This is a genomic window from Micrococcus sp. 63XJN7_6_ISO-PGPR-S23-444 (assembly GCF_058072765.1).
In genome coordinates this window covers 507,817-619,149 of sequence record NZ_CM176516.1, presented here as the reverse complement: position 1 = coordinate 619,149, position 111,333 = coordinate 507,817, and the positions used below count along the sequence as shown (strand labels likewise).

General features: G+C 73.0%; 100 protein-coding genes, 1 tRNA gene and 1 riboswitch (2 of these 102 cut by a window edge). Of the genes, 36 read left to right on the top strand and 65 right to left on the bottom strand.

Going from position 1 to position 111,333, the window contains the following annotated elements:
• On the top strand, positions 1–138 hold the final stretch of the coding sequence (locus tag AC3RJ9_RS02835) for a PepSY domain-containing protein (RefSeq protein ID WP_060974139.1). Its footprint begins 528 nt before the window's first position; only the last 138 of its 666 coding nucleotides appear in the window; its start codon lies off the left edge, out of view; the stop codon is at positions 136–138.
• Between the two features lie 81 nt (positions 139–219).
• Here AC3RJ9_RS02835 and dnaG read toward each other — a convergent pair whose 3' ends face one another.
• The 3 genes from dnaG to AC3RJ9_RS02820 all read right to left on the bottom strand — a co-directional run bounded on the left by dnaG (position 220) and on the right by AC3RJ9_RS02820 (position 3,335).
• Positions 220–2,130: a DNA primase gene (gene dnaG / locus AC3RJ9_RS02830; protein WP_060974138.1), complete on the bottom strand. Its 1,911-nt coding sequence runs from the start codon at positions 2,128–2,130 to the stop codon at positions 220–222.
• Between the two features lie 30 nt (positions 2,131–2,160).
• Complete coding sequence (locus AC3RJ9_RS02825; RefSeq protein ID WP_060974141.1) at positions 2,161–2,406, bottom strand: hypothetical protein; 246 nt, start codon at positions 2,404–2,406, stop codon at positions 2,161–2,163.
• 62 nt (positions 2,407–2,468) lie between these two features.
• Positions 2,469–3,335, bottom strand: coding sequence for an arsenic resistance protein (locus AC3RJ9_RS02820; RefSeq protein WP_060974137.1), 867 nt, complete (start codon positions 3,333–3,335; stop codon positions 2,469–2,471).
• Positions 3,336–3,367: 32 nt separating this feature from the next.
• Between AC3RJ9_RS02820 and AC3RJ9_RS02815 the strand changes: the two genes are divergently transcribed.
• The gene (locus tag AC3RJ9_RS02815; RefSeq protein ID WP_123244410.1) at positions 3,368–4,951 is read left to right on the top strand and encodes an anthranilate synthase component I family protein; all 1,584 of its coding nucleotides are present in this window, start codon (positions 3,368–3,370) and stop codon (positions 4,949–4,951) included.
• A 112-nt stretch (positions 4,952–5,063) separates the two neighbouring features.
• Entirely contained in the window at positions 5,064–5,966 is a 903-nt protein-coding gene (locus tag AC3RJ9_RS02810) for an NAD-dependent deacylase (protein ID WP_060973407.1), read from the top strand.
• Here the strand turns inward: AC3RJ9_RS02810 and AC3RJ9_RS02805 are convergent.
• The 3 genes from AC3RJ9_RS02805 to AC3RJ9_RS02795 form a co-directional block, all read right to left on the bottom strand.
• Positions 5,893–7,299: a deoxyguanosinetriphosphate triphosphohydrolase gene (locus tag AC3RJ9_RS02805; protein WP_081097679.1), complete on the bottom strand. Its 1,407-nt coding sequence runs from the start codon at positions 7,297–7,299 to the stop codon at positions 5,893–5,895. The genes AC3RJ9_RS02810 and AC3RJ9_RS02805 overlap by 74 nt on opposite strands.
• Positions 7,292–8,587 (bottom strand): tRNA dihydrouridine synthase DusB, encoded by a 1,296-nt coding sequence (gene dusB, locus AC3RJ9_RS02800; protein WP_230956166.1) that lies wholly within the window; start codon positions 8,585–8,587, stop codon positions 7,292–7,294. The genes AC3RJ9_RS02805 and dusB overlap by 8 nt, the downstream gene beginning before the upstream one ends.
• Before the next feature lie 119 nt (positions 8,588–8,706).
• Positions 8,707–9,123, bottom strand: coding sequence for an ankyrin repeat domain-containing protein (locus tag AC3RJ9_RS02795; protein WP_095353462.1), 417 nt, complete (start codon positions 9,121–9,123; stop codon positions 8,707–8,709).
• A 139-nt stretch (positions 9,124–9,262) separates the two neighbouring features.
• Between AC3RJ9_RS02795 and AC3RJ9_RS02790 the strand changes: the two genes are divergently transcribed.
• Positions 9,263–10,285, top strand: a complete 1,023-nt coding sequence (locus AC3RJ9_RS02790) for an LLM class flavin-dependent oxidoreductase (protein WP_020628395.1) — start codon at positions 9,263–9,265, stop codon at positions 10,283–10,285.
• Positions 10,282–11,595: an MFS transporter gene (locus AC3RJ9_RS02785; protein ID WP_095353461.1), complete on the top strand. Its 1,314-nt coding sequence runs from the start codon at positions 10,282–10,284 to the stop codon at positions 11,593–11,595. Before AC3RJ9_RS02790 ends, AC3RJ9_RS02785 begins: the two co-directional genes overlap by 4 nt.
• A gap of 7 nt (positions 11,596–11,602) precedes the next feature.
• Here the strand turns inward: AC3RJ9_RS02785 and AC3RJ9_RS02780 are convergent, their stop codons facing one another.
• The 3 genes from AC3RJ9_RS02780 to AC3RJ9_RS02770 are packed head-to-tail and all read right to left on the bottom strand — an operon-like array spanning position 11,603 to position 14,750.
• Positions 11,603–12,238: a cation efflux transmembrane domain-containing protein gene (locus tag AC3RJ9_RS02780; protein WP_041103529.1), complete on the bottom strand. Its 636-nt coding sequence runs from the start codon at positions 12,236–12,238 to the stop codon at positions 11,603–11,605.
• Entirely contained in the window at positions 12,235–13,371 is a 1,137-nt protein-coding gene (locus AC3RJ9_RS02775) for a GNAT family N-acetyltransferase (protein WP_369022721.1), read from the bottom strand. Before AC3RJ9_RS02775 ends, AC3RJ9_RS02780 begins: the two co-directional genes overlap by 4 nt.
• Positions 13,368–14,750 carry a glycine--tRNA ligase gene (locus tag AC3RJ9_RS02770; RefSeq protein WP_044659691.1) on the bottom strand — a complete coding sequence of 461 codons (1,383 nt, stop codon included), beginning with the start codon at positions 14,748–14,750 and terminating at the stop codon, positions 13,368–13,370. The genes AC3RJ9_RS02775 and AC3RJ9_RS02770 overlap by 4 nt, the downstream gene beginning before the upstream one ends.
• A gap of 141 nt (positions 14,751–14,891) precedes the next feature.
• Here AC3RJ9_RS02770 and AC3RJ9_RS02765 point away from each other — a divergent pair, with 141 nt between their 5' ends.
• Entirely contained in the window at positions 14,892–15,134 is a 243-nt protein-coding gene (locus AC3RJ9_RS02765; protein ID WP_036317588.1) for an RNA-binding S4 domain-containing protein, read from the top strand.
• A gap of 52 nt (positions 15,135–15,186) precedes the next feature.
• Here AC3RJ9_RS02765 and AC3RJ9_RS02760 read toward each other — a convergent pair whose 3' ends face one another.
• Complete coding sequence (locus AC3RJ9_RS02760) at positions 15,187–15,879, bottom strand: alpha/beta hydrolase (RefSeq protein ID WP_134377310.1); 693 nt, start codon at positions 15,877–15,879, stop codon at positions 15,187–15,189.
• Between the two features lie 80 nt (positions 15,880–15,959).
• On the opposite strand from AC3RJ9_RS02760, the gene AC3RJ9_RS02755 reads away from it, so the two are divergent.
• Positions 15,960–16,853 (top strand): SGNH/GDSL hydrolase family protein, encoded by an 894-nt coding sequence (locus AC3RJ9_RS02755; protein ID WP_036317586.1) that lies wholly within the window; start codon positions 15,960–15,962, stop codon positions 16,851–16,853.
• A gap of 75 nt (positions 16,854–16,928) precedes the next feature.
• On the opposite strand, the gene metX is transcribed toward AC3RJ9_RS02755, so the two are convergent.
• Both metX and AC3RJ9_RS02745 read right to left on the bottom strand, forming a co-directional pair.
• Positions 16,929–18,059 carry a homoserine O-acetyltransferase MetX gene (gene metX, locus AC3RJ9_RS02750; RefSeq protein ID WP_010079225.1) on the bottom strand — a complete coding sequence of 377 codons (1,131 nt, stop codon included), beginning with the start codon at positions 18,057–18,059 and terminating at the stop codon, positions 16,929–16,931.
• Positions 18,056–19,423 (bottom strand): bifunctional o-acetylhomoserine/o-acetylserine sulfhydrylase, encoded by a 1,368-nt coding sequence (locus tag AC3RJ9_RS02745; RefSeq protein WP_095353460.1) that lies wholly within the window; start codon positions 19,421–19,423, stop codon positions 18,056–18,058. Before AC3RJ9_RS02745 ends, metX begins: the two co-directional genes overlap by 4 nt.
• Positions 19,424–19,553: 130 nt before the next feature.
• Positions 19,554–19,669, bottom strand: a riboswitch (SAM riboswitch).
• 177 nt (positions 19,670–19,846) lie between these two features.
• On the opposite strand from AC3RJ9_RS02745, the gene AC3RJ9_RS02740 reads away from it, so the two are divergent.
• Complete coding sequence (locus AC3RJ9_RS02740) at positions 19,847–20,482, top strand: VOC family protein (protein ID WP_078025700.1); 636 nt, start codon at positions 19,847–19,849, stop codon at positions 20,480–20,482.
• Positions 20,483–20,500: 18 nt separating this feature from the next.
• Here the strand turns inward: AC3RJ9_RS02740 and AC3RJ9_RS02735 are convergent, their stop codons facing one another.
• The gene (locus tag AC3RJ9_RS02735) at positions 20,501–21,388 is read right to left on the bottom strand and encodes a CPBP family intramembrane glutamic endopeptidase (protein WP_095353459.1); all 888 of its coding nucleotides are present in this window, start codon (positions 21,386–21,388) and stop codon (positions 20,501–20,503) included.
• 140 nt (positions 21,389–21,528) lie between these two features.
• Here AC3RJ9_RS02735 and AC3RJ9_RS02730 point away from each other — a divergent pair, with 140 nt between their 5' ends.
• The gene (locus AC3RJ9_RS02730; RefSeq protein WP_123243877.1) at positions 21,529–22,605 is read left to right on the top strand and encodes a phosphotransferase; all 1,077 of its coding nucleotides are present in this window, start codon (positions 21,529–21,531) and stop codon (positions 22,603–22,605) included.
• A gap of 15 nt (positions 22,606–22,620) precedes the next feature.
• On the opposite strand, the gene gatB is transcribed toward AC3RJ9_RS02730, so the two are convergent.
• The 11 genes from gatB to AC3RJ9_RS02675 all read right to left on the bottom strand — a co-directional run bounded on the left by gatB (position 22,621) and on the right by AC3RJ9_RS02675 (position 33,887).
• Complete coding sequence (gatB, locus tag AC3RJ9_RS02725) at positions 22,621–24,126, bottom strand: Asp-tRNA(Asn)/Glu-tRNA(Gln) amidotransferase subunit GatB (RefSeq protein WP_123243878.1); 1,506 nt, start codon at positions 24,124–24,126, stop codon at positions 22,621–22,623.
• On the bottom strand, positions 24,123–25,739 hold the full coding sequence (gene gatA / locus AC3RJ9_RS02720) for an Asp-tRNA(Asn)/Glu-tRNA(Gln) amidotransferase subunit GatA (RefSeq protein WP_123243879.1): 1,617 nt from the start codon (positions 25,737–25,739) through the stop codon (positions 24,123–24,125). The genes gatB and gatA overlap by 4 nt, the downstream gene beginning before the upstream one ends.
• Before the next feature lie 7 nt (positions 25,740–25,746).
• Positions 25,747–26,043: an Asp-tRNA(Asn)/Glu-tRNA(Gln) amidotransferase subunit GatC gene (gatC, locus tag AC3RJ9_RS02715; protein WP_123243880.1), complete on the bottom strand. Its 297-nt coding sequence runs from the start codon at positions 26,041–26,043 to the stop codon at positions 25,747–25,749.
• Positions 26,044–26,247: 204 nt separating this feature from the next.
• Positions 26,248–26,772 (bottom strand): GNAT family N-acetyltransferase, encoded by a 525-nt coding sequence (locus tag AC3RJ9_RS02710; RefSeq protein ID WP_095347191.1) that lies wholly within the window; start codon positions 26,770–26,772, stop codon positions 26,248–26,250.
• Positions 26,769–27,251 (bottom strand): hypothetical protein, encoded by a 483-nt coding sequence (locus tag AC3RJ9_RS02705; protein WP_101967299.1) that lies wholly within the window; start codon positions 27,249–27,251, stop codon positions 26,769–26,771. Before AC3RJ9_RS02705 ends, AC3RJ9_RS02710 begins: the two co-directional genes overlap by 4 nt.
• A complete protein-coding gene (locus tag AC3RJ9_RS02700; protein ID WP_020625516.1) occupies positions 27,248–28,165 on the bottom strand; it encodes an inositol monophosphatase family protein in 918 nt (305 codons plus the stop codon). Before AC3RJ9_RS02700 ends, AC3RJ9_RS02705 begins: the two co-directional genes overlap by 4 nt.
• Positions 28,162–30,555: an NAD-dependent DNA ligase LigA gene (gene ligA / locus AC3RJ9_RS02695; RefSeq protein ID WP_123243881.1), complete on the bottom strand. Its 2,394-nt coding sequence runs from the start codon at positions 30,553–30,555 to the stop codon at positions 28,162–28,164. Before ligA ends, AC3RJ9_RS02700 begins: the two co-directional genes overlap by 4 nt.
• A gap of 40 nt (positions 30,556–30,595) precedes the next feature.
• Positions 30,596–31,354 carry a PP2C family protein-serine/threonine phosphatase gene (locus tag AC3RJ9_RS02690; protein WP_020625514.1) on the bottom strand — a complete coding sequence of 253 codons (759 nt, stop codon included), beginning with the start codon at positions 31,352–31,354 and terminating at the stop codon, positions 30,596–30,598.
• Positions 31,355–31,365: 11 nt separating this feature from the next.
• On the bottom strand, positions 31,366–32,496 hold the full coding sequence (locus AC3RJ9_RS02685; RefSeq protein WP_123243882.1) for an adenylate/guanylate cyclase domain-containing protein: 1,131 nt from the start codon (positions 32,494–32,496) through the stop codon (positions 31,366–31,368).
• On the bottom strand, positions 32,493–33,020 hold the full coding sequence (locus tag AC3RJ9_RS02680) for a PH domain-containing protein (RefSeq protein WP_123243904.1): 528 nt from the start codon (positions 33,018–33,020) through the stop codon (positions 32,493–32,495). The genes AC3RJ9_RS02685 and AC3RJ9_RS02680 overlap by 4 nt, the downstream gene beginning before the upstream one ends.
• Positions 33,021–33,050: 30 nt before the next feature.
• A complete protein-coding gene (locus AC3RJ9_RS02675) occupies positions 33,051–33,887 on the bottom strand; it encodes a biotin--[acetyl-CoA-carboxylase] ligase (RefSeq protein WP_123243883.1) in 837 nt (278 codons plus the stop codon).
• A gap of 189 nt (positions 33,888–34,076) precedes the next feature.
• Between AC3RJ9_RS02675 and AC3RJ9_RS02670 the strand changes: the two genes are divergently transcribed.
• The 6 genes from AC3RJ9_RS02670 (at position 34,077) to AC3RJ9_RS02645 (ending at position 42,004) form a co-directional block, all read left to right on the top strand.
• Positions 34,077–35,660 (top strand): acyl-CoA carboxylase subunit beta, encoded by a 1,584-nt coding sequence (locus AC3RJ9_RS02670; RefSeq protein ID WP_041103546.1) that lies wholly within the window; start codon positions 34,077–34,079, stop codon positions 35,658–35,660.
• The gene (locus AC3RJ9_RS02665) at positions 35,657–35,950 is read left to right on the top strand and encodes a hypothetical protein (RefSeq protein ID WP_233569900.1); all 294 of its coding nucleotides are present in this window, start codon (positions 35,657–35,659) and stop codon (positions 35,948–35,950) included. Before AC3RJ9_RS02670 ends, AC3RJ9_RS02665 begins: the two co-directional genes overlap by 4 nt.
• Before the next feature lie 35 nt (positions 35,951–35,985).
• The gene (locus tag AC3RJ9_RS02660) at positions 35,986–37,674 is read left to right on the top strand and encodes a DUF885 domain-containing protein (protein WP_123243884.1); all 1,689 of its coding nucleotides are present in this window, start codon (positions 35,986–35,988) and stop codon (positions 37,672–37,674) included.
• Entirely contained in the window at positions 37,671–38,366 is a 696-nt protein-coding gene (locus tag AC3RJ9_RS02655; protein ID WP_123243885.1) for a Maf family protein, read from the top strand. Before AC3RJ9_RS02660 ends, AC3RJ9_RS02655 begins: the two co-directional genes overlap by 4 nt.
• A gap of 164 nt (positions 38,367–38,530) precedes the next feature.
• Positions 38,531–40,387: an acetyl/propionyl/methylcrotonyl-CoA carboxylase subunit alpha gene (locus tag AC3RJ9_RS02650; protein WP_123243886.1), complete on the top strand. Its 1,857-nt coding sequence runs from the start codon at positions 38,531–38,533 to the stop codon at positions 40,385–40,387.
• A gap of 171 nt (positions 40,388–40,558) precedes the next feature.
• Positions 40,559–42,004 (top strand): MFS transporter, encoded by a 1,446-nt coding sequence (locus AC3RJ9_RS02645; RefSeq protein ID WP_123243887.1) that lies wholly within the window; start codon positions 40,559–40,561, stop codon positions 42,002–42,004.
• A 116-nt stretch (positions 42,005–42,120) separates the two neighbouring features.
• Here AC3RJ9_RS02645 and AC3RJ9_RS02640 read toward each other — a convergent pair whose 3' ends face one another.
• Complete coding sequence (locus tag AC3RJ9_RS02640; RefSeq protein WP_052520048.1) at positions 42,121–43,560, bottom strand: NAD(P)H-quinone dehydrogenase; 1,440 nt, start codon at positions 43,558–43,560, stop codon at positions 42,121–42,123.
• A 64-nt stretch (positions 43,561–43,624) separates the two neighbouring features.
• Here AC3RJ9_RS02640 and AC3RJ9_RS02635 point away from each other — a divergent pair, with 64 nt between their 5' ends.
• The 8 genes from AC3RJ9_RS02635 (at position 43,625) to AC3RJ9_RS02600 (ending at position 50,868) form a co-directional block, all read left to right on the top strand.
• Positions 43,625–44,470: a purine-nucleoside phosphorylase gene (locus AC3RJ9_RS02635; protein ID WP_123243888.1), complete on the top strand. Its 846-nt coding sequence runs from the start codon at positions 43,625–43,627 to the stop codon at positions 44,468–44,470.
• A complete protein-coding gene (locus AC3RJ9_RS02630) occupies positions 44,470–46,200 on the top strand; it encodes a phospho-sugar mutase (RefSeq protein ID WP_206495922.1) in 1,731 nt (576 codons plus the stop codon). Before AC3RJ9_RS02635 ends, AC3RJ9_RS02630 begins: the two co-directional genes overlap by 1 nt.
• Positions 46,201–46,220: 20 nt before the next feature.
• Entirely contained in the window at positions 46,221–46,910 is a 690-nt protein-coding gene (deoC, locus tag AC3RJ9_RS02625) for a deoxyribose-phosphate aldolase (RefSeq protein WP_036340586.1), read from the top strand.
• Positions 46,911–46,968: 58 nt separating this feature from the next.
• Positions 46,969–47,274, top strand: a complete 306-nt coding sequence (locus tag AC3RJ9_RS02620; protein ID WP_044659717.1) for a hypothetical protein — start codon at positions 46,969–46,971, stop codon at positions 47,272–47,274.
• A gap of 78 nt (positions 47,275–47,352) precedes the next feature.
• Complete coding sequence (locus tag AC3RJ9_RS02615) at positions 47,353–48,420, top strand: acyltransferase family protein (protein WP_044659718.1); 1,068 nt, start codon at positions 47,353–47,355, stop codon at positions 48,418–48,420.
• Positions 48,417–49,355 carry an arsenate-mycothiol transferase ArsC gene (locus AC3RJ9_RS02610; RefSeq protein ID WP_489727701.1) on the top strand — a complete coding sequence of 313 codons (939 nt, stop codon included), beginning with the start codon at positions 48,417–48,419 and terminating at the stop codon, positions 49,353–49,355. Before AC3RJ9_RS02615 ends, AC3RJ9_RS02610 begins: the two co-directional genes overlap by 4 nt.
• 303 nt (positions 49,356–49,658) lie before the next feature.
• Positions 49,659–50,546, top strand: a complete 888-nt coding sequence (locus AC3RJ9_RS02605) for a nucleotidyltransferase family protein (protein ID WP_489727700.1) — start codon at positions 49,659–49,661, stop codon at positions 50,544–50,546.
• A complete protein-coding gene (locus AC3RJ9_RS02600; RefSeq protein ID WP_134416394.1) occupies positions 50,536–50,868 on the top strand; it encodes a PqqD family protein in 333 nt (110 codons plus the stop codon). The genes AC3RJ9_RS02605 and AC3RJ9_RS02600 overlap by 11 nt, the downstream gene beginning before the upstream one ends.
• A gap of 6 nt (positions 50,869–50,874) precedes the next feature.
• On the opposite strand, the gene mfd is transcribed toward AC3RJ9_RS02600, so the two are convergent.
• Positions 50,875–54,531, bottom strand: a complete 3,657-nt coding sequence (mfd, locus tag AC3RJ9_RS02595; RefSeq protein WP_489727699.1) for a transcription-repair coupling factor — start codon at positions 54,529–54,531, stop codon at positions 50,875–50,877.
• Complete coding sequence (locus AC3RJ9_RS02590; protein WP_489727698.1) at positions 54,528–55,586, bottom strand: MauE/DoxX family redox-associated membrane protein; 1,059 nt, start codon at positions 55,584–55,586, stop codon at positions 54,528–54,530. Before AC3RJ9_RS02590 ends, mfd begins: the two co-directional genes overlap by 4 nt.
• Positions 55,587–55,770: 184 nt before the next feature.
• On the opposite strand from AC3RJ9_RS02590, the gene AC3RJ9_RS02585 reads away from it, so the two are divergent.
• Positions 55,771–56,298: a DUF2505 domain-containing protein gene (locus AC3RJ9_RS02585; RefSeq protein ID WP_078025720.1), complete on the top strand. Its 528-nt coding sequence runs from the start codon at positions 55,771–55,773 to the stop codon at positions 56,296–56,298.
• A gap of 83 nt (positions 56,299–56,381) precedes the next feature.
• Positions 56,382–56,957 carry an arsenate-mycothiol transferase ArsC gene (locus AC3RJ9_RS02580; RefSeq protein WP_489727697.1) on the top strand — a complete coding sequence of 192 codons (576 nt, stop codon included), beginning with the start codon at positions 56,382–56,384 and terminating at the stop codon, positions 56,955–56,957.
• Positions 56,958–57,004: 47 nt separating this feature from the next.
• Here AC3RJ9_RS02580 and pth read toward each other — a convergent pair whose 3' ends face one another.
• From pth to AC3RJ9_RS02565, 3 genes are all read right to left on the bottom strand, one after another.
• Entirely contained in the window at positions 57,005–57,580 is a 576-nt protein-coding gene (pth, locus tag AC3RJ9_RS02575) for an aminoacyl-tRNA hydrolase (RefSeq protein ID WP_036340560.1), read from the bottom strand.
• A 7-nt stretch (positions 57,581–57,587) separates the two neighbouring features.
• The gene (locus tag AC3RJ9_RS02570) at positions 57,588–58,211 is read right to left on the bottom strand and encodes a 50S ribosomal protein L25/general stress protein Ctc (RefSeq protein ID WP_270618011.1); all 624 of its coding nucleotides are present in this window, start codon (positions 58,209–58,211) and stop codon (positions 57,588–57,590) included.
• Between the two features lie 185 nt (positions 58,212–58,396).
• Positions 58,397–59,707 (bottom strand): O-antigen ligase family protein, encoded by a 1,311-nt coding sequence (locus tag AC3RJ9_RS02565; protein WP_230277898.1) that lies wholly within the window; start codon positions 59,705–59,707, stop codon positions 58,397–58,399.
• A gap of 168 nt (positions 59,708–59,875) precedes the next feature.
• Here AC3RJ9_RS02565 and AC3RJ9_RS02560 point away from each other — a divergent pair, with 168 nt between their 5' ends.
• Positions 59,876–61,267, top strand: coding sequence for a tyrosine-protein kinase domain-containing protein (locus AC3RJ9_RS02560; protein WP_489727696.1), 1,392 nt, complete (start codon positions 59,876–59,878; stop codon positions 61,265–61,267).
• A 175-nt stretch (positions 61,268–61,442) separates the two neighbouring features.
• On the opposite strand, the gene AC3RJ9_RS02555 is transcribed toward AC3RJ9_RS02560, so the two are convergent.
• The 3 genes from AC3RJ9_RS02555 to rfbB all read right to left on the bottom strand — a co-directional run bounded on the left by AC3RJ9_RS02555 (position 61,443) and on the right by rfbB (position 64,736).
• Positions 61,443–62,198, bottom strand: coding sequence for a hypothetical protein (locus tag AC3RJ9_RS02555; RefSeq protein WP_442927441.1), 756 nt, complete (start codon positions 62,196–62,198; stop codon positions 61,443–61,445).
• Between the two features lie 95 nt (positions 62,199–62,293).
• Positions 62,294–63,727 carry a sugar nucleotide-binding protein gene (locus AC3RJ9_RS02550; protein ID WP_489727695.1) on the bottom strand — a complete coding sequence of 478 codons (1,434 nt, stop codon included), beginning with the start codon at positions 63,725–63,727 and terminating at the stop codon, positions 62,294–62,296.
• Between the two features lie 13 nt (positions 63,728–63,740).
• On the bottom strand, positions 63,741–64,736 hold the full coding sequence (gene rfbB / locus AC3RJ9_RS02545) for a dTDP-glucose 4,6-dehydratase (RefSeq protein WP_489727694.1): 996 nt from the start codon (positions 64,734–64,736) through the stop codon (positions 63,741–63,743).
• 648 nt (positions 64,737–65,384) lie between these two features.
• On the opposite strand from rfbB, the gene AC3RJ9_RS02540 reads away from it, so the two are divergent.
• Genes AC3RJ9_RS02540 through rfbA form a run of 3 tightly spaced genes read left to right on the top strand, consistent with a single transcriptional unit; the run spans position 65,385 to position 67,902 of the window.
• Entirely contained in the window at positions 65,385–66,059 is a 675-nt protein-coding gene (locus AC3RJ9_RS02540) for a glycosyltransferase family 4 protein (RefSeq protein ID WP_489727693.1), read from the top strand.
• 42 nt (positions 66,060–66,101) lie between these two features.
• Complete coding sequence (locus AC3RJ9_RS02535) at positions 66,102–67,010, top strand: glycosyltransferase family 2 protein (protein ID WP_489727692.1); 909 nt, start codon at positions 66,102–66,104, stop codon at positions 67,008–67,010.
• A gap of 19 nt (positions 67,011–67,029) precedes the next feature.
• Complete coding sequence (gene rfbA / locus AC3RJ9_RS02530) at positions 67,030–67,902, top strand: glucose-1-phosphate thymidylyltransferase RfbA (protein WP_489727691.1); 873 nt, start codon at positions 67,030–67,032, stop codon at positions 67,900–67,902.
• 26 nt (positions 67,903–67,928) lie between these two features.
• Here rfbA and AC3RJ9_RS02525 read toward each other — a convergent pair whose 3' ends face one another.
• From AC3RJ9_RS02525 to AC3RJ9_RS02515, 3 genes are all read right to left on the bottom strand, one after another.
• Positions 67,929–68,573: a glycosyltransferase family 32 protein gene (locus AC3RJ9_RS02525; protein ID WP_489727690.1), complete on the bottom strand. Its 645-nt coding sequence runs from the start codon at positions 68,571–68,573 to the stop codon at positions 67,929–67,931.
• Positions 68,574–68,827: 254 nt separating this feature from the next.
• Positions 68,828–69,586 carry a glycosyltransferase family 2 protein gene (locus tag AC3RJ9_RS02520; protein ID WP_489727689.1) on the bottom strand — a complete coding sequence of 253 codons (759 nt, stop codon included), beginning with the start codon at positions 69,584–69,586 and terminating at the stop codon, positions 68,828–68,830.
• Entirely contained in the window at positions 69,583–70,467 is an 885-nt protein-coding gene (locus AC3RJ9_RS02515; protein WP_489727688.1) for a glycosyltransferase family 2 protein, read from the bottom strand. Before AC3RJ9_RS02515 ends, AC3RJ9_RS02520 begins: the two co-directional genes overlap by 4 nt.
• A 196-nt stretch (positions 70,468–70,663) precedes the next feature.
• Between AC3RJ9_RS02515 and AC3RJ9_RS02510 the strand changes: the two genes are divergently transcribed.
• Entirely contained in the window at positions 70,664–71,509 is an 846-nt protein-coding gene (locus tag AC3RJ9_RS02510) for a glycosyltransferase family 2 protein (RefSeq protein WP_489727687.1), read from the top strand.
• A 36-nt stretch (positions 71,510–71,545) separates the two neighbouring features.
• On the opposite strand, the gene AC3RJ9_RS02505 is transcribed toward AC3RJ9_RS02510, so the two are convergent.
• The 10 genes from AC3RJ9_RS02505 to AC3RJ9_RS02460 are packed head-to-tail and all read right to left on the bottom strand — an operon-like array spanning position 71,546 to position 83,081.
• A complete protein-coding gene (locus AC3RJ9_RS02505; RefSeq protein WP_489727686.1) occupies positions 71,546–72,658 on the bottom strand; it encodes a glycosyltransferase in 1,113 nt (370 codons plus the stop codon).
• A gap of 10 nt (positions 72,659–72,668) precedes the next feature.
• Entirely contained in the window at positions 72,669–73,631 is a 963-nt protein-coding gene (locus AC3RJ9_RS02500) for a glycosyltransferase family 2 protein (RefSeq protein ID WP_217565219.1), read from the bottom strand.
• A gap of 16 nt (positions 73,632–73,647) precedes the next feature.
• Complete coding sequence (locus AC3RJ9_RS02495) at positions 73,648–74,685, bottom strand: glycosyltransferase family 4 protein (RefSeq protein ID WP_217565218.1); 1,038 nt, start codon at positions 74,683–74,685, stop codon at positions 73,648–73,650.
• The gene (locus tag AC3RJ9_RS02490; protein ID WP_217565217.1) at positions 74,682–75,827 is read right to left on the bottom strand and encodes an acyltransferase family protein; all 1,146 of its coding nucleotides are present in this window, start codon (positions 75,825–75,827) and stop codon (positions 74,682–74,684) included. Before AC3RJ9_RS02490 ends, AC3RJ9_RS02495 begins: the two co-directional genes overlap by 4 nt.
• A complete protein-coding gene (locus AC3RJ9_RS02485; RefSeq protein WP_489727685.1) occupies positions 75,824–76,963 on the bottom strand; it encodes a glycosyltransferase in 1,140 nt (379 codons plus the stop codon). Before AC3RJ9_RS02485 ends, AC3RJ9_RS02490 begins: the two co-directional genes overlap by 4 nt.
• Complete coding sequence (locus AC3RJ9_RS02480) at positions 76,954–79,197, bottom strand: N-acetylneuraminate synthase family protein (RefSeq protein ID WP_489727684.1); 2,244 nt, start codon at positions 79,195–79,197, stop codon at positions 76,954–76,956. Before AC3RJ9_RS02480 ends, AC3RJ9_RS02485 begins: the two co-directional genes overlap by 10 nt.
• A complete protein-coding gene (locus tag AC3RJ9_RS02475) occupies positions 79,194–79,985 on the bottom strand; it encodes an acylneuraminate cytidylyltransferase family protein (RefSeq protein WP_203552654.1) in 792 nt (263 codons plus the stop codon). The genes AC3RJ9_RS02480 and AC3RJ9_RS02475 overlap by 4 nt, the downstream gene beginning before the upstream one ends.
• Positions 79,982–81,103, bottom strand: coding sequence for an RNA-binding protein (locus tag AC3RJ9_RS02470; protein ID WP_203552655.1), 1,122 nt, complete (start codon positions 81,101–81,103; stop codon positions 79,982–79,984). Before AC3RJ9_RS02470 ends, AC3RJ9_RS02475 begins: the two co-directional genes overlap by 4 nt.
• Positions 81,100–82,161 (bottom strand): CgeB family protein, encoded by a 1,062-nt coding sequence (locus AC3RJ9_RS02465; protein WP_203552656.1) that lies wholly within the window; start codon positions 82,159–82,161, stop codon positions 81,100–81,102. The genes AC3RJ9_RS02470 and AC3RJ9_RS02465 overlap by 4 nt, the downstream gene beginning before the upstream one ends.
• Positions 82,158–83,081, bottom strand: coding sequence for a glycosyltransferase family 2 protein (locus AC3RJ9_RS02460; protein ID WP_203552657.1), 924 nt, complete (start codon positions 83,079–83,081; stop codon positions 82,158–82,160). Before AC3RJ9_RS02460 ends, AC3RJ9_RS02465 begins: the two co-directional genes overlap by 4 nt.
• A 200-nt stretch (positions 83,082–83,281) precedes the next feature.
• Here AC3RJ9_RS02460 and AC3RJ9_RS02455 point away from each other — a divergent pair, with 200 nt between their 5' ends.
• Positions 83,282–84,376: a PqqD family peptide modification chaperone gene (locus tag AC3RJ9_RS02455; protein ID WP_489727683.1), complete on the top strand. Its 1,095-nt coding sequence runs from the start codon at positions 83,282–83,284 to the stop codon at positions 84,374–84,376.
• A gap of 54 nt (positions 84,377–84,430) precedes the next feature.
• Here AC3RJ9_RS02455 and lepB read toward each other — a convergent pair whose 3' ends face one another.
• The 14 genes from lepB to rsmI all read right to left on the bottom strand — a co-directional run bounded on the left by lepB (position 84,431) and on the right by rsmI (position 100,557).
• The gene (gene lepB / locus AC3RJ9_RS02450) at positions 84,431–85,180 is read right to left on the bottom strand and encodes a signal peptidase I (RefSeq protein WP_489727682.1); all 750 of its coding nucleotides are present in this window, start codon (positions 85,178–85,180) and stop codon (positions 84,431–84,433) included.
• A gap of 2 nt (positions 85,181–85,182) precedes the next feature.
• Entirely contained in the window at positions 85,183–86,163 is a 981-nt protein-coding gene (locus AC3RJ9_RS02445) for a ribose-phosphate diphosphokinase (RefSeq protein WP_036340441.1), read from the bottom strand.
• A gap of 116 nt (positions 86,164–86,279) precedes the next feature.
• Positions 86,280–87,308 carry a nucleotidyl transferase AbiEii/AbiGii toxin family protein gene (locus AC3RJ9_RS02440; RefSeq protein WP_248195118.1) on the bottom strand — a complete coding sequence of 343 codons (1,029 nt, stop codon included), beginning with the start codon at positions 87,306–87,308 and terminating at the stop codon, positions 86,280–86,282.
• Positions 87,295–87,864, bottom strand: a complete 570-nt coding sequence (locus AC3RJ9_RS02435; protein WP_070709107.1) for a type IV toxin-antitoxin system AbiEi family antitoxin domain-containing protein — start codon at positions 87,862–87,864, stop codon at positions 87,295–87,297. The genes AC3RJ9_RS02440 and AC3RJ9_RS02435 overlap by 14 nt, the downstream gene beginning before the upstream one ends.
• A gap of 85 nt (positions 87,865–87,949) precedes the next feature.
• Positions 87,950–89,443: a bifunctional UDP-N-acetylglucosamine diphosphorylase/glucosamine-1-phosphate N-acetyltransferase GlmU gene (glmU, locus tag AC3RJ9_RS02430; RefSeq protein WP_489727681.1), complete on the bottom strand. Its 1,494-nt coding sequence runs from the start codon at positions 89,441–89,443 to the stop codon at positions 87,950–87,952.
• A gap of 37 nt (positions 89,444–89,480) precedes the next feature.
• Positions 89,481–89,552 (bottom strand) — tRNA-Gln (locus AC3RJ9_RS02425).
• 64 nt (positions 89,553–89,616) lie between these two features.
• On the bottom strand, positions 89,617–91,110 hold the full coding sequence (locus AC3RJ9_RS02420) for a sugar transferase (protein ID WP_489727680.1): 1,494 nt from the start codon (positions 91,108–91,110) through the stop codon (positions 89,617–89,619).
• Between the two features lie 142 nt (positions 91,111–91,252).
• Positions 91,253–93,094 (bottom strand): ABC-F family ATP-binding cassette domain-containing protein, encoded by a 1,842-nt coding sequence (locus tag AC3RJ9_RS02415; protein WP_158184664.1) that lies wholly within the window; start codon positions 93,092–93,094, stop codon positions 91,253–91,255.
• Positions 93,095–93,159: 65 nt separating this feature from the next.
• The gene (locus tag AC3RJ9_RS02410) at positions 93,160–94,128 is read right to left on the bottom strand and encodes a 4-(cytidine 5'-diphospho)-2-C-methyl-D-erythritol kinase (RefSeq protein ID WP_440314820.1); all 969 of its coding nucleotides are present in this window, start codon (positions 94,126–94,128) and stop codon (positions 93,160–93,162) included.
• Positions 94,125–95,048 carry a 16S rRNA (adenine(1518)-N(6)/adenine(1519)-N(6))-dimethyltransferase RsmA gene (gene rsmA / locus AC3RJ9_RS02405; RefSeq protein WP_225348326.1) on the bottom strand — a complete coding sequence of 308 codons (924 nt, stop codon included), beginning with the start codon at positions 95,046–95,048 and terminating at the stop codon, positions 94,125–94,127. The genes AC3RJ9_RS02410 and rsmA overlap by 4 nt, the downstream gene beginning before the upstream one ends.
• Before the next feature lie 60 nt (positions 95,049–95,108).
• Complete coding sequence (locus AC3RJ9_RS02400) at positions 95,109–96,929, bottom strand: ABC transporter ATP-binding protein (protein ID WP_371506595.1); 1,821 nt, start codon at positions 96,927–96,929, stop codon at positions 95,109–95,111.
• Between the two features lie 24 nt (positions 96,930–96,953).
• Positions 96,954–97,907 carry a TatD family hydrolase gene (locus AC3RJ9_RS02395; RefSeq protein WP_225348324.1) on the bottom strand — a complete coding sequence of 318 codons (954 nt, stop codon included), beginning with the start codon at positions 97,905–97,907 and terminating at the stop codon, positions 96,954–96,956.
• A 121-nt stretch (positions 97,908–98,028) separates the two neighbouring features.
• A complete protein-coding gene (locus tag AC3RJ9_RS02390; RefSeq protein WP_036316357.1) occupies positions 98,029–99,516 on the bottom strand; it encodes an NAD-dependent succinate-semialdehyde dehydrogenase in 1,488 nt (495 codons plus the stop codon).
• Between the two features lie 183 nt (positions 99,517–99,699).
• Positions 99,700–100,557 (bottom strand): 16S rRNA (cytidine(1402)-2'-O)-methyltransferase, encoded by an 858-nt coding sequence (gene rsmI, locus AC3RJ9_RS02385; RefSeq protein ID WP_489727679.1) that lies wholly within the window; start codon positions 100,555–100,557, stop codon positions 99,700–99,702.
• Between the two features lie 96 nt (positions 100,558–100,653).
• Between rsmI and AC3RJ9_RS02380 the strand changes: the two genes are divergently transcribed.
• Together AC3RJ9_RS02380 and AC3RJ9_RS02375 are read left to right on the top strand one after the other, a co-directional pair.
• Positions 100,654–102,267 carry a dolichyl-phosphate-mannose--protein mannosyltransferase gene (locus tag AC3RJ9_RS02380; protein WP_371506594.1) on the top strand — a complete coding sequence of 538 codons (1,614 nt, stop codon included), beginning with the start codon at positions 100,654–100,656 and terminating at the stop codon, positions 102,265–102,267.
• A 68-nt stretch (positions 102,268–102,335) separates the two neighbouring features.
• Positions 102,336–104,174: an AMP-dependent synthetase/ligase gene (locus tag AC3RJ9_RS02375; protein ID WP_371506593.1), complete on the top strand. Its 1,839-nt coding sequence runs from the start codon at positions 102,336–102,338 to the stop codon at positions 104,172–104,174.
• 71 nt (positions 104,175–104,245) lie between these two features.
• Here AC3RJ9_RS02375 and AC3RJ9_RS02370 read toward each other — a convergent pair whose 3' ends face one another.
• Genes AC3RJ9_RS02370 through AC3RJ9_RS02360 form a run of 3 tightly spaced genes read right to left on the bottom strand, consistent with a single transcriptional unit; the run spans position 104,246 to position 107,421 of the window.
• A complete protein-coding gene (locus AC3RJ9_RS02370; RefSeq protein ID WP_371506592.1) occupies positions 104,246–105,466 on the bottom strand; it encodes a TIGR01906 family membrane protein in 1,221 nt (406 codons plus the stop codon).
• 47 nt (positions 105,467–105,513) lie between these two features.
• Entirely contained in the window at positions 105,514–107,073 is a 1,560-nt protein-coding gene (gene ahcY / locus AC3RJ9_RS02365; protein WP_371506591.1) for an adenosylhomocysteinase, read from the bottom strand.
• Positions 107,074–107,118: 45 nt separating this feature from the next.
• Complete coding sequence (locus tag AC3RJ9_RS02360) at positions 107,119–107,421, bottom strand: DUF3499 family protein (protein ID WP_020628239.1); 303 nt, start codon at positions 107,419–107,421, stop codon at positions 107,119–107,121.
• 62 nt (positions 107,422–107,483) lie between these two features.
• Here AC3RJ9_RS02360 and AC3RJ9_RS02355 point away from each other — a divergent pair, with 62 nt between their 5' ends.
• Entirely contained in the window at positions 107,484–108,029 is a 546-nt protein-coding gene (locus AC3RJ9_RS02355) for a hypothetical protein (protein ID WP_225348318.1), read from the top strand.
• Positions 108,030–108,084: 55 nt separating this feature from the next.
• Here the strand turns inward: AC3RJ9_RS02355 and AC3RJ9_RS02350 are convergent, their stop codons facing one another.
• A complete protein-coding gene (locus tag AC3RJ9_RS02350; RefSeq protein WP_115165317.1) occupies positions 108,085–108,606 on the bottom strand; it encodes a WhiB family transcriptional regulator in 522 nt (173 codons plus the stop codon).
• A gap of 171 nt (positions 108,607–108,777) precedes the next feature.
• On the opposite strand from AC3RJ9_RS02350, the gene AC3RJ9_RS02345 reads away from it, so the two are divergent.
• Positions 108,778–109,401: a hypothetical protein gene (locus AC3RJ9_RS02345; RefSeq protein WP_123244309.1), complete on the top strand. Its 624-nt coding sequence runs from the start codon at positions 108,778–108,780 to the stop codon at positions 109,399–109,401.
• Between the two features lie 27 nt (positions 109,402–109,428).
• On the opposite strand, the gene AC3RJ9_RS02340 is transcribed toward AC3RJ9_RS02345, so the two are convergent.
• Complete coding sequence (locus tag AC3RJ9_RS02340) at positions 109,429–109,989, bottom strand: GtrA family protein (protein WP_041104993.1); 561 nt, start codon at positions 109,987–109,989, stop codon at positions 109,429–109,431.
• A 162-nt stretch (positions 109,990–110,151) separates the two neighbouring features.
• Here AC3RJ9_RS02340 and AC3RJ9_RS02335 point away from each other — a divergent pair, with 162 nt between their 5' ends.
• Positions 110,152–111,333 carry the 5' portion of a 5-(carboxyamino)imidazole ribonucleotide synthase gene (locus tag AC3RJ9_RS02335; protein WP_123244308.1) on the top strand. The gene runs 24 nt beyond the window's last position, so 1,182 of the gene's 1,206 nt are visible here — the first part of the coding sequence; it begins with the start codon at positions 110,152–110,154; its stop codon lies beyond the right edge, outside the window.

Here is a 111,333-nt window from a genome sequence, read left to right as displayed (position 1 = left end):
CTGGACGAGATGGACCTGGAGGACGACAACGGCACCCTCCAGTGGGAGGTCCGGTTCGATCGCGAGGACGGCTCCGACGGCCCCGAGGTCGAGATCGACGCCACGTCCGGCGAGGTGCTCACGGTCGACGAGCGCTGACGCCGCGCGGCCGACGGGCCGCCGTTTCCCGAACGAAAACGCGCCTGGAGCCGCCGTTTCCCGAACGAAAACGGGTGGGGGTCAGTCGTCGGCTCGGAGGGCCCGGCGGCGCGCCTCCAGTTCCATGAGCTCGCTGTTGAGGCGGGTGAACTCGGCGGGGTCGCCCTCGGGGCCGAGCCGCTGCAGGCGCCCGAGCAGCTCCTCCTTGCGGTGCACGATCTGCAGGGCGAACAGGCGGTTCATGATGTCCCGGCAGTACCGGTCCACATCCTCGGGAGTGCGGGCGGGCAGGTCGCGGACGGCCAGCTCGGAGACGACGCCGGCCACCTCCTGGGGCACGGCGTCCCGCACGGCGTCCACCCAGCGCTGCGGTGTCGCCCCCGCCGACCCGGCCACCTTCACGCCCTGGTGGACGGCGGCGTACTGCGGGACCGTGAAGCGGGCGGCGTACAGCGCGGTCCACTGCTCCGCGGAGAGCAGGGTGGGGTGCTGCAGCACCACCTCGAGGGACTCCCGCTCCCGGCGGGCGACGGGGTCACGCGGGTCCACCGGCACCACGATCCGCGGCGCCGGGGCGGCAGCCTCCCCGTGGCGGCCCGTGGGCCCGACCGCCTGCCCGTCGCTCGCCGGGGTCGGCCGTGCCTCGGGCTCGGGCCCCCGCCGCGGTGCGCGCCCGGCCGCGGCCACGGCCCGGTGCACGGCGTTCGGGCCCAGGCCGAGCCAGCCGGCCAACTCCCGCTCGTAGCCCGGGCGCAGGACGGCGTCCTTGATCCCCGCCACGATCGGCGCCGCGTGGCGCAGGGCGCCGGCGCGGCCCTCCACGGTGTTCAGGTCGTAGTCCTTCAGCCCCGCCCGGATCGCGAATTCGAAGAGCGGCCGCCGCGAGGCGATGAGCGCGCGCACGGCCTCGTCGCCCTTCTGCATGCGCAGGTCGCACGGGTCCATGCCGCTGGGCTCCACGGCCACGAACGTCTTGGCGAGGAACCGGTGGTCCTCGTCGAACGCCTTGAGGGCGGCCTTCTGCCCGGCCTCGTCGCCGTCGAAGGTGAAGATCACCTCGCCGCCCGTGCCGTCGTCGGAGATCAGGCGGCGGGCCACCTTGATGTGGTCCGCGCCGAACGCGGTGCCGCACGTGGCCACGGCCGTGCCGACGCCGGCCAGGTGGGCCGCCATCACGTCCGTGTAGCCCTCGACGAGCACCAGCTGGCGTTCCTTGGCGATCGTGCGCTTGGCCAGGTCGATGCCGTAGAGCACCTGGGACTTCTTGTAGAGCGGCGTCTCGGGGGTGTTCAGGTACTTGGGGCCGGGATCGTCGTCGTAGAGCTTGCGGGCGCCGAAGCCGATGGTCGCGCCGGTCATGTCCCGGATGGGCCAGAGCAGGCGGCCGCGGAACCGGTCGTACAGGCCGCGCTGTCCCTCGGACACCAGCCCGGAGGCGCGCAGCTCCTCGTCCCGGAAGCCGCGCTGCCGGAGGTGGTCCAGCAGATGCGACCACCCCTGCGGGGCGTACCCGAGGCCGAACTGCACCGCGTGCTCCTGCGTGAACCCGCGCTGGGTGAGGAAGTCGCGGGCGGCCTGGGCCTCGGGCGAGCCGAGGGCCCGACGGAAGAACTCGTCCGCCACCTTGTTCGCCTCGAACAGGCGACGACGGCGCCCCGTCTCCGCCTTGTCCGGGCCGGTGCCGCCGTCCTCGTAGTGCAGCTCCACCCCCACCCGGGACGCCAGTCGCTCCACGGTCTCCATGAACGTGGTGTGTTCAAGTTCCATGAGGAAGCTGATGACGTCCCCGTGCGCGCCGCATCCGAAGCAGTGATAGGTGCCCACGCCGGGGCGCACGTGGAACGACGGCGTCCGCTCGTCGTGGAACGGGCACAGCCCCTTGAACGAGCCCACGCCCGCCGAGCGCAGGGTGACGAACTCCTCCACCACGGCCTTCAGGTCCGTGCGCTCGCGGACGAGGTCGATGTCCTTGCGCACGATCAGTCCAGCCATGCGGACCATTCTAGGGACGGGGCGGGGCGGTCAGCCCCGAGCGGAACCGCCCTGCGTGGATGGCTCGGTCTCCGCTGCGGCCTGTGCAGGACCGGTCCCTGCCGCGCGGGACGCTTCGGTCCGCGCCGCGTCCACTCCCTCGGACGCGGGGCGCCCGGTGGCGGGGTCGATGACGGGCAGTGCGCCGGTGGCCGCCTCGACCAGCGGATGGAACAGCGCGGCCGACGCCAGGCCGCCGTGACGGCGGCGCGCCGAGGACACGAACGAGAGGCTCATGTCGCCCACCATAGCCACCCGGGACCGTGATTCCGGTCACGGTAAGGCAACATTCTGGGCGGTCAGGTCACGGTTCGACCCGCGCCCGCCCCCGCGGACTGCCCGTGCAGCGGCAGCAGCCGGGGCACCAGGCGGACGAGGCTCACCATCGCCCCGAGCTCCACGAGCGTCTGCGTCACCACCACGAGCGGGGCCGGGTCCAGGCTCGCCGGCAGGGCCAACGCCAGCGGCAGCACGACCAGGGAGTTCCGCGTCGCGCCCGAGGACACGAGCGCTCGTCCTGCGGGCACATCGAGGCGCGCCCACCGCGCAGCCACCACACCGAGGGCCACCATCACGACGGCGAACGCCACGAACAGGGGCACGACGGCGGCCAGCGCGGGCAGCCGTTCCCCCACCCCGCGGATCTGCGAGGCGACCACCGTGAACAGCGTGACGACCATGAGCGGGACCATCGCCACCGTGAACCCGCGCACCACCCCGGCCGCCGTGTCCCGCACCCCACCGCGGCCGCGCACCGCACCCCACTGGAGCAGCGCCGCGAGCGCGAGCGGCACCAGAATCAGCATGACCAGAGCACGGACGAAGGGCCCGACGTCGACCGCGGCCACCGCCGCCCCGCCCGCGAGTGCGGTGAACGCGATGACGTAGTCCACGCACGGGGCCAGCAGCACGAGGAGCACGCCCACGAGCAGCGCGTCGTCGTGGGCCACGAACCGGCTCAGCCCGAACACCACCGCCGGCACCACCACGAAGTTCAGGACCAGCAGTGCCCCGAGGAACCTGCCGTCCCGCAGCCCCGCGCCCAGCGCGGCGAACGGCACCGCCAGGAACGTCGCCAGCAGGAGCAGCGCGAGGACCGGCTCGACGAGCACCGCCCACGCGTCGGCCCCGGGCACGGCCCACCCGACGACGGCGCCCGCGGCGATCCCGGCGGGGGCTGACCCCTACGCTGGGGGCCATGCCCACCGCCCCCGCACCGTCCGAGGCCGCTGCCACCCCGTTGCACGTGGCCGTGCGCACGCTCGACGCCGCGGCGCTCGCGGCGGCCGGGCACACGGCGGCGACCGCCGTGGCCGCGGTCTATGCGCACGCCGTCGTGCGCGGGGCCGCGTCGTTCTGGCTGGACTCCGCTCTGCCGGACCCGGCCGAGGCGCGCTGGTCCGTGGCGGGCGACGGGCTGGACGTGCTCGGCGAGGAGCAGGGTCGCGTGCCCTCCCCTGGCCCGCGGCTGGTCCGGCACGACGACCCCGCCGATCCGGACCGCGCGTGGGCGGACCTCGGGGCCGCGGCCGCGCCCCGGTCGGTGGTCGGCGGCGAGGGCCTGCCCCTGCGCGGCGGCCTGGTCGGCTGGCTCGGCTACGAACTTGGCATGGCGGATTTGGGGGTGTCCCCGCCCTCACGCCGACCCGAGGACCCCGCGCCCCTGCCCGCGCAGTTCTGGGTGCGCCCGTCCCGCTACGTCGTGGCCGACCACGCGGCCGGGGTGCTGCACTGCTGCGTCGTCTCCCTCGATCCGACCACCGCGGAGGCCGGGGCCGACCGCTGGGCGGCGGACGTGCGCCGCGCCCTCGCCGCGGCCCGCCGCGCTCTCGAGACGGCGGCGGGCGACGTCGTCGTGCCCCCGCCGCGGGACGCCGGCCCGGGGCCGCGGGCCGATGAGGAGGCGCCGGGCACGTGGCGCGAGGACCGGGCGGCGTACGCCGAGCAGATCGCCCGTTGCCGCGCCGCGCTGCATGCCGGCGACTCCTACGAGCTGTGCCTGACCACCCGCTTCGACGCCGATCCCGGGCTGCGCGTGAACCCGCTGGTCCTGTTCCACGAGCTCGCCGCGCACCAGCCGGCCCCGTACGCGGCGCTGCTGGAGCACGGCACGGGCGCCCGCCGGTGGGCCGTGGTCTCTGCCTCACCGGAGCGGTTCCTCGCCGGGCGCGAGGGCCGGTACAGCACCAAGCCGATCAAGGGCACGGCCGCCCGCCTGCCGGACCCGGCCGGGGACGCCGAGGCCGCCCGCGCGCTCGCCGCCGACCCCAAGACGCGCGCCGAGAACCTCATGATCGTGGACCTGCTGCGCAACGACCTCTCCCGGGTGTGCGAGCCCGGCTCCGTGCAGGTGCCCTCCCTCATGGCGGTGGAGAGCTACGCGAGCGTCCACCAGCTCGTCTCCACGGTCACGGGCACGGCACGGGCCGGCGTCGAGCCCGTGGACGTGGTGCGGTCGCTGTTCCCCGGCGGCTCGATGACGGGCGCGCCGAAGCGACGCAGCGTCGAGCTGCTGGCCGCGTGGGAGGCCTCCCCGCGCGGGGTCTACTCCGGGGCGCTGGGGATGCTGAGCGCGGACGGGACGACGTCGTTGTCCGTCGTGATCCGCACGGCCGTGCTCGCCGGGGGCCGCTGGTCCGTGGGGGCCGGCGGGGCGATCGTCGCGGACTCGGACCCGGCCGCCGAGCACGACGAGGTCCTCCTCAAGGCCCGCGGCCTGCGCCGGGCCCTCGCCCGCGCCGCCGGCACGGGTCTGCCGACGACGGCGCCCGACGTCGCCTGACCCCACCCTGTGGTTCGGGGGCGATATTCGGCGGTATTCCGACGGAATAACGCCGCAAACCGCCCCCGAACGAGGGGGGCGCCCACCCGTGCCGCCTGCCTAGGCTGGGGACATGGCCGATCCGCACCCCGTCCTCGCCGCCTCCGCCCCCGACCTCGACCCTGACGCGCTGGACGCCGTCCGCGCGCTCGTGGCCGCCGCCGAGCGACCCGTGGTGCTCTCCGGGGCGGGGATGAGCGCCGAGTCCGGCATCCCCACGTTCCGCGACGCCCGGACCGGCCTGTGGGAGCGATTCTCCGCGGAGGAGCTCGCCACAGAGGAGGCGTTCCTCGCCGATCCCGCGCTTGTGTGGTCCTGGTACCGGTGGCGTGCCCGGATGGTGCGAGCCCGCCGACCCAACCCGGGGCACGACGCCGTCGCCGCCTGGCAGCGCCGCACACCCGGTCTGGAGGTGGTCACCCAGAACGTGGACGACCTGCACGAGCGCGCCGGCGCCCGGGTCCTCGCACACCTGCACGGCTCCCTGTTCGAGCACCGCTGCGCCGAATGCTGGGCCCCCGCCGACGTCGACCCGGGCGCGCCCGCGGACGAGGCGACGGCCGGCTCCGAGGCCGACCTCGAGGCGATGCTCCGCGAGGCACCGCCGGCCTGCACCGTGTGCGGGGACGGGCTGATCCGCCCGGGGATCGTGTGGTTCGGGGAGATGCTGCCGGCCGAGCCCTGGGACCGGGCGTTCGCCGCGCTCGAGGACTGCGACCTGTGCGTCGTCGTCGGCACCTCGGGCATCGTCCAGCCGGCGGCGTCCCTGCCGTTCGTGGCGCTGGGGGCCGGGGCCGCCGTCGTCGAGGTGAATCCGGTGGAGACCGAGCTGAGCGGCGCGGTCACGCACGTCCTGCGGGGTCCCGCCGGCGCGGTGCTTCCCGCGCTGCTGGACCCGCCGGTCAGAGCCAGACGCGCCGGAACTCCGCGCCCTGCACCAGGGTGTGATGCCACTCGACGGCGGTCGAATCGGTGAGCGAGGCGATCTGGTCGATCACCACGCGCCGCCGGGCTGCGTCGTCGGGGGCCTGCGCCCAGTCGAACGCGAACATCGGCTCGAGGTACCGGTCCCCCGTCGCGTCGAGCAGCGTCACGAGCTCCGCGAGCACCTCGCGCTGCCGCGCGTAGAGCGGCTGGCGCTGCTCGGCGGTCATCACGTAGGCCGCCGCGATGCCCTTCATCACGGCGATCTCGGTCTCCGTCTCCTCGGGCACCACGACGTCGGCGCCGTGGCGGGTGAGCGGCTCGTTGCCGAACACCTGACGCGTGGCGTCGAAGGCGGCGCTGCAGAACCGGCCGATCAGCTGGCTCGTCATGTCCTTCATCGCCGCCAGCGCCCGCCGGGAGCCGTCCATCTCGGAGACCCACACGTCGGTGGCCTCGAGGCGGGCCAGGGCCGCGTCGACCTCGGCCGGGTCCGTGTGCGGCAGGTACCACTGGCGGGTGGTCTCCACGACGCGCTCCCGGTGCTCCGGGATGGCCAGCCACTTGAGCTGGAACACGGCGTTGACCACGCCGTCCTCGACGTCGTGCACGGAGTAGGAGATGTCGTCCGCGAGGTCCATGACCTGGGCCTCCATGGACGTGCGCGTGCCGGGCACCCCGGCGCGGAACCAGCGGAACACGGGCAGGTCGTCCTCGTAGACGCCGAACTTGCGCGAGCGCGTGCCGTCGGGGCGCAGCGGGGCGTCCTCACGGGTCCACGGGTACTTGCATGCGGCGTCGAGGGCGGCGCGCGTGAGGTTCAGGCCCGCGGAGGAGCCGTCCGCGAAGAGCTTCTTCTGCTCGAGGCGGGCCAGCAGGCGCAGGGTCTGGGCGTTGCCCTCGAAGCCGCCGACGTCCTCGCTGAGCGCGTCGAGCGCCTTCTCCCCGTTGTGCCCGAAGGGCGGGTGGCCGAGGTCGTGGGACAGGCAGGCGGTGTCCACGAGGTCGGGGTCGCAGCCCAGCGACCGGCCGAGCTCACGCCCCACCTGCGCCACCTCGAGCGAGTGCGTCAGGCGGGTGCGGGCGAAGTCGTCCGCGTCCGGGGCGACCACCTGGGTCTTGGCCCCCAGCCGGCGCAGGCCCGCGGAGTGCAGCACGCGGGCACGATCCCGCTCGAAGTCCGAGCGGTACGAGGACTTGGGCGGCTCGGGCAGCCACCGCTCCCGGTCCCACGGCGTGTAGCCGGGGGTCTGCACGGCGCGGCCGGCATACGGGGGCCGGCCTTCCGGGCCGAACAGCACCGGCTGGTGGGCGGCGCCGGTCCAGGGCGACGACGGCGCGGCGGGCGTTCCGGCGGCGGGCTCCGGCGTCGTGGGCTCAGCCACCGGAGACGTCCAGCTCGGCGGCCTGGATCATGGCCTGCTGCTCGGCATTGAGCTCGCGGGAGTCGAGCCAGCCGTCCGGCAGGTGCGGGCGCTTGGGGGCGCCGGCCCGGCCGCGCGGGCCCTCGGCGGCCTCGCCCGGGTAGGGCTGGCCCCGGTCCACGCGGGCGAGGATCTCGCCCAGCGTGGCCAGGTCCGGGACGGTGGACAGCGCGGTGCGGATCTCCGAGCCCACGGGGTAGCCCTTGAAGTACCAGGCCACGTGCTTGCGGATGTCCCGCAGCGCCTTCGTCTCGTCGCCGCCGAAGGTGTCCACGAGCAGCTCGGCGTGGCGGTACAGCGTGTCCGCGACCATGCCCAGGGTCGGCTGGAACCGGTCCTGGCGGCCCTCGAACGCGGCCTGCAGGTCCCCGAACAGCCAGGGCCTTCCCTGGCAGCCGCGGCCGATCACGACGCCGTCCACGCCGGTCTGCTCGACCATCGCGATGGCGTCCTCCGCGGACCAGATGTCGCCGTTGCCGAGCACGGGGATGTCCGGCAGGGCCTCGCGCAGCCGGGCGATGTCGTCCCACACGGCGGTGCCCGAGTAGAACTGGCGGGTGGTGCGGCCGTGGAGGGCGACGGCGGCGACGCCGAGGTCGCGGGCCGTGCGGCCGGCGTCGAGGAAGGTCAGGTGGTCCTCGTCGATGCCGCGGCGCATCTTCACGGTCACCGGGATGTCCTTCTTGGCCGCCTCGGTCACGGCCGCCTTGACGATGGAGGCGAACAGCTCCGCCTTCCACGGCAGGGCGGAGCCGCCGCCGCGCCGGGTCACCTTGGGCACGGGGCAGCCGAAGTTCATGTCGATGTGGTCGCAGCGGTCCTCCTCGACCAGCATGCGCACGGCGGCACCCGTGGTGACCGGGTCCACGGAGTAGAGCTGCACGGAGCGGGGCACCTCGTCCGGGTCGTGCTGGATGATCCGCATCGACTCGGGCTTCCGCTCGACCAGCGCGCGGGCCGTGACCATCTCGTTGACGTAGAGGCCGCCACCGTACTCGCGGCACAGGCGGCGGAACGCCGTGTTGGTGATGCCGGCCATCGGGGCGAGCACCACGGGGACGTCGATGGTCAGCGGCCCCAGCCGCAGCGGGGGCAGGGCCAGGCGGTCCGTCGTCGGGGCGGGGTGGCGGGCCTCGTGGAGCTGATCGTCGTCGGCGATGCGCCGACCCGCGCCGGCGGACTTGGCGTAGTGCGCGACGTCGTCGGCGTCGGTCACCGCCGCGGCGGGGAGGGTGTGGGAAGAAGTCATGTCGGACCCCATTCTTCCATTCCGCCCGGCACCCGCGTCACCGTGCCCCACGACGAGGCCCGCTGGGAGGCGATCACCGAGGCACCCCGCCGGGACGGGCAGACCATCCTCCCGGCGGGTCAGGCCTCCGACGCCGGCGCCGCGTCCTCGCCGTCGAGCACCGCCAGCAGGTCCGCACCGGCGAACATCTGAGCGGTCTGGCGCGCCGAGGGGGTGCCCGCGTCCGGGTCCGCCCCGGCAGCCAGCAGATGCCGCATCGAGGCGACATCCCGCTTGAACGTGGCGCAGGTCAGGGCGCGCTGGCCGCGATCGTTGGCGTGCTCGATCTCGGCGCCGGCCTCGATCAGCATCGCCACCGTGTCCGGGTGCTGGTGATAGGCGGCGAGCGTGAGGAAGGAGTCGCCCGCGTGGTTGCGCAGGCGCGTGCTCACCCCGGCGTCCAGGTATGCCTTCAGCTGGGCCGTGTCCCCGTCCCGCGCCATGTCGAAGAGCCGGTTCGCCAGCTCGATGTCCTTCTCGCTCCACTGCTCACTCATGCCCGCCAGTATGGCGGACGCCGCGACGATCGACCGCTCCGCAGCGACATCTCCGCGGGTCTGCCCGCAGGTGATGTCGCCGGCCGGCGGTCAGACGAGCACCGGGAACAGCCCCGCCCGCCCCGCGGTTGCACCCGGCATGACCCGCAAGCACCTCGGCTTCCTCAACTTCGGCCACTGGATCCACCGTCCCGGCGCCGAACCGGACGCGCGGCAGGCCCTCGACGACGTCGTCGCCATGGCCGTGGCCGCCGAGGACGCCGGACTCGACGGCGCCTGGCTCCGCGTCCACCACTTCCAGCGGATGTTCTCCTCGCCGTTCCCGATCCTCGCCGCGATGGCCGCCCGCACCGAGCGGATCAGCCTCGGCACCGGCGTGATCGACCTGCGGTATGAGAACCCCCTGTACATGGCCGAGGCCGCGGCCACCACGGACCTCATCTCCGGCGGCCGGCTCGAGCTCGGCGTCTCCCGCGGCTCACCCGAGGCCGCCCTCGACGGCCAGGCGCAGTTCGGCTACGCCCTCGACGAGGGGCAGACCTGGGCCGACGTGACCCGAGAGCGCGGACGCCGGTTCCTCTCGGCCGTGCGCGGCGAGGGCATCGCAACGCCGGACCTCACCTCCGGCTGGGCGCACAGCTCGCAGCCGCTGCGGATCGAGCCGCACTCCCCCGGGCTCGCGGACCGCATCTGGTGGGGGTCCGGCTCCGTGGGCTCGGTGGCCGGCGCCGCCACGGACGGCTACAACATGCTCTCCTCCACCCTGCTCCTGCAGGACGACGGCCGCCCCTTCCACGTCCAGCAGGCCGACCAGATCGCGCGCTACCGGGAGGCCTTCGCCGCGGCCGGCCACGCCGGTCCGGGCCGCACGGCGGTCACGCGCTCCGCGTTCGTCATCCAGGACCGGGAGGACGAGCTGTACTTCGGCCGGGAGCGGGCCTCGCGCGACTCCTCCGGCATGCTCGAGGGCGGCGCCGCCCGCTCCGGCCCGACCTATGCCGGGTCCGCCGAGGAGGTCGCGGAGAAGCTCGCCGCCGACGACGCCGTCGCCGCCGCCGACTGGGTCCTGTTCGCCAACCCCAACCAGCTCGGGGTCGAGTACAACGCGAAGATCTTCGCCGGCTGGGCGGAGGTCTGGCGCCTGCTCGGCTGGGATGCATGAGCCAGGCCGCGCCGCACGTTCCGGCCGCCGACGGGTTCACCCGAGCCCGTCGCGCGCGCTGGGCCGTCACCGCCGCCTTCGCGACGAACGGCGCCCTGCTCGGCGCGCTCATCCCGCACTACCCGGAGGCCAAGGCCGCGTTCGGCCTGGACCCGGCCGCGTTCGGCCTGCTCGTCATCGCGCTCGCCGTGGGCGGCACGCTCGCCGGGCCCCTGCCCGCGCCGATCCTGCGCCGGTTCGGCGCCCGACGCGTCATGCTCGCCGGCAGCGTGGCCATCGCCCTGCTCACGACGGCGGCCGGTCTCGTCCTCGACGTCGCCGGGGCGGGTGCGGGGGCCGGGCACGGTGCGGGCACGGCCGCGGCCTGGCCGCTGTGGGTCTTCGCGGGCCTCGTCCTGGCCTCGGGGGTGCTCGACGCCGTCGTGGACACCGCCCAGAACGCGCAGGGCCTGCAGGTGCAGGCCCGGCTGGCCCGGCCCGTGCTCACGACCATGCACGCCGGCTGGAGCCTCGGGGCGGCCGCCGGTGCCGGGCTCGGTGCGGCGGTCATCACCGTGGGCGGCCCCGCGGCCCTGCACCTGGGGCTCAACGGCGCCGTGTGCGTCGCGGTGCTGCTGGGGGTCCGGCGCCTGTTCCTGGCGGAGGCTCCCGTGGACTCGGCGTCCGCCCGCGGCGCCGCGGATCAGTCACCCGCACCGTCGGAGACGTCCACGCCGCCTGCCCCGGCCGCCCAAGCCCTCCCCCGCCGCGCCGCCGTGGCCGTGCTCGTCCCCGCCGTGGTGATCGCGATGGCCGGGTTCGGCGTGGAGGAGTTCGGCAACGCGTGGGCCACCCTGTTCCTGATCACGGAGCGCGGCCTGGATCCGGCCGCGGCGGTGCTCGGCGCGTCGACGCTGCTGGGCGCGCAGTTCGTCGGACGCCTCGCGGGCGACCGAACCCTCACCGCCCTGGGACGCCGCGGGGCGCTGACGGCGGGGCTGGGCGCCGTCGTCGTGGGGCTGGGGCTGGCCCTGGCGCCGCTGCCCGAGCCGGTGGCCGTGCCTGCCGCGTTCGCGGGGCTGGCCCTGGCGGGGCTCGGCTGCGCCGTGGTGGTGCCCGTGGCCTATGCGCTCGGCGACGAGGCGCCCGGGCTCCGGCCGCAGACCGGGCTGGCGGTGACGAGCTGGTGCATGCGGCTGGCCGGGGTTGGGCTCAGCCCGGCGGTCGGGGCGCTGGCCGGCGCCGTCGGTCTTGCACCGGCGCTGACGGTGTTCCTGGGCCTGGCCGCCGTCGGGGCGGTGCTCGCCGCCCGGCTGCCCGCCGCCCCGTAGGAACCGCTCAGTCGTCGTCGACCTCGCCGGCGAGGGCCTGGGCCGCCAGGTGCTCCTCGGTCGCGGCCTCCCAGATCTCCTTGGCGGCGGAGCCGTTGAGCAGCACGAGAAGCACGCCCACGATGATGTCCGCCCAGCCCGACGCCGTCAGCACCGTGATCCCGGACAGGGCGATCAGCACGACGCCGGCCACGAGGTCGTTGCGCGCCGCGAGCCAGGCCGCCCGGGTGAGGGAGCCGCCGTCGACGCGGACGCGGGCCAGCAGGACCACGCACACGATGTTCACGAGGAGCGAGCCGACGGCCGCCCCCAGCAGCACGCCCGCGGCCGGCGGCTCGGGGTCGCCGATCTTCGTGGCCGCCATGACGAGCGCCGCCACGGCCGGCAGCACGATGATCCCGGCCATGACCTTGCCGATGACCGCCTGCCGGGCCGCCGTCCACCCGAGCGCCACGAAGATCAGCAGGTTGACGGCGAAGTCCTCGAAGAAGTCGACGGAGTCCGCCACGAGGGCCACCGAGCCGATCCCCACCGCCAGGATGATCTCGACCACCAGGTAGGCGCCGTTGAGCAGGGCCACCGCCAGGACGGTGCCCCGCAGGGTGCGGGTGCGCCGGCGGTCCGCTACGGCCGCCCGGTTCACGCGCCCGGCGCGTCGTCCACGAACACGTACGTGTCCACCAGCGTCCGCGCCGCGTTGCCGCCGATGAGCCCGTCCACGATCCGCTCCAGCGGGGCCATCGCCTCGTCCACCTCGATCTGCACGGGGTACTGGGCCACGAGCAGGGCGAGCAGGTCGGCCACGGCCTGCAGCGCGTCCTCCTCCCCCAGCTCCGGATCCCAGCCCACGAGCACCTCGGCCGGCGCGTCCTGGCGCTCCGGGGTGTAGGACACCGCGAACGCGCGGATGCGCCCGCCCTCGGCCTTCGGCGCGTCGCGGAGCACGACGGCGCCCGCGGCCCCGGTGGCCGGGCCCAGCAGCAGCTGCTGGGCGGCCCCGACGCTCAGGGTCGACGGGTCCCACGCGTGCACGGCGTCATAGAACGCGGCGACCGCCTGCGTCAGCTCGACGGAGCCGGTCGAGGCCTCCTCGAGGACCACGCCGTCCGGGTGCTCCTCCCCGCGCACATCCGGCAGGCCGATGGCCCCCGGGGCGATCGCGACGCGGCGGGAGCGCTGCACGGGGGTGAAGCCCTGGGCCACGAGGAACGCCTCGGTGCCGGCGGCCAGTGCGGCGGTCTGGGACCGCACGGCCTCCGTGTCCACGGGCGGGCGGCCCGTCGCACCGTCGGCCTCGGTCTGCGGGTCGGCGCCGGCCACTCCGGGCACCAGGGCGTCCTTGGCGAACCGAGCCTTCAGAGCCGTCGTCGGGATGGCGCCGGCGGCGTGCGCCTCCGCGGCGAGCCCCCGCAGGGCCGCCACGAGCGCCCGGCCGATGCCCCGGCGCCGCTCGGCAGCCGCGGTCTCGACGTACAGCCACAGCCGCCGCGGGTGCACGGACGAGGCATAGACGACGCCGGCCGCCACCGGCACCCCGGCGGCCTCGGCCACGAGCGCGCGGCGCCAGGGCCGTTCCGCGTCCTCGGCGAGCATCGCCCGGTCCTGGTGCTGCTGCGCGTTGGCCGGGTCACCCCACACCTCGAGCAGGGCCAGGTCGTCCCCGGGCCGCCAGGGACGCAGCACGATCTCCCCGCCGGCGACCGCGGCGGAGTCGAACAGCGCGCCGCCGTCGTCGTGTCCCGCGGCCCCGGCCGCTCCCGTCACGTCCCCGCTCACTTGACCAGGCGCTCCAGCAGGTAGGACTTCACCTGGGACAGCGCCACGCGCTCCTGGGCCATGGTGTCCCGCTCGCGGATGGTCACGGCCTGGTCCTCGAGGGTGTCGAAGTCCACGGTGATGCAGAACGGGGTGCCGATCTCGTCCTGGCGGCGGTAGCGACGGCCGATCGCGCCGGAGTCGTCCGTCTCGATGTTCCACAGGCCGCGCAGCTCCGCGGCGAGGGACTGGGTGGCCGGCTGCAGCTCGGGCTTCTTGGACAGCGGGAGCACGGCGGCCTTGACCGGGGCCAGGCGCGGGTCCAGCTTGAGCACGGTGCGCACGTCCACCCCGCCCTTGGCGTTCGGGGCCTCGTCCTCGGCATAGGCGTCCACGAGGAACGCCATCATGGCGCGGGTCAGGCCGAAGGACGGCTCGATCACGTACGGGGTGTAGTGCTCGTTGTTGGCCTGGTCGAAGTACTGCATCTTGGTGCCCGAGTGCTCGGTGTGCCGGCCCAGGTCGTAGTCGGTGCGGTTCGCGATGCCCATCAGCTCGCCCCAGCCGTCGCCGCCGGTGAAGCCGAAGTCGTACTCGAGGTCGATCGTGGCGTCCGAGTAGTGCGCCCGCTCGTCCGCGGGGACGTCGAACTTGCGCAGGTGCGCGGGGTCGATGCCGAGGTCGATGAACCAGTCCCAGCAGTCCTCGACCCAGCGGTCGAAGTGCTGGCCCGCCTCGGCCGGCGGCACGAAGTACTCGATCTCCATCTGCTCGAACTCACGGGTGCGGAAGATGAAGTTGCCCGGGGTGATCTCGTTGCGGAACGCCTTGCCGATCTGGCCGATGCCGAACGGCGGCTTCTTCCGGGCCGCGCCCAGAACGTTGAGGAAGTTCACGAAGATGCCCTGCGCCGTCTCCGGGCGCATGTAGTGCAGGCCCTCCTCGTTGTCCACGGGGCCGAGGTAGGTCTTGACCAGGCCCGAGAACAGCTGCGGTTCGGTCCAGGCGCCCTGGGTGCCGCAGTCCGGGCACACGATCTCGGCCATGCCCTCGGCCGGCCGGCCCTTCTTGGCCTCGAACGCCTCGAGCAGGTGGTCCTGGCGGTGGCGCCTGTGGCACTGGGTGCACTCCACGAGCGGGTCGGTGAAGGTCTCGACGTGGCCGGAGGCCTCCCACACCGCGCGCGGCAGGATGATGGAGGAGTCCAGGCCCACCATGTCCTCACGGGAGCGCACGAAGGTCTTCCACCACTCGGCCTTGATGTTCTCCTTCAGCTCCACACCCAGGGGCCCGTAGTCCCACGCGGAGCGCGAACCGCCGTAGATCTCACCGGCCTGGAACACGAAGCCTCGGCGCTTGGCGAGGTTGATGACGTTGTCCAGCGGGGACTTGGCAGCCATGGGGGCATCACTTCCGTACTCATCGGCGGGGCGGGAGGGGATCACGACGACGACGGCACCCGGCCGCCTCCGACGCGGCGGGCCCGTTCCGGCGCGGCGCGCCGGTCGATCCCGTCCAGCCTACCGGCCATGATGGACACCATGACCGAGACGAACGCACCCGACGCCCAGCCCCTGCCCATCCGTGACGAGTCCATCCGCCTCGGCCAGGCGCTCAAGCTCGCCTCCCTCGTGGAGGACGGGGCCATGGCCCGCGACGTCGTCACCGACGGGCTCGTCACCGTCAACGGCGCGGTGGAGACGCGCCGCGGCGCCCAGCTGCACGACGGGGACGTCGTCGAGTTCGCCGGCGAGGCGTTCGTCGTCCAGGCCGGGCAGGCCTGAGCCGACGCCCCGTCGGGCGGCCGCGGCGCCGTCGTCGAGCGTGTCCGGTGCGTCAGCCGCGGGGCGGCACCATGTGGGCGAGGTACTCCTTCACGTGGCCCAGCTCCTGCTCGTTGATCGCGTGGCCGAGCCCGGCGTAGACGATCTTCATGAGGTCCACGTGGGCGTTCAGCCAGGCATGGGTCTCCTCGACCCGGGGCTCGGAGATGATCGGGTCCTCCTGGCCGCGGCCCCAGAAGACCTTCGGTCGGACGCGGGCGACGTCGTCGTCGCGGGTGAACAGCTCACGCAGCTGCGGCTCCGCGAGCTGCGGGTCCACCACGAAGCCGGACAGCGCCACGGTGCACGCGTAGGCCTCCGGGTCCAGGCGCAGCAGCGACGTGGCCATGGCCATGCCCTGTGAGAAGCCGAGCAGGGAGACGGTGCGGAAGTCCCCGCGCACGGCCTGCACCCAGGCGTGCAGGGCCTTGACGGCCTCGCGGACCGGCTCGGCGGTGGAGCCCAGCTCCCCCGTGACCGGGTCTTGGGAGAGCGGGAACCAGGCGTGGGAGCCCGGCTGCAGGGGCAGGGGCGCGCGCACGGCGGCCACCGTGACGTGCTCGGGCAGGTGCGGGACGAGGCCGAACAGGTCGTCCTCGTTCGCGCCGTAGCCGTGCAGGACGATCAGCAGGTCCTCGGTGCGCTCGCCCTCGGGGCGGGACCAGCGGACGACGGGCTCGACGGCGGGGGTGGGGTTCGCGTTCACGTCCGCCAGCCTAGCGAGCGGCGCGGTCGGCCCCTCCCGGAGGTTGACCCCTCCCGCGCGACGCGGGCAGAATCCTACCCGTGGGTAACCCATCCTCCTCTCAGCCTCCGCACGCCTCCGACGCGACCCCGGTCGACGACCCCGCCGCCCATCCCTGGCGCCGCTACGTCGCCATCGGGGACTCGTTCTCCGAGGGCATCGGCGACCCGGACCCGGACCGTCCCGGCTACCACCGCGGCTGGGCCGACCGCCTGGCCGAGGAGCTCTCCCGCCTGACGCCGCCCGGCGAGGACCTGGCCTACGCCAACCTGGCGGTCCGCGGGAAGCTGCTGGACCAGATCGCCGAGGACCAGGTGGAGCCGGCGCTCGCCCTGCGGCCGGACCTCATCAGCGTGTGTGCGGGCGGCAACGACATCCTGCGCGGCGCGGACCCGGACGAGATCGCGGTCCGGCTGGACGCCGTCGTCGAGCGTCTGGCCTCCGACGGCGCCACCGTGCTGCTGTTCAACGCGACCGACGTGAAGGGCACGCCCGTCATCGGCCGCATCCGCGGCACCGTGGCGATCTACAACGAGAACGTGCGCACCATCGCCCTGCGGCACGACGCGCTGGTGCCGGACATGTGGTCACTCAAGGACCTCGCCCGGCGGGAGATGTGGGCCGAGGACCGCCTGCACTTCTCCGCGCTCGGCCACCACACGATCGCCGCGATGGTGCTGGACACCCTCGGCGTGGAGCACGGCCTCGAGCACCTGCGCCTGGCCCCGCCGGCGCCGCGCGCGTGGCGCGCGGCCCGCGCGTCGGACGCCGCATGGGTGCGCACGCACCTGGCGCCGTGGGTGGTCCGCCGCCTCCGCGGCGTCTCCTCGGGCGACGGCGTCACGGCCAAGCGCCCCGTCCCCGAGCCGCTCTTCGGCGCGCCGATGCCGCAGGGCTCGGACCACACCGAGCCGCTGGACATCGTCGAGCCCTGAGCCCGGCCGGCGGGGACCGGTGGCCGTTTCTCGAACGACAGTGCCGCGACACGCCGCCGTTTCCCGAACGAAAGTTCAGAGGGCGAGGGTGCGCTTCAGCGTGTCGGCCACCTGGCCGTATTCGGTGAGGAAGCCGTCGTGGCCGATGGGCGAGGCGATCGTGTGCACCGGCGGCCGCGCGGGCAGCGCCGCCGCGAGCGCCTCGGACTCGGCCGGCAGGTAGAGCCGGTCCGAGTCGACGGCGGCCACGAACGCCCGGCCCCGGTAGTCCGCGAGCGCCGCCGCCACGCCGCCGCGCCCGCGCCCGACGTCGTGGCCCATGAGGGCCTCGGTGACCACGAGGTAGGAGTTCGCGTCGAACCGGTCGGTGAGCTTGGCCGCCTGGTGGTCCAGGTAGGACTCCACGGCGTAGCGCCCGCGCCCGCCCGGCACCCCGACGACGGCGCCGAACGGGTCCTCGACGCCCTGCGGTTCCCGGCCGAACCGCTGGCCGAGCTCGCCCGCCGTGCGGTAGGTGGTGTGGGCGATGCGCCGGGCGATGCCCAGGCCGGCCACGGGGCCGGGGCCGGGGTAGTAGTCGCCGCCCTGGAAGTCCGGGTCGAGGCGGATGGCCGCGGTCTGCGCCTGGCCCCACGCGATCTGGTCGGCGGAGGAGGCCGCGGTGGCGGCCAGCACGCCCACCCCGGCGACGCGCGCGGGGTGGGTCGCGGCCCACTCGAGGGCGCGGGCCCCGCCCATCGATCCGCCGATCACGGCACGCCAGGCGCCGATCCCGAGGTGGTCGGCCAGGCGCCGCTCGGCCTCGACCGCGTCCCGCAGCGTGAGGAACGGGAACCGGGAGCCCCAGGGCCGCCCGTCGGGGGCCGGCGTCGAGGGCCCGGTGGAGCCGTGGCAGCCGCCGATCATGGCGGGGGCGACCACGAACCACCGGTCCGTGTCCACGGCGCGGCCCGGGCCGACGAGGGCGTCCCACCAGCCCGGCGTCGGGTCCTCCTCGTGCGCGGCCACGTGCGCGTCGCCGGTGAGGGCGTGCAGCACGAGCACGGCGTTGGAGCCGTCGGCGGCGAGGGTGCCCCAGGTCTCGTAGGTCAGCTCGACGTCGGGCAGCAGCCCGCCGGTCTCGGTGCGCAGCTCGCCGACCCGCAGACGGTGGCGGCCGCCGCGGGGCAGCGCGGTGCGCGACGGACGCGTGGCAACGGCGGTCATGCCCGCTCCCCCGCGTCGTCGTCGCCGCGGCGAGCGGCGGCCGCGAAGCCGCGCTCGAGGTCGGCGAGGATGTCCTCGATGTCCTCCACGCCGAGCGAGAGCCGCACCAGGCCGGGGGTGACGCCGGCGGCGCGCTGCTCGTCGTCGGTGAGCTGGGAGTGGGTGGTCGAGGCCGGGTGCACCACGAGCGAGCGGACGTCGCCGATGTTGGCCACGTGGTGGTGCAGGGTGAGCCCGTCCACGAACGCGGCCCCGGCCTCGCGGCCGCCCGCGATCTCGAAGGAGACGAACGCGCCCGCGCCCTTCGGCAGGTAGCGCTGGGCGCGCTCGTGCCACGGGCTGGACTCCAGGCCGGCGTAGACCACGTGCTCGACGTCGTCGCGACCCTCCAGCCAGCCCGCCACCGCGGCCGCGTTGGCCACCTGCCGCTCCATGCGCAGGGACAGGGTCTCCAGGCCGAGGTTCACCAGGAAGGCGTTGAACGGGGAGATGGCCGAGCCGTAGTCGCGCAGCAGCTGCACGCGCGCCTTCAGGATGAAGGCCAGGTTGGCGCCGAGCGGCGAGCCCACCCCGAGGTCCCGCGCGTAGACGAGGCCGTGGTAGGACTCGTCCGGCTCGTTGAAGCCGGGGAAGCGCTCGGCGTGCTGCGCGTAGTCGAACGTGCCGGCGTCGACGATCACGCCCGCGATGGCCGCGGCGTGCCCGCCGAGGTACTTCGTGGCGGAGTGGGTGACGACGTCGGCGCCGTGCTCGATCGGCCGCAGCAGGTACGGGGTGGCCAGCGTGTTGTCCACGATCAGCGGCACGCCGGCCTCGTGGGCGGCGTCGGCGACGGCGCGCACGTCCAGGACGTCGCCGCGCGGGTTGCCGAGGGTCTCGCCGAAGAACGCCTTGGTGTTCGGCCGGACGGCGGCGCGCCAGGACTCGAGGTCGTCCGGGTCGGCCACGAACGTCGTCTCGACGCCGACCTTGGCGAGGGTGTGCTTGAACAGGTTCTGCGTGCCGCCGTAGAGGCTGGCCGAGGCGACCACGTGGTCGCCGGCGCCGGCGAGGTTGAGGATCGCGAACGTCGTCGCCGCCTGACCGGAGGCCAGCAGCAGCGCGCCCACACCGCCCTCGAGCGCGGCGATCTTCTCCTCCACCGGGCCCTGCGTCGGGTTGCCGATGCGGGTGTAGAGCGGGTCGAGGTCCTTGAGCGCGAACCGGTCCGCGGCCACCTGGGCGGACGGGAAGTCGTACGAGGTGGTCTGGAAGATCGGCAGGGCGGTCGCACCGAAGGCGTGCTGGCCGACGGCGACGCCCGCGTGGACCTGCGCGGTGGAGAAGCCCCAGGCGTCGGGGGTCGGGGTGGGCTGGTCGGTCATGGCGGACCCTCCTGAAGGGTTCAGGGGCCGGACCCGGCCGCCCCGCCCGCCGGCCGACGTGCCGATCCGGGGACCGGCGTCGTCGGGGTGCCGGAGATGACCCGGCGCCGTCGAGAGGGGCCGTGGGATCGGCCCGCGCTTGCCGGCGTCCGTTGTGGGGCCGGCCTGGTCGTCACCCGGGGCACCCCACCGCGGAAGGAGGGTTGCCGGTCAGCATGCCGGGGCCTGTTGCTGACTCTCGTGACCGTGCCTCCGAGTGTAGCCCGCCGCCCCGCCACGATTTCGTCACGCGTGTCACCCGCGGATACGCTCTCCGCACGGGGCGCCCGACCCGTCAAGGGCTCGACGCCCCGCGACTCGCACCAGGTCAACCCCCGGGGCAGCCCGGGAACGGAGAGGAACAGCGCAGTGCACACCTGTCGCATGGACCACGTGTCCTACGCCGCCGGCCCCGAGGGCCTGGACGCCACGGTCGCCCGCATCGCCGAGACGCTGGGCATCGAGCGGATCAAGGGCGGTGTCCACCCCCGCTTCGGCACGCAGAACGCCCTGTTCCCCATGGCGGGCAGGCAGTATCTGGAGGTCGTCGAGGCCCTGGACCACCCGGCCTCCCTCAGCGCGCCGTTCGGCCAGCTCGTGCGCGCCCGCACCGAGCAGGGCGGCGGCTGGATGAGCTGGGCGGTGGCCACCACGGACATCGGCCGGTTCGAGCGCCGCCTCGGCCGTGAGGCCGTCCCCGGCAACCGTCGCTTCCCGGACGGCCGGGAGCTGTCCTGGCGGCAGATCGGCGTCAAGGGAACCCTCGCGGACCCGCAGCTGCCGTTCATCCTGCGCTGGGCCGACGGTCAGGAGGACATGCACCCCTCGCAGGCGGCCGAGCCGCAGGCCACCATCGAGCGCCTGAACATCGCCGGCTCCCCCGAGCGCCTCGCCGAGTGGCTCGGCGACGACGAGGACGGCCAGGTCCAGGACGTGAACATCGAGTACGTCGCGCCCTCCGGCACCCCGGGCATCGTCTCGGTCACCTTCCGCACCCCGAAGGGCGAGGTCACGCTCTGAGCGCGGGGGCGGGGCCGCTCAGCCGAGCAGCCCCGCCCGCGCCAGCAGCGGGTAGCCGACGAACCCGACGGCGTCCAGCAGCGTGTGCGCGATGACCAGCGGCATCACCCGGCGCACCCGCAGGAACACGAGCGCGAACACCACGCCCATCAGGGCGTTGCCCACGCCCGGCCCGATCCCCTGGTACAGGTGGTACGCCCCGCGCAGCAGCGCGAGGGCGAGCACGACGACCGCCACGCGGGTCGGCAGGTACAGCCCTTCGGCGCTCACCCACGACGACGGCACGGCCGGCGCCGGATCGTGCGCCAGGCCCGCGGCGCGCAGCCGCTGCAGATACCCGAGCCGGTCGACGAGCCAGGCGCCCACGATGACCTCCTCCAGCAGTCCGTGCCGCAGCGCGGAGAGCAGCAGGACCGGTACCTGGTACCAGCTCTCCCCGAGCGCCGAGCCGACGATCGCCGTCGTGATCCCCAGGGCCCGGCCGGCGGCGTAGACGCCGAGCGTGCCCAGCCCGATGGCCGCGAACAGGCCCAGGCCCCAGGCCAGGTCGCGGCCGGGGCGACGCAGGTCGAGGCCGAGCACCCGGAACGGGTTCCGGCCGCGCAGGTGCATCAGGTGCAGCACGAGGGCCACCGGCACGAGCGCGAACCCGATGCCGAGCAGCTGATAGGTCAGGTCGAAGGCCCAGCGGTCGGCCAGGGCCGGGTTGAGGACGGTGGTCTGCTCGCCGAGCGGGGCCTGGGTGGCCTTGTCGATGAGCTGGACGATCGCATAGACCGCCGACTTCCCCAGGGAGAGGCCGAGGACGATCGCGATCTCCCACCGCACCGTGCGCGCGGACGGGGCGGGCAGCGCGGGGGCGGGTCGGACGGCCGGGGTGCGGGACGTGCGCGGGGTGGCGGGCATGCCCTCCAGTATCGGCCCGCCCCTCTCCCCCCGGGCGCTTTCGAACGTGAGGTGGGGCCTTTCTCCCGTTCGAAAGTCCCCATTCCCCCGATGTCACGTTCGAAAGTCCGGGAGGGCGGAGGGAGCGTTAGCGTGGTCGTGTGGTCTCCCCGCCTGCCCCCAGCGAGCTCGAGCTGGTCCACCGCGCCCTGCAGCACCTCCGCCCCGGCCTCGACCCCGCCCTCGCCCGGCGGCTCCGCACAGCCGACTGGGCCGCGGCGTCCGTGGAGGAGGGCGGGCAGTTCCACCGCGTGCTCGTGCTCGAGGACGTCGGCGTCCTCCGGATGACGCGGGCCCACGAGGTGGGGGCCGCCCCGGCCGCGCGGTGGGCGCCCGAGCGGGACCCCGCGGCGCACCTGCCCCGGCGCCTGGCCCTCCTCGACGGGCTCGCCGCGGCCCTGGCCGAGCGCCGCGTGCCGTGGACCGTGCCGATCGCCCTCTCGGACCCCGTCCCCGCGGGCCCGGGCGCCGCGGTGCTGCAGCGCTTCCTCCCGGGCGGACCACACCCGCCGCACGAGGGCGATCCGGCCGTGCTGCGCGGCGTCCTCGACGACCTCGCCGCCGTGGACGTTACCGACCCGCGGATCGCCCCGCACCTCGGCCGCCCGTTCGCGTTCCGCGGCCCGTGGACGCCGGAGCGCGCCCGGCACGTCGCGGCGCTGCCGGGGGCGGTCGCCGCGCGCCTGGGCGCGTGGGAGGGGCACGACGTCGACGCGCGGCTGGGCGCCGAGGCGTGGCCGGACGCGGTGGCTGCCCTCGCGGACGCGGTGACGACGTGGACCGCCGCGCCGCCCGTGCCGCCGTCGCTCGTGCACGGCGACCTGGCCGGGCACAACATGCGCTGGCGCGCCGTGCCCGAGGACGAGGACCCGCGCGCCCCGCTGCGCTGGGCGCTGGCCGGGGTGCTGGACTGGGACCTCGCGTGCGCGTGGGACCCGGCCCTCAACGTCGCCTACCTGGCGCTGTGGCACGGCGAGGAGAAGGTGCCCGACCTGGCCCGGGACGCGGCCGAGGCGCGCCGAGCCCGCGTGTGGCTCGGGGCGATGGCCCTGGAGACGCTCGACGACGCGGCGGCCCGGGACGTGATCGTCGGCGGGTTGGCCGCAGGGTCCTGGCGGCGCCTGCTGCGCAAGACCCTGCCCCGCGTGGCGCGGGCCCTCACCGCCCTGGACGGCTGAGGGCCCGCGCGGTCGTCAGGACACGCCCAGGCGCTCCAGGACGATCTCGCGGACGCGGCCGGCGTCGGCCTGCCCACGGGTGGCCTTCATGACCGGGCCGATCAGGGCGCCGACGGCGGCCATCTTGCCGCCCTTGATCTTCTCGGCCACGTCCGGGTTGGCGGCGATCGCGGCGTCGACGGCCTCGGTGAGCGCGCCGTCGTCGGACACCACGGCCAGGCCCTTCGCCGAGACGACCTCCTTCGGGGCGCCCTCGCCGTCGGCCACCAGACCGAGCACCTGCTTGGCGATCTTGTCGTTGATCGTCTTGGCGGCGATCAGCTCCTCGATCTCCACCACGTGCGCCGGGGTGATCCCCAGCTCGGCGACGGCGACCTCGCGGACGTTCGCCAGACGGGCGATCTCGCCCATCCACCACTTGCGGGCGGCCGCCGCGGAGGCACCGGCCTCCACGGTCGCGACGATCTCGTCCAGCACGCCGGCGTTGACGACGTCGCGGAACTCCTCGTCCGAGAAGCCCCACTCGGCCTTGAGCCACTTGTTCCGCACGGCCGGAAGCTCGGGCATGGCCGCGCGCACGCGCTCGACCCACCCGGCGTCCACGTGCACGGGCACGAGGTCCGGCTCCGGGAAGTACCGGTAGTCGTCCGCGTCCGACTTCGGGCGGCCCGAGGTGGTGCTGCGGGTGTCCTCGTGCCAGTGGCGGGTCTCCTGCGTCACGGTGCCGCCCGCGGCGAGCACCGCGGCCTGGCGCTGGATCTCGTGGGTGACCGCGTGCTGCACGGCGCGCGTGGAGTTCACGTTCTTCGTCTCGGTGCGGGTGCCGAACTCGGTGGCGCCCTTGGGCATCAGCGAGACGTTCGCGTCGCAACGGACGTTGCCGCGCTCCATCCGCGCGTCGGAGATGTCGATGGCCTGCACGATGTCCCGGATCGCGGTGACGTAGGCGCGGGCCAGCTCGGGGGCCCGCGCGCCGGCGCCGACGATCGGCTTGGTGACGATCTCGATGAGCGGCACGCCCGCACGGTTGTAGTCGACGAGGGACGCGGAGGCACCCTGGATCCGTCCGGAGCCGCCCACGTGGGTGAGCTTGCCGGCGTCGTCCTCGAGGTGCGCGCGCTCGATCTCCACGCGGAAGACCTCGCCGTCCTCCAGCTCGACGTCCAGGTGGCCGTCGAAGACGATCGGCTCGTCGTACTGGGAGGTCTGGAAGTTCTTCGGCGTGTCCGGGTAGAAGTAGTTCTTCCGCGCGAACCGGCAGGTCTCGGCGACCTGCGCGTCCAGGGCCACGCCCAGGCGGATCGCGTACTCCACGACCTTGCGGTTGAGCACCGGCAGGGTGCCCGGCAGGCCGAGGTCGAGCGGGGTCACGTTGGTGTTCGGCTCATCGCCGAACGCGTTGGGCGCCGAGGAGAAGATCTTCGTGGCGGTGTTCAGCTCCACGTGCACCTCGAAGCCCAGCACCGGGTCGAAGCGCTCCATCGCCTCCGCGAAGTCCATGGTCTGTTCTGCGTGGCTCATGCCCGGCCTCCTGCCGTGGTCGCGGTGGTGGCGCGCTGCGCGCCCTTCTCCAGCTCGGGGGCCTCGGCCCACACCGGCCCGCCCCGGCGCTCGGCCACGAGGCGTTCGAGCGCGGCGCCGGCCTCGTACAGGCGGGCGTCCTCGCGCGCGGGCGCCATCAGCTGCAGGCCGTAGGGCAGCCCGTCGACGACGCCGCCCGGCACGGACATGCCCGGGACGCCGGCGAGGTTGGCCGGGATGGTGGCCAGGTCGTTGACGTACATGGTCATCGGGTCGTCCGTCTTGGCGCCCAGCTCGAACGCCGGGGTCGGCGCGGTGGGCGTGAGGAGGACGTCCACCCGCTCGAAGGCGCGGGCGAAGTCCTGCTGCACGAGCGTGCGGACCTTCTGCGCGGAGCCGTAGTAGGCGTCGTAGTAGCCGGCGGAGAGCGCGTAGGTGCCCAGGATGATGCGGCGCTTGACCTCGGCGCCGAAGCCGGCGGCGCGGGTGGCGCCCATGACCTGCTCGATCGTGCCGCCGCCGTCGGGCACCACGCGGTGGCCGTAGCGGACGCCGTCGAAGCGGGCCAGGTTGGAGGAGGCCTCCGAGGGCATGATCAGGTAGTACGCGCCGAGGGCGGCGTCGAAGCTGGGGCAGGAGACCTCCACGATCTCCGCGCCGGCCTCCCGCAGGGCGGCGACGTGCTCGTCGAAGCCGGCCCGGATGCCCGGGTGGAACGCGTCCGCCGGCAGGTCCGTCACGACGCCGACGCGCAGCCCCGCCAAGTCGCGGCCGCGGGCCGCGGCGGTCAGGTCCGCCGGCGCGTCGGCCAGGGACGTGGAGTCCTGCGGGTCGTGGCCGGCGATGACCTGCTGCAGCGCCGCGGCGTCGGCCACGGTGCGGGCGGCGGGGCCGATCTGGTCCAGCGAGGAGGCCATCGCGATCAGGCCGTAGCGGGAGACCGCGCCGTAGGTGGGCTTCACGCCGACCGTGCCGGTGAACGCGGCGGGCTCGCGCACGGAGCCGCCGGTGTCCGAGCCGAGGGCGAAGGGGGCCAGGAAGGCGGCGACGGCGGCCGCCGACCCGCCGCCCGAGCCGCCGGGCACGCGGTCCCCGTCCCACGGGTTGCGGGTGATGCCGAACGCAGAGTGCTCGGTGGAGCCGCCCATGGCGAACTCGTCGAGGTTGGTCTTGCCGAGGATCGGCAGGCGGGCCTCGCGGAGGCGGGCCACCACCGTGGCGTCGTACGGGCTGAGCCAGCCCTCGAGCATGCGGGAGGCGGCCGTGGTCGGCTGGCCGCGCGTGACGATGTTGTCCTTCACGGCCACGGGCACGCCGGCCAGCGGGTGCAGGGCGTCGGCCTCGGGGCCGCCGGCGGCACGGATCGCGTCCACCTCGGCGGCGACGGCGAGGGCCTCGTCCGTGTTCACGTGGAGGTAGGCGCGCACGCCGCGGTCACCGGCGGCGTCGGCGCGCACGTCGCCGTCGTGGGCGGCGATGCGGTCCAGGTGGGCCTGGACGAGCTCCACGGAGGTGGTGGTGCCGGCGCGCAGGCGCTCGGCCATCTGCAGCGCGGTGAGCCGGACGAGCTCGTCGGCGCCGAGGGTCGCGTTCACGTCGAACGTCTCGGTCATGGGGTGATCACTCTCCGTCCAGGATGGCGGGGACCTTGAACTGGCCGTCCTCGGAGTCCGGCGCCTGGTCGAGGGCCTCCACCTGCGTGAGCATGCCGGCCGGCACGTCCTCGCGGAACACGTTCTCCAACGCGATGGGGTGGGACGTCGGCGTCACGTCGTCGCCCGCGGCGGCCTGGACCGCGGAGACGTGCTCCAGGATCTTCTCCAGGTCGCCGGACATCGTGTCCAGCTCCTCGTCGGTCATCCGGATGTGGGCCAGGCGAGCCAGATGCTCCACCTGATCCCGGGTGATCTCAGGCATGGATCTCCTCGTGTGACGGGTCGGGGCGGGGTGGACGACGCCGGCGCGGCGGCGGCCACATCGGGGTCGAGTCTAGTGCCGGGGCCTGCCCGGCCGCCGCCACCGCTTCGGGGCGGGAAATCCACCCCACTGCGGCTCCCCGGGCCCGCATGACAGCGATTTCCCGCCCCGCATGGGGTCCCGGCGCCGATCTCCCGCCCGGGGTCAGTCCAGCGCGAGCCGGTAGACGAGGAACGGGCCGGTCTCGTCGGCCGGGTCGAGGTCCGGCACCACGTCCGCGAGGAGCCAGTCCCGCTCCGGGACGCGCACGAAGCCGGCGCGCTCGTACATCCGGTGGGCGTCGGTCATGGAGGGCATGGTGGTCAGCACGACGGCGTCCACGCCCTTCTCGGCGCGGGCCCGCGCCACGATCTCGGCCAGCAGGGCGCCGCCCACCCCGCGGCGGTGGAACCGCGGGTGCACGGCGAGCATGCGGAACTCGTACTCCCCGTCGCCGGAGGTCTCGGCCAGGGGCGAGCCGGGCGGGGTGAGCACCACGGACCCGGCCACCTCGCCGTCGACCTCGGCCACGAGCACCTCCGCGCGGCCGGCCCGGTCGGCCACGTCCATGAGGGTCTTCACGTAGGCGTCGTCGGGGGCGATGTGGCCGCCGTCGACATAGGACGCCAGGGTGAGCTCGGCGACCGCCTCGTGGTCCTCGGGGCGCAGCGGGCGGACGAGGGCGCTCATGCGTCACCTCCGGCGCGCTGGCGCAGCGTGTCCTTCAGGCGGGCGCGGGTCGCGTCCGTGGCCACGACGTAGTCGCGCCGACGCAGCCAGGCGGTGGGCACGGCCTGGTGGGGGTGGCCGTCGCGCGCCTCGTGCAGCCCCGCGAGGAACGTCGCGGCCGCCGGCTCCTGCCAGATGTTCACCCAGTAGGCGCGCTCCCGCTCCTGCGCCGTCAGTTCCTTGACCAGCCGCCTCGTGAACGAACAGCCCGGCCGCCAGAACACGACGACGCCGCCGCGCTCGACGTGCGCCTGCGCGCCGGCGAACGGCCGCGAGCGGACCCGGACCGCCCACCGGTACGTGACCGCGTAGCCGGCCAGGACGAGCCCGGCCACGATCATGCCGACCTGCTGCAGGCGCGTCCCCGCGATCATGAACGTCAGTCCGCCGGCCACGAACAGGACCGGGTAGAACCACGGGTCTCCGACGATCCGCCTCATGCCCTCTCCCCCGTCACGGCGGCCAGGGCGGACCCGTCCACGTCGCCGGCCACCATCCAGTCAGGATGTGCCGTGCCGTCCGCCGAGGCGGGCCGCGTCACCGCGACGCCGGCCTCCTCCGCCACCAACGCGCCGGCGGCCCAGTCGTACTCCTGCGTGCCGAACTCGGCGTACGCGTCCAGGGTGCCGTCGGCGACCATGCACAGGTCCAGCGCCGCCGAGCCGATCCGTCGCACGTCCCCGAACGCGGGCAGCAGGGCCGCGAGCGCCCGCACCTGCAGGGCCCGGCGGGCGGGGTCGTAGCCGAAGCCGGTGGCGAGCAGTCGCCCCGAGCGTCCGGGCAGGGGACCGGTGAGCCGCACGGGGGCGGCATCGCGGTCGGGCAGGTCCACGCCCGCCGTCGTCGCGTCCGCGGTGCTGAAGGCGCCCCGGCCCGCGCTCGCGTACCAGGTGCGCCCCAGCGCGGGCGCCGCCACGACGCCGGCCAGCCAGCGTTCGGTGCCCTCGGCCACCCCCAGCAGGTCGGCGGTCTCGGCGTCCACCGGGCCGGTGACGGCCACCGAGGTGCAGAACTGCGGAAGCCCGCGCACGAAGTTCGTGGTGCCATCCAGCGGGTCGATGGACCAGCGGTACCCGGACGGCTCGGCCGGACGGGTGGCGCCGTACTCCTCGCCGGTGATCTCGTCCGAGGGGCGGTAGCCGGCGACGACCTCCCGGACGGCCTGCTCGGCGCGGCGGTCGTAGTCGGTGACCCAGTCGGAGCCGGAGGACTTCGTCTGCGCGCCGATCTCCTCGATGCCCAGCGGGACGGCCGGGTGGTGACCGGTCCAGCGCCGGGCCAGGACGTCCGCGCCGGCGCGCGCGGCGGCCTTGGCGACCACGAGCAGGCCCGGGACCGTGGTGCGCGCGCTCATGCCGAGGCCTCCCCCTCTGCGGCGCCGTCGGGGGCGTCGTCCGTGTCCGCCGGGCGCACCGCGTCCGGGCCACCGGCCAGCAGCGCCGTGAACCCGGCCTCGTCCAGCACGGGCACGCCGAGGGACTGCGCCTTGTCCAGCTTGGAGCCGGCGGCCTCGCCGGCCACCAGGAAGTCGGTCTTCTTGGACACGGACCCGGAGGCCTTGCCGCCGCGCACGAGGATCGCCTCCTTCGCGGAGTCGCGGGAGAAGCCCTCGAGCGAGCCGGTGACCACCACGGTCAGGCCCTCGAGCGTGCGCGGGGTCGACTCGTCCTGCTCGTCCTCCATGACCACGCCCGCCGCGGCCCAGCGGTCCACGATCTCCCGGTGCCAGTCCTCGGCGAACCACTCGATGAGCGCGTCCGCGATGATCGGGCCGACGCCGTCGATCTCGGCCAGCCGGTCCCGGTCGCCGGCCTCGGCCGCCGCGCGCAGCGCCGCCATCGAGCCGAACGCCGTGGCCAGCGAGCGGGCCGCCGTCGGGCCCACGTGCCGGATGGACAGCGCCACGAGGGTGCGCCACAGCGGCTGGGACTTGGCCTTCTCGAGCTCGTCGAACAGGCGCAGCGTGTTGGCCGTGGGCGCGGACGGCTTCTTCGCGGTGCCGGCGGTGAAGAAGTACGGCTTGAGCGTGAACACGCCCGAGGGCACCAGGCGGCCGTCCACCTTCGTGCGGCCCTCGCGCCACACGCGCACCGCGCCGAGGGAGCGCTGCAGGTCCGTCAACCCGTCCTCGCCCCGGGGGCCCGTGATCTCCTCCGGCGTGCCGGAGGCGAGGTCGAAGATCTGCGCCTCCGCCGTGATGGGGCCCGGGCCCTCGGGCCGCACGTGCCCCTCGTGCTCGGCCGGGTCCTCGCCGGGGCCCTGCACGAGCCAGCGGGCGGCCTCCTCGCCGAGGGCCTCCACGTCGAACGCGCCGCGGCTGGCCAGGTGCTCGACGCGGCCGGCCAACTGGGCCGGGCAGGAGCGGGCGTTGGGGCAGCGCAGGTCCACGTCCCCCTCCTTGGCGGGGGCCAGCGGCGTGCCGCATGACGGGCAGTGCGCGGGCATGACGAACTCGCGCAGCTCCCGGCCCGCCTCGATCGCCTTCTCACGCAGCGGCAGCACGGGGCCCACGACCTCGGGGATGACGTCCCCGGCCTTGCGCACCACCACGGTGTCCCCGATCAGCACGCCCTTGGCCTTGACCACGTCCTGGTTGTGCAGGGTGGCCAGGGAGACGGTGGACCCGGCCACGGTGACCGGCTCCATCACCGCGAACGGGGTCACCCGCCCGGTGCGGCCCACCGAGACCGCGATGTCCCGCAGCAGCGTGTGCACCTCCTCCGGCGGGTACTTGTACGCCGCGGCCCAGCGGGGCACACGGGAGGTGTGGCCGAGGTAGCGCTGGTCCGCGAACGCGTCCGCCTTCAGCACGATGCCGTCGATCTCGTGGATCAGCTCGTGCCGGCGCCGGCCGTACTCCTCGATCACCGCGACGACGGCGGCCAACGCCTCCTCGTCCGCACCCTCCACCACGCGGGTGTAGGGGCTCACGGGCAGGCCCCAGCCCGCGAGCGCGTCGTACACCTCGTGCTGGGACTCCAGTCCGAACGCCTCGACCGAGCCGATGCCGTGCACGAACATGGCCAGCGGGCGCTGCGCGGTGACGGCCGGGTCCTTCTGACGCAGGGCGCCGGCGGCGGCGTTGCGCGGGTTCGCGAACGGCGTCTGACCCTCCTCGGCACGGCGCGCGTTGAGCTCGGCGAAGGCGGCGGAGGACATGAACACCTCGCCGCGCACCTCGAACTCGGCGGGCCAGCCCTCGCCGGAGAGCTCGTGCGGGATGTCCCCGATGGTGCGCACGTTGGCGGTGACGTCCTCGCCCGTGACGCCGTCGCCGCGGGTGGCGGCCTGCACGAGCCGCCCGTCCCGGTAGCGCAGGGCGACGGCGAGCCCGTCGATCTTCACCTCCACGAGCCAGCGGGGCGCCACGCCCGGTCGCACCTGCGTCAGGGCCTGCGCCGCGCGGCGGAACCAGACCTCGAGCTCCTCGATGGAGAACAGGTCCTCGAGCGAGTACATGCGGGCCCCGTGCCGGACGGGGGCGAACGCCTCCGAGACCTCGCCGCCGACCTCCTGGGTGGGCGAGTCGTTGGCCACGAGCTCGGGGTGCAGGGCCTCGAGGTCCTCGAGGCGGCGGTACAGCGCGTCGTACTCGGCGTCCGAGATCTCCGGGGCGTCCCGCTGGTAGTAGGCGGTCCGGGCGGCGCGGACCCGCTCCACGAGGTCCTCGTACTCCTCCCGCAGGTCCGCGGCGGGGATGTCCTGCGGCTCGGGCTGGGCGGCGGATTCCTTGGGGGTGCTCACCCGGCCCAGCGTAGTCGGCGTCCCGGACGGCGCACCCGGGTCAGGGGATGCGCACGAGCACCGCCGTGATGTTGTCCCGGCCGCCGCGCCACAGGGCGGCGCCGATGAGCTTCTCGAGGGCGTCCTCGAGGGTGTCGGCGTCGTCGATCAGCGCGCGGATCTCCTCGTCCAGCAGCTCGCCGGTCAGGCCGTCGCTGCACAGCAGGACGAGGTCCCCGGAGGCGAGGGGGACCTCGGCCACGTCCACCGTGAGCGCCTCGCGCGAGCCGAGCGCGCGGGTGATGACGTTGCGGCGCGGGTGGACGCGGGCTTCGGCGGGGGTGAGCTCCCCCGCGTCGACGAGCATCTGCACCGCCGAGTGGTCCACCGTGAGCTGCTGGAGCACCGGCGAGCCGACGGGCCGCAGGTACACCCGGGAGTCGCCGACGTTCGCCACGGCCCAGCGGCCGCGCTCCGTGTCCAGGCAGGCCAGGACGGTCAGGGTGGTGCCGGAGCGCCCCAGCCCGGCCTCGACGACGGCGGCGTCCGCCTCGTGGATCAGGTGGCCGAGCTCCTGGGGCGTGTGGGCCGTGCCCGGGGCGAGCACCTCGGGGGCGCGGCGGCGCAGGGTCTCGATCGCGGCGGCCGAGGCCACCTCGCCGGCCTCGTGCCCGCCCATGCCGTCGGCCACGGCGGCGAGCACCAGCGGCTCCCCGACGAGGGTCCACGCGTCCTCGTTCAGGTCGCGGACGGCGCCCACGTGGGTGGCGCCCGCGGCCTGGGGCCGCGGCGCGGACGGGGTCTCGGGGCGGGGGTCCACGGGGTCCTCGATCAGTCGGCGAGCAGGGTCTGGGCCGACCCGTCCAAGAGCAGGGAGGGGCGGACCTCTCCGAACCCGCGGACGATCCTGGGCGGCTGCGGGACGAGCACGAAGCGCTCGTCCCGGGACAGGGCCGCAGCGGTCATGGCGTCCACGAGCACGGTACCCGGATCGGCCAGGGACGTCAGCCGCGCGGCGAGGTTCACGGTGGGCCCGTAGATGTCCCCCATGCGGGAGAGCACCCGTCCCCATGTCAGGGCGACGCGCGCCGAGGGCAGCTCCTCGTCCGCGGCGATGGTCTCGGCCAGGGAGAGCGCGATCGCGGCGCCGGCCTCGGGGGTCTCGGCGTTGAACATGACCTCGTCGCCGATGGTCTTCACGAGCCAGCCGCCGCCGGCCGAGATGGTCTCCGCGGCGAGGGACTCGAAGCGCAGCACCATGCGGGCCAGCGTCCGGTCGTCCATGGTCCGGGAGAGCGTCGTGTAGGAGACCATGTCCGCGAAGCCGACGGCGCGGGCCAGCGGCAGCGGCGCATCCGACTCGGAGCCGTCGCGGCCCCGGGCGCTGGCCGCCAGCCCGGCCTCCACGCGCACGGTCAGGCGCTGCACGGCGCGGTTGAGCTGGCGCCGGTAGACGATCCGCATGGCCTTCTCGAGCGGTCCGACCATGTCCGGGAGCATGTCGACGACGGCCCGCCGCGCCTCCGGGTCCGTCAGGTCCTCGGAGGCGATCTTGTCCTCCACGAGCGCCTCGATCTGCCACACCACCATGCGGTCCGTCATCTGCCCGATCGAGCGCGCCAGCGAGATGGCCGTGTCCTCGTTCAGCGTCCCCGAGCGCACGAGCGTGAGCACGGACTCGAACGCCTCGATGTCCGCCTCGGTGAAGGCCTTGTGCCCCTCCGGCGACGTCGGATAGCCCAGCGCACGCCAGATCTTCCGGGCGGAGGCCATCGAGACGCCGAGGCGCTGCGCCACCTCCCGTGAGGTGTAGGCGCGCGGGCCCACCACCAAGCCGGCGTCGAGCGTGCGCATCGCGCTCGTCCAGCCGGCGGGCCGTGCCTCGGCGTCGCGGGCGGTCGTGTCCTCGGCCGGCGGGACGATCGGCAGCGGTGCGGTGTCCGGTGTCTCCGGACGGCTCATCGGAGGCCTCCTGTCGGGACGGGGGCGGGCCAGGTTGCGGTGCGGGCCTGGCGGGTGAGGTGGGCCAGGGCCTCCTCGAAGCGCGCGGCCTCGGGGACGTCGCGCAGCCGCCAGTGGACCTGGCGGGCGGGCTCCTGGAAGAGGATGTGCAGGTCTCCGGCACCCGAGCCGCGGCGGCGCCGCTGCACGTCGGCGATGGACACGAGCGGCATGGCGGCACCGGAGCCGCCGACGCCGGCGCCCTGGAGGATGCGGCGGTCGGTGAGCACGGTGCGCCGGAAGACCCAGCGCCACAGCGGGCGGACGGTGCCGGGGAGCAGGACGAGCGCCGCGACCACCCACGCGGCCGCCTCGAGCACGGCGCGGTTCGCGGCGACGAGCCCGGGCAGGTCGGGGCGTGCGAGCACGCCGACGGCCAGGCCGAGCAGGAACGCGACGGCCACGAGGACCGCGGCCGGGCGCAGCAGCGCGCGCGGGTGGGTGCGGGTGCGGACCATCACCTGCTCACCGGGCTCGAGTCGCACGGCGGTCACCTCCTGACCGGGACGGGTGTGTCATGCGCCGCGATGGACGTCTCCGCGCAGGTGGGCCACGTCCCCCGCACTGACCTCGGTCTCGATTGTGCCACGGTCCGGTGTGACGCGCTTCACGCGCAGGGTGCCACCGGGGCCGAGGCCCACGGCCGTGCCCTCCAGCACGCCGCCGCCGGGCAGCTCGGCGCGCACCGCGCGGCCCAGCGTGGAGAGCCGGTCCGCCACGGCCGCCACGGCCGGGTGACGCCCGTCGACGGCCGTCGTCTGCCCCGCCACGCCCGCCGCGAAGCGGTCCACGGCCGCCACGACGGCGTCGCGCAGCTCGACCGCGAGGTCCCGGGGGGCGGGCACGGCGTCCGCGCCGATCCACTCCGCCAGGTCCGTGGCGGTGTCCACCGGGGCGGCCCCGCGGTGGTCCAGGTTCACGCCCATCCCGACGACGACGCCGGGCCCCTTGCCGTCCGAGGACAGCGCCACCGTGGCCAGCACGCCGCACAGCTTGCGCCCGTCGGTGGCGAGCACGTCGTTCGGCCACTTCACGTGCGTCGGGACGCCCCGGGCCGCGAGGCGCTCGGCGACCGTGGCGGAGGCGACGAGCGAGAGCCAGCTCAGGTGGGCCGGGGAGACCGGCACCCCGCCGGACTCGGGACGCAGGTACACGGACAGGGCGAGCGCCGCACCCGGCGCGGCGCTCCACACCCGGGAGTGCCGTCCCCGGCCGGCCCGCTGGTCCGCGGTGGCCACGGCCGCACCGTGCCGGTGTCCCTCGCGGTCCAGCCGTGCGAGGAGCTCATCCTGCGTGGAGCCGGCGGAGTCCAGCCAGGTCAGATCCGGTGTGGGGGCGTCGTCGGGGTGCATGCCCCTAGATATACACGGCGTTCCCGGGGGCGGGCCGGGCGGGCCGATCCGCTCCCGGGGCGCGCGGAGGGGCGGCCCGGGCCGACGTCCTCGTCGTTTGTGGGCTTCCTCCAACCGAGGGCGTCCGCGGCGGCCCGTAGACTGGCCGACTGAGCCTCCGCATCTGGCGGACCACCACAAGGAGGACGTGTGACCGATCCCGATCTGACCACCACGGCCGGCCGGCTGGCCGACCTGCATCGGCGGCTCGAGGCGACGGCCGCGCCCGGCGGCCCGGACGCCGTCGAGCGCCAGCACGCTCGCGGCAAGCACACCGCGCGCGAGCGGATCGACCTCCTCCTGGACGAGGGCTCCTTCGTGGAGCTGGACGCGCTGGCCGTGCACCGCACCACCGCGTTCGGCATGGACGCCAAGCACCCGGCCGGCGATGGCCTGGTGTCCGGCTTCGGCACCGTGGACGGGCGCCAGGTGGCCGTCTACTCCCAGGACTTCACCGTGTTCGGCGGCTCGCTGTCCGAGCGCAACGGACAGAAGATCGTGAAGGTCCAGGAGTTCGCCGCGCGCAACGGCTGCCCCGTGATCGGCATCCTCGACGGCGGCGGCGCGCGCATCCAGGAGGGCGTGGCCTCCCTCGCCCAGTTCGCGGACATCTTCCGGAACAACGTCCTGGCCTCGGGCATGATCCCGCAGATCTCGCTGATCATGGGCCCCTCCGCCGGCGGCGCGGCCTATTCGCCGGCGCTGACGGACGTCGTGGTGATGGTGGACCAGACCTCGCACATGTTCATCACCGGCCCGGACGTGATCAAGACCGTCACGGGCGAGGACGTGGACATGGAGACCCTCGGCGGCGCCCGCTCGCACAACGCCACCTCCGGCACCGCCCACTACATGGCCTCCTCGGAGGAGGACGCGATCGCCTACGTGCAGGAGCTGCTCGAGCTGCTGCCCTCCAACAACCTCGCGGAGGCCCCGACCTTCGAGGCCGCGGACCCGGAGCCCACGGACGAGGACCTCGCCCTGGACGAGATCGTCCCGGACTCCGCCAACCAGCCCTACGACATGCTCGAGGTCATCGCCTCGATCGTGGACGAGGGCCACCTGCTGCAGCTGCAGGAGCTGTACGCGCCCAACGTGATCACCGGCCTGGCGCGCCTGGACGGCATGAGCGTGGGCGTCGTCGCGAACCAACCGATGCAGTTCGCCGGCACCCTGGACATCGCCGCCTCGGAGAAGGCCGCGCGGTTCGTGCGCTTCTGCGACGCGTTCAACATCCCGATCATCACCCTCGTGGACGTGCCCGGGTTCCTGCCCGGCACGGACCAGGAGTTCAACGGCATCATCCGCCGCGGCGCCAAGCTGATCTACGCCTACGCCGAGGCCACCGTGCCGAAGCTGACCGTGATCACGCGCAAGGCCTTCGGCGGCGCGTACATCGTGATGGGCTCCAAGAAGCTCGGCGCGGACCTGAACCTGGCCTGGCCGAGCGCGCAGATCGGCGTGATGGGCGCCCAGGGCGCCGTGAACATCCTGTACCGGCGCGACCTGAAGGCGACGGCGGAGGCGGGCGGCGACGTCGACGCGCGCCGGGCCGAGATCGTGGCCGACTACGAGGCCGAGCTGCTCAACCCGTACCAGGCCGCCGAGCTGGGCTACGTGGACGCCGTGGTGCCCCCGCACGCCACCCGCGGCCAGCTCATCCGCGCCCTGCGCGCCACCCTGCACAAGCGCGAGGCCCGCCCCGCCAAGAAGCACGGGAACATGCCGCTGTGAGCGCCCCGCTGGGTCCGGGCGCCCCGGACGAGAACGACGCGTCCACGCAGGCCACGCCGGCGTCGGCCGACCCGCTGCAGCTCAGCGGCCCGGAGTTGGAGCCGGAGGAGATGGCGGCGCTGGCCGCCGTCCTCGAGGCGGCCGCCGCGGCCCGGGCCGAAGCCGCCCGGCTCGCCGCCGCGGCCGCCGACCCCCGTCCCCTGGACCGCACGCTCCGCCGTCGCGGCGACCTGGGCCTGTGGGCACGGCCCGGCCGCGGCCAGTGGCGTCAGGGCGCGGGCCCGCAGTGAGCCGGGAGGCGGGCGCCAGCGCCTAGAGTGCCGGTATGACCCAGCACACCTCCGAGGCCGCCGCCGACGGCGCCCGCACCCCGTCCGCCATCGACGCGCTCGCCGAGCGCTACGTGACCGACCTCCTCGCCCTGCATCCGGACACCGCCACCGAGCTCGGCTTCCCCGGCCGGGAGACCGAGTACACGGACTTCTCCCCCGCCGGCGCCCGCGCCGACGACGAGCTCAACGCCCGCCTGCTCGAGGACTTGGCCGCGCTCGAGCCGCAGGACGAGACGGACCGCGTCACGAAGGCGGCCATGCAGGAGCGCATCGGCCTCGAGCGGGAGATCCACGCGACCGGCCGCACCGAGCTGAACAACATCGCCTCCCCCGCCCAGGGCATCCGCGCGGTCTTCGATCTCATGCCCACGGACACCGCGGAGCAGTGGGGCCACATCGCCGGCCGCCTCGAGAACCTGCCGGCCGCCCTGCGCGGCTACACGGAGTCCCTGCTCGCCTCCCGCGACGCCGGCCACGTGGCTGCGGTGCGCCAGGTGGACATTGTGGTGGAGCAGGCCCGCGCCCACGGCGCCGCGGGCGGGTTCTTCCCGGGCCTGGTCGAGCGGGCCGAGGCAGCCGACGTCGTGGACGACGCCCTGGCCGCCCGCATCCGCTCCGGCGCGGACGCCGCCGCGCAGGCCTACCGCGACTTCGCGGACACGCTCGAGGCCGAGCTGCGCCCGCACGCCCCGGAGGCGGACGGCGTCGGGATCGAGTACTACCGGCTGGCCTCCCGCGTCTTCCTCGGCGCCGAGATCGACCTCGAGGAGACCTACCGCTGGGGCCAGGAGGAGCTGGCCCGCATCATCGCCGCGCAGCAGGCGGACGCCGAGCGCATCCGGCCGGGCGCCACGATCGAGGAGGCGCGCGCGATCCTGGACGCGGACCCGGAGCGCACCCTGAAGGGCACCGAGGCCCTGCGCACATGGATGCAGCGGCTCTCCGACGACGCGGTCGAGGCCATGAAGGAGCACTTCGAGATCCCGGCCCCGATGGACCGGCTCGAGTGCATGATCGCCCCCACCCAGGAGGGCGGCATCTACTACACCGGCCCCTCGGACGACTTCTCCCGGCCCGGCCGCATGTGGTGGTCCGTGCCCCCGGGCGAGGACGAGTTCACCACGTGGGCGGAGACCACCACGGTCTACCACGAGGGCGTGCCGGGCCATCACCTGCAGATCGCCACCGCCATGATGAACCGGGAGAACCTCAACCTGTGGCGCCGCAGCTTCTGCTGGACGTCCGGCCACGGCGAGGGCTGGGCGCTGTACGCGGAGAAGCTCATGGAGGAGCTCGGCTTCCTCGACGACCCGGGCGACCACCTCGGCATGCTGGACATGCAGCGCATGCGCGCGGCCCGCGTGGTGTTCGACATCGGCTACCACTGCGGCTTCGACGCCCCCGAGTCCGAGGGCGGCGGCGCGTGGACCCCGGAGAAGGGCTACGCGTTCCTGACCAAGCACCTGAGGATCTCCGAGGGCCAGCGCCGCTTCGAGTTCACGCGCTACCTCGGCTGGCCGGGGCAGGCGCCGGCGTACAAGGTGGGCCAGCGCATCTGGGAGCAGATCCGCGCCGAGCACGAGCAGGCCGAGGGCGCCGACTTCGACCTCAAGGCCTTCCACACCCGGGCCCTGCGCCTGGGCGGCATGGGCCTGGACACCCTGCGGGAGGCGCTCGCGTGATCCCGCACGACGACGGCGCGGCCGACCCCGGCACGGGCCTGCGACTGGTGCTCGGCTCGGCCTCCCCCGGCCGAGCGGAGGTCCTGACCCGGGCGCGGGTGCCGTTCCGCGTCGTCGTCTCGGGGGTGGACGAGGCGGCCGTGGGCGCGGCGGCGGGCGACCCGTCGCCAGCGGAGCTGGCGGGCCTGCTGGCGGAGGCCAAGGGCCGCGACGTGGCCGCCCGGGTGGCGGCCTCCGGCGTCGAGGCCCCCACGCTCGTGCTCGGCTGCGACTCCGTGTTCGAGTTCGACGGCCGCGCCCACGGCAAGCCCTACGACCCCGAGGTCGCCGTCGAGCGCTGGCGCGCCCAGGCCGGCCGGGAGGGCGTGCTGCATTCGGGCCACTGGCTGGGCCTGGTGCTGCCGGAGCCCGGGGTCGGGTCCGGGATGGCCGCGGAGGCGGGCGTGGTGTCCGCCGTCGTGCGCTTCGGCGCCGTCACCGAGGCCGAGATCCAGGCCTACGTGGCCACGGGCGAGCCGCTGCACTGCGCGGGCGCGTTCACGGTGGACGGCGCGGGCGCGGCCCTCGTGGACGGCGTGGACGGGGACCCCAACGCGGTGATCGGGCTGTCCGTGGCGTGGCTGCGGCGGGCCGCGGCGGCCCTGGGCCAGGACTTCACCCGGTTGTGGGAACCCTCCAACGCGCAGCGCTGATCCGGCGCGTCCGGGCCCCGCGCCTCGGAGGGTTCCGCCACAACGAGTAGGGTGCTGGTCAGAGTCGGCGCCGTCCCGCGCCCTTCGCCCCAGCGGGTGAGGGGCACGACCCCGGACGTGGCGCCCGCACCCCCAGTCGTGATCGTCCGAGGAGTCCATCGCCCATGAGCATCGCCGACGCACCGCAGGCCTCGGTCGTCCCGCCCGTCGACCCCGCGGCGGAGCGCCGGTTCTCCCGGGTGCTGATCGCCAACCGCGGCGAGATCGCCGTGCGCATCATCCGGGCCTGCCAGGACGAGGGGCTGACCTCCGTGGCCGTCTACGCCGAGCCGGACCGGGACGCCCTGCACGTGACGCTCGCGGACGAGGCCGTGGCCCTCGGCGGGGAGACCGCCGCCGACTCCTATCTGGTGATCGGCAAGATCCTCGACGCCGCCGAGCGCGCGGGCGCGGACGCCGTGCACCCCGGCTACGGCTTCCTCTCCGAGAACGCGGATTTCGCGCGCGCCGTGGCCGACGCCGGCCTCGTGTGGATCGGCCCGCCCGCCGAGGCGATCGACCGGCTGGGCGACAAGGTCTCGGCCCGCCAGCTGGCCACCAAGGTCGGCGCCCCGCTGGCGCCGGGCACCACCTCCCCCGTGACCGGCACGGAGGAGGTCGTCGCGTTCGCGGACGAGTTCGGCCTGCCGGTGGCCATCAAGGCGGCCTACGGCGGCGGTGGCCGCGGCATCAAGGTGGCCCGCACGCGCGAGGAGATCCCCGAGTTCTACGAGTCCGCGGTCCGTGAGGCCGTGGCCGCGTTCGGCCGGGGCGAGTGCTTCGTGGAGCGGTTCCTGGACAAGCCGCGCCACGTGGAGACGCAGTGCCTGGCGGACGTGCACGGCGACGTCGTCGTGATCTCCACCCGCGACTGCTCGCTGCAGCGCCGCAACCAGAAGCTCGTGGAGGAGGCCCCGGCGCCGTTCCTCACGGACGAGCAGAACGCCCGCCTCGTGGAGTCCTCCAAGGCGATCCTGCAGGAGGCCGGCTACGTCGGCGCGGGCACGTGCGAGTTCCTCGTGGGCCAGGACGGCACCATCTCCTTCCTCGAGGTGAACACTCGCCTGCAGGTGGAGCACCCGGTCTCCGAGGAGATCACCGGCATCGACCTCGTGCGCGAGCAGTTCCGCCTGGCCCGCGGCGAGGCCCTCGGCTACACGGACCCGCAGCCCCGCGGCCACTCGATCGAGTTCCGCCTCAACGGCGAGGACCCGGGCCGCAACTTCCTGCCCGCCCCCGGCCGGCTCACCACGTTCCGCATGCCCAGCGGCCCCGGCGTCCGCGTGGACGCCGGCGTGGTGGAGGGCGAGACCGTCTCCGGGGCCTTCGACTCCATGGTCGCCAAGCTGATCGTCACCGGCGCGGACCGCCGCCAGGCCCTGCAGCGTGCCGCTCGCGCCCTGCGCGAGGCCGAGATCGTCGGCATGCCCTCGGTACTGCCCTTCCACCGCGCCGTGGTGCGCGACCCCGCCTTCGCCCCCGAGATCGCCGGCTCGGAGGAGCCGTTCTCGGTGCACACCCGGTGGATCGAGACGGAGTTCGCGAACCGCATCGAGCCGAGCGCCCTCACCCCGGCCGAGCCGGCCCCCCGCGAGGCGCGCCACACCGTGACCGTAGAGGTCAACGGCAAGCGCGTGGACGTCACCCTGCCCACGTGGGGCGAGGCCCTGCACACGATCTCCGGCGCCGCCCAGCGGGCCGGTGCGGGACGACGCCGACCCCGCGGCAAGCGCGGTGCACCGGTGGCCGCGGCCGTCAGCACGGACGCGCTGACCGCCCCGATGCAGGGCACCGTGGTGAAGGTCGCCGCCGAGAACGGCCAGACCGTGGCCGAGGGCGACCTGATCGTGGTCGTGGAGGCCATGAAGATGGAGCAGCCGCTCGCGGCCCACCGCGCGGGCGTCGTCAGCGGGCTCGAGGTCGAGCCGGGCCAGACGGTCACGGCCGGCACGGTGATCGCCACCATCGCCGACGCGGAGTGAGCCGCCGGCGACGACGGCGGGGAGCGCCGGCGTCGTGGGCTGGTTCCACATGGTGGACGACGGGGACATGACTCTCGCAGATCGGCGCGACGAGGCTTAACCTGACACGCATCTTCGTCTCACATCGTGGTCGTTCGCGACCCCCTGTGCCCGTCATACCAGGGAGACACCATGTCCCACTCCACCCCGCCCGCGAACCCGGGCGCCCCCACCGCCACCACCGATGTCACGTCGGACGCGGTCGCCACCGCGGAGGAGGTGCCCCGCTCGCGGGTCATCATCGCCTCGCTCGTCGGCACCTCGATCGAGTTCTACGACTTCTACATCTACGCCACGGCCGCCGTCTCGGTCTTCCCGCTGATCTTCTTCGCGGGCGGCGACGACAACACGGCCCTGCTGGCCTCCATGGCCACCTTCGGCGCGGCGTTCGTCGCCCGGCCGCTGGGCGCCGTCGTCTTCGGCCACCTGGGCGATCGCGTGGGCCGCAAGACCACGCTCATCGGCTCGCTGCTCACCATGGGCATCGCGACGTTCCTCATCGGCCTGCTGCCCACGTACTTCCAGATCGGCCTGTGGGCGCCGGCCATGCTGACGCTGCTGCGCTTCTTCCAGGGTCTGGGGCTCGGCGGCGAGTGGTCCGGCGCCGCTCTGCTGGCCACCGAGTACGCCAAGGACGGCAAGCGCGCGCAGGCGGCCATGTGGCCGCAGCTCGGCGCGCCGATCGGCTTCCTGCTGGCCAACGGCCTGTTCCTCGCACTCGTGCTCGGCTTCAGCCACGACTCGACGAGCCCGGTGCTCGACGGCCCGTTCCTCACGTGGGTGTGGCGCGTGCCGTTCCTGCTCTCGATCGTGATGGTGGCCGTGGGCCTCTACGTCCGCGTCAAGCTCGAGGAGACCCCGGTCTTCCAGCGCGCCCTCGACCGCGACCAGCGCGTGAAGGCGCCGCTGGGCGAGGTGTTCCGCCGCAACTGGTGGGAGCTGATCCTGGGCACCTTCGTCATGTACGCCACCTACGTGCTCTTCTACCTGATGACCACGTGGATCCTCTCCTACGCGATCGGCAAGCCGGCCAACGGCTTCCTGGGTGTCCCCTACGCCGAGTTCCTCGTGCTGCAGCTGGTCGGCATCCTGTTCTTCGCGGCGTTCGTGCCGGTCTCCGGCCTGCTGGCTGACCGCTTCGGCCGCCGCCCCACCCTGATCGTGATCTCGGTGCTCATGGTGCTGTTCGGCCTCTCGTTCGGCCTGTGGCTCTCGCCGGAGAACATGGGCGTGGGCGCGGAGCTGAACGTGCCGCTGATGCTGGCGTTCCTGGCCACGGGCATGACGCTCATGGGCCTGACCTTCGGGCCGATGTCCGCGGTGCTGCCCGAGCTGTTCCCCACGAACACGCGCTACACCGGCTCCGGCATCGCCTACAACGTGTCCTCCATCCTCGGCGCCGCGCTGACCCCGTTCATCGCCGCCTGGCTGGTGCAGAAGTTCGACGTCTCCTACGTCGGCTACTACCTGGCCGCCGCCTCGGCGATCACCGTCATCGCGCTGGCCCTCTCCCCCGAGACCCGCCACACGGACCTCGACACCGTCACCTCGGCCCGCGAGCGCCGCGCCGCACGCTGACCCCGGCCGGTTCCCCGCCCGGGGCCCCCGCCCGCACTGTCGAACGTGACATCGGGGGAATGGACGCTTTCGGTCGTGAGATAGGGCCTATCTCACGACCGAAAGTCGTCTCTGGGTCAGATGCGCACGTGCAGGCGGCGGGCCGCCTCCGCGATCGACCCGGACATGGACGGGTACACGGTGAAGGTGTCCGCGAGGTCGTCCACGTGCAGCTTGTGCGTGACCGCGAGCGCGAGCGCGTAGATCAGCTCGGAGGCGCGCGGCGAGACCACCACACCGCCGATCACGGTGCCGGAGCCCTGGCGCGCGAAGATCTTCACGAACCCCTCCTCCGCGCCGGACATCTTGGCGCGAGGGTTGGTGTGGAAGTCCAGGCGCAGCACGTCCGCCTGGTACTGGCCGGAGTCCACCTGCGCCTGCGTGACGCCCACGGTGGCGATCTCCGGCGAGGTGAAGATGTTCGAGGCCAGCAGGTGCGGGCGCAGCGGCTTGAGGGCGTCGCCGAGCAGGTGGGCGACGGCGATGCGCCCCTGCATGGCCGCCACCGAGGCGAGGGCGAGCTTGCCCGTGCAGTCGCCCGCCGCGTAGATGCTCGGCACGGACGTGCGGGAGACGCCGTCCACGAGCACGTGGCCGGAGCCGGTCAGCTTCACGCCCACGTCGTCGAGGCCGAGGCCCGCCGTGTTCGGCACGCCGCCGACGGCCACCAGCGCGTGGGAGCCCTCGATCGACGGGGTGTCCTCGGCGCCCTCGCCGGAGAGGTGCACGCGCACGCCGGTCTCGGTCCGCTCGACGGACTCGGCCCGGGAGCGGGAGACCACCCTGAGGCCGTTGCCCTCGAAGACCTTCTCGAGCAGCTCGGCGGCGTCGGCGTCCTCCCCGGGGAGCACGCGGTCGCGCGAGGAGACGAGGGTGACCTTGGCGCCGAGGCGGTTGTAGGCCGAGGCGAACTCGGCGCCGGTGACGCCGGAGCCCACGACGATCAGGTGCTCGGGAAGCTCCTTGAGGTTGTAGACCTGCTTCCAGTTGAAGATCCGCTCGCCGTCCGGGACGGCGGTGGGCAGCTCGCGGGGGCTCGCGCCGACGGCCACGAGGATCGCGTCCGAGGTGATGATCTCGGGCTCGGCGCCGGCGTCGGCGTCGTCGAGGGCGCGGACGGACACCTCGTGGGGGCCGACGACGCGGCCCACGCCGTCGATCACCCGGACGCCGACCCGCTCGAGGCCCGCGCGGATGTCCGAGGACTGCTCGTGGGCCAGGTTCAGGATGCGGTGGCCGACCCGGCCCATGTCCGCGTGGACGTCGGCCCCACCGAGGTCGACGCCCAGGTCCACGGAGGCGCCCACGCGGCGCATCGAGTCGGCGGCGGCGATCAGCGTCTTGGAGGGGACCACGTCCGTGAGGACGGCCGCGCCGCCCAGCCCCTGGCGCTCGACCAGGGTCACGCGGGCGCCCAGCTTCGCGGCCACCATGGCGGCCTCGTAGCCGCCGGGGCCGCCGCCGATGATGGTCAGGGACGGGATGAAGGTGCTGTTTTCCTCGCTCACGGGCTCCATTGTGTCCGCCGCGGACGGGAAAGTCCTAGCCCGCGCTCACGGGACACCGCCTAGACTCCACGACGTGACCGACCAGACCAGCATCCCCTCCCCCGACTCCCCCGTGACCGGCGACCATCCGGGCTTCGCCGAGGCCCGCGCGGCCGCCGACACCATCGCCCGGGCGACGGGCGTGGCGGAGCACCGCGTCGCCGTCGTCCTCGGCTCCGGCTGGGGCGAGGCCGCCGGCCTGATCGGCGACGAGGTCGCCGCCGTGCCGCTGGCCGAGGTGCCCGGCTTCCACGCCCCGAAGGTGCCCGGCCACAACGCGGTGATCCGCTCGGTCCGACTGCCGGACGGCACGCACGCCCTCGTCTTCGGCTCGCGCACGCACTTCTACGAGTCCCGCGACGCCCAGGCCGTGGCGCACACCGTCCGCACCGCCGCCGCCGCCGGGGCGCGCACCGTGGTGCTGACCAACGGCTGTGGCGGGCTGGACCCGGAGATCGCCCCGGGCACCCCCGTCCTGATCGCGGACCACATCAACCTCACCGGCGCCACCCCGCTCGTCGGCGCCACGTTCGTGGACCTGACCGACCTCTACTCCCCGCGGCTGCGCGCGATCGCCCGTGAGGTGGACCCGTCCCTGCGCGAGGGCGTGTACGTCCAGTTCGCCGGCCCGCAGTACGAGACCCCCGCCGAGGTGCGGATGGCGCGCACCCTCGGCGGCGACCTCGTCGGCATGTCCACGGCACTGGACGCGATCGCGGCCCGTCACGCCGGGCTGGAGGTGTTCGGCATCTCGCTGGTGACCAACCTCGGCGCCGGCATCTCGGAGACGCCGCTGTCCCACGCCGAGGTCGTCGAGGCCGGCCAGGCCGCCGGCCCGCGCATCGCGCGTCTGCTCGCGGACATCGTGGGGCGGCTCTGATGCCCGCGCATCCCCCGCACGACGACGTCGCCGCGCTCCCGGAGGACGTCCTCGCCCGGGCTGAGCGGTGGGCGGCGGAGGACCCCGACCCCGCGCACCGGGACACCCTGCGCGCCGAGCTCGACGCGGCCGCCGGCGTCGGCCCGGAGGCCGCGGCCGCCCGGGCGGCGCTCGCCGACCGCTTCGCCGGGCCGCTCGCCTTCGGCACCGCCGGCCTGCGCGCCGAGGAGGGCCCGGGCGAGTCCCGCATGAACCGGCTCGTGGTGCGCCGCACCGCGGCGGGTCTGGCCGCCCACCTGTGGGACGGCGTCGGGCGGGACGCGGCCCCGCCGCTGGCCGTCGTCGGGTACGACGCGCGGCGCGGTTCGGCCGCCTTCGCCGCGGACACGGCCGCCGTCCTGACGGCCGCGGGCGTGCAGACCGTCCTGCTGCCAGAGGCGCTGCCGACGCCGGTGCTCGCCTTCGCGGTGCGCCATCTCAGCGCGGACGCGGGCGTGATGGTCACCGCCAGCCACAACCCGCCCGCGGACAACGGCTACAAGGTCTACCTCGGCGGGCGGCTCACGGACGAGGCGGGTCGGGGGGCGCAGATCGTCTCCCCCGCGGACGCGCAGATCGCCGCCCGCATCGACCACGCGGCATGGGCCGCGGACATCCCGCTCGCCGACGACGGCTGGACCGTGGCCGGGCCGGACCTGCTGGAGGCCTACCGCACGGCGGCCCTCGGCGTGCTCGACGACGACCGGCACGGCCACCGCGACCTGCGCGTGGTCTACACGCCCCTGCACGGGGTGGGCGGCGCCGTGGTCCCGGGCCTGCTCGAGGACGCCGGCTTCGGCCCCGTCCACGTGGTGGCCGAGCAGGCCGCCCCGGACCCGGCCTTCCCCACGGTCGCGTTCCCCAACCCGGAGGAGCCGGGGGCGATGGACCTCGCCCTCGCCCTGGCCGCCGAGGTGGACGCGGACCTGGTGATCGCCAACGACCCCGACGCCGACCGCCTGGCCCTGGCCGCGCCCGTCACCGACGCGCACGGTGTCCGCACGTGGCGGATGCTCTCGGGCGACGCCGTCGGGACGCTGCTGGGCGCGCACGCGATGCCGGCCCTGCACGCGGCCGGCCGCAGCGCCGCGAACTCCGTGGTCTCCTCCCCGCAGCTGGCCGCCCTGGCGGAGGCGAACGGGGTGAGGCACCACGTCACGCTGACCGGCTTCAAGTGGATCTCCCGCGCCCCGGACCTCGGCTTCGGCTACGAGGAGGCCCTCGGCTACTGCGTGGACCCGGACATGGTGCGGGACAAGGACGGCATCACGGCCGCCCTCATGGCCGCGGAGCTGGCCGCCGCCCTCACGGTGCAGGGACGCGGCCTGATGGACGCCCTGGCCGACGTCGACGCGGTCACCGGCGCCATGCCCAGCGCCCAGGTCTCGGTCCGCGTGGCGGACCTGTCCCTGATCGCCCGCACCATGGCGGCCCTGCGTCAGCAGGCGCCGGCCACGCTCGCGGGGGAACCGGTCACCGTGCGCCGGGACCTGGCCGCCGGCGGGGACGGGCTGCCGCCGACGGACGCACTGCTGTTCGCCACCGACTCCGGCACCCGCGTGCTCGTGCGCCCCTCCGGCACCGAGCCGAAGCTCAAGTGCTACCTCGGCACCCGGGATGCCGACCCGGCCGCGGCCGCCGAGCGGCTCGAGGCGCTGCGCGCCGAGGTGACGGCCCTCGTGGGCGGCTGAGCCTCGGTAGGCTGGCGGACATGACCGTCTCCCTCACCACCGCCGAGCTGGCGAAGTACATCGACGCGACCGCCCTGAAGGCCGACACCTCGGAGGCGGACGTGCGCCGCCTCGTGGCCGAGTCCCGCGAGGCCGGGGTCAAGAGCGTCTGCATCAACCCCGTGTGGGTGCCGCTGGTGGCCGCCGAGCTCGCGGGCTCGGACGTGCTGACCTGCACCGTGATCGGCTTCCCCCTCGGCGCCAACGCCTCGGAGGTCAAGGCCTTCGAGGCCCGGCAGGCGATCGACGCCGGCGCGGACGAGGTGGACATGGTCCTCGACGTCGCCGCGGCCCGCGCCGGGGACCGCGACCGGCTCGTCGCGGACGTCCGCGCCGTGGCCGAGGCCGCGCACGCGGACGGCCCCGCAGGCGACGGCGGGGCGCTGCTCAAGGTGATCGTGGAGACCGCCCTGCTGGACGACGACGCGATCGTCCTGGCCTGCGAGGCCGCGGTCGAGGCCGGGGCGGACTTCGTGAAGACCTCCACGGGCTTCTCCACCGCGGGCGCCACCGTCGAGCACGTCGCGCTGATGCGCCGCACCGTGGGCGAGCGCATCGGCGTGAAGGCCTCCGGCGGGGTGCGCACCCGCGCGGACGCCCTGGCGATGATCGAGGCCGGCGCCACCCGGATCGGGGCCAGCTCCGCGCTTGCTATCCTGGGATCCGACTGACTCGCATCACTTCGGCCGGGCGTCCGCCCCGGCCGGGACCGCACCGAAGGAGCATCACGTGATCCGCAACGGCAAGGCCATCGACCACTCCAACGTGGGCGGCGTCTGGGGTTCCCTGATCGCCTTCATCGTCGCCTTCGGCGCGTTCCTCGGCTGCCTCTACGCCATGGGCTTCTGGTCGCTCGAGTCGGTCTGGATCCCCGGCCTGATCGCGCTGGCCCTGGCCACTGTGGCCTTCATGATCCCCCAGACGTTCCTGGGCCGCAGCGACACCGTGGACACCACCGCCATCCACACCCGTCCCGTCGTCGAGCACGCCGCCGCCGGCGCCCACGCCGTCGAGACCGGCGCCGCGCACCGCTGAGCCGTCCCGGAGCCGAGGATCGCTGACACCGGTCGTCCGGCCGCCGCGCGCCGAAGGGCGTCCACCCGCAACACGGGGGTGGACGCCCTTCGGCTTGTCTCCATCGCGGCGGTGGTGCTGGGTCACGCGTACCTGACGGACCTCACCTTCAGCCGGTACCTGGAGATCTGGCGGATGCCGCTGTTCTTCTTCCTCACCGGCTACTTCTGGACGCGCGGCCGCCCCTGGGCCACGGACGTGCGGGGCCGCTTCCGGAGCCTGATGGTGCCGTACCTGGTGTGGGCGGCGCTCATGTCCGTGGCCGCGTTCGCGTGGTTCGCCGACGACCCCGACCTCCTGCGGCGCCTGATGATCACCGGCTGGTACGGGGGCGCGGACCAGGAGCCCCCGTGGTGGGCGTTCTGGTTCATCTCCGTCCTGTTCTTCACCACGGTGCTGCGCCGATTCCTCGAGCGCTTCCCGTCCGCCGTCGCCTGGGCCGTGGGCCTGGCCGGGCTGGCGTGGGCCCACCTCGTGCCGGACTCCGCGATCGCCCGCACGCCGCTGGGCGTCGGGCTGGCCCTGCCGTGCCTGCTGTTCGTCCTCAGCGGCGAGATGTTCCGTCGCCGCGTCCAGCCGCACGTGCGGCGCCATCGGACGCTCATCGGCGTCGGCCTGGTGCTGCTCGGGATGGTCGCGGTCCGGCTGGGCCTGGAGCCGCCCAACATCAAGTTCGGCGGCTTCGGCACGCCGGTGCTCACCCCCGCCGTGGGCGTCCTGATGTCCGCGGGGATGGTGCTCGTGTTCGGTTCCACGGTGGAGAGGCTGCTGCGCTCCTTCGCCCGACGCACCGGGACGGGTCAAGCCCTGCGCCGCGCCATCACCGCCCTGGTCCGGACGGGCACGGTGGTGGTGCTGCTGCACGGCTGGGTGCTGATGTGGGTCACGCGCCACGGCGTGGAGGACAACGCCGCCAAGTTCGCCCTCGCGCTCGCCCTCAGCTGGCTGGCAGGCCTCGCCCTGCTCGCCACCCCCCTGTCCAAGCCGTTCACGGGGGCGCGCCGCCGCTGGCACCCGGTGCACCGCCTGCGACGCGTGGAGCCCCCGCACCCCGTCACGTCCGCGCTGCCGCGCGTCACGACCGCCTCGGAGAGGACACACCCATGAGCAGGGATCATCGCCCCCCGATCCGCAATCCGTTCCTGCCGCCGACGCCGGAGGAGCCCGAGGTGCCGACCCGCGACGGCGGCCACCCGGCGGGTGACGGCGGTGACGCCGGCGCCCCGGCGGCCGCCACGGCGCGGGAGGATCGCCTCGCCGAGTTCCGGCTCGGCCCGGCGTTCCTCCCCCACCCGGCCGACCCCGCCGCGCCGCGGCAGCATGCGACGCCGGCCGAGCGCGCGGTGGCTCCCGCGACCGCCGCGGCCGCTGAGCCGGCCTCGCCCGCCTCACCGGCCGACCGTGTCCCCGGCCCCCTGCCGAGCGCCCGCGTCCTCGTCGTGTGCACGGGCAACATCTGCCGCTCCGCCTACGTGGAGTACGCGCTGCAGGCGCAGCTCAACGCCCTGCTCGGTGACCGGGGCCGCGCGGAGGTCACGAGCGCGGGCACGGAACCGAACCAGGCGCTGACCGTCCCCGGCCCGCTGCTCGACCTCGCGCCGAGCCTCCGAGTCCGCGCCGCGTTGACGCAGCATCGACCGCAGCAGCTGACCGGGCGTTCGCTGGCCGACCAGGACCTCGTCCTGACCGCGACGGACGACCACCTGGACGAGGTGCTGCGCGAGGACCCCGCGTCAGTGCGCCGGACCTTCACGATCCTCGGCATGGGCACCCTCCTGCGCGACCACGGCGAGGAGCTCGCCGCGGCGGTCCCTCCGGGCGCGGGCGTCACCGCGCTCGTCACGGCGCTGGCGGAGCTGCGCTCCCGCCTGATCGCCCACGGGGAGCGGCCGGACGCGGATCTGCCGGACCCGTTCCGCGGCCCCGCCGAGGGCTACGCCGCGATGGCGCAGACCGCGCAGCCGATCGTCGAGCTGCTGGCGTGGGAGATCGCCCGGGCCCTCGACGGGGACGTCGTGGACGAGGAGCCGACGGGCGCCTGACCGGCCGGCGTCAGAGATCGGGGACGGGGCCGCCTCCACTGCCACGCGCAGGGGTGCGCAGCCGGGGGGCGGACAGGCGCAGCCTAAGAATGCGTAGGCGCCGAGGATGGCGAGGACGAGCACGACGCCACCCCCATCTGCGGCGTCGACCAGAGCCACAGGACGGCGCACGCCAAGCCCGCCATGGAGGTACGGGTCTCGCGCCGTCAGTCCACGAATCCACCTGAACCCCCTTTAACTTTGCACCGGGCATCCGGCACAGTCACCGCCGGGCCCTCCTTTGGGTCGGCTAAGCTCGCGGCCATGGGAGAACGAGCGACGGGACAGCGACCGGACGCCCCGCCGTCCCTGGACCTCGAGGTCCGCGTCCGCCTCGCGCACGCCCGCATCGCGCATCTGCTGGACCGGGCCGGCATCCGGGGCCTGCACCTCAAGGGCTACGCCACCGAGCCCGGCGTCTACCCCGATCACCGCCGCAGTTCGGACGTGGACCTGCTGGTCCATCCGGCCGATGCCGCCGCCGTCACCGCGCTCCTGCGCTCCCACGGCTGGGAACCGGTCGCTGACTTCTCGGAGGGGTCGATCTTCCGGCACGCGGCCACGCTCTGGCACGACCAGCTGGGGTATGTGGACGTGCATCGGCTCTTCCCCGGCCTCGGCGCGTCCCCCGAGGCGGCCTTCGACGCCCTGTGGAGCGAGCACGCCCACCTCGTGATCGCGGGCCGGCCCGTTCCGGTGCCGAGCCCGCGCCACCAGCGGCTCGTCGTGATCGTCCACGCGGCCCGCGACCCGTTCCGCGGTGGCCTCGACGTCCGGCACATTCGGGAATCCCTCACCGCCGAGAGCTGGGTAGCCTTGCGCGAGGAAGCCCACCGGCTGGACGCGGGCGCGGCCTGGCACGTCGCCACGGGCGAGGCCGCCGACGGCGTCGACACCCGGCAGCTGACCCTCTTCGCGGCGCTGCACGAGAGCCAGAGCGGTCTTGAGCTGTTCCGCACCCGGTGGCGGTCGGCCGCCACGGTGCGGGAGCGGGCCGTCCTCGTGGCCCGCACGATCCCGGTGAACCGCCCCCATCTGCAGATGCGCCTGGGCCGGCCTGTCACCCGCGCGGACCTGTGGCGCGAGCAGCGCGCCCGGCTCGGCGCACTCGCCGGCTGGGCCTGGACGAAGGCGGTGCGCCGTGACCGTTGAGACCACCGAGGGCTGGGCGATCTCCCCCGACATCGCGTGGGCCCGCACCGCCGGCGGCCAGGCCGCCGTCATGACGCTCGAGGCCGGTCAGCCGCTGCTGTTGGGCGCCTCGGGCGACGTGATCTGGGACGTCCTCGTGGGCGGCCGCACCCCGGAGGACGACCTGGTCGCGGATCCGCCGGTGCCGCTGTCGACGACGGACGTCACGGTCCAGGTGGCGGAGGCGTTCGGCCTCGCTCCCGCCGACGTCGCGGCCGACGTCCATGCCTTCCTCGAGATGCTCGAGGCGCACGGCGTCCTCGTCCGCGTGCGGACGGCCTGACCCGCCTCAGCCCTCCGGCGCGAAGATCGCGTCGACCACCTGCTGCGCCCACTCGAGCAGCGGGACGTCCACGAGATCCTGACCCATGACCGGCTTGGTCTTGGGACGCGGGATGAGGACGCCGTTCAGGGCCGGCTTGACCTGGGCGCCCTTGTACATGCGGGTCAGGCGCATCTGGCGGGACTCCGGCAGGTCCGCGGCGGGGCCGAACTTCACGTTCTGCCCCAGCAGCATGACCTCGGTGACGCCCGCGGCCCGCGCCCGGTTGCGGAACCGGGCGACGGCGACGAGCGCCTCCACCGGCTCCGGCAGCGGGCCGTAGCGGTCCTTGAGCTCCTCCACCACGGCGTCCACGGCGGCGTCGTCCGCGGCCTGGGCGAGGTTGCGGTACATCTCGAGGCGCAGCCGCTCCCCCGGCACGTAGTCGTGCGGCAGGTGGGCGTTGACCGGCAGCTCCACCTTCACCTCGGCGGGCGCGGTGTCCTCCTCGCCCTTGAAGTCGGCCACGGCCTCGCCCACCATCCGCAGGTAGAGGTCGAAGCCCACGCCGGCGATGTGGCCGGACTGCTCCCCGCCGAGCAGGTTGCCGGCGCCGCGGATCTCGAGGTCCTTCATGGCCAGCTGCATGCCCGCGCCGAGCTCGTTGTGGGTGGCCACGGCCTTGAGCCGTTCGAGGGCCACCTCGCCGAGGGGCTTCTGCGGGTCGTACAGGAAGTACGCGTACGCCCGCTCGCGGCCACGGCCCACGCGGCCGCGCAGCTGGTGCAGCTGCGAGAGGCCGTAGCGGTGGGCGTCCTCCACGATCAGGGTGTTGGCGTTGGCGATGTCCAGGCCGGTCTCGATGATCGTGGTGGAGACGAGCACGTCGAACTTCCGCTCCCAGAAGTCCACCATGATCTGCTCGAGCCGGGCCTCGCTCATCTTGCCGTGGGCGACGGCGATCCGCGCCTCCGGCACGAGCTCGGCGATGCGCTTGGCCACCTTGTCGATGGTGGTGACGCGGTTGTGCACGTAGAACACCTGACCCTCGCGCATCAGCTCGCGGCGGATGGCCGCGGTGACCTGCTGGTCCGAGTACGGGCCCACCGAGGTGAGCACGGGGTGGCGCTCCTCCGGGGCGGTGGCCAGGGTGGAGGTCTCGCGGATGCCGGTGAGGGACATCTCGAGGGTGCGCGGGATGGGCGTGGCGGACATGGCGAGCACGTCCACGTTGGTGCGCATCTTCTTCAGCGCCTCCTTGTGCTCGACGCCGAAGCGCTGCTCCTCGTCCACGATCACCAGGCCCAGGTCCTTGAACTGCACCTGGTCGGAGAGCAGCCGGTGGGTGCCGATCACCACGTCCACCTCGCCGTGCGCGAGCCCCTCGACGACCTCCTTGGACTCCTTGGCGGTCTGGAACCGGGAGAGCGCGGCCACCTTCACGGGGAAGCCGGCGAACCGGTCGGAGAACGTCTGGTGGTGCTGGCGGGCGAGCAGCGTCGTCGGGACGAGGACGGCCACCTGCTTGCCGTCCTGCACCGCCTTGAACGCGGCGCGCACGGCCACCTCGGTCTTGCCGAAGCCGACGTCGCCGGAGACGAGCCGGTCCATGGGGACGGCCGCCTCCATGTCCTTCTTGACGTCCTCGATGGTGGTCAGCTGATCCGGCGTCTCGATGAACGGGAACGCCTCCTCCAGCTCGCCCTGCCACGGGGTGTCCGGGGCGAACGCGTGGCCGCGCGAGGCCATGCGGGCCGAGTACAGGCGGATGAGCTCGCCGGCGATCTCGCGGGTGGCGCGCTTGGCCTTGGACTTGGTCTGCGCCCAATCCGAGCCGCCCATCTTGGACAGCGACGGCGTCTCCCCGCCCACGTAGGTGGAGATCAGGTCGAGCTGGTCAGTGGGCACGAACAGCCGGTCGCCGGGGGCGCCGCGCTTCGAGGGCGCGTACTCCAGCACGAGGTACTCGCGGTAGGACTCCTCGGCGCCGGGGGCGGTGCGCGGGCCGCCGGTGACCTTGCGGCGCTGCAGCTCCACGAAGCGGGCGATGCCGTGCTGGGAGTGCACCACGTGGTCGCCGGGCTGCAGGGTCAGCGGGTCGACGGCGTTGCGCCGCTTCCGGGCCAGCCGCGCCCCGGGGGCGCGCGTGCCCGCGGTGCGGTGCCGGCCGAAGAGGTCGTGCTCCGTGATCAGCGCGATCTGCGCGTCCGGGATCGTGAAGCCGGAGCCGACGGGCGCTGTCGCGATGGAGACCCGCCCCGGGGCGAGGTCCGCGGGCAGGGGCCCGTCCACCACGGAGGCCGTGAGGCCGGCCTCCGCGTTGAGCTCGGCGAGACGGCGGGCGGAGCCGGGGCCGTCGGTGAGGACCACGGCATGCCACCCTTCCGCGAGCCGGACGCGGGTGTGCGCGACCATGGCCTCGATGTCGCCCGAGAAGGTCTGCGGGACGCCGAGGGTGGCGCGCAGGGTGGCGGCGTCGGGCAGCAGCTCATCGTCCGAGACCAGCGCGGTGACGGACCAGAACCCCTGGTCCTGCTCGAGCGCGGCCGCGCGGAGTTCGGCCACCGTGAGGAAGCCGCCCGCGGCGGACTGGTCCGCCCCGGCCACGTCCACCGGGGCGACCGCGCCCTGCGCGGCGCCGGCCCACGCGGCCTGGAGGAACTCCTCGTTGGTGGCCAGCAGGTCGTCGGCGCGGCCGCGCAGGCGCTCGGGCTCCACGAGGACGGTCAGCGACCCGGTGGGCAGCATGCGGGGCAGCGACGTCATGGCCTCGGCCAGCAGCGGGGAGAGGGACTCCATGCCCTCCACGGCCACGTCCTCGGCGATGCGGTCCAGCATGTCCGCGGCGGCGGGCATGGCCGGGATCAGCTCTTTGGCGCGCCGGCGCACGTGGTCCGTGATCAGCAGCTCGCGGCACGGGGGCGCGTACAGCTCGGAGGGGTGGCCCGAGCCGTCCTCCGTGGTGTCCTCGAGGGAGCGCTGGTCCGCCACGGAGAACCAGCGCATCTGCTCCACCTCGTCGCCGAAGAACTCGATGCGCACGGGGTAGTCCTCGGTGGGCGGGAACACGTCGATCAGCCCGCCGCGCACGGCGAACTCGCCGCGCCGGCTGACCATGTCCACGCGCGAGTAGGCGGCGTCCGCGAGCGCGGCCACCACGCCGTTGAAGTCCCGCTCCTCCCCCGTCCGCAGGGTCACGGGGCTCAGCTCGCCGAGCCCGGCCACGAGGGGCTGCAGCACGGCGCGCACGGGGGCGACGACGATGCGCAGCGGGCCCTCCGCGTGCTCCTCGGGGTGGGCGAGGCGGCGCAGCACGGCCAGGCGGGCGCCCACGGTGTCCGAGCGCGGGGACAGTCGCTCGTGGGGCAGCGTCTCCCAGGACGGGAACAGCGCGGCGGCACCGGCGGGGGCCCAGGCGGCGAGGTCGGTCACGAGGTCCTCGGCCTCGCGGGTGGTCGCGGTGACCACGAGGACGGCGGCGCGCTCGCCGTGGCCCTCGGCCAGCGCCTCGGCCAGGACGGTCAGCAGGGGCGCGCGGGCGCCGTCGGGCAGGCCGATCTCCAGTTCGACGCCCCGGGACTCGAGCGGCCGGGAGGCGGAGGCGGCGGCCGCCTCGAGCGCGCGTTCGGCGCGCAGGCGCGGCAGCAGCGGGGCCAGGACGGGGGTGGTCTCGGGGGCGCTCATGCGCGGACCTCCGGGGTGGCGGTGGAGCCGTCCGTGGCGGCGGGCAGTTCGGTGGTCATGATCTCCCGGATCTCTTCGAGGAAGGCGAGGACGTCGTCGGCGCCGCCCACCGGGCCGCCGGCGGTGAGCCGGTCCGTGCCGAGCAGCACCGCGGTGGGGAACGAGTGCAGGCCGAGGGCCTGCGAGGCGGCGCCGGCCGGGTCGGCGAGCACGAGCGACGCGTCGACGGCGCCGCTGTGGATCGCCCCCTCGGCGCCGGGGGCGTGCTGGGGCATGAGGACCCGCAGCCGGACCGGCCCGAGCGCGTCCTTGAACTCGTCCAGCCGCTCGATCACCCGCGCGCAGGAGCCGCACCCCGTGGACAGGCGCAGGGCCACCACGGCCCCGTCCGTGACCAGCCGGTGCAGACCGGTGTACTCGCCGTCCGCGACCACGACGGCGTCCGGGAACGGGTGGCGTTCGGGTTCGGCACCGTCGGCCGGGTCGACGGCGGCCTCAGCCTCGGGCGTCGCCGGGGCGGCGTCGGGCGCGGCCGGGACGGACTCGCGCCCGGCCAGGAACGCGGCGGTCGCGAGCAGCACGGACACGAACAGAGCCCACGCCCACGCCCCGGCGCCGAAGGCGGTGAGCGGCTGCCAGGCCAGGCCCGCGCCGTGCACCGCCAGCGAGACGATCCCCTCGGCCAGGGCCAGGACGGCGAGGGCCAGGAAGACGACGTTGCGGACCACGGTGGTGCGGGAGATCGGGGCGGCCGAGGCCTCGCCGAAGCAGCCGCACGAGACGCCGTCGTCCTGGGCCCGGACCACGAGCGCGAGGAAGGCGGCGAAGAGGGCCACGGCCACCAGGCCGACGACGGGACGCAGCAGGGTGAAGGGTTGCAGGAGGGCGGCGGCGAGCAGCAGCTCGAGCCAGGGGAACGCGCGCGCCAGGGCGGGGGCCGCGAACGGGCGGGGCACCCTGAGTCGGGTGAACGTGGCCTGCACGTCCTCGCCGGAACGGAGCTTCGCCGTCCCGCTCAGGAGCATGATGAGGGCCACGGCCCAGAGTGCCGACATGGCGGACACACCTTCCAGGGGGTTCACGAGGGGTCGCGCGGCCGGTCCCGGCACCGTGCACGGGACCCGGGTCGCGGAGGCCAGCATATAAGGTGAGGGATGGACGCCCATCGCCGTCGGCGAACCGGTGCCGGCCCTCTCACGGCCCACCGGGCGCGGCCCGACTTGACCCCGAGGAGACACCGTGGCCTTTTCCGCTCAGCAGTCCATCCCGCACCCGCCGGCGGCCGTGGCAGCCGCCCTGGCGTCCGAGGACTTCCACCGTTCCGTGGTCGAGTCCTTCGGCGGCTCCCTGGTCTCGTTCTCCGTCGAGGGCTCCCCGGAGGGCCCGATGACCGTCACCGCCGTGCGCTCCCTGCCCGCGGACCGCATCCCGGATCGTGTCCCGGACATGGCCCGCAAGCTCATCGGCTCCGCCCTCCAGGTGGAGCAGGTGGAGCGGTGGGACGCGCCCGCCGCGGACGGCTCCCGCGCCGGCACCACCACCATCACCGTGCCCTCCGCCAAGGCGACGGCGGACGGCGCCCTCCGCCTGACCGCCGCCGGTGAGGGCTCCCAGTTCTCCGTGGACGGCACCCTCGTCTGCCGGATCCCGCTGGTGGGCTCGAAGCTCGCGGCTAAGGCCGAGCCGATGGTCGGCAAGGTCGTCAATCGTCAGGCCCGGGCGCTGTCCTCGTGGCTCGAGCGTGACGGCGGAGCCGCGCGCGGTTGATCTCGTTCTCCCGTCGCCCGGTCCCGACGAGCCCGTCTCCGCCGGCCCGGCGGGGGCGTCGGGCGCTGCCGGCGCCGGACGCCGTGCTCATCGTGTGCACCGGCAACGTGTGCCGCTCGGCCTATGCGAGCCGGGCCCTGCAGGGACGGCTGGCGGCTCTGGTCCCCGGCCGGGTGGAGGTCGGCAGCGCCGGCTCCCAGCCGAACCAGGCCCTGACGGTGCCCCCGCCGCTCGTGCGGCTCGGCGCCGAGGCCGGTGTCGCCGGCCTCGCGGACCACCGGCCCGCCGCGCTGCAGCCGTTCATGGTTGCGGAGGCAGATCTCGTGTTGGCGGCGGCTCAGGAGCACATGCGCTTCGCGCTGCGGGAGGTGCCGCAGGCCGTCGCGCGGGTGTTCACCGTACTGGAGCTCGCAGCGCTGGTCCGCATCTTGGACGCGCGGGACGGACGGGACTGGATCCCCGCGGGCCGAGGAGTGCGTGCCTTCGCGGCGGAGGCGGCCCACCACCGGGCCCTCGCACGGTCGACCACCCAGCCCCTCGACGTCGTGGACCCGTTCCGCGGGCCGGTGGAGGGGTACGCGGAGATGATCCGGATCATGGATCCCGCGCTGGAGACCATCGCGGATGCCCTGGCCCGTGCCGTGACCCCGACCCCCTGAGCGTGGGGCTGCGTCTCCGTCGAGGACGTCCGCCCGGGGCGGGAGGCTCAGTGGAACGCCTGCTGGGCGGGCGCGAGCCCGTCCGTGACGATCTTCTCGACGGCGTCCGCCGCGCGGTCCACGTGCAGCGGCAGGGCGTCCTGCTCGGGCTTGGTGAAGGGGCGCAGCACGAAGTCGGCCACGTCCATGCGGCCCGGGGGTCGGCCGATGCCGACGCGCACGCGGGCGTAGTCCTTCGTGCCGAGCGAGGCGGTGATGGACTTCAGGCCGTTGTGGCCGCCCTCTCCCCCGCCGCGCTTGAGGCGCAGGGTGTCGAACGGGATGTCCAGCTCGTCGTGGACCACCACGAGGTCCTCGGGTCCGATCCCGTAGAAGGACGCCAGCGCGGAGACGGGGCGTCCGGAGACGTTCATGTAGCCGGTGGACTTCGCGAGCACGACGCGCGGCCCCCCGATGCCGAGGCGACCCGTGGCCACCACGGCGCCGGCCCGGTGGCGGGTGAACCCGACCCCCATGCGGGAGGCGAGCTCATCCGCCACCATCTGGCCGACGTTGTGACGGGTGCGCTCGTACTCGGGCCCGGGATTGCCGAGCCCGACGATGAGCGTGGTCCCCGTCGTCATGGCGTGATCAGTCCTCGGAGCCCTCGGACTCGCCCTCGGCGGACTCGGCGGCCTGCTCCTCCTGCACGGACTCGTCGCCGAGGTCCTGCTCGACGACCTCCGAGACGGTGGCGATGACGATGTCGTCCTCGAGCTGCAGGGTGGTGCCGGCGGGGACCTGCACGTCCGGGGCGTACACGTGGTCGCCGGCCTCGCGGCCCTCGACGGAGATGGTGACGGCCTCGGGCAGGTCGGTGGCGTCGGCCTCGACCGGCACGGTGACGTAGTCCAGCACGTAGTCGTTGCCGGGGGCGACCTCGCCCTCGACATGCACGGTGACCTCGACGATGACCTTCTCGCCGCGACGGACCTCGATGAGGTCCAGGTGGTCCACGGTGTCCTTGATGGCGTGGCGCTGGATGTCCTTGGGCAGGACCAGGTGCTCCTCGCCGGCCTCGTTCACGACGGTGAGCAGGGCGTTGGGGTTGCGGACGGCCAGGGTGGTCTCCTGGGCCGGCAGCAGCAGGTGCACGGGATCCTGGCCGTGGCCGTAGACGACGGCGGGGATCAGGCCGGCGCGGCGGGCCTGGCGGGCGGCACCCTTGCCGAAGTCGGTGCGGCGGGTGACCTTGATCTTGAGCTGGTCAGACATGATGCGTCCTCCTGTGGGGGTCTCGGCCGCGCAGCCGGGGGCGGCGCGGGATGCGGCCAGGAGGGGGCTTCAGTGCCGCGGCGGGTCAGTGTGCTGACGCGCGGCGGCGGCCTCGTCGATCACGGAGCGCGCGCTCCCTCGCCTGGGCAACCTGGACAGGATAGCACCGGTGATGCTCGTCGCGCTCAGCGGCCCGCTCGTCGGGACCGCTCCACGATGCGGTCCAGCTTGCGGCGGTGAGCCCGTTCACCCGCGGACGCGCCGTGGGATTCGTCGTCCTCCTGGGCGCTCAGCAGCAGGCCGCAGCCGAGGACGACGGCGCCGAAGATCGTGATGAACACCTCACCCAGCTGGAGGGAGGTCACCAGGATGATGAGCGCGGCGGCCTCGACAGCCACGCGGGACGGCGATCGGTGCGTCCGGGCGAAGGGCCGCAGGCACAGCCACAGGTAGGCGCCCACCACCACGATCAGGAACGGCCAGCCGCCCTCCACCAGCAGCCCCAGATAGGAGTTGTGGAAGAACATGGTCACGTTGTCCAGATCGACGACGGCGGTGGAGAGCCCCTGGCCGAAGAACGAGGTGTCGGCCACCTTCTCCGCGGACGCCTGCTGGATCTCGGCCCGGAACCAGTCCGTGCCGGTGCGGTCTCCGAAGATGCCGAGGTCGGCCAGGTTCTCCTCGGCCCAGCTGACGAACCAGCCCATGACGACCGCGAGTGCGATACGGAGGACCCGCCCCAGGTAGGGGCTCACGAGGATCCACACGACGGCGCAGAGCAGACCGGCCATCGAGGTCCGCGAGCCGGTGAGGAACGTCAGGGCGGAGCCGGCGCCCAGCACGAGGAGCTTGGGGCCCATGCGCTGCATGGTGGCCACGAGCAGCACGGGCAGGAGCGCGTAGAAGAGGCCGGAGACGTTCTTGTCCCCCAGGAACCCGGTGAGGTAGCCGCCGTAGGTGTCCGGGGCCAGGCCCGCGTAGAAGAGGGGCACGTTGATCAGTGCGCCGGCCGTCATCCCGTAGAGGACGCCCTTGATGTCGATCCTCTCGCTGGCGATGGCGTAGATCAGCAGGATCAGGAGCGTGATCCTCGTGGCGCGACGCGTGGGGTCGAGGTCGTTGTGCACGGTCACCGCGACGAGATACGCCACCAGGGCCAGTGCGACGAGGGCCAGCACGCCGTAGTGGGAGAGGTCCCGGCGGGGCTGCCGGAATGAGGCGAGGAGCAGCAGAAGGATGGCGGAGAACTCCGCGAACGGGATCGGCAGGCCGGGAGCGGTGAACGCATCCATCACCAGGCCGATGGCCAGCACGGCCTCGAACAGCCGCGGTGAGGCCGGCGTGACCAAGGGGTTCCACGGGGAGCGGGTCCACGCGGCCTGACCGTCCGGGACGAGGCCGAGTGAGGCGTGACGCCTGGCAGGCCGGGCCTCGGGTGGCGCGACGGCCCCCATGGCGCGGGCAGCCGTCCGGTCACGGGGCGTGCTCGGGCGCATGGTGCGGAACCTTTCGTGGACGCCGGGCAATACTCGGCTCAGCGTAGCGCGGTGGCGGGCCTCGTCCTCGGGGCCTCAGAGCGCACGGTAGGTGTTGGTACCGTGGACCTGTGCGTTTCCTGGCCACAACGGCCCGCGCATCCCCGTCCATGACCCCCGAGGTGCTCCGTGACGATCGTCGACTTCTTCCGCCTCCTGCGCGCCAACCTCCTGCTGCTCCTGGCAGCAGCCCTTGTGGGGGGTCTGTTGGGTTGGGGCTACTCCGCACTGCAGCCCCGGATCTACGCATCCGAATCTCAGGGGTTCCTCGCCGCCCGGGCTGCAGATCAGAGCCTCATCACCAGCAACCTGCCCGCCGAGAGCCGGGCTCAGGCCTACGTCGCCCTGATCAACAGCGAGGCCGTGCGTGAACGCGTGGCACAGGACACGGGGCAGGACGGCGACGGCTCGCTCTCCGCGGTGCTCGTCCCCGAGTCCAGCATGATCAAGGTGACCGCCACCTCGACCGATCCCGAGACCGCCGCGCAGCTGGCGAACAGCGCCCTGCAGGCGACGGCGGACGTGGCGGCGGACGTGGACAAGAACAGCCCGTTGGAGGTCGTGCCGCTGTCCGATGCCCGCGTGCCCTCTGCCCCCGTGAGCCCTGACACCCGGCGCAACGTCCTCTTGGGCGCGGTGGCCGGACTGGGTGCGGGACTCGCCATCGCCGTGCTCCGTCGTCTCCTGGACGTGAAGGTGCGCAGCCGCGCCGACGTGAAGGAGATCACCGGCGCCGGCGTCATCGGGGCCGTCCCGGAGAACGCGTCCCTGACCCGCACGGGCGAGGAGGCCGTGGACCTCGACCCCCGGGCCGGCGAGGCCATCCGGGCGCTGCGCACCAATCTCAAGTTCGTCTCCGTCGACGAGCCGCCCCGCGTCGTCTCGTTCACGAGCGCGGACCCCTCCGAGGGCAAGTCGACCGTCGCATCGAACCTGGCCCGCGCCCTGGCCCTGGCCGGCGAACGGGTGCTCGTGGTGGACGCCGACCTGCGGCGGCCCCGGCAGCACGACCTCTTCCAGGTGGCGGGCGACGTGGGCCTGTCCGAGGTGCTGGCCGGTGAGGTGCAGCCGGACGACGCCCTCGCGGCGACCGGCATCCCGAACCTCACGCTGCTTCCCGCCGGCCGGACGCCCCCGAACCCGTCGGAGCTGCTGGGCTCGAAGCGCATGCGGGCCCTGCTGAAGCTGGCATCGGAGGACTTCTTCGTCATCGTCGACTCCCCTCCCCTGCTGCCCGTCACGGACGGCTCCCTCCTGGCCACGGCCGTGGACGGGACTGTGCTCGTGGTGCGTCAGGGGCGGACCCGCAAGGACCACCTGGAGGCGGCTGTGGAGAATCTCGCCGCGGTGGACGCGCATCTGCTGGGCGTGGTCATGAACGGCGTCGCGCGCTCCCAGCGCGGCGGCGGCTACTCCTACGGCTACGAGAGCACGTACCACAAGTCCCATGACAAGTACCTGCAGGGAACCGGCAAGGGCGGAAAGACGTCCCGTCGGGCCGCACGCGCGAAGAGGGGCTGACGCCAGTCCCCACTACGCCTGTGCGCGCCGACGAGTGCCAGCGGCCACCTCGTTGATCACGGAGCGTGCGCTTCCTCGCCTGGGCAACCCGGACAGGACAGCACCCACGCGACGGGGGCGGGGCCGAGATGCTCGGCATCTCGGCCCCGCCCCATGCATGTGTGAGTGAGCCGGTTCAGCTGCTCAGCTGCTGCAGATTCGCCGTGGCTTCGGCGTCCGGCGTGACCGCCATGCGCCCCTGAGCGCCGGGAACGTAGGGTCCGCTCGGCCCGTTGCGGCGTTCGAAGCTGAGTGTCATCGGCTGCTGCGGCCCGGTGGGCCCGTCCGGGTCCACGACGATCTCCCGGTACGTCCAGTAGTCCAGGGGCAGGCAACGGAAATTCTCCGACATGGAGAACTCGGCGGCCTTCACATGGAAGGTCTCGAGGTAGAGCCGCCCGTCACTCTTGACGTTGGCCGGATTGATGGTGCCGGTGTACGTCCAGGTATAGGGGGTGTACTCGAAACCGTCGGCCTTGGTCTGCGGCCTACCCGTCTCAGGACGCCCCCACTTCGCGGAATGCCCCGTGGCCGTCTGCCAGGTGATCGGGTTCTGCTTCACGTGGTTGCCGCGCACCCAGTAGACGAGCTTGGCGTTGCTGTAGCTGGCGTCCTTGGAGACGTCGTAGAGGTAGAGCCCGAAGGGCGCACCGTCGGGAGTGGTGCCCGGGTTGGAGGGCGCCGAGTTCACCTCGAGAGAATAGCGGCAACCGCCATGATTAGTCGGCGAGTTCAGCACCCAGCCGTTGATGCCGGGATCCTTGCGCAGCGAAGCGGCGAAGGACGGTGCCGCCGAGACCATGGCGACGGCGGGGACGGACCAGGCCAGACCGGTGGCGACGGCGCGCCGGCCCGGGCCTGACGCGGGGGTGGAAGCGGAGCGAGCAGTCATGAGGGGCCTTTCGGGGAGACAACGCGTGCCTGATTCAGGAGGACTACGTGTGCCTGATGTATTTCCGCTGTGCAGACACGTCCAGGGCAAGAGTATCAGCGTGTGCCACCCGCCGTTTCTGACAGGTACGTCCGCAGGCGTTCGCGCTGATCCGGGGCGGTGGAGCCGACGGCGGCCAGGGGCCCGAGGTCGAGGGCGCTGTTCGTCGGCCGCGGGGCCACGCCCTCCTTGCCGGCCAGGTACGCGGCGGTGGTCGTGGCGGACACGCGCGCGGCGTCGTGGCCGGTGTCCTCGAAGACCCACCGGGCGACGTCGTGCCAGGTGACCACGTCACCGCTGTTGGTCATGTGGAACGTGCCCATGGGCGCGTCCGTGGTGACCAGATGCAGCAGGGCGTCGGCGAGGTCGTCGGCGAAGGTGAGGCGGCCGTGCTGGTCGGCGACGACGGCCGGGTCGATCCCGCGCTCGGCGAGGGAGGCCATGGTGGCCACGAAGTTCTTCCCCTCCCCGATCACCCAGGAGGTGCGGACGATCCAGTGCCGCGGCACGGTGCGCACCGCGGCCTCGCCGGCGGCCTTCGACTGGCCGTAGACGCCCAGCGGAGCGAGCGGGTGGTCCACCGGGTGCTCCTGCCCCACGGGGAGGGTGCCGTCGAACACGTAGTCCGTGGAGACGTGGGCCAGGGGGACGCCGGCCTCGGTGCAGCGGCGGGCGAGCTCGGCGACGGCGGTCGCGTTGACGTCCCACGCCTGGGCCCTCCCCTCGGGCGTCTCGGCGGCGTCCACCGCGGTCATGGCGGACGCGTTGACCACGGCGCGCAGGCCGCGGAAGTGCTCCCGCGGCCAGGACGCCGGGTCGGTCATGTCCCACGTGTCCCGGCCGTGGGCCTCGACCGGGATCCCCGCGGCCTCGGCGCGGGCCACGAGGGCGCGGCCGAGCTGGCCGCCGGCGCCGAGCACGAGGATCGGGGCGGGCGGCATGGGGGTGACGTCCGCGAGCATCGGGTGGGCGCGGTCCTTGTCCGAGAGCTCGGCGTCCTCGAGCGGGATGGGCCAGGCGATGGCCGCCGTCGGGTCCGCGAGGTTGAGGAACGTGTACTGGCCCTGCGCGTCGGCGGACCAGTGGTCGTTCACCAGGTACGTGTAGGCGGTGTCCGGCTCGAGCGTCTGGTAGGAGTTGCCCACCCCGCGCGGCACGAAGACGGCCTTCTCCGGGCCGAGCTCCACGGTGGCGACGGCGCCGAAGGACGGCCCCTCGCGCAGGTCCACCCAGGCGCCGAAGATCCGGCCGTGGGCGACGGCCACGTACTTGTCCCACGGTTCGGCGTGGATGCCGCGGGTGGTGCCGACGGCGTCGTTGAAGGAGATGTTGTTCTGCACCGGGGCGAGCGAGGCCAGGCGGGGGTACTCGGCGGCGAGGGCGCGGATCTTCTCCCGCTGCCAGTTCTCCTTGAACCAGCCGCGGTTGTCCCCGTGGACGTCGAGGTCGAGGACGAGCAGGCCGGGGATGGCGGTCTCGGTGATGCGCATCAGCGGTGCCCCCTCACTGGCCCTGGGCGCGGTAGGTGGCCTCGACGGCGGCCTTGGCCGGGCGCCACCAGGCCTCGTTCTCGCGGTACCAGCGGACCGTGTCCGCCAGACCGGCGCGGATGTCCGTGAACTGCGGCTCCCAGCCGAGCTCGGTGCGCAGGGCGGTGTTGTCGATCGCGTAGCGCAGGTCGTGGCCCGGGCGGTCGGCGACGAGGTCGTAGTCGTCCGCGGGGCGGTCGAAGAGCTCGAGGAGGATCTCCACGATCTCCCTGTTGTTCCTCTCGCCGTCCGAACCGATCAGGTACGTGCGGCCGATCTCGCCGCGTTCGAGGATGCGCAGCACGGCCGAGGAGTGGTCCTCCGTGTGGATCCAGTCCCGGACGTTGACGCCCTGGCCGTAGAGGCGGGGGCGGACGCCGTCGATCAGGTTGGTGATCTGGCGCGGGATGAACTTCTCGATGTGCTGGTACGGGCCGTAGTTGTTGGAGCAGTTGCTCAGCGTGGCCTGCACGCCGAAGGAGCGCACCCACGCGCGGACCAGGTGGTCCGAGCCGGCCTTCGAGGCCGAGTAGGGGCTGGAGGGGTTGTACGGGGTGGCCTCGGTGAACTTCGCCGGATCGTCCAGCTCGAGGTCGCCGTAGACCTCGTCCGTGGAGACGTGGTGGAAGCGCTTGCCGTGCTTGCGGGCCGCTTCGAGGAGGACGAAGGTTCCGACGATGTTCGTCTGGATGAACGGGGAGGGATCGTTCAGCGAATTGTCATTGTGCGACTCCGCCGCGTAGTGCACGACGGCGTCCGACTCGGCGACCAGGCGGTCCACCAGGGCCGCGTCGCAGATGTCCCCGACCTCGAGGCGGACGCGGCCCTCGGGCAGGCCGGCGAGGTTCTCCCGGTTGCCGGCGTAGGTCAGCTTGTCCAGGACGACGACGTCGTGCCCGGTCTCGCGGACGACGTGGTGGACGAAGTTCGAGCCGATGAACCCGGCGCCGCCGGTGACGAGGAGGTGCATGGGGCCACACTATCGAGGCGGTGCCCAAACGGGGCGCGGTCCCGCCAAGATCCCTGTGGGCCTTCTACACGGCTACCGTTTCATACGATGAAAGCTCCGCACTCAAGCTCACCCGCTAAACACGCCCCGGGGCGGACGGCAGTGATGATCTCCCCGATTGTCCCTTCCGAGACCGCTCACGAGTCCGCTGGTGAGCAGCTCGCCGCCGCCATGCTCTCCGTCCTTTCGTCCACTGCGTGCACCACGGTGGTCTCAACCATCACAGCAGCGAATACCAGGTCGTTGGAACGAGGCACGTCCGTCGAACACGTACTTCTCCCGGTTGCGAACGCGCCGCAAAGGAATCGTGTTCTGCGCGCGCTAACGGTAGAACCACCAGCTCACCCCGTTGCCCTCAATGCCCATCGTTCACTGCTGGCGTCAGCAGACATCTTCGACCTCCAATGGCAGGAATCGGGGGCCCTCATCCCTTACCTTCGGTCAGTAAATCCGAGGGCCCAGATTGTCGTCACGTTGCATGACGTTCTCTCTCAGAGATTCGCAAGGGAGAGAGCAAAAGCTCCGACCTCTAAAAAGAAACTTCTAGCTCGGGCGCGCTGGGGGGCGGCAAAGTGGCTTGAACGCAAGATCGCCCGTCAGGCAGATGACGTGCTCGTGTTGAGCGAGAAAGACGGGGCCCTTCTGCCTACATGGCGCAGCGGTGCACGGCTCCATGTTCTTCGACCGCCGATTCACGGTGCTCTCCGTGAACAACGAGTTGAGGATACGGTCGGCTCTCCCAAACTCCTTTTTGTGGGATATATGCGACGTGAAGAGAACATCGACGCACTTTTGTGGTTCAGTTCGGAGGTCCTTCCCGCCATCCGTGAGCGTTTCCCCGACGTGCGCGTGGTTGTTGCCGGGGGTGGAACGCCCCGGGACATCGGCATCCGTCTCAGCCAGGCGGGCATCGACGTCCTGGGATACGTCCAGGACTTAGAACCTCTCTATACGGACTGCACAGCAGTCATCGCTCCGCTTCGCCTCGGAGCCGGGGTCAAATTCAAGGTGGTGGAGGCCCTTACCCGAGGCATTCCTGTGATCACCACGTCGGTGGGCGCTGAGGGGATACCGCCTTCGCCCGCCATGCTCGTCGGCGACGACGCGTCCTCTTTCGGAGGTCAAGTGACGGCGGTCCTCGATCGCACCGAGGAGTTCGATTCGCTGGCCCGGGCTCATGCGGAAACTGCAACCAGAGACTTCGGGCTGGATGATTTCCGGAAGCGTCTTCAACTTGTGTACTCCCAGGGGCCCCTACACCGCGGGTCGCGACACTTCCATTGACGATCGGAGCTTAGGATCGCCAGTGACTGAGGAGATGCTGATATGAACTCATCTAACGACGCCGTGAGTGTCGTGATCCCCTGCTTCAATGTGGCTGGCGTTCTACAACGGCAACTGGACGCGCTAGTACCACAGCTGCGTGGGGATGACGAAGTCCTCCTAGTTGACAACCGCTCTACCGACTCCACCCCAGAACTCATCCGCACTCTCACCCAGAACCGCCCACGCATCCGAGGCGTGGAGGCACTTGAACGCCGTGGGGCAAACCACGCCCGCAACGTCGGAGTGCTCGCGGCCCGCCACTGTCGCGTCCTCCTATGCGATGCTGACGATGAGGTACTTCCCGGATGGGTCCAGGCGTTCCGCCGAGCCCTCGACGACAAGGCCGTGGTGGGCGGCGCCGCCATACCAGTGGATGCAGCTGGGCATCAGGTCGGCGAGCAACGAGCACTTATGCGGATCTTCGATGACAGACCATATGCTCTCAGTGGTTGTGTGGCGTTCCGGCGGGACCACTTCTTACGAATCGGCGGTTTCGACGAGTCTTTTGCTGGTGGGCATGACGAGGCCGACTTTGGCTGGCGGTCGGCTGCTGCCGGGGTCCCGGTTGGCCAGGCCCTCGATGCCCGCATCCTTTATGTGCAGCGAGAAACACCGAGGCTCTCATATCGGCAGTATCGAGCTTACGGTCGCACAGCCATCCAACTCTGGGCGAGGCATCAAGACTCAATGCGCCCCGGCTCTATCAGCTTTAAGGGCGCCCTGCGGAGTCTCGGCCGAAAAATCCCCGCTGGCCTTAAGGTCGCTCTCCGTCGAGCCGATCGCACCCAAGCCGAGGCTTGGGGATGGGCAGTCGGGACCGTCGAGGGTCACTTACGATACCGCTTCTTCGGGTCACCGCCAGACCCGATTCTCCTCGTCCAGACTGTCCCCGATTCGACACCGAAATGACTCATGAGAGGGCTGACGCATGAAGGGCATCATCCTCGCCGGCGGCACCGGCTCCCGACTGCACCCCATCACCCACGGCATCTCGAAGCAGCTCGTGCCGGTGTATGACAAGCCGATGATCTACTACCCGCTCTCCACGCTGATCTTAGCGGGGATCAGCGACATCCTGGTGATCACCACCCCGCACGACGCGCAGCAGTTCCAGCGGCTCCTGGGCGACGGTTCCCAGTTCGGAATCTCGCTGGGCTACGTCCAGCAGCCCTCCCCGGACGGCCTCGCACAGGCCTTCCTCCTGGGCGAGAAACACATCGGGGGCGACCACGTGGCGCTCGTCCTGGGGGACAACATCTTCTACGGCCCCGGCATGGGCCAGCAGCTACGCCGACACACCCAGGTCGACGGAGCCACCGTGTTCGGCTACTGGGTGGCGGACCCCAGCGCCTACGGCGTGGTGGAGTTCGACGACGCCGGCAAGGCCATCTCACTTGAGGAAAAGCCTAAAGAGCCCAAGAGCAACTATGCGGTGCCAGGCCTCTACTTCTACGACAACGACGTCGTCGAGATCGCGAAGGGCCTCAAGCCGTCGGCGCGCGGCGAACTCGAGATCACCGATGTGAACCGCACCTATCTGGAACGCGGCACCCTGAACGTAGAGGTCCTCCCCCGCGGCACCGCATGGCTGGACACCGGCACCTTCCACGACCTGAACGACGCGTCCAACTTCATCCGCACCGTCGAGTCCCGTCAGGGCCTCAAGGTCGGCTCCCCCGAGGAGGTCGCGTGGCGGCAGGGACTGTTGTCCGACGCCGAACTCCGCGAACGCGCCCAGCCGCTCGTGAAGTCGGGCTACGGCGCGTACCTGATCGACTTGCTCCGCGCTGGTCAGCACTGACCTCGGGACGGGCAAGTAGCAGCACCTTACTGGTAGTTCTCGAACTCTAGGAGTAATCGATCATCGACGCGGATATGGTCGAGGTACTTGAGCTGAAGAGGGTGGAGGACCTTCCCCAGAAGGTCTGTCCAGGACACCGGGTAACCGACCACTTCTCCTCGGATGCCTCCCGGATATTCCACCGCCTGGGGTTCGAAATAATCCAGGCGCCGTTCAACCTCCGCTAGCCACTCCGCAGTTAGGGGAGTGTGGGACCGCACGAGGAACGCGCCCATTCCCACCAAGCTGCGGTGGTGAAGGGCCAGGTCCAGCCCGAGCCGTCCCGGGAGACGCGTCACTGCGGCGGACGACAACTCACGGAACCCAGTGATCCATGTCGACCGGTCCAATTGCATGGCGTCCAATGCCGGAACCCAGGAATGGAGTGGCGCTTTGAGATCGCAATACCCACCACCATGATGGTGCATGAGGTACGCCCGCAGATAATCAGATCGATGCACCAGCGAGAGATGTTCATACGCGGCGTGTAGCGGGTGGCCGTCCACGATCCATCGGTGGATTGTTTGAGGTGTCACCAGCTCCACGGGTAGTCCGATAACGCTGCGAAGCCTTTCAAAGTTGCGTATCCGGTTGGGCGTCATCGGGTTCTCTCCGGCCCAGATCACGAACACGCGGGACGGCAACTCTGAGGGGCCGCCCGGCTCGATCGCAGCCCGGTTCAAGAAGGATCGCCGGTAGCGGCTTCGGTCAAAGTCATACGATCGAGCGCGCGGGGTAACAGTCGCCATTCGAACAGCAGCGTCTAAACCTATGAATCGGGCCGCGCGAGCGGCCCGGTTACCGCGTTTTGTTAAAAGGTATGCGGTGTGCTTTGCCTTCTTTAACGGTGTCAGTATCACGGATACTACCTCTCCGACTTTCGGCGTTAACGACGCGTGAGCCCAGCTAGGCGATGACGGCCCTCACGCAGGATTTCCACACCGCGCAACCACCGATGCCACCACCGAGTCCCCTCTAAATCCGGCAGGATGCGGTCGGCGACCGCTTGCTCTTCGGTGCGTAGCTGTTGCGCTTCCGGGGACTGCGTAGTGGTCCCCATTTCGGTGGCGAACGGGACACCAACGAGCACTCCCGGAGGTTTTCCCTGCTGCAGGATCAGCCAGTCATCCCCGCCCCAGATGCGCATCTCCTCCGGAATAGGGTGGTAGTTGTCCCGCCGCATGCACATAAACGTCCCGAAGCCGAATAGCGTCGTGGACCGGCGGGCCAGTCGCAACCGTGGATGTTCCAAACGGCCCAAGGAAAAACAGGAACGGTCCGGGCCCACTACACCAAACCAGCGGAGCCCGCGCGCGGCGAGATCGAAGGCTAGGTCATTGAAGCGCACGTCGTCGTTCACGATAGCCAAGAATTCCCCCCGCGCTTCCCTGGCACCGAGGTTCCATGCTGGGTTGACGTAGATGTTGCGTTCCTGCTGCAGGACGCGGACCTTCGCAGACTCCCACACAAGAGGACGCGGCGAGTTGTTGATAACCAGAACTTCAAACACCAAGGGGTGCGCCGCGCACTGTTTCACGATCGCATCGAGGTCATCGGACCGCTGAAGAGTGGGGATGACTACCGAGAATCGCCCGCTCGGGTTCTCGCTCTGGGACGGGCGATGATCGCTACCTGGGTGGCTCATCGCCGTCCGCCCACCAGGGTGCGGATTCTCGATCCCACGCAACGAGCCCGGGAAACAAGCGCCCTCGCCGGAGCCGTACGCCGGCCCCACACGGCCAGCTCGGCCTTCTGTACCTCAAGCTTCGCCTGTGCCTCGTCGAGGGCTTTGAGAGCAATGGCGAGCATCTTGGCCTCGTGTCCGTGGTTGGCCTCCACCACCGCCGCACGCGTGGCGGCCAGATGCACGATTGAACTCCGAGAATTTTCGCGGATCCTCCAGTGGAAGACGGCCGAGGGAACCCGGCGCGCGATGCCACCGTCGCGGAGCATGCGGGTCCAGAATTCCCAGTCCTCCTGAGCGGCAGGGTCGCCCGTATAGAACCCCCCGATCTCCTCCCAGCGAGACTTCCGGAACGCTGACGGGGGGAAGATGCCCGACCCCCGCAAGGCATCGACCGCATCTACTTCAGGCGCGGTCGGCTGCTCTCCAGCCACGGCACCGAAAGTGACGCAGAATGGGAATGCCACCACTGTGCCCGTCTGCCCCAAAGTGCGGACCGCCTCAGCGACGTAGTGAGGGTCGATCCGATCGTCAGCGTCCAAGCAGACGATGATGTCCCCCGATGCCGCGGCGATTCCCGTGTTCCTCGCCGACCCGACACCTCCGTTGGGCTGGCGAATTACGCGGACCTCGGCCGGCAGTTGTGCCAGGGCTCCCCTGGTGTCCTCGCGCGTGGATCCATCGTCGACGACTATGACCTCCAGGTTGCCCCATGTCTGAACCACCGCTGAATCCACCGAAGTTCGAAGATGCTCCGGGTCGTCGTTAAAAGTCGGGATGACGATGGTGACTCGGTCCACGCCCTCAGGGGGCGACTCACGAGACGGGGCTGATTCGCTCACGGAGCACTCCTGCCTACGGGATTGGCTGGGTTCCAGCCACTTAGCTTTCGCGAGTGGCATCTGACGGGGCTTTTCTACCGCTGTCATGAGTCTACGTTGTCATTGGCACTGCCCCTCAGATTCACATCTGAATCGACTGCACCTGGATACGCCTCGCACGCGCCACGGGTCGTGTCGAGTCACTAGACTCGTGGTCATGGTGACGTCCCCCTGTGACAGCGGCACGATAGAGCAGCGAGTCGGCATCGTGATTCCAGTCTTTAACACAGGTGGACTTGTCTTGAAGGCGGCCCGTAGCGCGTACGTCGCCCTTGGATCCCGCGGTTCGATCATCGTCGTGGACGACGGCAGCACGAACACTGCCACACGCACCGCACTGGACGAGCTCCGGCGCGAAGGGTTCACAGTCCACCGCCAGCCGAATGGAGGGGTAAGCGCCGCGAGGAACTCCGGGATTGCGCTCTTGTCAACCCCCTACGTCATCGCTCTGGATAGCGACGACGAGGTTTTGCCGTGGGCACCGCGGAGGATGGCCGATGTTATGGATACGGATGACACCGTCGCCATCGTCACGGGGGCCGCGTATGAAGAATGCGGCGGTGTGGAGACCCTCCAGCCAGCACCTGAAGAGACTGTCACTCGAGAATCCATGCGTGATTACTCCTTGTTGGCCACGGCATCACTGTTTCGTCGGTCAGCCTGGGAGATGGCCAGGGGGTTCCCGGAGGGGTTGAGCATGGGGGAGGACTGGGTCTTCTGGATGCGCATCCTTCGACTCGGAGGCGTCGTCAAAAGCCTGGATGAACCGACCGTGCGACGGCATTTGGGCGACCATCAAGTCACAGCGGGGCGCATCGACGTCCGGCAAAGTACGCGGGCGAAAGCACTAGCCCGATCGGAGAACTCTGACCTCTACACGGGGGAAGAGGTATCTCTCATCGAGCAGTTGAACGCGGCCGAGACGCAGTTGGCGTACTACCGCCATTCCTACCGCCATGTCGACCGCGCGAAGAGGACGTTCAAGCGTTGGATCCGTCGGTAGGGCGCCATTCGCGGCTCACCACCAGTAGGGCCGTGTTCAGCAGCCCCCGGCTAAATCACGCATACACCGAGCGAACGCGCCCTCGGAGAACCGTTCGGCGTGCGACTGCATCGCTGCCCGGTCCCAGTCATGCGCCAGCAGACGTTCCACCCCCTCGGCCACCGCATCCACCGTCGGGGCGTCCACGAAAACCCCGTTGACGCCTTCCACGATGGTGTCCAGGTAGCCGCCGGCCCGCAGTGCCACGGTGGGCACGCCCCACGCGCTCGCCTCGAGTGGCGTGATGCCGAAGTCCTCGTGGCTCGCGGCGATCAGTGCCGTCGCGTGCGCGTACGCCCAGCGCAGCTGCGCGTCAGTGAGGTCCTGGCCGAACACCACGTCCTCCCCCGCCATCGCGCGTAGCTGGGCCTCCTCCGGGCCCTTGCCGATCACCACGAGCGGTCGCCCCGCGCGGGCCGCGGCCTCGATGGCCACGTCCACGTGCTTGTACGGCATGAGCCGCGCGACCGACAGCAGGAAGCCGTCCCCTGCCAACCGCTCGGCACCGGGGATCGGCTCCTGCGGGCCATCCGTGCTCACGGAGTGCGGCGGGAACACCAGGTCCACGCCGTCGAGCCCGTAGACGTCGTCGATCCGCTCCTTCACCACCGTGGAGTTGGCCACATAGCGTGACCGACGCCGGACGGCCGCGCGGTCCCACCTGCGCAGACCCGGGCGCAGCACGCGGGCGATCCGGCCCTTGATGCTGTCCCGGCCGCCCTCGCCCAGGTAGTCATCCAGCAGGTACACCCAGCGCGCCGGCGTGTGGCAGTAGACGAGCGTGGCGCCGTCGTAGCGGAATCCGTGCGCCCAGCCGGAGGTCGAGACGACGGCGATCGGCTCCTTCACGTGCATCAGCGAGGAGGCCAGGGGCAGCAGCGGCAGTGCCCGCCGCGGGTCCTTCCGCAGCAGCCCCACCCGGTTCAGGGGTGAGGTGATGATGCGTACGTCCTTGAACTCCGGGAAGGTTCCCTCGGGGTCGTAGAACGTCGTGTAGATGGGCGCGTCCGGCCACATCCGGTGCAGGGCGAGCACCACCCGCTCCGCCCCGCCCTTCTGAGTGAGGTAGTCGTGGGCGATGGCGATCCGGCCGCGTGTCATGTCGGTCATGGTGCTCCCCTCAGAACTGTCGGCGGGCACGCCCCGGCCGGGTGCGTCCGGTCTCCGCGGCGGCTTCGACCTGCAAGGCGATCAGCTTTCGTGCGATCGGGGCTGGCAACACGGCAGCGGCACGCTCGAGGACGGCGGAGCTGTACTTGATCGTGCGCTCCGTGCTCAGAGCAGCCACCGCCCGCACAGCGGCGCCCCACGGCCCGCCCGGGGCCCGGTCCCCGCCGAGTGCGTCCGCCCTGTGCTTGGCGATGAAGATCTGCCGGGCGGACCCCGAATGCAGAGCCCGGCGCGCCTTGGTGTAGGTGGTGACCGCCGCCGCGTGGTGACGGGTCTCCAGCTCCGGCCGGATCTCCACCGGATACCCGGCGACGTGGAGGCGGTAGCCGAAGTCCACGTCCTCCCAGCCATAGCGGCGGTAGTCGGGGTCGTAGCCGCCGAGCTCCTCGTGGAGGGCGCGGGGGACGGACACGTTGCCCGCCCAGTGCCGCCACTGCTGCTCTGCCGGAAGGGCATAGGCATGGCGACGGTGCGCTTCGTCCTGGGCGTCACCGTAGACGCGCTGATAGGCGGAGTCCGGGAGGACATTGGCCGTCAATCCGATCACCCCGCCAGGCCCGCCCGCGTGCGCGGCCACGTGGTCCCGGATGTAGTGGGGTCCGGGCTCGAGATCGTCGTCCGCGCGGATGAGGATGCGGCCGGACGTCGCGTCGGCACCTGCGTTGAGCGCGGCGACCCGTCCGCGGTTCTCGCCGAAGACGGTCCAGCTCAGGTCCAGGCCCGGGTGTTCCGCGGCCAACTGCGCGAGCACCGCTTCCGACCCGTCCACATCCCCGTCCACGACCACGTGGACCTCGAACGGCGGGGCGTCCTCCTGCGCGGCGAGCGCGCCGATCAGGCGCGGCAACCGCTGAGCACCGCCCCGGCTGGGGACGATCACGCTGGCCCCGGGGGTCAGGGGCGTCTCGGTCATGAGTCCTCCGCGGGGGTCATAGGGACAAGTCATCCAGGAGCTCGGCGACGGCGGCGCGGCCGGCCTCAGGTGAGAACAGCGACGCCCAGCGGCGCCGCTGGGAGTGGGCCACCGCGCCCAGATCGCCCGCGCGCACGGCCTGCAGGCGGTCCGCGAGCGCGGCAGCGTCCCGCTGCGGAACAACGAAGGGGTGATCGTTGCCTACCACCTCCGGTAGTGCGCCCGCCTCCGACACCGCCACGGGCACCCCAGAGGCCATCGCCTCGGCCGCCACGAGGCCGAATGACTCCGCCACATGAGACGGAACGGCCAGCACGTCCACGGAAGCCAGGAACTCGGCGGTGTCCTGCCAGCCGAGCACCTGGACGTCCTCACCCGCCGCCTTCAGGGCGGTGGCGAGCCGCTCGGCTTCGTCATCCGCCACGAACCGGCTCTCCCCCGCGACGCGGAACACGAAAGCACCCGCGTCGGTCTTCCGCAGCAGCGCGGCGGCCTCCAGCAGGGTGACGATGCCCTTGTCCTCGGACAGCCGGCCGAGGAATCCCACGGTCACCGGCTCATCGGCATCGCGGGCCCGCCCTGCCTGCGGCGTCGTCGGACCCGGAACCCAGTTGTGGAGCACGCGGGCCCCGCGGATGCGGTCCGCCGCGAATCGGGACGGCGCGAGGACCGCGAGCGCACCGGGACGCGCCAGGGCGGAGAACACGCGCAGAACCGGCTTCTCGGGTACCTGATGCAGGTGCACGATCCGGCGCCGCCGGCCGGCCAGTGCGGTGGCGGGCAGCAGCCCGTTGCACCACACGACGTCGTCCCCGCCGCGGCCTCGGTCCCAGGCCCGGAGAGCGCGCAGGTACCCCAGGCGTCCGGTCCCACCCATGCGGGCCACGTCGAAGCCGTCCGCGGCGAGGCGATCGGCGGTCTCGGCCGGGTGCGCCGGGGCCACGACGCCCACGTCCCGACCGAGCTCGCGCAGGGCCGTGGCGAGGTGGTGCAGCATCACCTCGCCGCCACCCACTTCGCCCTGGTTTGCCAGGATCCAGATGCGACCGGTCATCGGGCCGGCTCCAGGGATCGGGGATGTCCGGTCCGCGCGTCCACGACGGAGCGGACGCGGGTCAGCCCCCGCTTGGCGGCCTTGCCGAGTGCCTCCTCACCGTACTTCTGCAGGGCCCAGGCGAGCACGGAGACCACGGCCAAGGCCACGAGCATGGCCATGTTCCGGCCCACATACGGCCAGAGCGCGTGGATGAGGATGTATCCGGGGATGGCGTGGAGGATGTAGAGGGAATAGCTGATCTTCCCGTACCACTGGACAGGGGCCAGGAGCAGCACGGACGTCCTCTCCCGCAGCATCACCGTGACTGCGAGGAGCACCACCACGAGGACCTCGAGGGCCAAGGGCATCCCCCGCATGACGAACGTGCTGCCCACCGCGGACACCGCGGCCGCCGCGACCCAGCCGCGGTGCTGCCCCGTCTGCCGCGCGATGTACAAGGCCATCCCCAGCACGAACAACGGAGCGTACTCGGCCACGGTGGCGTTGTTGAGGAGCTTCACCCACAGGGGGTCCCGCTGAGGGTCCGAGCCCACGTGCGGCGCGGTGAACAACACCACGGCCCACGAGATCACCGACCACGCGAGGCTCCCCCACAGCACCACGCGGTCCGAAAGGCGGCAGCGCGTGAGATACAGGAGGATCAGGATGATCACGTAGAACTGCATCTCCACCGCGAGCGTCCAGTAGACGTCCACCACGTTGTCCACGCCGACCCACCGCTGGACCATCGTCAGGTTGACGAGGGCCTGGCCCCACGTGAAGGGGAAGCCGGGCACCGGGTGCAGCAGGAGCAGCACCACGGCGAACACCAGGGAGATCCAGTACGGCGGATAGAGCCGGGCGGCCCGGGAGATGGCGAAGTCGCTCGGCCGGTCGGCCCGCCGGGCGGACATGAAGATGACGAACCCGGAGATGATGAAGAACAGCTGCACGCCCGCCGCACCCCAGGCCGCGTCGTGGAACGCGGCGGGATCCTGCGGATAGTGCGAATTGTGGGCGCCTGTGTAGTGCGAGAACACCACGGCCAGCGCCGCGATCCCCCGAAGACCGTCCAGCTCCCGGAACCGGGGACCCGGCACTCGCTTCTCGGCCGGGGCCACCGAGGCCGCCCCCGGCTCGTTCGGGCTCGCCGCGGTCATCGGTGCCCGCCCTTCCCCACCCGGCGCCCGAGCACCTCGAGGGTCGCCTCGGCGGTCGCCCGGGCCATGGTCTCCATGTCGCCCACGCGCACCTCGCCCGGGCCGTCGGCCGCGGCACGCATGACGGCGTCGGCGATGGCCGCTGGCGTGGTCTCGCGGACCAGGCGCTCGGGGGGCAGGATCTCCCCGTTGCCGCCCACGTCCGTGGCGACGGCGGGCAGGCCGGCGGCCGCGGCGTCGAGCAGGGTGTAGCTGAGGTTCTCCCACGCGGAGAGCTGCACCAGCACGTCGTGCTCGGCCATGGCGCCCCACGGCTCCACGAAGCCGGGCAGGTCGACCGCCTCCGCGACACCGAGCGCCTCGGCCTGGGCGCGCAGCTCCCCCTCCAGGGGACCAGCGCCGGCCAGCGTCAACCGCGTCCCGGGGTCCCGCTCCAGCAGGGCCGGCAGCGCGGCGATCAGCCGGTCGAGGTTCTTCTCGGGCGCCAGCCGGGACAGGGAGAGGATCCGCAGCCCCTCCCCCGGTGCGCGCCGCTGCCCCGCGGCCGCGGCCCGCACCGCGGGCACGTCCACGCCGTTGCGCACCACGGTGAGGGGCACCCCCGCACCCCACTTACGCCGGAGCACGTCCGCGGTGGACTGCGCCACCGCGATCACGAGGTCCGTGCCGCGCAGCCGGGCGCGGTGCGCGGCGTTCTTCACCCGGGCCGCGGCGGCGCGGTTGTACAGCCCGTCGTCCGGGGCGATCCCGTGCTCGGTGCTGAGCAGCGCCGGCGCACCGGGCCGCCGCAGGGCCCGCCCCGTGCCCAGCGCCGTGAAGGCCGCGAGGTCGGCGTAGGCCAGGTGCGTGTGGACCGCGGCCGGGCGCAGGGTGCGCACCGCCGTCCGGAGCGTCCGCACCGAGGCGGCCAGGCCGGCGTCGGGCCCGACGTCCCCGGTGAACACCGCCGCGCCCTGCTCGCGCAGGCGCTCGGCGAGCGGCCCCTCGGGGCAGAGCACCGCCAGACGCAGGCCGGGCAGGCCCACGCGCGCGACGTCGAGGACGTGCCGGGCCACGCCGCCGAGGTCGGCGACGGGCACCACCCAGAGCGTCAGCGGGGCCGGAGTGGTCGTCGCGGCCTCGGGGATCACAGCCACTGCTCCAGGCGGTCCAGGGCCGTCCAGAAGCCCTCGCCGTTGTTGATGTGGCCCTGCCAGATCTCCGGGATGAAGCTCACCCCGGGGGCCAGGCGGTCCAGCTGCTCGCACAGCACGGGCCAGTCGACGTCGCCCTCTCCGATCTGCGGCCCCTCCCCGTCCACACCGGTGGCGTCCACGAGGTGCAGGTGGATGGTGTGCGGGGCCAGCTTCTCCACCATCTCGGAGAAGGGGATCCCCAGGAACGTGGCCGAGAGCTTGGAGTGGGAGATGTCCAGGCACAGGGGCACCCCCGTGGCCTCCACGAAGGCCACGGTGTCGTCCGGGTCCATGAAGAGGTTGTGGTACTGCTGACCGCCCATCAGCCACGGGAACGGCGGCAGCGTCTGCGCGGCGATCCGGATGCCGGAGGTGTCCAGGCGCTTCACGGCCTCGGCGATGCGCTCGTACTTCGGCAGCCGCTCCTCCGGGCGGATGTGCCGGTCCAGGGTGAACCCGCCCATGGTGATGACCATGATGGGCTCCTCCTCGTTCGGGAACCAGCGCTTCAGGTCCCGGGTGATGTCGATCGTGCGCTGCACCTCGGCGATCGAGCGCTCCCACACGGCGTCGTCGTCGCTGGCCAGATCCACGAGGAAGTCACCGGAGAAGATGTCCGGCAGGTGCGTGGTGAAGCCCATCGGCATGGGCTCGCTGAACACCGAGTCGATGTCGATCTCGAGGTCCTTGTAGGAGAAGTGGAACTCCAGGAAGTCCGGGGTGCAGTCCTTCGTCAGCGCCTCGACGTCGTGGTAGCGCACCGGCAGGCCCCAGGGGCGCCGGAACTGGAACTGGCGCCCGGTGGGCACCGTGTCGGTGAGGTCGCCGGCGAAGAAGAAGTCGCCCTCGGCCATCTCGCGGTGCAGCGTGCGGCCGACCAGACGCGGCAGCTCGTTGGGCTGCAGGCCGCGGCCCGGGGACTTCACGGTCACGTCGTCGGCGGTGATCGTGACGCCGGCCCGCAGCGGACGGGCCGCCACCAGGGACTTGGCCAGGTTGATGCGGTTCATCGCCTCGCCCGTGGAGACCACGCGCTCGGTCCCGACGCCGATCGACTCCTCGATGTCCCGGGTCTGCCGCACCATCTGCGCGAACTCCTCCGGCAGCAGGGAGACCTTGTGGTCGTTGCCCTCGAGCCCCCGGTCCACGGTGAAGTGCTTCTCGATGATCGCAGCGCCCCGGGCCACCGCGGCCAGGGCCACGTGGAAGCCGCGCTCGTGGCCCGAGTAGCCCACCGGCGTCTGCGCGATCTCCGCGAGCCGGTCCAGGTAGGCCAGATTCACGTCCTTGTAGGGGGCGGGGTAGGTGGACTGGGCGTGCAGCATCGCGAAGGGGACGCCGAAGGAGCGCACCAGGGCCGCCGCCTCGCGGATCTCCTCCTCCCGGGACATGCCGGTGGAGAGCACCATCGGCAGGCCAGAGGCGGCCGCGTCCCGCAGCAGACCGTGGTTCGTCAGATCCGCGGAGGCGATCTTCACGCCGTCCACCGGGTACTCGCGCAGCACCCGCATGGACGGGGCGTCCCACGGGGTGCACATCAGGGCGACGCCGGCGTCCCGGACGTGGTCGAACACCCGCACCATGTCCGCGGCGGAGAGCGAGAACTTGGCCAGCTCGTCCAGGGTGCGCTGGGCTCCCAGGTCCTCACCGGCGGTGGCCGCGCCGGACTGCCGGTACAGGGCGTCCATGTCCCGCAGCTGGAACTTCACGGCGTCCGCGCCCGCCTCGACGGCCAGGTCCACGAGACGGCGGGCCAGGTCCACATCACCCTGGTGGTTGTTGCCGATCTCCGCGATCAGGAACGCCGGGTGGCCCTCCCCGATCCGGTGCCCGCCGATCCGCAGCTCCGCCTCCCGGTTGATCGCCAGGGCCGTCAGACGGCCGCGCTCGTCCAGCAGCGGCAGGTGCAGCGCCCCGGTGGGCAGGGCCTCGCGCATCTCGGCCGGGGAGGCGCCCAGGGGCGCCGTCACCGGGTCGCGATGGGCGACGTCGGCCGCGGCCACATCCAGCGACACCTCCGGATGCGCCACGAGCCAGCGGCGCACGTCCCCGTCCGTCAGGGAGCCGACGAGGAAGCCGTGGGAGTCGACCACGAACACAGCGCGCTCGCGGATGTCGGTCATCTTCTGCAGGGCGGCCAGGAGCGAGTCCTCGGGGAAGACGAGGTAGGGGGTGAGCCTGCGTTCGATGATCACTGCGCGCCTCCGGGGGTGCGGTTCGGGCCGGTGGTGGGGGTCTCGGCGGTGCGCGGGGCACCGAGGTCGGAGCGGTGCCGGAGCACCTTGTGGACCGCCAGGTACTGGTCCATCTGCTGCTCGGCCAGGGCGAAGTCCAGCTCGGTGTCGATGTCCACGCCCTCGAGGTCGTCGAGCTCCAGCATGCCGATCCGGCCGCCGAGCCGGTTGTGCAGCCGGTCATAGACCCAGGGGCGCGTCACGTAGAGGGACCCGTTCTCGCGGAACCGCAGGTCGGCGCGCGACATGTCCTGCCGGCGCTTGCGCGCCGTGACGTCGAAGTCCGGGATCGGCTCCCCGTCGGGGTCCTCGGCGTGGCGCCACAGGAACGGGGACACCGGGACGACGCCGACCAGCGAGTCCACCCCCGTGTCCCGGAACTGCCGCACGGCGCGGTCCAGGGTGCCGGGCAGGCGCAGCGGGCTGGTGGCCTGGAGCAGCATCACGCCCTCGGGTTCGACGCCGGCCGCGCGCTCGGCCGCGAGCACGTGCTCGATCACGGGCTCGGTGGGGGTCGAGTCCTGCGCCAGGTGGGCCGGGCGCAGGCCCGGGACGTCCGCGCCGTAGCGGAGGGCGACCTCGGCGATCTCCGCCGAGTCCGTGGAGACCACCACGTGCAGGTCCTCCTCCGCCTCGAGGGCGGCCTGGATGGTCCAGGCGACGAGCGGGTGGCCGCCGAGGAGGCGGATGTTCTTGCCGGGCAGCCCCCGGGACCCGCCGCGCACGGGGATGACGCACAGGATGCTCACGCGGACTCCTTCCAGACGTGCTCGGCGATCGCGGCCGCGGGGTCCGCGGTCGGCGAGGCCAGGGGCGGGGTGGGCTCCGGGGTGCGGCCGGGTCGCCACCGGGTCATGCCGTATCGCTGCCAGAACCCCTCCAGCCAGGCGGGCGGGTCCGGGTGGACGGCCCACGCGGGTCTGCCGGCCTGCGCGGCCTCGAGGATCCCGGTGGAGAAGACGGCGGCCACGGGACCGCGGGTGGCGACGAGGGGCGCGCCGACGTCGTCGATCCGCACGCCGGCCCTGCGCCAGGCCGCGTGCTGGCCGCGGGAGAGGCGGTCCCGCTCGGCCGGGTGGGGGCGGTAGGCGGCGCCGGTGGCCCGCACGTACTGTTCGGCGGCCGCGGCGAAGTCCCGGCGGGGCAGCTCGGCGCCGTGCAGCTGGCCGAGGAACACCCCGGGGCCGTCTTCCCCGGCACCCGAGAGCGCGGGCGCGGCCCGGCGGGCCTGCTCCAGCAGCGCCGAGCCCACCGGGACGGCCTCCACATCGGCGCGGCCCTGGGCCCACCAGTCCGCGTCCGCGCTCGTGAAGGCGTACAGGGTGGCGTCCTGCGGGACGGGCGGCGTGGACACGGCCAGCAGCCCGTGCTGGACGACGCCGATGCGCGCCCCCCGCTGCCGGGCCCAGCGCACGGCGGCGCGACCCGAGGGCAGGTACTCCCCCGCCACCAGGACGCGGCGGAGCCCGGACAGGCGATCCCTCACGACGTCGGCGGTGGCGGCGTGCTCCCGGTGGCCCGCGGCCCCGGGCAGGGCGGGTGCGTCACCGGCGGGCAGCACCCAGCCGACCCCGGCGGCTGCCTCCGGCCGCACCGTGGCCAGGGCGGCCACGGGCGAGGCCAGCGCGGCCAGCTGCGTGGGGCCGAAGGACTCCAGGGCGACGAGGGTGTGCACGTCCCCCGCCGGCAGGAGCAGGCGCGGGACGTCGTCGCCGGTGGACCGGCGGCGTGTCAGGGCGCCGGCCACGCCGCGCACGGTCGAGCGCGCGGTGTCCGCGGCCCGCCGGGTCAGCGGCCACTGGGCGCGCTGCCACGCGTGCCAGCGCGGCAGGTCCTCGGAGCGCCAGAAGAGGGGCGCATCGGTCATGCCCACCACCCCTGGGCCATGGCCGCCCGGTGCGCGAATGTGTGCTCCGCGTGCGACCGGCGGCGGCCGGCCTCTCGGATGCGCGCTCCCCAGGCGGGGTCCGCGACGATGCGGCGGCCCAGCTCGATGAGGTGGTCCGCGTCCTCGAAGACGAGCACCTCCTCGTCCGGGACGTAGAACTCGGCCACGTCGGCCCGATCGACGAGCTGGAGTCCGCCCATGCCGGGCACCTCGAAGGTCCGCATCGCGTGGCCGGCCTGCAGGCCGTGGATGTTGATGGCGCCCGCGGCGGCCGCCTGCACGGCGTACGCCTCCTCGAGGGGGATGTCCCGTTCGGCCGGCAGGTCCGGCCGGGTCAGCTCCCACGTGCGCAGGCGGTCCACCGGGTGGTGGCTCCACTGACGCCCGTAGGCGCGCACCGGCACCCCGGCCGCGGCCAGGCGAGTGAGCAGCTCCACGCGATTCGGGTAGCGCGAGCCCACGAAGACCAGTTCGTCACGCCGCGGCACCTGGGGCAACGCCATCGCCGGGTCGAAACCGTTGGGCATGTAGTGGGCGTCCACACCCTCGCCGGCCAGCAGCTCGGCCTCGGAGCGGGCGTAGCTGAGCACCGGCCCGACGGAGCGCAGGAACTCCATCGAGTAGTCGTGCCGCGCGAGGTCGTCGTACAGCCAGAGCATGCGGGGCAGGCCCGCCTCGAGGATCGCGGACCAGAAGTCCTCGCCCAGCGAGTCCCCCTTGATGACGAGCACGCGGTCCGGCCGTGCGTCGCGCAGCGCGGCCACGGCCCGCCCGGTGTCCCAGGCGACCCGCGCGGCCGTGCGGTCCACGCCCGCCTTCTGCGGCAGCTCGAGCAGCCCCTTGTTCCGCAGCTTCATGCCGAGCGTGGCGTAGGCGTCGTAGCAGTGCACCGTGACGTCGAAGCCCTGGGCCGCCCACGCCGCCGCGATGGAGCGGTGGTAGCCGTGGAACGCCGGCGAGACGAGGAACAGCCGTTCCGGTGAGCGGCCGCCCCGCGCGTCGGGCGGCGCGGGCACGGTGTAGCCGGTGGCGCTCATCGGCGCTGCCCCCTCCAGACCAGCGCGTGCTCGTCCCGGAGCACGGCGCGGGCGTCCACGTCCACACCCCGGGCCTGCCGGAGCGCGTTCACGGCGAAGTTCGCCCCCGTCGCCGCGGTGAGCGCGGCCTTGAGGACCCGGGGGTGACCGAACTTCCGGGCGTAGCGGTACCGGGAGTCCACCAGCCAGCCGCGTCGGCGCAGCGGATCCGAGGAGCCGTGCAGCCCGTGCGGCACACGGACGGCCGGGACCACGATCGACGGCACGCCGCGCTCGCGCAGGCGGCGCTGCAGGTCGACCTCCTCGGAATTCATGAAGTACTCCTCGTCGAACCCGCCGGCGGCGCGGACCTGCGCCATCGGCAGGAGCAGCACGGCGCCCATCACCCAGTCGACCGCCACGGGCGAGGCGGACCGGGCCGCCGCGACGTCGTGCCCCACGGCCTCGTGAAGCACGTCCAGGTGACGGAAGCGGGCCAGCGGAGTCAGCCACTCGACGGTCTGGTGCAGGACCGTCGGGAAGTGCCGCCCGGACCACTGCGGCGTGCCGTCCTCGTTGACGACCTGCGGGCTGACCACGGCCGGCTGATACGGAGCGGCCGCCGCCACCAGAGCGTCGATCTGCGCCCCCGTGATCTCGGCGTCCGAGTTGAGGACCAGGGCCAGCTCGGTGGTGACCGCGGCCAGGCCGGTGTTCACGTTCGCCCCGAAGCCGCCGTTGCGCTCGCGGCGCACCACGGTCAGACGCGGATCGTGCGCCTCGGGGTACGGGGTGGCCGAGGCGTCGTCCGAGACCACGACGGCGGCCAGCGCGTCTCCGGGATCGCTCAGCAGGCGGTCGACGAGGGCGAGGGTGGGGGCCGGATCGCCGTAGTGCGGGATCACCACGGTCACCGCCGCCGTGGGCGACTGGGCTGCCATGCGGGCTCCTCCCTCAGCTCGGATGGACGGCGCACTCAGCGCCCGAGAACCTGTGTCGAGTATAGGGAGGCTCTGGCGAAGACCCGTGCCAGCCGGTGGGGCGGCGCCATGGCCGCCCGCACGGCTCTCAGTACACTGACCGGACAGCCACGGGATGGAAAGGGTGAGCCATGCCCGGCGCCCAGGGGGAGGACGAAGCCATGAGCGAGACCACCGCGTTGCGCATCGGCACCGGTCTCGATGCCGTGACGGTGAGCGGCCTCACAGGAGACGAGCGCGCGGAGGTCATCGCGTCCTGGACCCGGTGCGGTGTGGAGGTCGTGGAGCCGCCCGCCCACGCCGATGCGCATCGCGACGCCGACACCGCGCGTCCGTGGCTCCAGTGGCACGAGGACCTGGTGTCCCTGGCGACCTCGCGGGCGATCGAGTCCGCCCGCGGCACCCACCTGATGTTCCATGCCGCGTGCCTCGCCGCACCGGACACCGGGGCGGCGATCGTCCTGGTGGCGGCGTCCGGGACGGGCAAGACGACGGCCACGCGCCGGCTGGGACCCCATTTCGCCTACCTCACCGACGAGACGGCGATCATCGCACCAGACGGCCTGACCGTCACGCCCTACCCCAAACCGCTGTCCCTGCTGGGGTCACGGGGGGTGCGCCCGAAGACCCAGCGAGGCCCGGACGACCTCGGTCTCGGTCCGACCCTCCCCGACGCCCGGCTGGCCCGGATCGCCGTGCTGGACCGCGTGCGGGATCCGGCAGGCCCGGTGACGCCGCGAGCGGAGGCCATAGAACTCGTGGCCGCGCTCGCGGCGCTCGTCCCCCAGACCTCCTCCCTCTCCCTGCTCCCCCGCGGTCTCGTGACGCTCTGCCGCGTCCTCGACGCGGTCGGCGGCGCCCAACGCCTGGTCTACGCCGAAGCGGAGGACCTGCGGGATGTCGTCGACGGCCTCCTGGCGGCCCCGCCCACGCCCGTCACCCCCGCCTGGGAGGCGCTCACCGAGGAAGAGCTGCGGGCCTCGGTCGGAGTGGCAACCCCGGGCGCGGTGTCCCGCTGCGCCGTCGACGACGGCATCCTGACCGACAGCGGCCGCCTGGTCCTGCTCGCCTCGGACCGCCTGGTCGTGCTCGAAGGTCTGGGCCCGTCCGTCTGGCTCCTGCTGGACGAGCCGCGGACGGCCGCCGACGTGGTGGCCCGCCTCCGCACCGAAGGACCCGTGCCCGAGGACGCCGAGGCCCGGGTGCACGAGGCGATGGACGCCCTGGTCACCGCGCAGCTGGCCACGGCCGGCTGAGCCGGCACGGCCCGGAGGCGGCCGGCGCCCAGGGCGCCCCGCCCCCTCAGGAGATCAGTGCCCGCCCCAGTGCGTGGGCGGCCAGACGGTCACGAAGACCTCGCCCACGATGTCCTCGCGGGTGACGAAGCGGGCGCAGTCCCCGGCCTGGTCGGCGGGGATGCCGCGGCACGCGATCACGGAGTCGGCCGAGTTCGAGCGGTGGTCGCCGAGCACGAGCATCGAGTCCTCCGGCACGGTGACCGGGCCGAAGCAGCGCGCGGAGATCACCTCGGACTCGCAGTCCAGCTCGTCCCGGATGAACGGCAGATCGTTGTGGATGTATGGCTCGTCCACGGGCTCCCCGTCCACCGTCACCGCGCCCTCGGCGGTGCAGCACTCCACAGTCTGCCCCGCGGTGCCGACCACGCGCTTGACCAGGGCCTGCTCGTGCGAGCGGCCGATGCCGGTGAGGTCGCCGAACGTGCGGACGGCGTTCTCCACGGCCCCCTCCGGTGGCATGGGGTGCGCCCAGTCCTCGTTGGCCGTGAAGACCACCACGTCCTGGGAGTCGGCCATCCCGTCCGGGTAGGCGGTGCGGTTGACCAGCATGCGGTCCCCCACCTCGAGGGTGTTCTCCATCGAGCCGGACGGCACCGAGTACACCTTCACCCACAGGGCCTGCACCACGGCGACGACCGCGAGGGCCACCACCACGTTCAGCAGCAGGGAGGCCCAGAACGGCAGGCGCGGACGGTGAGGCTGCGGCGCGGCCACCGCGCCGTCGACGTCGTCCCCGTGGGCCGGCTCGACGCGCTCGGCCATGGTCAGGCGACGCCGTCGAAGAGGCTGGTGACCGAGCCGTCCTCGAAGACCTCGCGGATCGCGCGGGCGATCAGCGGGGCGATCGAGAGCACGGTGAGGGTCTCGAAGCGCTTCTCCTCCGGGATGGGCAGGGTGTTGGTCACCACGACCTCACGGGCGCCGCACTCGCCGAGACGCTGGGCGGCCGGGTCCGAGAACACCGGGTGCGTGGCGGCGATGATGACGTCCTTGGCGCCGGCGTCCTTGAGGATCTGCACGGCGCCGGCGATGGTGCCGCCGGTGTCGATCATGTCGTCGATCAGCACGCAGACGCGGCCCTCGACGTCCCCGACCACGGTCTTGGACTCGGCCTTGTTCGGAACGGTGAGGTCCCGGCTCTTGTGCACGAAGCCCAGCGGCACGCCGCCCAGGCGGTCCGCCCACTGCTCCGCCACGCGCACGCGACCGGTGTCCGGGGAGACGACCGTGACCTCCTCGCCCTCCACGCTGGAGCGGATGTGGTCCGCCAGCAGCGGGATGGCGAACAGGTGGTCCACCGGGCCGTCGAAGAAGCCCTGGATCTGGGCGGTGTGCAGGTCCACGCTCATCACGCGGGAGGCGCCGGCGGTCTTGTACAGGTCCGCCACGAGGCGGGCCGAGATCGGCTCGCGGCCGCGGCCCTTCTTGTCCTGGCGGGCGTACGGGTAGAACGGGGAGACCACCGTGATGCGGCGGGCGGAGGCGCGCTTCATGGAGTCCACCATGATCAGCTGCTCCATCAGGTGGTTGTTCAGCGGCGCGGGGTGGGACTGGATGATGAAGACGTCCTTGCCGCGCACCGACTCGCCCGAGCGCACGTAGATCTCGCCGTTGGCGAAGTCGTAGGCGCTCATGGGCAGCAGCTCGGTGCCGAGCTCCTCCGCGATCTCCTGCGCGAGCTCGGGGTGGGCGCGGCCCGTGGCCAGCACCAGTCGCTTGTCCTCGCTGCGGCTCAGCTCCGTCATGACGTCCTCATCATCCTTCGTGGTTGCACGTTCCATGCCCGGCGGCGGCGCGCGGCCGACGTCCAGCGGGCCGCCTGAAGGGCCCGGTCCTCGCACCCATCCTAGGGCGCGCGGGGTCAGCCCTGAGCGCCGGAGCCCTCCGCGCCGGCGGCCCGCGCGATCCTTGTGATCAACGACTCCAGCCAATCCGCCGCGTCGGACACGCGCGGCTGCAGGAGCCTGGCCTGTCCCTCCGCACCCACTCGTGTCTCCTCCAGCGCATCCAGGTACCCCTGCTCGAGAGTCCGGACGTGAGCGACCGGAGGCGGCCACTCATGCGGTGTGTGTCCTGCCGCAGTCCGGCCGGGTGACCGAAACATGAAAGTACGGCTGACGAGATCTGCGAGCAACGGGATGTCGACACCACCCTCGGCCTCCGCCCCATGCCAGAGCAACTGGATGTCCACGAGATCGTGGCCTCGCGTCTGATGTGGATCCGTGACGGCATGGATCTTCTGTGCGAGCTGCTGCTCGACAGCCATCACGGCCACAGACCGCGGTGTTCCACATCCCAACGCGGTGACCGCCTCCGCGACCTGGGGTGCCACGACCTCGACTGGCTGCGCCAGCGTGCTGCCCTCGAATTCGTCGCGCCCGATCTCGATCGGGACCGACACCCAACTTGTCCTCGGGGAGAGAAAATGCAGGGTCACCTTCGCTCGTGACAGGACGTAGGGATCGGGCACTCCGAGAGGCTCCGCAGGATCGTCCTCATGCACCGTGCCGAAGAAGGCCACCCGGGTCGCAGCCGGGTCGGCCTTGAGTTCTCTCTTGCTCCCGGGCGCGGCCCCCCATCCCCGGTCGACGAACCCGGTCAAGTCCTTCAGCGCCTGCTGGGGATCGCGAGCCAGTAGATCGAGATCCCGGGTCGCCCGCGTCCCGGTGGCTCCATGTCGGAGTCGAACGCCATTTCCACCCTTGACTACGACGCCTTCCGGCAACATCTGCGCCACGATCACTGCTCCCAGCAACCGGCGCGCCCGGTCCACCGGAACGCCCATCGCGTCAGCGATCGCCTCCAGTCGACGGTTGAGTTGGCCTTCGCTCCTGGGCGCACCTCGAGCTCCCAGATCGCCCAGGCCCACGACCACGTCATCGACCGCCACGATGTCCACCGTTCTGCCGCGCCTCCAGGTCCTTCTTCAAGCTCCTCGCCTCGCCCACCGTGAGCAGCCCGCGCGCGCGGGCCTCCTCGATCGCAGCGGCGACGCGCTCGAGAGGGATGCGGTCGAGTGCCTCACGAAGGGCTTGGTTGATCGTGAGGCCTCGCACGCCGCCGTGAAAGGTGAGGTCCTCGTCGCCCGGCGGGGGACGGCGTCGTGTCACTCGTACATGCGCGCGCGGCGAGCCGCGGTACCGCCTCGTCACGCCCACCCGTACGACGGAGGGATCGACCAGGGCGAGGTCGTACAGTGACAGCACTGCGTCCCAGTCCAGGAATGCATCTTCACCGACCGTGGCCACGGCCTCCGCCGCGTCCGTGAACCGGTCGCGGGGAACCTGGCGATGGAGGTACACCCCGTGGGCCAGCCTCCGCAGAACGCCGCGCTGGGCGAGCTTGCGGACCTCGACGGCGGGCACGCCCGCCTCCTCCGCTTCCGTAGTGGCGATGACCCCGTGGTTCCCCGCAGCCACGTCCCACAGATCGTCACGATACGTCACGGGATCACCACCTCATCTCTGGTGTCACAACCGTACCGGAATCGGTACGGTTGTGACACGCCGACCTCTTGTCGGGCGCGCGGGGTCAGCCCTGAGCGCCGGAGCCCTCCGCGCCGGCGGCCCGCGCGGCCTCGGCCGAGGAGGTGCCCGGGCGCTTGGCCGGCACCCAGCCCTCGAGGGTGCGCTGGCTCACGGCGTTCAGCGCCAGGGCCCCGGCGGGCACGTCCTCGCGGACCACGGCGCCCGCGCCGGTGTAGGCGCCGTCGCCCACCGAGACCGGGGCCGTGAACACCGTGTTCGAGCCGGTGCGCACGTGGGCCCCGATCACGGTGCGGTGCTTGGCGACGCCGTCGTAGTTGGCGGTGATATTGCCGCAGCCGATGTTGGTGTACTCGCCGATCTCGGCGTCCCCGGCGTAGCCCAGGTGGGAGAGCTTGGCGCCGCGGCCCACGGTCACGTTCTTGGTCTCGTAGAACGCGCCGATCTTGCCGTCCTCCCCCAGCACCGTGCCCGGGCGCAGGTAGGTGAACGGGCCGACGGTCGCGCCCGCGCCGATCACGGCCTCCGTGGCGTCGGTGCGCTTCACCACGGCGCCCTCCCCCACCTGCGTGTCCGCGAGCGTGGAGTCCGGGCCGACGACGGCGCCCGTGGCCACCGACGTCGCCCCATGCAGCTGGGTGCCGGGCTTGAGCGTGACGTCCGAGGCGAGGGAGACGGTGACGTCCACCCACGTGGAGGACGGGTCGACGACCGTGACGCCCTCCTTCATCCAGCCGCGCAGCACGCGGTCGTTGAGCTGGCGGCCCAGGTCGGAGAGCTGGCGGCGGTCGTTGGCGCCCTCGACCTCCCACACGTCGTCCGTGCCCACCGAGGCGACGCGGCCGCCCTCGGCGCGGGCCATGCCGAGCACGTCCGTGAGGTACTTCTCGCCCTGCACGTTGTCCGTGGAGATCTCCGGCAGGGTGCGGCGCAGCAGGGCGGCGTCGAAGGCGTAGATGCCGGAGTTGACCTCGCGGATCGCCACGAAGGAGTTGTCCCCCGTGGACTCGGCGTGGGCGAGGGCGTCCTTGTGCTCCATGATCCGCTCCACGAGGCCCACGGCGTCGCGGACGATGCGGCCGTAGCCCGTGGCGTCCTCGAGGGTGGCGGTGAGCACGGTGACGGCGTTGCCGTCCGCCTCGTGGTCCGCGACGAGGCGGGCGAGCGTCTCCGGGGTCAGCAGCGGGACGTCACCGTAGGTCACCACGACGGTGCCCTCGAGGTCCGCGGGCAGGGCGGCCAGGCCCAGCTCGACGGCGCGGCCGGTGCCCGGCACGTCGTCCTGGTCGGCGATCGCCAGCGCGTCGATGCCCAGCTGAGCCGCCACCGTCTCGAGGTGCTCGGCCACGCGGGCCCGCTCGTGCCGGACCACGGCCACGAGGTGCTCCGGCGCGAGCGACCAGGCCGCCGCGAGCGCGTGGCCCACGAGGGAGCGCCCCCCGATCGCATGCATGATCTTCGGCGTCGTCGACTTCATGCGGGTGCCCTGGCCCGCGGCCAGGACGATCACGGCGGAGGGACGGGCGGACGGCTGGGACATGGGGGCTCCTGCACCGGTGGGGGTCAGCGGACGGGGGTTCCGCCCCTAGGATTCGAACCTAGACTGCACGGCTCCAAAGGCCGGCGTGCTGCCATTACACCAGGGCGGAGCGCCGGACCCCAGGGGGCGGCGACGACGGCCCATTCTTCCACACAGGTCGCGCGGATCCGGGGTCAATAGGCGCCGTCGGCGGCGATCACGGCCTTGACGGTCCGCCCCAGGATCACGAGGTCGCCCAGGATGGACCAGTTCTCCACGTAGTAGAGGTCCAGGCGGACCGCCTCCTCCCACGGGAGGTCGGACCGGCCGGAGACCTGCCACAGCCCCGTGATGCCGGGCTGCACCAGGAAGCGGCGGTGCACGTACTGCTCGTAGGCCTCGACCTCGTGCGGCAGGTGGGGCCGCGGGCCCACGAGGGACATGTCCCCCCGCAGCACGTTCACGAGCTGGGGCAGCTCGTCGATGCTGGTGCGGCGGATGAGCTTGCCGACCCGGGTGATGCGCGGGTCGTCCTTCATCTTGAACAGCACGTCCGCATCCCCGCCGTCCGAGACGAGCCGCTGCCGGATCTCCTCGGCATCCACCACCATGGAACGGAACTTGAGCATGGTGAACGGCCTGCCGCCGAGACCGATGCGCTCCTGCCGGAACAGCACCGGCCCGCCGTCCGTGGCCTTGACCGCGATCGCAACGGCGATCAGCAGCGGCGAGATGGCGATCAGGCCCAGACCCGACGCGACGACGTCGAACGCCCGCTTGGCGAACGCCTTGCCCTCGGAGAGGCGCGGGGTGGAGAGGTGGATGAGCGGCAGACCCGCGAGGGGCTGCGTGTGGAGGCGGGGTCCGGCGACGTCCACGAGGGCGGGTGCCATGATCAGGGAGACGCCGCCCTCCTGCAGCTCCCAGCCCAGTCGGCGGACGTCCCCGGGGACGAACGGGTGGCCCGAGGTGATCACCACGGCTTCGACGTCGCGCTCCTCCACGAGGGCGACCACGTCCTCCACGGTGTCCAGGTCCGTGGGGACCGGTATCGGGAGGTAGTCCTCCCGCCGGGCCTTGTATCCGGGGAGAGCCGCGGCCACGGGGGCGTAGCCGGCGCCGGCCTCGGAGTCGAGGGCCTCGAAGATGTGCCGGACGGCCTTCGGGCCGCCGACGAGCAGGAGCCGCCGCCGGAACCTGCCGCGGTGTCGCTGCCGCGCCACCCACCCGCGCACGAGGAACCGGCCCAGCAGGAGCAGGAGCACGCCCAGCGGCAGAGCCAGGCCCACGTAGCCGCGCGCCACTTCGAGACCTGCCGCATAGGCGAGGATCGCGACGGTGCCGAAGAGGTAGAGGGTGCCCTGCAGGACCCGCTTGTACTCCTCGCTGCCCACCCCCAGGATCCGGATGTCCCGCGAGCCCTGGATGCTCAGCGCGAGCACCCACGCCGCGCTCAGCGCGAGGCTGATGACGCTGTAGTCGATGACTTCGGCGCCGGGGAGGGTGGTGCGCCGCGGTCCGCCGAAGCGGAGCTGGGCCGAGACGAAGGTGGCGAGCAGGACCGCGACCACGTCCACGATGAGGACGAGCAGCGGGAGGCCCCGCTCCCAAGGCCGGCCCAGGACACGGCCGCGGGCGGTCGAGCCCATGCGGAGCGCGGTCGACTCATCACCGGGACTCCCGATCACGCTCTGCTCCTCCGTCCTGACGCGGGGGGATGGTCCACGTCATTTGGGGTCAGGCATGGTGCTGTGCCCCGGCCCCCGATTATAGGGCGGAGACAGCAGCCGGCTGTGACACCTGCCGCATTCTCCTGTGAGCCCCCGCCGGTCAGTCCCCTTCGGCGAGTTCAGCAGCCTGCAGCCACTCCTCCTCCAGGACGTCCAGCTGCGCGTCGAGGTCCTTCAGGTCGGCGGAGGCCGCGGTGAGGGCGTCGAAGTCCTGCGCCTGCCCCAGCTCGGCCATCCGCGCCTCGAGGCCGGACCTCCGGTCCCGGAGCCGGGTCATCTGCTTCTCGAGCCGGGCCATCTCCTTGCGGGCCAGCCGACGCTCCGCCTCGGTGGGCCCGGTGTCCTCCTCCGGCCCGCCCATGCCCGCGCACGTCCCGACGACGTCGTTGCGGCCCCGAGCTGCGCCGGCTCCCCGGGCCGGGCCGCCGGCGTCGTCCATCGCGGCGCGCAGCTCGAGGTACTGGTCCACCCCGCCGGGCAGGCCGCGGACCTTGCCGTCCCCGAGCAGGGCGACCTGGTGGTCGGTGACGCGCTCGAGCAGGTAACGGTCATGGGAGACCACCACCAGGGTCCCCGGCCACCCGTCCAGCACGTCCTCGACGGCGGCCAGGGTGTCCGTGTCCAGGTCGTTGGTCGGCTCGTCGAGCATGAGGACGTTGGGCTCGCCCACGAGCAGACGCAGCAGCTGCAGGCGCCGGCGCTCGCCGCCCGAGAGCTCGGAGACCTGAGTCCACTGCCGGGAGGTGCCGAAGCCGAGCATCTCGAGCAGCTGGCCGGAGGACATCTCGCGGTCACCGACCTGGAAGGACGAGCCCTCGCGGGCCATGACTTCGGCGACGCGCAGGTGGGCGACGTCGTCGAGCTCCTTCACGTCCTGGGTGAGGGTGGCCGAGACCACCGTCTTGCCGCGCTTCACCCGCCCCGAGTCCGGAGCGATGCGGCCGTCGAGCAGGCGCAGCAGGGTCGACTTGCCCGCACCGTTGACGCCGACCACGCCGAGCCGCTCGCCGGGCGCCAGGCGCAGGGTGACGTCGTCGAGGATCGGCTTCTCCCCCAGCGTCAGGCTCACGTGCTCGAGGTCGAGGACGTCCTTGCCGAGCCGGGCCGTGGCCATCTTCGCCAGGGACACCGAGTCGCGCGGGGCGGGGACGTCCTCGATGATGGCGTTGGCCGCCTCGATGCGGAACTTCGGCTTGGACGTGCGCGCCGGGGCGCCACGGCGCAGCCAGGCGAGCTCCTTCTTCACGAGCTGCTGACGCTTCTGCTCCGTCACCGCCGCCTGCCGGGAGCGCTCCGCGCGCGCGAGCACCCACGCCGCGTAGCCGCCGTCGAACGGGTCCACCGTGGCGTCGTGCACCTCCCACGTGCGCGTGCAGACCTCGTCGAGGAACCACCGGTCGTGGGTGACCACCACGAGGCCGCCGTCGGTGGGGCGCCAGCGCTGCGTCAGGTGGCGGGCGAGCCACGCGACGCCCTCGACGTCCAGGTGGTTGGTGGGCTCGTCGAGGAAGAGGACGTCGTCGTCCCCGGCGAGCAGACGGGCCAGGGCCACGCGACGGCGCTGGCCGCCGGAGAGGCCCCGCACGGACTGCTCGAGGTCGAAGCCGTCGAGGAGACCGCCCAGGACGTCCCGGACCTTGGGGTCCGAGGCCCACACGTGGTCGTCCACGTCCCCGACCACGGCCTGGCGCACGGTGTGCTCCGGGTCGAGCCGGTCCTGCTGGTCCAGCACGCCCACGCGGACGCCGCCGCGGCGGGTGACGCGGCCCGTGTCGGGTTCCTGGAGGCCGGCGAGGATGCGCATGAGGGTGGACTTGCCGTCGCCGTTGCGGCCCACGAGTCCGATCCGGTCCCCCTCATCCACGCCGAGGGAGAGGCCCTCGAGGACGGTGCGGGTTCCGAAGGCGATGCCGATGTTCTCGGCGCCGAGCAGGTGGGCCATGGAGGAGGTGGTCCTTTCCGGACGGAGGAGGGGTGGTCGGGTGCGGCGGGGTGCGCCGCCGGGTGTCAGAGCACGTGGGCGCCGGGCACGGGGCCGCGCACGGGGAGGGCGCGCACGCCCGTGCGCTCCTCGATGGCCGAGGCCAGCCGCAGCGCGGAGGCCTCGTCCTGCGCCACGAAGAGCAGGGTGGGGCCGGAGCCGGAGACCATGCCGCGCAGCGCGCCTTCGTCCATACCGAGGTCGAGGACGTCCGAGAGCTCGGGGAACAGGACGACGGCCGGGGTCTGCAGGTCGTTGTCCATGGCGGTGGCGAGTTCGAGCGGGTCCGCCGCGGTGAGGGCCCGCAGGACGGCCTCGTTCACCTCCGGGCGCGCCGGCCCGTCGGGCAGGTGGCCCTCCCGGCGCAGCTCGTCCAGGGTCTGGAACACCACGGGGGTGGACAGCCCGGCGTCCGCCGGGACGAGGACGAGGTGCACCGGGGTGCGGGCCGCGACGGGGGTCAGCTCCGCCCCGGTCCCGAGCCCGACGGCGGCGCCGCCCAGCACGCTGAAGGGCACGTCCGCGCCCAGCGGGGCGGCCAGCTCGGCGAGCTCGGCGCGGGTGTGCCCGGTCTCCCACAGGGCGCTGCACGCGAGCAGCGCGGCGGCCGCGTCGGCGGAGCCGCCGCCCATGCCGCCCGCGACCGGGACCTGCTTGGCGACCTCGAGGTGGACGCCGTGGGTGTCAGGATCGAGCCCGAGGGTGCGCCGCAGGTGTGCGGCGGCGCGGTGCGCGAGGTTGCGCTCGTCCCAGGGCACGTCCTGGGTGTCCACCAGACTGATGTGGCGGCCCGACGGGCCGACGGTGATCCTCCCGTCCGTGCGCGCGATCGCCGTGACGGTCTCCCGCAGGCTGACGGCCAGGTACACGGTGGCCACGGGGTGGTAGCCGTCCGCGCCGGGGGGTCCCACCCGCAGGGACAGGTTCACCTTGCCGGGGGCGCTGACCGTGACGTGCCGGGCCGTGGGGTCGAGGCCGAGGTCCTCCGTCGTCATGCAACCACCTCCTCCGCCGCACGCCGCGGGCCGTGCTCGGCGATCCGCGCGAAGGCCGCGATGTCCAGGGCCTCGCCGCGGGCGCGCGGGTCCACGCCGGCGGCCACCAGGGCGTCCTCCGCCGCCTGCGGCGACCCCGCCCAGGAGGCGAGCGCGGCGCGCAGGGTCTTGCGGCGCTGGGCGAAGGCGGCGTCCACCACGGCGAAGACCTCCCGGCGGGACGTGCTGCCCGCCGGCGGCTCGCGCCGGGTGAAGGCGACCAGCCCGGAGTGGATGCGCGGAGCGGGCCAGAACACCTGGGTGCCGATGGTGCCCGCCTTGCGCACGTCCGCGTACCACGCCGCCTTGGCGGACGGGACGCCGTAGACCTTGGAGCCGGGCCCGGCCGCGAGACGGTCCGCGACCTCCTCCTGCACCATCACCAGGCCGTGCCGCAGCCCCGGCAGGACCGCGAGCGCGTGCAGCAGCACGGGCACGGCCACGTTGTAGGGCAGGTTCGCCACGAGCGCGGTGGGGCCGCCGGCGGCGGCAGCGGGCCGGACCTCGGCCAGTGCCTGCTCGCTCAGCGTCATGGCGTCCGCGTGCAGCACCGCGAGGGCTTCCTCGGCCCCGGGGCGGAACTCGGCGGCGGTGCGCGGCAGGCGGGCGGCGGTGACCGGGTCGATCTCGACGGCGGTGACGGCGGCGGCCGCGTCCAGCAGGCCGAGGGTGAGCGAGCCCAGTCCGGGGCCGATCTCCAGCACGTGCTCGTCCGCGGTCACGTCCGCGGCCTGCACGATGCGCCGGATCGTGTTCGGGTCGATCACGAAGTTCTGGCCCCACTGCTTGGTGGGACGCAGGTCCAGCTCGGCGGCGATGCGCCGCACGTCCGCGGCGCTCAGCAGCGGGGCGGGGGCGGGGTGCGGGGAGGGCTGGACCATGCCCGCGAGTCTATCGGGGCGCCGGACGGGGTAGCCGGGACGCAGCGGCGCGGGGTCCGCTCAGGTGGAGAGGTCACCGAGCCGGACGAGCTCGCGGAACTCGGGGCTCGTCTCCTGCAGCCCGGCGAACGTGCCCTGGCCGATGATCCGCCCCTGGTCCATCAGCACGATCTGATCGCAGCGCTTGACCGTGGAGAGACGGTGGGCGACCACGATGACCGTGATCCGGCCGCGCAGCGACTCGATCACCTCGGTGACCCGGCGTTCCGTGAGGTTGTCGAGGGCCGACGTCGCCTCGTCGAGCACGAGGAGGCGGGGGCGCCGGAAGAGCGCGCGCGCGATGCCCAGGCGCTGGCGCTGGCCGCCGGAGACGCCCACGGCCCCTTCGCCGATCACGGTGTCCAGGCCGTCGGGGAGCTCGTCCAGCCACTGGCCCAGCTGGGCTTCGCGCAGCACGCGCTCCACCTCGGCCCGGTCCGCCGTCTGGGTGGCCTCGACGTCCAGGAGCACGTTGTGCAGCACCGTCCCGTTGACCACGGTGACGGACTGCGGGACGAACGCCACGTTGTCCCACCAGCCGCGCGGGTTGGCCTCGAGCTCCACCCCGTCCACGTAGACCCCACCGCGCTGGGCGTGGTGGAAGCCGATGACCAGGTCCACCAGGGTGGTCTTGCCGGCACCGCTGCCGCCCACGAAGGCGTACGAGGAGCCGAAGGGGATGCGCAGGTCGATGTCGCGCAGGACCGGTTCGGCCTTGCCGGGGTAGGTGAAGGACGCGTCCCGCACCTCGATGGCCTCCTCGAACGTGACGCGCTCGTAGGGCCGGTCCGCCGCGTGCAGGACCGGCTGCGCGGCGGCGAGCTCCGCCGTCGTGCGCTCGAAGGCCGGCCAGGAGGTGCGGATCTCATTGGTGGTGGCCATGAGCGCGGCCATGGACGGCAGCACGCGGAAGCCGGCCATCGCGAGCAGGGCGAGCGAGCCGAACGCCTCCCCGCCGCGGCCCTGGATGAAGGCCACGGCCACGAGCGCCGCGATGGCGGCCACGAAGGCGACCTCGAGCACGTAGCGCGGCATCATCGTGAGGATCATCTTGAGCCGCGTGGCTTCGGCGCTCTCCATGCGGGCCGCGCGGTACTCCTCCATGAAGGCCGAGTCGTTGCCGCGGATCTTCACGTCCTTGTAGTTCTCCAGGCCCTGCAGCGCCGCCGTGTTGGCCCGCTCCCCCGCGGTCACCAGGGTCCAGCCCAGGCGGGAGGCCGGGCGGCGGATCACGGTCTTGATCACCCAGGCGACGGCGAGGAAGTACAGGGCCATCCCGAGCCCCGTCAGCGGCATGGAGACGCCCACCACGACCGCCACCGCGACGAGCGTCACGGCCTCCGTGAGGAACGTGACGGACGCGTTCACCACGCCCGTGTACGCCATGCTGGAGGTGCCGGTGACGTTGTTGACCAGGGTGCCGACCGTGCGCGTCAGGTGCAGGCCGTAGTCGGCCCGCAGGTAGTAGCGCAGCAGCGTGGCGGACGTGCGGATGAGGTTCTGGTTGGTGAACCCCATGGTCCACCAGCGGAACGCGAGCACCAGGATCGCCTTGAGCAGGAAGGCCAGCACGATCACGACGGCGAAGGCCACCGTCTGCTCCGGCACCGTCACGGCCCCGAACCGGGCCAGCAGCCCCTCGAGCGCCGGGGAGCCCAGCTCCCCCGAGGTCAGCAGGCTGACCAGCGGGAGGATCGAGGCGAGCGCCACCATCTCGAGGCCGGCCACGAGGAGGGACCCGAGGACCACGAACACGAGGCGGATCCGCATGGGGCGGTCCACCAGGTACTGCGTTCCCTCGGGCAGCCGGGCTTTGAGGAGTCGGGTCAGCACGTCGTCCATCCTAGGGGCCGGGTCTGGATCGGCTTAGAACGAGCCGTACACCCGGGCGGTGTTCTCGCTCACCGCGCGGGCGAGGGCGTCCACGTCGTCGCCGCGCGTCTCCGCCATGCCCCGCAGGGTCAGCGGGACCAGGTAGGGCGCGTTGGGGCGACCCCGATGCGGATGCGGCGTGAGGAAGGGCGCGTCCGTCTCCACGAGCAGCAGCTCGGCCGGGGCGATCCGCAGCGCCTCGCGCAGCTCGTCGTTGGCCTTGAAGGTGACAGGACCGGCGAAGGACATGTGCCAGCCGTGCTCGGCGCACGTGCGGGCCAGATCGGGCCCGCCGGAGAAGCAGTGGAACACCACGTGCGGGGGCAGCCCGCCGTCGGCCGCCTCCTCGAGCAGGATCCGGACGACGTCGTCGTGCGCGTCCCGATCGTGGATCTGCAGGGCCGTGCCGAGTTCGCGGGCGAGTCGGATGTGCCGGCGGAAGGACTCCTGCTGCGCGGCGTGGCCGGCCTCGTCCTGCGTCCGGAAGTAGTCGAGGCCCGTCTCGCCGACGGCGCGCACGCGGGGGTGGCGGGCGAGCTCCGCGATCTGCGCGAACGCCTCCTCGAACTCGCCGCGCTCGGCCAGGCGGGCCGCGTCGTTGGGGTGCAGCGCCACGGCGCCGAGCAGGCGGGGCTCGGCCTCGATCGCCGCGATCGTGAACCGGGCCGAGGCGACGTCGCAGCCCACCTGGACCGCCCCGGTCACGCCCACGGCCTCCGCCGCGTCCATCGCCTGGTGGACGTCCACGCGGACCAGGCCGTCGCGGAAGTCGAGGTGCGTGTGGTTGTCCACGACGGGCGCCGGCAGCGGCTCGGGTGCGGGCGGGTACTCGAGGCGCCGCCGACGTCCCGACTTCTCCTCGTGGGCGTCCCGGCGCGGGCCGCCGTCGTCGTCCGGCTGCGGGGCGGGGGCGCGGTAGGCGAGGGGGGTCTCGGATGCGTGGGCCATGCACCCCACTCTAGGGAGCCGAGCCCGGCCCCCCCCGACACGCCTCGGGGGCGGTATCGGGTGGTATCCACGTCGGATACCACCCGATACCGCCCCCGGAGGGAGCGGCGCGGCGAAGAGGTCAGGCCTTCGTGGCCGCCCACGGGTCGGCGATGCCGATGTACTGCACCGAGGTGTACTCCTCGATGCCCTCGGCGCCGCCCTCGCGGCCCAGGCCCGACTGCTTCACGCCGCCGAACGGCGCGGCCGGGTTGGAGATGACGCCCACGTTGTAGCCCATGAGGCCGAACTCGATGCTCTCGGCCACGCGGTACATCCGGGCCTGATCCTTCGTGAACACGTAGGAGGCGAGGCCGTACTCGGTGTCGTTGGCCATCTCGATGGCCTCCTCCTCGGAGGAGAAGGTCACGATCGGGGCCACGGGGCCGAAGATCTCCTGCTGGAGGATCGGGTTGCCCTTCTCCACCTTGATCGCGGTCGGCGCGTAGAAGTAGCCGTCGCCCTCGATCTTGTGGCCGCCGGTGAGCACCTCGCCGCCGGCCGCCACGGCGTCCTGGACGAGCTGGTCGATGTCGTCGCGCGCGCCTTCGTCCACGATCGGGCCGAGGGTGGACTCCGGGTCGGTGCCGCGCAGGGGCTTGAGCGCCTCGAGCTTGGCCACGAACTTCTGCGTGAACTCCTCGGCCACGTCCTCGTGCACGAGGAAGCGGTTGGCGGCGGTGCAGGCCTCGCCCATGTTGCGCATCTTCGCGGCGAAGGCACCCTCGACGGCGGCGTCCAGGTCCGCGTCCTCGAAGACGATGAGCGGGGCGTTGCCGCCGAGCTCCATGGAGGTGCGCAGCACGTTGTCCGCCGCGTCCTTCATGAGGCGCACACCGACCGGCGTGGAGCCGGTGAAGGACACCTTGCGCAGGCGCCGGTCCTGCAGGATCGGGCTGGAGATCGACGAGGCGGAGGAGCCCGCCACGACGTTGAGCACGCCCTTGGGCAGGCCGGCCTCCTGCATCACCTGCGCGAACAGCTGGGTGGTCAGCGGGGTCAGCTTGGCGGCCTTGAGGACCATGGTGCAGCCGGCGGCGACGGCGGGGCCCACCTTGCGGGTGGCCATGGCCAGCGGGAAGTTCCACGGGGTGATCAGCAGGCACGGGCCCACCGGGCGGTGGTGCACCTGCATGCGCAGCGTGCCCTCGGGCACGGTCAGGGTGCGGCCGTAGTGGCGGCCGGCCTCCTCCGAGAACCAGCGCAGGAAGCCGTTGCCGTACGTGACCTCGCCGCGGGCCTCGGCGAGCGGCTTGCCCATCTCGAGGGTCATCAGCAGCGCGAAGTCCTCGGCGCGCTCGTTGATCAGATCGTAGGCGCGACGCAGGATGTCGGCGCGCTCCTTGGCCGGGGTCCGGGCCCAGTCGGCCTGCGCGGCGCAGGCGGCGTCGAAGGCGGCCATGGCGTCGTCGGAGTTCGCGTCCTGCAGGCTCGCGATGACCTTGCCGGTGGCCGGGTCCTTCACGTCGAAGGTCTTGCCGGAGGAGGCATCTCGCCACTCGCCGTCGATCAGCAGGCCGGTGGGGACGGACTCCAGCAGCGCCTTCTCGCGCTCAGCGGTCACGGTCATGATGCACCTCTTTCGGGGTCGGTGGTCGGAGGCGGCACGCCCCGCGTCCCTCAGGGGAACGGGTGGACGGGCACGGGTATTCCGACGCCGTCCGGCGGCGGTCGGCAGCGGCTCCACGGCTGATCCTAGCCAGGCCCCGGGGCCGCGCCATCGCGCATGAGCATCTGTGTAGCCGGGGACGTGTCAGCCCCGGGCCGCGAGCACCGCCTGGTAGAGCTCCCGGCTGCGCATCCCGTGGGCTCCGGCCACCGCGGCCACGGCCTCCTTGAGCCGGGTGCCGGACTCCACCAGCACCGCCACCTCGGCGACGGCGTCCGCCTCGGACGCCTCGCCCTCGGCGCCGGGGGCGGCCGGCCCGATCACCAGCACGATCTCCCCGCGGATCCCCTCCCCCGCGTGCCGCTCCGCAGCCCAGGCATGCACTCCGGCCGCGGTGCCGCGCACCACCTCCTCGTGCAGCTTGGTGAGCTCGCGGGCCACGCACACCGGCCGCTCCGCACCGAGGACCTCCACGACGACGGCCAGCGCGTCCGCCAGACGCTGCGGCGACTCGAAGGCGACCACGGTGCGGGCCTCGGTCAGCAGGGAGGTGAGCCATCGCCGTCGTTCCCCGTCCTTGCGGGGGACGAAGCCGTCGAAGGCGAACCGGTCCGTCGGCAGGCCGGAGAGGGCGAGCGCGGTGGTCACGGCGGAGGGGCCGGGCGCACACGTCACGGGCAGCCCTGCGGACACCGCGGCCGCCACGAGCCGGTACCCCGGGTCCGAGACCGTGGGCATGCCCGCGTCCGAGACCACCGCCACCGTGGCACCGCCCCGCACCTGGTCCAGCAGCCCCTGAGCGGAGGCCGCCTCGTTGTGCTCGTGATGGGCCACCACCCTGCCCGCCGGGGTGACGCCCAGGCCGGCGCACAGGCGCCGCGCGGTCCGGGTGTCCTCGGCGGCGATCACGTCCGCCTCCGACAGCAGCTCACGCAGGCGCGCGGACGCGTCCCCGAGGTGGCCGATGGGGGTGGCGGCCAGGACGATGCGGCCCTCGGGCATGGGACGACCTTTCGACGGACGGACGGCTGCCCCGAGCCTACGGCCCCGGTCACCGTGCACGTCTCGCCGTCCACCCCGCCGCCTAGCATGGAGCCCGTGCCCGCCACCGCCCTCGCCCCCCGCCCCGCCGCCGTCGCGGCCGACGACGGCCCCTTCGGCGTCGCCGCCCTGCGCGCCCGCCTCGGGGTCAGTGCGGCACCCCTGACGCGGTGGCACTGGATCCTGCCGCTGCTGGTCACGGCGATCGCCGGCGTCCTGCGGTTCACGAACCTGGCCCACCCGGATCAGCTGATCTTCGACGAGACCTACTACCCCAAGGACGCCTACTCCCTCCTGGAGTCCGGCTACGAGCGGCGGTGGGACGAGGACGTCAACGACGCGTTCGCGCGCGGCGAGGCGGAGCCGCTCGAGGGGGCCGCCTACGTGGTGCACCCGCCGCTGGGCAAGTGGCTGATCGGCCTGGGCATGCTCGCGTTCGGCCCGGACAACGGGGTGGGCTGGCGGTTCAGCGCCGCGGTGGCCGGCACGCTGTCCGTCCTGCTGGTCGCCCTCGCCACGCAGCACCTGCTGCGCTCGGTGTCCCTGGGCGCGGTCGCCGGGCTGCTGCTGGCCGTGGAGGGCCACCACCTGGTGATGTCCCGCATCGGGCTGCTGGACATCTTCCTCTCGTTCTTCGTGCTCGCGGCCTTCGCCGCGCTGCTGGCGGACCGCGTCCACGGGCGGCGGCTGCTCGCGGAGCGGCTCGCCCACGACGTCGCCCGGCGGGGACGCGACGCCCTGGCCAGCGGGCCGTGGCTCGGCTGGCGCCCGTGGCGACTGCTCGCGGGCGTGCTGCTGGGCGCCGGCTGCGCCGTGAAGCTCTCCGGGCTGGCGTTCATGGCGGCCTTCGGCCTGCTCACGGTCCTGTGGGACATGTCCGCGCGCCGGACCGCCGGGGTGCGGCACTGGGCGTGGGCCGGCGTCGAGAAGGACGGCCTGTACGCGTTCGTGGCCGTGGTGGGCGGCGGCCTGGTCGCCTACCTGGCCTCGTGGACCGGCTGGTTCGTCACGGAGGGCGGCTACTACCGGGACTGGCACCGGGACAACCCGCCGGAGGGCGTGCTCGCCGGGCTGGTCCCCGGCCCGCTGCGCTCCCTGTGGCACTACCACGTGGAGTCCACGACCTTCCACCAGGGCCTCACCAGCCCCCACGACTACGCCGCCAACCCGTGGACCTGGCCGTTCATGGGCCGGCCCGTGAGCTACTACTACGAGGGTGCAGAGCCCGGCGAGGGGATCTGCCCGGCGGACGCCGCGGGCGCGTGCTCGGCGGCCATCACGGACATCGCCAACCCGTTCGTGTGGTGGACGGGCCTGGCCGCCGTCCTCGTGTGCGTGTGGCTGCTGGTGCGCCACCGGGACTGGCGGGCCGGCGCCCTGCTCTGCGCCTACGCGGCCGGGCAGCTGGTGTGGTTCCTGTGGCCCGAGCGGACCATGTTCTTCTTCTACACGATCGCCTACGAGCCCTTCCTCGTGATGATGATCGCCCTGGCGCTCTCGCTGCTGCTGCGGCCGGGCCGCCGGCCCGGGCCCCGCTGGGGCTCGGCCCTGGTGCTGGCGTACGTGACGATCGCCGTCGCCGTGTCCCTGTTCTTCCTGCCCGTGTGGATCGGCGACGTCATCCCGTACGACCAGTGGCGCTGGCGGATGTGGTTCAGCAGCTGGATCTGACGGCCGCGTCGCGGGCGCGGGTGTGCCCGAATGCGCGCCGCACGTCCGAAAATGGATACGCTCGGACCGTGCAGAACCAGAGCCCCGTCCATGAGTCCGCCACCGAGCTCGTCGGCATGCCGCCGGCGGACTCCAACATCACGGACCTGATCGTCGCCTCCTGTGCCGACCGGCCGGACGCCCCCGTGTACGCCGTGCGCAACGGCGCGGGCGGCTGGGTGGACGTCCACTTCACTGCGTTCCTGACCCAGGTGCGCGCCGTGGCGGCCGGCCTCATCGCCCACGGCGTCCAGCCCGGGGACCGGGTGGGCCTGTTCTCCCCCACCTCCTACGCGTGGGCCGTCCTCGACCAGGCCGTGTGGTTCGCCGGCGCCGTCTCCGTGCCGATCTACGAGACCTCCTCCGCCCACCAGGTGGAGCACATCGTCACGGACTCGGGGCTGCGGGTGGTCGCCGTCGGCAGCGAGGAGCTCGGCGAGCGCGTCGCCGAGGCCGCCGGGCACGCGGGCGTGGACGTGGCGACGTTCCCGCTGACGGACGCCGGACTGGCGGAGCTGGCCGAGGCCGGCGCGTTCGTGGCGGACGACGCCGTCGAGCACGCCCGCTCCCTGGCGACCCTCGCCAGCCCCGCCTCGATCGTCTACACCTCCGGCACCACCGGCCGCCCGAAGGGCGCCGTGATCACGCACGGCAACTTCGTGGGCGCGGCCATCAACGTGCTGCACTTCGCGCGCGAGGTGGTCCAGTGGTCCCCGGAGACGACAACGTCGCGCACCCTGCTCTTCCTCCCGCTGGCCCACGTGCTCGCCCACGCCGTCCAGGTCATCTGCCTGTACGCCCGCATCCAGGTGGCCCACTCCGGTTCCCCGGCCACGCTGCTCGGCGACCTCGCCTCCTTCCACCCCACGTGGCTGCTGGCCGTGCCGCGCGTGTTCGAGAAGGTCGAGGCCGGCATCGAGGCCAAGGCCCAGAAGAGCGGCACCGGGCCGATCTACGCGGCCGCCAAGCGCACCGCCATCGAGTGGTCCACGGCCGTGGACGAGGCCGAGTTCGGGGACGGCCCCGGGCCTTCGGCCCTGCTGCGCGCCCGGCGCGCGCTGTTCGACCGGCTGGTCTACCGCAAGATCCGGGAGGCCCTCGGCGGCGAGGTGATCTCGTGCGTGTCCGGCGCGTCCGCCCTCTCCCCGGAGCTGGTGCACTTCTTCCGCGGCGCCGGCATTCCGATCGTGGAGGGCTACGGCCTCACGGAGACCACCGCGCCGGCCACCGTGAACATCCCCGGCGCGCACCGCGTGGGCACCGTGGGCCTGCCCGTGGCCGGGGTGACGGTGAAGATCGCCGAGGACGGCGAGATCCTCATCCGCGGCCCCGTGGTGTTCGACGGCTACCACGGCATGCCGAAGGCGTCGGCGGAGGCGATGGAGGACGACTTCTTCCGCACCGGGGACATCGGTGCGCTGGACGAGCACGGCTTCCTGCGGATCACCGGCCGCAAGAAGGACGTGATCATCACCGCCGGCGGCAAGAACGTGTACCCCACGCCCATGGAGGAGGCGCTGCGCCAGCACCGGCTCATCGAGCACGTCGTGGTGGTCGGCGAGAACCGCCCGTTCGTGGGCGCCCTCATCACCCTGGACACCGAGGCCTTCACCCAGTGGGCCCTGGACCGCGAGCTCAGCCTCACGCCGGCCGAGGCCGCGACGGACCCCACCGTGCTGGCCTCGATCCAGGAGGCGGTGGACCAGGTCAACGCGGGCGTCTCCCGCGCCGAGTCCATCCGCCGCTTCCGCATCCTGGACCACCCGTTCACCGAGGACTCCGGGCACGTCACCCAGTCCCAGAAGCTCAAGCGGGCCCAGGTGATCGAGGACCACGCCGAGGACGTCGAGGCCCTCTACCGTCGCTGACCCCGCGCCCCCGGACGACGACGGGCCGGGAGGACGCCTCGTCCTCCCGGCCCGTTCCCGTCCGGCGGCGGTCAGCGCACCACGGCGTCGTCCTCCCGGGCCCACCGCAGGCGGGTGCGCAGCAGCTGCTCGCGGCGGTCCGCGCTCAGCTCACGACGGCGGCGCGTGGGCCACGTGAGCACGAGCGTCACGAGGGACGCCAGCAGGGTCACCAGCCCGACCACCACGGCCGCGTCCACCCAGAACTGCTCGGGGTAGAGGCGGATGAGGGCGTCCCGCACGGAGAACGTCCACGTGCCGTCCGCGAAGAACAGCGAGTGGAACCCGGCGAAGAACGTCTCCCAGCCCAGCACCGCCAGGACCGCGAGCGCGATCACCGCGAGCGGCAGCCACACGGCGCCGGCGAACAGGCCGCGGCGCACCCCGCCGGGGCTGGTGCGCAGCAGGGACGCGATGAGCAGGGCGCACACCACCACGAGCACCACGAGCGCCGCAGTGGCGATCCACAGCACGGTCTTCACATCCGTCATGTGGTCGACCTCGACCTCGGTGAACAGGGGTGCGCCCTGGTGTGTGAGGCTGCTGAGGTACCGAGGCCCGGCCAGGTTGGTCACGTAGTCCAGCCCGGCGGAGCCGTAGTGCATGCGGTCGGCGAGGGTGAAGCCGAACCGGTCCGCGGGGAACCCGGGCCGGTGGTACTCCAGCCACAGGAACACCGGGCTCGCCACGAGGCGGACAGCGGCCAGCAGCAGGGCGAGCGGGGCGAGGACCGCCAGCAGCACCTGCGCCAGGCGCGGACCCGCCTTGGGCAGGCGCGCGCGCTCCTCCGGCGTGGGGCCCTGCAGGGCCGCCGCCTGCGCCACGGGGGCGGCGGTGCCGTCCTCGGGGTAGCGGTCGACCGGGGCGGCCGTGCTCGACCCCGCCGGGCGGGCCCCGACGGCGGCGCTCAGCGGGCCGAGCTCGTCGGCGCCGGGCAACGGCCGCCGGCCGCCCTCGGGCACGGCCCGGGAGGCGACGATGTCGCGGTCGGCGTCCGCGACCGGGCGGCCGGCGTCGCGTCGGTCCGCGGCCGCCGCGTCCCCGCCGCGCAGCGCGGCGAGGTCCTCGGGGCTGAGCGCCGAGGTGTGCTGGGCGCCGCCGTCGTCGTCCCGACCCATGGCGGGCAGCGCCTGGGTGCGGTTCGGATCGTCGGCGGCGTCGTCCTCGACGAACGCGCCGTAGTCCAGCCCGGATTCGAAGTCCTCCGCCCCGGCGCGCTCGTCGCGCCCGCGGCCGGCCTGATGGGAAGCCATGCTCGTGCCTCTCTCGAGTGGGTCCGTCCGCCCGCGGGCGCCGGGGATCAGTAGCGGTAGTGGTCGGCCTTGTAGGGGCCGGCCACGTCCACGCCGAGGTACTCGGCCTGGGCCTTGGTCAGCTCGGTCAGCCCGACGCCGAGGGCGTCCAGGTGCAGGCGGGCGACCTTCTCGTCCAGCACCTTGGGCAGCGTGTAGACGCGCTTCTCGTAGTGCTCGCCGGTCAGGGCGCCGGTGCCCGTGGAGCCGCCGTAGAGCTCGATCTGGGCCATCACCTGGTTGGTGAAGGACGCGCTCATCACGAACGAGGGGTGGCCGGTGGCGTTGCCGAGGTTCAGCAGGCGACCCTCGGAGAGCACGATGATGCTGCGCTCGGCCTCCGTGCCGCCGTCCAGGGTCCACTCGTGGACCTGCGGCTTGATCTCCGTCTTCACGACGCCGGGGATGCGGGCCAGGCCGGCCATGTCGATCTCGTTGTCGAAGTGGCCGACGTTGCCCACGATGGCCTTGTCCTTCATGGCGGCCATGTGCTCGGCCATGATGATGTCCTTGCCGCCGGTGGTGGTGACGAAGATGTCGCCCTCGCCCACCACGTCCTCGAGGCGGGCCACCTGGTAGCCGTCCATCGCGGCCTGCAGCGCGCAGATCGGGTCGATCTCCGTGACGATCACGCGGGCACCCTGGCCGCGCAGGGCCTCGGCGGCGCCCTTGCCGACGTCGCCGTAGCCGCAGACCACGGCGACCTTGCCGCCGATCAGCACGTCCGTGGCGCGCATGATGCCGTCCGGCAGGGAGTGGCGGATGCCGTACTTGTTGTCGAACTTGGACTTGGTCACGGCGTCGTTCACGTTGATCGCCGGGAAGAGCAGGCGGCCCTCCTGCGCCAGCTGGTAGAGGCGCAGCACGCCCGTGGTGGTCTCCTCGGAGACGCCGCGTAGGGTGCCGGCGGTGCGGGTCCAGTGCTGCGGGTCGCGGGCCAGCGAGCGGCGCAGCGTCTCGAGGATGATCCGGTACTCCTCGGGGTCGTCCTCGGTGGCGCTGGGCACGGCGCCCGCGGCCTCGAACTCGACGCCCTTGTGCACCAGCAGGGTGGCGTCGCCGCCGTCGTCCAGGATCATGTTGGGGCCGCGCTCCGGATCCTCGTCCGCGCCCGGCCAGGTGAGGATCTGCGAGGCGGTCCACCAGTAGTCCTCGAGGGACTCGTTCTTCCAGGCGAACACCGGCACGCCCTGCGGGTCCTCGGGGGTGCCCGAGCCCACGACGACGGCGGCGGCGGCCTCGTCCTGCGTGGAGAAGATGTTGCAGGAGGCCCACCGGACCTCGGCGCCGAGGGCGATGAGGGTCTCGATGAGCACGGCGGTCTGCACGGTCATGTGCAGGGAGCCGGCGATGCGGGCGCCCTTGAGCGGCTGGGCCTCCCCGTACTCCTCGCGCAGGGACATCAGCCCCGGCATCTCGTGCTCGGCCAGGCGGATCTGGTGGCGGCCCGCCTCGGCCAGGGACAGGTCCCGGACCGTGAAGTCGAACGAGGCACCGGGCACGGTGGTGCGGTTGGCGAAGGCCGGGTCGACGTCGGGGGTGCGGAACTCTGCGGAGGTCTCAGTCATGCCCTCCAGCCTAGCGAGGCCCCGGACGGCACGAGACGCGCCGCGTCAGTCCCCGTCACGCACCACGCGCAGCCCGGGGCGGGCCGGCGGGACGGCCATGGGCCGGGTGGGGACCGTGCGCACGCCGCCGTCCGCGTCGACGGCCTCGTAGTGCTCGGGCAGCTCCAGCCGCAGCACCTCCCAGCCGCGCGGGGCCGTGGTGCGCCGAGCGTGCTCGCCGCAGAGGTCGTACGTGTGCGGCTCCGCCCGGCGCGACAGGGGCCCGATGACCACCTGCGAGTCCGCATAGTTGTACGTCAGCGTGGCCAGGGCAGGGCTCTGGCATCCGGTCTTGCTGCAGCGTCGCATGGGTCCCACGCCCGCCACCCTACTCGGCGGACGGCCCGGAGCGGTGGCCTACCATGGCGCGCATGACCGCGTCCGCCTCCTCCGATCCCCTCGACCCCCTGCCGTTCCGGGCGGGCGACGCCGCGGGGGCCGAGCCGGGTGTCGAGGGCGGCCCGGCCGAGGCCGGCGTCTCCTCCCCCACGGGGCGCGGCGGACGGGACCGCCGTGGCCGAGGGCTGCGGCATCCGCGCCCGTTCGGTGCGCGCTCGGAGCGGGGCCGGGGCGAGGCGCTGCTGACCGCCGTCGAGAAGGCGGTGGACCGGCTGGGCTCCCTGGACGCGCCCGGGCTGCGGCACGTGACCGCGCGGGTGGAGCGCATCCCGGACCGGCTCGACGAGCGACTGCGCGAGCTGCACGCCGGCCGGGAACGGGATGAGGAGGCGCTGTTCGCGCGGGCCGAGCGGCAGGGCCGGGACGGGGTGCTGATCACCCTGTTCGAGCGGCCGCTGCGGGACGCGGCCGACCCGGCCGACCTCGAGGGGGCCGTCTACGGGGTGGCGCTGAGCCGTTGCGCCGACGCGTTGGGCGTGGACCCGCAGGTGCTCGACCCCAGCTGGGGCCGCGGCTGAGCCCGGACCGGGCGGTCCGCGCCGGGCACCGCACCCGGTGGACGGGCGCCGTGCGTCAGGCGCGGGCGCGGCGCAGGCGGCGACGCTCGCGCTCGGAGAGCCCGCCCCAGATGCCGAAGCGCTCGTCGTTCGCCATGGCGTACTCCAGGCACGCGTCCTTGACGGTGCAGGCCTCGCACACGCGCTTGGCGTCCCGCGTGGAGCCGCCCTTCTCCGGGAAGAACGCCTCGGGGTCCGTCTGCGCGCACAGGGCGTCCGCCTGCCAGGCCAGCTCGCCCTCGACGGGCTCGGTGGTCACGCCCGGGATGGCGGCCCAGTCGGCGGAGACGGGCACGGCCTCGACCGGACGCGCGTCACCGGGGAAGAGGGCGGTGACGGTGGCGGTCGGGGTGCCGGTCTCGCCGTCGAGGTCGTGGGCGGTGAGGAAGGCGGTCGCCTGATCCTCGAGGCTCGCGCCGGACACGCCTGCCTGCGGGTCGGCGGGGTCGAGGAACCAGTCGCTGGGGACGCTCCGCGGACGAGGCGCCGGCGCGGGATCGGCGCGGTGCGCGTCCTCGACTCGCTGGGTCTGCTCCATGTGTGACGCCTCTTCCCGGGATCGACGTGGCGGCTGTGGGCCGGGTGACCATGCGGTCCGTGCGGGTGCCGGGCAAGCCGGCGGGCCCCTCCTGGCGGGACCGTTGGCCCGGGTTCATTACATCGGTGTGATTCATGCCGAGTCAAACCGAGCGGGTGCCACACTGGGCCCATGGTCTCCCTCTCCGCACCCCGGTCCACCGGCCCCCTCGTGCTCCGCCTCGCCTCCTCCCCGCGGCCCGCGCTCGTCCAGGAGCCGGGGGCTCCGGACGAGCCCGGCGCGGTGGACCAGCGCATCGAGCTCTCGGGCCGCGTGACCGTGAACTGGGCCGCCAAGTTCGCGGGCCTGCTCGGCGCCGAGGGCGTCGGCGCGGGCGACGCCGTCGCCCTGGACCTGCCCGTCCACTGGCTCTCCCACGCCCTCGCCCTCGGCGTGCTCTGCGCCGAGGCCGAGCCCGCCCTCGAGGGCGACTCCCCCGCCGCCGTCCTCACGGACCGGCCCGAGGCGTGGCCGGACCCGTCCGTGACCGTGTTCGCCGTCGCCCTGCCGCGCGGCCTCGAGCCCGAGTTCGACGGCCCGGCCGCCGATCCGGCCGTCATGGACGTGGCCGCCGAGATCCGCGCCCAGCCGGATGCCCTGCCCGGCCCCGTGGATCACGTGCGGCCCGCGTCGATCCCGGCCGGGGCCGACGTCGCCCCGGACGACGACGGCCCGCGCCCCCGCCTGACGTGGGCGGGAGTGCGGGCCGCGCTGGAGGCGTGGGACGCGGGCCGGGCGGTGACCGTGCGCCCCTGACGGGGCGGCGGGGTCAGGCCGGGACGCTCAGACCCCGGCGTCGGGGGTACGGTGCCGGCCGTGCGGAGGCAGCTGGTCCTCGCGCAGCACGGGCATCTGACCGGTGATGATCGCGAGGTCGTTGGCGAAGCCGGGCTCCACGTCCAGCTTCTCCTTGAACACCCAGAACCGGTAGGCGAAGTAGCGGAACACGGTGCCGAAGAACAGGCCGATCACGTTGCCGGCGATGAACAGGCCGGTCGGGTCGGTCACGCCCATCAGGTACTGCGCGATCGCCACGCAGCCGGCCTGGATGCCCAGCCCGATCGCGTTCATGATCAGGAACATCACGAGCTCGCGCGTCTTGTTGGAGGAGCGCTTGTCCCGGAACGTCCAGTAGCGGTTGGCGACCCAGCTGAACAGGGTGGCGACGACGCCGCCCACGATCTTGGCCTTGACGTTGGACCCCTCGAGCGGGCCGGTCATCATCCACCAGAAGACGAGCGAGTCCACCACGAACGCGGCCGCACCGACGGTGCCGAACTTGGCCACCTCCCGCCACAGCAGGGAGACCATCCCGGTCAGGCGGCCCCAGAGATCGGACAGCATGGGCGTGGACTCCTCGGTTCGGGACGGGGGTGTGCACGCGGGGCGGACCCGCGCAGGGCTGGGGAACACTGTAGCCGCGCCCCCGGCGCGCGCCCTCCTCGGATCCGGCATCGGCCACCCCTCCGTGACGGAGTTCTCAGCCGGTCCGACTACCCTGTCCGGGTGACTTCCCCTCGACTCGGTGTGATCGGTGGCGGGCAGCTGGCCCGCATGATGGCGGGCGCCGCCGCGGAGCTCGGCGTGCCCTTCCGCGTGCTCGCGGAGGCCCCGGACGCGTCAGCGGCCCAGGTCGCCCCCCACGTGGTCGGCGACCACGCGGACCTGGCGGACCTGCGTGCGTTCGCGGCCACGGTGGACGTGGTCACCTTCGACCACGAGCACGTGCCCACCGAGCACCTGCGGGCCCTGCAGGAGGCCGGCGTCGCCGTGCGCCCCGGCCCCGAGGCGCTGCAGCACGCCCAGGACAAGCTGGTCATGCGCGCCGCCGTCGAGCGGCTGGGCCTGCCGAACCCGGCGTGGGCGCCGGTCGACGACCTCGAGGCCGTCCTCGCCTTCGGCGACGAGCACGGCTGGCCCATGATCCTCAAGACCGCCCGCGGCGGCTACGACGGCAAGGGCGTGCTCAAGCTCGACGACCCCGACGACGCCCGCGCCTCCGCCGCGGACGGCACCCTGGCCGCGTGGCTCGGCGCCGGCATCGCCCCGCTGCTGGCCGAGGCCCTCGTCCCCTTCTCCCGTGAGCTCTCCGCGCAGGTGGCGCGCACCCCCTCCGGTGAGGTGGCCGTCTACCCCGTGGTCGACTCGGTGCAGGTGGCCGGCGTGTGTGACCTCGTGGTCGCCCCGGCCCAGGACCTCGACCCGGCCGTCGCCGCGGCCGCGACCGCCGCGGCCGTCCGCCTCGCCGAGGAGCTGGACGTCACCGGCATGCTCGCGGTCGAGCTGTTCGAGACGCCGGGGGTCGGCCCGGGCTTCCAGGTGAACGAGCTGGCCATGCGCCCCCACAACTCCGGCCACTGGTCCATGGACGGCGCCGTCACCGGCCAGTTCGAGCAGCACGTCCGCGCCGTGCTCGGCCTGCCGCTGGGCGAGACGGCCCCCCGCGGGGCCGGCGTCGTGATGAAGAACGTCCTCGGCGGCGCCCGCGAGGACCTGCACGCCGGCAGCGTCGCGGCCCTCGCCGCCCACCCGCAGGCCAAGGTCCACCTCTACGGCAAGGACGTGCGCCCGGGCCGCAAGGTCGGTCACGTCAACGTCGTCGCGGACCACGGCCTCAGCCTCGAGGAGGCCGTGCGGACCGCCGAGTCCGCCGCCGCACTGCTGCGCGACGACGCCCCCACCACCGGC

What these genes read in the sequence shown, in the direction of transcription:
- AC3RJ9_RS02555 (WP_442927441.1), bottom strand. Translation starts at nt 62,198, where the DNA reads ATGACTGCTCGCTCCGCTTCCACCCCCGCGTCAGGCCCGGGCCGGCGC.
- AC3RJ9_RS02350 (WP_115165317.1), bottom strand. Translation starts at nt 108,606, where the DNA reads ATGGAGCAGACCCAGCGAGTCGAGGACGCGCACCGCGCCGATCCCGCG.
- AC3RJ9_RS02650 (WP_123243886.1), top strand. Translation starts at nt 38,531, where the DNA reads ATGAGCATCGCCGACGCACCGCAGGCCTCGGTCGTCCCGCCCGTCGAC.
- AC3RJ9_RS02490 (WP_217565217.1), bottom strand. Translation starts at nt 75,827, where the DNA reads ATGACCGCGGCGAGCCCGAACGAGCCGGGGGCGGCCTCGGTGGCCCCG.
- gatB (WP_123243878.1), bottom strand. Translation starts at nt 24,126, where the DNA reads ATGAGCCACGCAGAACAGACCATGGACTTCGCGGAGGCGATGGAGCGC.
- AC3RJ9_RS02500 (WP_217565219.1), bottom strand. Translation starts at nt 73,631, where the DNA reads ATGACCGAGACGCCCCTGACCCCCGGGGCCAGCGTGATCGTCCCCAGC.
- AC3RJ9_RS02445 (WP_036340441.1), bottom strand. Translation starts at nt 86,163, where the DNA reads ATGACGGAGCTGAGCCGCAGCGAGGACAAGCGACTGGTGCTGGCCACG.
- AC3RJ9_RS02675 (WP_123243883.1), bottom strand. Translation starts at nt 33,887, where the DNA reads ATGCACCCCGACGACGCCCCCACACCGGATCTGACCTGGCTGGACTCC.
- AC3RJ9_RS02400 (WP_371506595.1), bottom strand. Translation starts at nt 96,929, where the DNA reads ATGGACGACGTGCTGACCCGACTCCTCAAAGCCCGGCTGCCCGAGGGA.
- AC3RJ9_RS02795 (WP_095353462.1), bottom strand. Translation starts at nt 9,123, where the DNA reads ATGAGTGAGCAGTGGAGCGAGAAGGACATCGAGCTGGCGAACCGGCTC.
- AC3RJ9_RS02660 (WP_123243884.1), top strand. Translation starts at nt 35,986, where the DNA reads ATGACCCAGCACACCTCCGAGGCCGCCGCCGACGGCGCCCGCACCCCG.
- AC3RJ9_RS02570 (WP_270618011.1), bottom strand. Translation starts at nt 58,211, where the DNA reads ATGTCTGACCAGCTCAAGATCAAGGTCACCCGCCGCACCGACTTCGGC.
- rsmA (WP_225348326.1), bottom strand. Translation starts at nt 95,048, where the DNA reads ATGGTCCAGCCCTCCCCGCACCCCGCCCCCGCCCCGCTGCTGAGCGCC.
- rfbA (WP_489727691.1), top strand. Translation starts at nt 67,030, where the DNA reads ATGAAGGGCATCATCCTCGCCGGCGGCACCGGCTCCCGACTGCACCCC.
- AC3RJ9_RS02740 (WP_078025700.1), top strand. Translation starts at nt 19,847, where the DNA reads ATGGACCACGTGTCCTACGCCGCCGGCCCCGAGGGCCTGGACGCCACG.
- dnaG (WP_060974138.1), bottom strand. Translation starts at nt 2,130, where the DNA reads ATGGCTGGACTGATCGTGCGCAAGGACATCGACCTCGTCCGCGAGCGC.
- AC3RJ9_RS02455 (WP_489727683.1), top strand. Translation starts at nt 83,282, where the DNA reads ATGAGCGAGACCACCGCGTTGCGCATCGGCACCGGTCTCGATGCCGTG.
- AC3RJ9_RS02410 (WP_440314820.1), bottom strand. Translation starts at nt 94,128, where the DNA reads ATGACGACGGAGGACCTCGGCCTCGACCCCACGGCCCGGCACGTCACG.
- AC3RJ9_RS02630 (WP_206495922.1), top strand. Translation starts at nt 44,470, where the DNA reads ATGCCCGCGCATCCCCCGCACGACGACGTCGCCGCGCTCCCGGAGGAC.
- metX (WP_010079225.1), bottom strand. Translation starts at nt 18,059, where the DNA reads ATGACCGCCGTTGCCACGCGTCCGTCGCGCACCGCGCTGCCCCGCGGC.
- AC3RJ9_RS02550 (WP_489727695.1), bottom strand. Translation starts at nt 63,727, where the DNA reads ATGCGCATCACCGAGACCGCCATCCCCGGCCTGCTCGTCCTCGACCTC.
- mfd (WP_489727699.1), bottom strand. Translation starts at nt 54,531, where the DNA reads ATGAGCGCCCCCGAGACCACCCCCGTCCTGGCCCCGCTGCTGCCGCGC.
- AC3RJ9_RS02590 (WP_489727698.1), bottom strand. Translation starts at nt 55,586, where the DNA reads ATGTCGGCACTCTGGGCCGTGGCCCTCATCATGCTCCTGAGCGGGACG.
- AC3RJ9_RS02745 (WP_095353460.1), bottom strand. Translation starts at nt 19,423, where the DNA reads ATGACCGACCAGCCCACCCCGACCCCCGACGCCTGGGGCTTCTCCACC.
- gatA (WP_123243879.1), bottom strand. Translation starts at nt 25,739, where the DNA reads ATGACCGAGACGTTCGACGTGAACGCGACCCTCGGCGCCGACGAGCTC.
- AC3RJ9_RS02735 (WP_095353459.1), bottom strand. Translation starts at nt 21,388, where the DNA reads ATGCCCGCCACCCCGCGCACGTCCCGCACCCCGGCCGTCCGACCCGCC.
- AC3RJ9_RS02810 (WP_060973407.1), top strand. Translation starts at nt 5,064, where the DNA reads ATGGCCGATCCGCACCCCGTCCTCGCCGCCTCCGCCCCCGACCTCGAC.
- AC3RJ9_RS02395 (WP_225348324.1), bottom strand. Translation starts at nt 97,907, where the DNA reads ATGGCCCACGCATCCGAGACCCCCCTCGCCTACCGCGCCCCCGCCCCG.
- gatC (WP_123243880.1), bottom strand. Translation starts at nt 26,043, where the DNA reads ATGCCTGAGATCACCCGGGATCAGGTGGAGCATCTGGCTCGCCTGGCC.
- ahcY (WP_371506591.1), bottom strand. Translation starts at nt 107,073, where the DNA reads ATGACTGAGACCTCCGCAGAGTTCCGCACCCCCGACGTCGACCCGGCC.
- AC3RJ9_RS02765 (WP_036317588.1), top strand. Translation starts at nt 14,892, where the DNA reads ATGACCGAGACGAACGCACCCGACGCCCAGCCCCTGCCCATCCGTGAC.
- rsmI (WP_489727679.1), bottom strand. Translation starts at nt 100,557, where the DNA reads ATGCCCGAGGGCCGCATCGTCCTGGCCGCCACCCCCATCGGCCACCTC.
- glmU (WP_489727681.1), bottom strand. Translation starts at nt 89,443, where the DNA reads ATGTCCCAGCCGTCCGCCCGTCCCTCCGCCGTGATCGTCCTGGCCGCG.
- AC3RJ9_RS02710 (WP_095347191.1), bottom strand. Translation starts at nt 26,772, where the DNA reads ATGAGCGCCCTCGTCCGCCCGCTGCGCCCCGAGGACCACGAGGCGGTC.
- AC3RJ9_RS02510 (WP_489727687.1), top strand. Translation starts at nt 70,664, where the DNA reads ATGGTGACGTCCCCCTGTGACAGCGGCACGATAGAGCAGCGAGTCGGC.
- AC3RJ9_RS02770 (WP_044659691.1), bottom strand. Translation starts at nt 14,750, where the DNA reads ATGGCTGCCAAGTCCCCGCTGGACAACGTCATCAACCTCGCCAAGCGC.
- AC3RJ9_RS02355 (WP_225348318.1), top strand. Translation starts at nt 107,484, where the DNA reads ATGACCGCGTCCGCCTCCTCCGATCCCCTCGACCCCCTGCCGTTCCGG.
- pth (WP_036340560.1), bottom strand. Translation starts at nt 57,580, where the DNA reads ATGACGACGGGGACCACGCTCATCGTCGGGCTCGGCAATCCCGGGCCC.
- AC3RJ9_RS02520 (WP_489727689.1), bottom strand. Translation starts at nt 69,586, where the DNA reads ATGAGCCACCCAGGTAGCGATCATCGCCCGTCCCAGAGCGAGAACCCG.
- lepB (WP_489727682.1), bottom strand. Translation starts at nt 85,180, where the DNA reads ATGGCCGAGCGCGTCGAGCCGGCCCACGGGGACGACGTCGACGGCGCG.
- AC3RJ9_RS02640 (WP_052520048.1), bottom strand. Translation starts at nt 43,560, where the DNA reads ATGGAGCCCGTGAGCGAGGAAAACAGCACCTTCATCCCGTCCCTGACC.
- AC3RJ9_RS02340 (WP_041104993.1), bottom strand. Translation starts at nt 109,989, where the DNA reads ATGCTGTCCGATCTCTGGGGCCGCCTGACCGGGATGGTCTCCCTGCTG.
- AC3RJ9_RS02345 (WP_123244309.1), top strand. Translation starts at nt 108,778, where the DNA reads ATGGTCTCCCTCTCCGCACCCCGGTCCACCGGCCCCCTCGTGCTCCGC.
- AC3RJ9_RS02470 (WP_203552655.1), bottom strand. Translation starts at nt 81,103, where the DNA reads ATGACCGATGCGCCCCTCTTCTGGCGCTCCGAGGACCTGCCGCGCTGG.
- AC3RJ9_RS02790 (WP_020628395.1), top strand. Translation starts at nt 9,263, where the DNA reads ATGACCCGCAAGCACCTCGGCTTCCTCAACTTCGGCCACTGGATCCAC.
- dusB (WP_230956166.1), bottom strand. Translation starts at nt 8,587, where the DNA reads ATGACTTCTTCCCACACCCTCCCCGCCGCGGCGGTGACCGACGCCGAC.
- AC3RJ9_RS02390 (WP_036316357.1), bottom strand. Translation starts at nt 99,516, where the DNA reads ATGACCGTGACCGCTGAGCGCGAGAAGGCGCTGCTGGAGTCCGTCCCC.
- AC3RJ9_RS02415 (WP_158184664.1), bottom strand. Translation starts at nt 93,094, where the DNA reads ATGGCCCACCTGCTCGGCGCCGAGAACATCGGCATCGCCTTCGGAACC.
- AC3RJ9_RS02610 (WP_489727701.1), top strand. Translation starts at nt 48,417, where the DNA reads ATGAGCAGGGATCATCGCCCCCCGATCCGCAATCCGTTCCTGCCGCCG.
- AC3RJ9_RS02645 (WP_123243887.1), top strand. Translation starts at nt 40,559, where the DNA reads ATGTCCCACTCCACCCCGCCCGCGAACCCGGGCGCCCCCACCGCCACC.
- AC3RJ9_RS02825 (WP_060974141.1), bottom strand. Translation starts at nt 2,406, where the DNA reads ATGAGCCTCTCGTTCGTGTCCTCGGCGCGCCGCCGTCACGGCGGCCTG.
- AC3RJ9_RS02565 (WP_230277898.1), bottom strand. Translation starts at nt 59,707, where the DNA reads ATGCGCCCGAGCACGCCCCGTGACCGGACGGCTGCCCGCGCCATGGGG.
- AC3RJ9_RS02535 (WP_489727692.1), top strand. Translation starts at nt 66,102, where the DNA reads ATGAACTCATCTAACGACGCCGTGAGTGTCGTGATCCCCTGCTTCAAT.
- AC3RJ9_RS02360 (WP_020628239.1), bottom strand. Translation starts at nt 107,421, where the DNA reads ATGCGACGCTGCAGCAAGACCGGATGCCAGAGCCCTGCCCTGGCCACG.
- AC3RJ9_RS02700 (WP_020625516.1), bottom strand. Translation starts at nt 28,165, where the DNA reads ATGAGCGCGCGCACCACGGTCCCGGGCCTGCTCGTGGTCGCCAAGGCC.
- AC3RJ9_RS02370 (WP_371506592.1), bottom strand. Translation starts at nt 105,466, where the DNA reads ATGGCTTCCCATCAGGCCGGCCGCGGGCGCGACGAGCGCGCCGGGGCG.
- AC3RJ9_RS02785 (WP_095353461.1), top strand. Translation starts at nt 10,282, where the DNA reads ATGAGCCAGGCCGCGCCGCACGTTCCGGCCGCCGACGGGTTCACCCGA.
- deoC (WP_036340586.1), top strand. Translation starts at nt 46,221, where the DNA reads ATGACCGTCTCCCTCACCACCGCCGAGCTGGCGAAGTACATCGACGCG.
- AC3RJ9_RS02465 (WP_203552656.1), bottom strand. Translation starts at nt 82,161, where the DNA reads ATGAGCGCCACCGGCTACACCGTGCCCGCGCCGCCCGACGCGCGGGGC.
- AC3RJ9_RS02505 (WP_489727686.1), bottom strand. Translation starts at nt 72,658, where the DNA reads ATGACCGACATGACACGCGGCCGGATCGCCATCGCCCACGACTACCTC.
- AC3RJ9_RS02605 (WP_489727700.1), top strand. Translation starts at nt 49,659, where the DNA reads ATGGGAGAACGAGCGACGGGACAGCGACCGGACGCCCCGCCGTCCCTG.
- AC3RJ9_RS02705 (WP_101967299.1), bottom strand. Translation starts at nt 27,251, where the DNA reads ATGAGGCGGATCGTCGGAGACCCGTGGTTCTACCCGGTCCTGTTCGTG.
- AC3RJ9_RS02460 (WP_203552657.1), bottom strand. Translation starts at nt 83,081, where the DNA reads ATGGCAGCCCAGTCGCCCACGGCGGCGGTGACCGTGGTGATCCCGCAC.
- AC3RJ9_RS02815 (WP_123244410.1), top strand. Translation starts at nt 3,368, where the DNA reads ATGCCCACCGCCCCCGCACCGTCCGAGGCCGCTGCCACCCCGTTGCAC.
- rfbB (WP_489727694.1), bottom strand. Translation starts at nt 64,736, where the DNA reads ATGCACCTCCTCGTCACCGGCGGCGCCGGGTTCATCGGCTCGAACTTC.
- AC3RJ9_RS02495 (WP_217565218.1), bottom strand. Translation starts at nt 74,685, where the DNA reads ATGACCGGTCGCATCTGGATCCTGGCAAACCAGGGCGAAGTGGGTGGC.
- AC3RJ9_RS02685 (WP_123243882.1), bottom strand. Translation starts at nt 32,496, where the DNA reads ATGAGCCGTCCGGAGACACCGGACACCGCACCGCTGCCGATCGTCCCG.